Annotated in this window: 112 protein-coding genes, 1 pseudogene and 2 riboswitches (1 of these 115 running past the window's edge); of the genes and pseudogenes, 42 read left to right on the forward strand and 71 right to left on the reverse strand. The window is 58.5% G+C overall.

Going from position 1 to position 113105, the window contains the following annotated elements:
* Positions 1-481, reverse strand: a 481-nt coding sequence (locus ACR0LY_RS00005; RefSeq protein ID WP_480567104.1) for a PLP-dependent aminotransferase family protein, incomplete at its 3' end; no start/stop codon positions are given.
* 168 nt (positions 482-649) lie between these two features.
* Between ACR0LY_RS00005 and ACR0LY_RS00010 the strand changes: the two genes are divergently transcribed.
* Positions 650-1411: an NAD kinase gene (locus tag ACR0LY_RS00010; protein ID WP_226688238.1), complete on the forward strand. Its 762-nt coding sequence runs from the start codon at positions 650-652 to the stop codon at positions 1409-1411.
* Positions 1412-1669: 258 nt separating this feature from the next.
* Here the strand turns inward: ACR0LY_RS00010 and ACR0LY_RS00015 are convergent, their stop codons facing one another.
* The 3 genes from ACR0LY_RS00015 to ACR0LY_RS00025 form a co-directional block, all read right to left on the reverse strand.
* A complete protein-coding gene (locus ACR0LY_RS00015; protein ID WP_170349325.1) occupies positions 1670-3109 on the reverse strand; it encodes an amidase family protein in 1440 nt (479 codons plus the stop codon).
* Between the two features lie 94 nt (positions 3110-3203).
* On the reverse strand, positions 3204-5093 hold the full coding sequence (gene prpE / locus ACR0LY_RS00020; RefSeq protein WP_170349323.1) for a propionate-CoA ligase PrpE: 1890 nt from the start codon (positions 5091-5093) through the stop codon (positions 3204-3206).
* A 436-nt stretch (positions 5094-5529) separates the two neighbouring features.
* On the reverse strand, positions 5530-7803 hold the full coding sequence (locus ACR0LY_RS00025) for an NADP-dependent malic enzyme (RefSeq protein ID WP_170349321.1): 2274 nt from the start codon (positions 7801-7803) through the stop codon (positions 5530-5532).
* 180 nt (positions 7804-7983) lie between these two features.
* Here ACR0LY_RS00025 and ACR0LY_RS00030 point away from each other — a divergent pair, with 180 nt between their 5' ends.
* The 7 genes from ACR0LY_RS00030 (at position 7984) to upp (ending at position 14377) form a co-directional block, all read left to right on the forward strand.
* On the forward strand, positions 7984-8682 hold the full coding sequence (locus tag ACR0LY_RS00030) for a hypothetical protein (RefSeq protein WP_170349320.1): 699 nt from the start codon (positions 7984-7986) through the stop codon (positions 8680-8682).
* The gene (locus ACR0LY_RS00035; RefSeq protein ID WP_170349318.1) at positions 8651-9748 is read left to right on the forward strand and encodes a cupin domain-containing protein; all 1098 of its coding nucleotides are present in this window, start codon (positions 8651-8653) and stop codon (positions 9746-9748) included. Before ACR0LY_RS00030 ends, ACR0LY_RS00035 begins: the two co-directional genes overlap by 32 nt.
* 104 nt (positions 9749-9852) lie before the next feature.
* A complete protein-coding gene (locus tag ACR0LY_RS00040; protein WP_170349317.1) occupies positions 9853-10245 on the forward strand; it encodes a cytidine deaminase in 393 nt (130 codons plus the stop codon).
* A 4-nt stretch (positions 10246-10249) separates the two neighbouring features.
* Positions 10250-11557: a thymidine phosphorylase gene (locus ACR0LY_RS00045; protein WP_170349444.1), complete on the forward strand. Its 1308-nt coding sequence runs from the start codon at positions 10250-10252 to the stop codon at positions 11555-11557.
* Positions 11554-12765, forward strand: coding sequence for a phosphopentomutase (locus tag ACR0LY_RS00050; protein WP_170349316.1), 1212 nt, complete (start codon positions 11554-11556; stop codon positions 12763-12765). The genes ACR0LY_RS00045 and ACR0LY_RS00050 overlap by 4 nt, the downstream gene beginning before the upstream one ends.
* On the forward strand, positions 12762-13748 hold the full coding sequence (locus ACR0LY_RS00055) for an adenosine deaminase (protein WP_170349315.1): 987 nt from the start codon (positions 12762-12764) through the stop codon (positions 13746-13748). The genes ACR0LY_RS00050 and ACR0LY_RS00055 overlap by 4 nt, the downstream gene beginning before the upstream one ends.
* Positions 13745-14377: a uracil phosphoribosyltransferase gene (gene upp / locus ACR0LY_RS00060; protein ID WP_170349314.1), complete on the forward strand. Its 633-nt coding sequence runs from the start codon at positions 13745-13747 to the stop codon at positions 14375-14377. Before ACR0LY_RS00055 ends, upp begins: the two co-directional genes overlap by 4 nt.
* 1 nt (position 14378) lies before the next feature.
* Here the strand turns inward: upp and ACR0LY_RS00065 are convergent, their stop codons facing one another.
* Positions 14379-15395 (reverse strand): hypothetical protein, encoded by a 1017-nt coding sequence (locus ACR0LY_RS00065; protein ID WP_170349313.1) that lies wholly within the window; start codon positions 15393-15395, stop codon positions 14379-14381.
* A gap of 150 nt (positions 15396-15545) precedes the next feature.
* Between ACR0LY_RS00065 and ACR0LY_RS00070 the strand changes: the two genes are divergently transcribed.
* From ACR0LY_RS00070 to ACR0LY_RS00080, 3 genes are all read left to right on the forward strand, one after another.
* Positions 15546-16472 (forward strand): DMT family transporter, encoded by a 927-nt coding sequence (locus ACR0LY_RS00070; RefSeq protein WP_170349312.1) that lies wholly within the window; start codon positions 15546-15548, stop codon positions 16470-16472.
* Positions 16469-17131, forward strand: coding sequence for a sulfotransferase family 2 domain-containing protein (locus ACR0LY_RS00075; RefSeq protein WP_170349311.1), 663 nt, complete (start codon positions 16469-16471; stop codon positions 17129-17131). Before ACR0LY_RS00070 ends, ACR0LY_RS00075 begins: the two co-directional genes overlap by 4 nt.
* A gap of 149 nt (positions 17132-17280) precedes the next feature.
* Positions 17281-18063, forward strand: a complete 783-nt coding sequence (locus ACR0LY_RS00080; RefSeq protein ID WP_367647914.1) for a Hint domain-containing protein — start codon at positions 17281-17283, stop codon at positions 18061-18063.
* A 66-nt stretch (positions 18064-18129) separates the two neighbouring features.
* On the opposite strand, the gene ACR0LY_RS00085 is transcribed toward ACR0LY_RS00080, so the two are convergent.
* From ACR0LY_RS00085 to ACR0LY_RS00120, 8 genes are all read right to left on the reverse strand, one after another.
* Entirely contained in the window at positions 18130-20331 is a 2202-nt protein-coding gene (locus tag ACR0LY_RS00085) for a 3-hydroxyacyl-CoA dehydrogenase NAD-binding domain-containing protein (protein WP_170349309.1), read from the reverse strand.
* A complete protein-coding gene (locus ACR0LY_RS00090; protein ID WP_170349307.1) occupies positions 20324-20812 on the reverse strand; it encodes a cupin domain-containing protein in 489 nt (162 codons plus the stop codon). The genes ACR0LY_RS00085 and ACR0LY_RS00090 overlap by 8 nt, the downstream gene beginning before the upstream one ends.
* Positions 20812-22023, reverse strand: coding sequence for an acetyl-CoA C-acetyltransferase (locus ACR0LY_RS00095; protein ID WP_170349305.1), 1212 nt, complete (start codon positions 22021-22023; stop codon positions 20812-20814). The genes ACR0LY_RS00090 and ACR0LY_RS00095 overlap by 1 nt, the downstream gene beginning before the upstream one ends.
* An 11-nt stretch (positions 22024-22034) precedes the next feature.
* Positions 22035-22673, reverse strand: coding sequence for a glutathione S-transferase family protein (locus ACR0LY_RS00100; RefSeq protein ID WP_170349303.1), 639 nt, complete (start codon positions 22671-22673; stop codon positions 22035-22037).
* Positions 22674-22950: 277 nt separating this feature from the next.
* The gene (locus ACR0LY_RS00105) at positions 22951-23163 is read right to left on the reverse strand and encodes a hypothetical protein (RefSeq protein WP_170349301.1); all 213 of its coding nucleotides are present in this window, start codon (positions 23161-23163) and stop codon (positions 22951-22953) included.
* Between the two features lie 55 nt (positions 23164-23218).
* On the reverse strand, positions 23219-25000 hold the full coding sequence (locus tag ACR0LY_RS00110) for an acyl-CoA dehydrogenase C-terminal domain-containing protein (protein WP_170349300.1): 1782 nt from the start codon (positions 24998-25000) through the stop codon (positions 23219-23221).
* Positions 25001-25046: 46 nt separating this feature from the next.
* Entirely contained in the window at positions 25047-25448 is a 402-nt protein-coding gene (locus ACR0LY_RS00115; RefSeq protein WP_170349298.1) for a MerR family transcriptional regulator, read from the reverse strand.
* 289 nt (positions 25449-25737) lie between these two features.
* Positions 25738-26106: a MerR family transcriptional regulator gene (locus tag ACR0LY_RS00120; RefSeq protein ID WP_170349296.1), complete on the reverse strand. Its 369-nt coding sequence runs from the start codon at positions 26104-26106 to the stop codon at positions 25738-25740.
* A gap of 113 nt (positions 26107-26219) precedes the next feature.
* On the opposite strand from ACR0LY_RS00120, the gene ACR0LY_RS00125 reads away from it, so the two are divergent.
* Genes ACR0LY_RS00125 through ACR0LY_RS00135 form a run of 3 tightly spaced genes read left to right on the forward strand, consistent with a single transcriptional unit; the run spans position 26220 to position 28480 of the window.
* Positions 26220-26639, forward strand: coding sequence for a PaaI family thioesterase (locus tag ACR0LY_RS00125; RefSeq protein ID WP_170349295.1), 420 nt, complete (start codon positions 26220-26222; stop codon positions 26637-26639).
* Positions 26639-27157 carry a PaaI family thioesterase gene (locus ACR0LY_RS00130; RefSeq protein ID WP_170349293.1) on the forward strand — a complete coding sequence of 173 codons (519 nt, stop codon included), beginning with the start codon at positions 26639-26641 and terminating at the stop codon, positions 27155-27157. Before ACR0LY_RS00125 ends, ACR0LY_RS00130 begins: the two co-directional genes overlap by 1 nt.
* A gap of 3 nt (positions 27158-27160) precedes the next feature.
* On the forward strand, positions 27161-28480 hold the full coding sequence (locus ACR0LY_RS00135; protein ID WP_170349291.1) for an MATE family efflux transporter: 1320 nt from the start codon (positions 27161-27163) through the stop codon (positions 28478-28480).
* On the opposite strand, the gene arsC is transcribed toward ACR0LY_RS00135, so the two are convergent.
* The 4 genes from arsC to ACR0LY_RS00155 are packed head-to-tail and all read right to left on the reverse strand — an operon-like array spanning position 28450 to position 30636.
* On the reverse strand, positions 28450-28818 hold the full coding sequence (gene arsC / locus ACR0LY_RS00140; RefSeq protein ID WP_170349289.1) for an arsenate reductase (glutaredoxin): 369 nt from the start codon (positions 28816-28818) through the stop codon (positions 28450-28452). The two genes, ACR0LY_RS00135 and arsC, sit on opposite strands and share 31 nt — an antisense overlap.
* Positions 28815-29873, reverse strand: a complete 1059-nt coding sequence (locus ACR0LY_RS00145; protein WP_170349287.1) for a quinone-dependent dihydroorotate dehydrogenase — start codon at positions 29871-29873, stop codon at positions 28815-28817. The genes arsC and ACR0LY_RS00145 overlap by 4 nt, the downstream gene beginning before the upstream one ends.
* The gene (locus tag ACR0LY_RS00150; RefSeq protein WP_170349285.1) at positions 29870-30301 is read right to left on the reverse strand and encodes a DUF1330 domain-containing protein; all 432 of its coding nucleotides are present in this window, start codon (positions 30299-30301) and stop codon (positions 29870-29872) included. The genes ACR0LY_RS00145 and ACR0LY_RS00150 overlap by 4 nt, the downstream gene beginning before the upstream one ends.
* A complete protein-coding gene (locus ACR0LY_RS00155) occupies positions 30298-30636 on the reverse strand; it encodes a DUF952 domain-containing protein (RefSeq protein ID WP_170349283.1) in 339 nt (112 codons plus the stop codon). Before ACR0LY_RS00155 ends, ACR0LY_RS00150 begins: the two co-directional genes overlap by 4 nt.
* Positions 30637-30745: 109 nt before the next feature.
* Between ACR0LY_RS00155 and ACR0LY_RS00160 the strand changes: the two genes are divergently transcribed.
* Positions 30746-32323 (forward strand): bifunctional metallophosphatase/5'-nucleotidase, encoded by a 1578-nt coding sequence (locus ACR0LY_RS00160; protein WP_170349281.1) that lies wholly within the window; start codon positions 30746-30748, stop codon positions 32321-32323.
* A gap of 63 nt (positions 32324-32386) precedes the next feature.
* On the opposite strand, the gene ACR0LY_RS00165 is transcribed toward ACR0LY_RS00160, so the two are convergent.
* Positions 32387-34039 carry a tetratricopeptide repeat-containing sulfotransferase family protein gene (locus ACR0LY_RS00165; RefSeq protein WP_170349279.1) on the reverse strand — a complete coding sequence of 551 codons (1653 nt, stop codon included), beginning with the start codon at positions 34037-34039 and terminating at the stop codon, positions 32387-32389.
* Between the two features lie 55 nt (positions 34040-34094).
* On the opposite strand from ACR0LY_RS00165, the gene ACR0LY_RS00170 reads away from it, so the two are divergent.
* A complete protein-coding gene (locus tag ACR0LY_RS00170; RefSeq protein WP_170349278.1) occupies positions 34095-34760 on the forward strand; it encodes an SOS response-associated peptidase in 666 nt (221 codons plus the stop codon).
* Positions 34761-34804: 44 nt separating this feature from the next.
* Positions 34805-35857 carry a tRNA 2-selenouridine(34) synthase MnmH gene (mnmH, locus tag ACR0LY_RS00175; RefSeq protein ID WP_170349277.1) on the forward strand — a complete coding sequence of 351 codons (1053 nt, stop codon included), beginning with the start codon at positions 34805-34807 and terminating at the stop codon, positions 35855-35857.
* Here the strand turns inward: mnmH and selD are convergent.
* From selD to ACR0LY_RS00210, 7 genes are read right to left on the reverse strand one after another with little or no spacing between them, the layout of a single operon-like run.
* Positions 35854-38007, reverse strand: a complete 2154-nt coding sequence (gene selD, locus ACR0LY_RS00180; RefSeq protein ID WP_170349276.1) for a selenide, water dikinase SelD — start codon at positions 38005-38007, stop codon at positions 35854-35856. The two genes, mnmH and selD, sit on opposite strands and share 4 nt — an antisense overlap.
* Before the next feature lie 5 nt (positions 38008-38012).
* Complete coding sequence (locus ACR0LY_RS00185; RefSeq protein ID WP_170349275.1) at positions 38013-38396, reverse strand: Na+/H+ antiporter subunit G; 384 nt, start codon at positions 38394-38396, stop codon at positions 38013-38015.
* Between the two features lie 9 nt (positions 38397-38405).
* Complete coding sequence (locus tag ACR0LY_RS00190; RefSeq protein ID WP_058282485.1) at positions 38406-38675, reverse strand: K+/H+ antiporter subunit F; 270 nt, start codon at positions 38673-38675, stop codon at positions 38406-38408.
* Complete coding sequence (locus ACR0LY_RS00195; RefSeq protein WP_170349274.1) at positions 38672-39169, reverse strand: Na+/H+ antiporter subunit E; 498 nt, start codon at positions 39167-39169, stop codon at positions 38672-38674. Before ACR0LY_RS00195 ends, ACR0LY_RS00190 begins: the two co-directional genes overlap by 4 nt.
* A complete protein-coding gene (locus ACR0LY_RS00200) occupies positions 39169-40713 on the reverse strand; it encodes a monovalent cation/H+ antiporter subunit D (RefSeq protein WP_170349273.1) in 1545 nt (514 codons plus the stop codon). Before ACR0LY_RS00200 ends, ACR0LY_RS00195 begins: the two co-directional genes overlap by 1 nt.
* Positions 40710-41069 carry a Na+/H+ antiporter subunit C gene (locus tag ACR0LY_RS00205; RefSeq protein ID WP_170349272.1) on the reverse strand — a complete coding sequence of 120 codons (360 nt, stop codon included), beginning with the start codon at positions 41067-41069 and terminating at the stop codon, positions 40710-40712. Before ACR0LY_RS00205 ends, ACR0LY_RS00200 begins: the two co-directional genes overlap by 4 nt.
* Positions 41069-43936, reverse strand: coding sequence for a monovalent cation/H+ antiporter subunit A (locus ACR0LY_RS00210; protein WP_170349271.1), 2868 nt, complete (start codon positions 43934-43936; stop codon positions 41069-41071). The genes ACR0LY_RS00205 and ACR0LY_RS00210 overlap by 1 nt, the downstream gene beginning before the upstream one ends.
* 212 nt (positions 43937-44148) lie before the next feature.
* Here ACR0LY_RS00210 and ACR0LY_RS00215 point away from each other — a divergent pair, with 212 nt between their 5' ends.
* Entirely contained in the window at positions 44149-44622 is a 474-nt protein-coding gene (locus ACR0LY_RS00215) for a rhodanese-like domain-containing protein (RefSeq protein WP_170349270.1), read from the forward strand.
* Positions 44619-45434 carry a CE1 family esterase gene (locus ACR0LY_RS00220; RefSeq protein WP_170349269.1) on the forward strand — a complete coding sequence of 272 codons (816 nt, stop codon included), beginning with the start codon at positions 44619-44621 and terminating at the stop codon, positions 45432-45434. The genes ACR0LY_RS00215 and ACR0LY_RS00220 overlap by 4 nt, the downstream gene beginning before the upstream one ends.
* On the opposite strand, the gene mdoH is transcribed toward ACR0LY_RS00220, so the two are convergent.
* The 7 genes from mdoH to ACR0LY_RS00255 form a co-directional block, all read right to left on the reverse strand.
* On the reverse strand, positions 45435-47303 hold the full coding sequence (mdoH, locus tag ACR0LY_RS00225) for a glucans biosynthesis glucosyltransferase MdoH (RefSeq protein ID WP_170349268.1): 1869 nt from the start codon (positions 47301-47303) through the stop codon (positions 45435-45437).
* The gene (locus tag ACR0LY_RS00230; protein WP_170349267.1) at positions 47300-48799 is read right to left on the reverse strand and encodes an OpgD/OpgG family glucan biosynthesis protein; all 1500 of its coding nucleotides are present in this window, start codon (positions 48797-48799) and stop codon (positions 47300-47302) included. The genes mdoH and ACR0LY_RS00230 overlap by 4 nt, the downstream gene beginning before the upstream one ends.
* Positions 48796-50013 carry an OpgC family protein gene (locus ACR0LY_RS00235; RefSeq protein WP_170349266.1) on the reverse strand — a complete coding sequence of 406 codons (1218 nt, stop codon included), beginning with the start codon at positions 50011-50013 and terminating at the stop codon, positions 48796-48798. Before ACR0LY_RS00235 ends, ACR0LY_RS00230 begins: the two co-directional genes overlap by 4 nt.
* A gap of 32 nt (positions 50014-50045) precedes the next feature.
* Positions 50046-51416, reverse strand: coding sequence for a tetratricopeptide repeat protein (locus ACR0LY_RS00240; protein WP_170349265.1), 1371 nt, complete (start codon positions 51414-51416; stop codon positions 50046-50048).
* A gap of 181 nt (positions 51417-51597) precedes the next feature.
* On the reverse strand, positions 51598-52782 hold the full coding sequence (locus tag ACR0LY_RS00245; protein WP_170349264.1) for a CaiB/BaiF CoA transferase family protein: 1185 nt from the start codon (positions 52780-52782) through the stop codon (positions 51598-51600).
* Positions 52769-54388, reverse strand: a complete 1620-nt coding sequence (locus tag ACR0LY_RS00250) for a thiamine pyrophosphate-binding protein (protein WP_170349263.1) — start codon at positions 54386-54388, stop codon at positions 52769-52771. Before ACR0LY_RS00250 ends, ACR0LY_RS00245 begins: the two co-directional genes overlap by 14 nt.
* 79 nt (positions 54389-54467) lie before the next feature.
* Positions 54468-54926, reverse strand: coding sequence for a DUF302 domain-containing protein (locus ACR0LY_RS00255; RefSeq protein ID WP_170349262.1), 459 nt, complete (start codon positions 54924-54926; stop codon positions 54468-54470).
* Positions 54927-55067: 141 nt separating this feature from the next.
* On the opposite strand from ACR0LY_RS00255, the gene ACR0LY_RS00260 reads away from it, so the two are divergent.
* On the forward strand, positions 55068-55412 hold the full coding sequence (locus tag ACR0LY_RS00260; RefSeq protein WP_170349261.1) for a DUF1636 family protein: 345 nt from the start codon (positions 55068-55070) through the stop codon (positions 55410-55412).
* Here the strand turns inward: ACR0LY_RS00260 and ACR0LY_RS00265 are convergent.
* From ACR0LY_RS00265 to cbiE, 9 genes are all read right to left on the reverse strand, one after another.
* Entirely contained in the window at positions 55409-55903 is a 495-nt protein-coding gene (locus ACR0LY_RS00265; RefSeq protein ID WP_170349260.1) for a hypothetical protein, read from the reverse strand. The two genes, ACR0LY_RS00260 and ACR0LY_RS00265, sit on opposite strands and share 4 nt — an antisense overlap.
* Before the next feature lie 66 nt (positions 55904-55969).
* Positions 55970-56668 carry a CbtA family protein gene (locus tag ACR0LY_RS00270; RefSeq protein ID WP_170349259.1) on the reverse strand — a complete coding sequence of 233 codons (699 nt, stop codon included), beginning with the start codon at positions 56666-56668 and terminating at the stop codon, positions 55970-55972.
* A gap of 4 nt (positions 56669-56672) precedes the next feature.
* Complete coding sequence (locus ACR0LY_RS00275; protein WP_170349258.1) at positions 56673-56843, reverse strand: CbtB domain-containing protein; 171 nt, start codon at positions 56841-56843, stop codon at positions 56673-56675.
* A 36-nt stretch (positions 56844-56879) separates the two neighbouring features.
* Positions 56880-57086, reverse strand: a riboswitch (cobalamin riboswitch).
* Between the two features lie 43 nt (positions 57087-57129).
* A complete protein-coding gene (cobF, locus tag ACR0LY_RS00280) occupies positions 57130-57873 on the reverse strand; it encodes a precorrin-6A synthase (deacetylating) (protein WP_170349257.1) in 744 nt (247 codons plus the stop codon).
* Positions 57866-58594 (reverse strand): uroporphyrinogen-III C-methyltransferase, encoded by a 729-nt coding sequence (gene cobA / locus ACR0LY_RS00285; RefSeq protein ID WP_170349256.1) that lies wholly within the window; start codon positions 58592-58594, stop codon positions 57866-57868. Before cobA ends, cobF begins: the two co-directional genes overlap by 8 nt.
* Positions 58591-59907 carry a cobyrinic acid a,c-diamide synthase CobB gene (locus ACR0LY_RS00290; protein ID WP_170349255.1) on the reverse strand — a complete coding sequence of 439 codons (1317 nt, stop codon included), beginning with the start codon at positions 59905-59907 and terminating at the stop codon, positions 58591-58593. Before ACR0LY_RS00290 ends, cobA begins: the two co-directional genes overlap by 4 nt.
* Positions 59900-60694, reverse strand: a complete 795-nt coding sequence (gene cobM / locus ACR0LY_RS00295; RefSeq protein ID WP_170349254.1) for a precorrin-4 C(11)-methyltransferase — start codon at positions 60692-60694, stop codon at positions 59900-59902. The genes ACR0LY_RS00290 and cobM overlap by 8 nt, the downstream gene beginning before the upstream one ends.
* On the reverse strand, positions 60691-61059 hold the full coding sequence (locus ACR0LY_RS00300; protein WP_170349253.1) for a cobalamin biosynthesis protein: 369 nt from the start codon (positions 61057-61059) through the stop codon (positions 60691-60693). Before ACR0LY_RS00300 ends, cobM begins: the two co-directional genes overlap by 4 nt.
* Entirely contained in the window at positions 61056-62255 is a 1200-nt protein-coding gene (gene cbiE, locus ACR0LY_RS00305) for a precorrin-6y C5,15-methyltransferase (decarboxylating) subunit CbiE (RefSeq protein ID WP_170349252.1), read from the reverse strand. Before cbiE ends, ACR0LY_RS00300 begins: the two co-directional genes overlap by 4 nt.
* Here cbiE and ACR0LY_RS00310 point away from each other — a divergent pair.
* A complete protein-coding gene (locus tag ACR0LY_RS00310; protein ID WP_170349251.1) occupies positions 62254-63003 on the forward strand; it encodes a cobalt-precorrin-6A reductase in 750 nt (249 codons plus the stop codon). The two genes, cbiE and ACR0LY_RS00310, sit on opposite strands and share 2 nt — an antisense overlap.
* Here the strand turns inward: ACR0LY_RS00310 and cobJ are convergent.
* The 8 genes from cobJ to ACR0LY_RS00350 form a co-directional block, all read right to left on the reverse strand.
* The gene (gene cobJ, locus ACR0LY_RS00315) at positions 62976-63728 is read right to left on the reverse strand and encodes a precorrin-3B C(17)-methyltransferase (protein WP_170349250.1); all 753 of its coding nucleotides are present in this window, start codon (positions 63726-63728) and stop codon (positions 62976-62978) included. The two genes, ACR0LY_RS00310 and cobJ, sit on opposite strands and share 28 nt — an antisense overlap.
* Positions 63725-64453, reverse strand: a complete 729-nt coding sequence (locus ACR0LY_RS00320; protein ID WP_170349249.1) for a precorrin-2 C(20)-methyltransferase — start codon at positions 64451-64453, stop codon at positions 63725-63727. Before ACR0LY_RS00320 ends, cobJ begins: the two co-directional genes overlap by 4 nt.
* Positions 64450-65079: a precorrin-8X methylmutase gene (locus ACR0LY_RS00325; RefSeq protein ID WP_170349248.1), complete on the reverse strand. Its 630-nt coding sequence runs from the start codon at positions 65077-65079 to the stop codon at positions 64450-64452. The genes ACR0LY_RS00320 and ACR0LY_RS00325 overlap by 4 nt, the downstream gene beginning before the upstream one ends.
* Positions 65079-66218, reverse strand: a complete 1140-nt coding sequence (locus ACR0LY_RS00330) for a cobalamin biosynthesis protein CobG (RefSeq protein ID WP_170349247.1) — start codon at positions 66216-66218, stop codon at positions 65079-65081. Before ACR0LY_RS00330 ends, ACR0LY_RS00325 begins: the two co-directional genes overlap by 1 nt.
* A complete protein-coding gene (gene cobN / locus ACR0LY_RS00335; protein WP_170349246.1) occupies positions 66215-69508 on the reverse strand; it encodes a cobaltochelatase subunit CobN in 3294 nt (1097 codons plus the stop codon). The genes ACR0LY_RS00330 and cobN overlap by 4 nt, the downstream gene beginning before the upstream one ends.
* Positions 69509-69511: 3 nt before the next feature.
* Positions 69512-70567, reverse strand: coding sequence for a cobalamin biosynthesis protein CobW (gene cobW / locus ACR0LY_RS00340; protein WP_170349245.1), 1056 nt, complete (start codon positions 70565-70567; stop codon positions 69512-69514).
* On the reverse strand, positions 70564-70953 hold the full coding sequence (locus tag ACR0LY_RS00345) for a DUF1636 family protein (protein ID WP_170349244.1): 390 nt from the start codon (positions 70951-70953) through the stop codon (positions 70564-70566). The genes cobW and ACR0LY_RS00345 overlap by 4 nt, the downstream gene beginning before the upstream one ends.
* A gap of 83 nt (positions 70954-71036) precedes the next feature.
* Positions 71037-71245: riboswitch (cobalamin riboswitch) on the reverse strand.
* 72 nt (positions 71246-71317) lie between these two features.
* The gene (locus tag ACR0LY_RS00350; protein WP_170349243.1) at positions 71318-72202 is read right to left on the reverse strand and encodes a LysR substrate-binding domain-containing protein; all 885 of its coding nucleotides are present in this window, start codon (positions 72200-72202) and stop codon (positions 71318-71320) included.
* Between the two features lie 102 nt (positions 72203-72304).
* Between ACR0LY_RS00350 and ACR0LY_RS00355 the strand changes: the two genes are divergently transcribed.
* From ACR0LY_RS00355 to ACR0LY_RS00395, 9 genes are all read left to right on the forward strand, one after another.
* Complete coding sequence (locus ACR0LY_RS00355; RefSeq protein WP_170349242.1) at positions 72305-73261, forward strand: NAD(P)-dependent oxidoreductase; 957 nt, start codon at positions 72305-72307, stop codon at positions 73259-73261.
* Between the two features lie 328 nt (positions 73262-73589).
* Entirely contained in the window at positions 73590-74453 is an 864-nt protein-coding gene (locus ACR0LY_RS00360; protein ID WP_170349241.1) for a hypothetical protein, read from the forward strand.
* Between the two features lie 235 nt (positions 74454-74688).
* Positions 74689-74991, forward strand: a complete 303-nt coding sequence (locus ACR0LY_RS00365) for a helix-turn-helix domain-containing protein (RefSeq protein ID WP_170349240.1) — start codon at positions 74689-74691, stop codon at positions 74989-74991.
* Positions 74984-76204, forward strand: a complete 1221-nt coding sequence (locus ACR0LY_RS00370; RefSeq protein WP_170349239.1) for a type II toxin-antitoxin system HipA family toxin — start codon at positions 74984-74986, stop codon at positions 76202-76204. The genes ACR0LY_RS00365 and ACR0LY_RS00370 overlap by 8 nt, the downstream gene beginning before the upstream one ends.
* Before the next feature lie 307 nt (positions 76205-76511).
* Positions 76512-76709, forward strand: coding sequence for a hypothetical protein (locus ACR0LY_RS00375; protein ID WP_170349238.1), 198 nt, complete (start codon positions 76512-76514; stop codon positions 76707-76709).
* 148 nt (positions 76710-76857) lie between these two features.
* Positions 76858-77052 carry a methylation-associated defense system helix-turn-helix domain-containing protein MAD1 gene (gene mads1 / locus ACR0LY_RS00380; RefSeq protein ID WP_058239057.1) on the forward strand — a complete coding sequence of 65 codons (195 nt, stop codon included), beginning with the start codon at positions 76858-76860 and terminating at the stop codon, positions 77050-77052.
* A complete protein-coding gene (locus tag ACR0LY_RS00385; RefSeq protein ID WP_170349237.1) occupies positions 77049-79253 on the forward strand; it encodes a type I restriction-modification system subunit M in 2205 nt (734 codons plus the stop codon). The genes mads1 and ACR0LY_RS00385 overlap by 4 nt, the downstream gene beginning before the upstream one ends.
* Position 79254: 1 nt before the next feature.
* On the forward strand, positions 79255-80430 hold the full coding sequence (locus ACR0LY_RS00390) for an AAA family ATPase (protein WP_170349236.1): 1176 nt from the start codon (positions 79255-79257) through the stop codon (positions 80428-80430).
* Positions 80423-83524 (forward strand): HsdR family type I site-specific deoxyribonuclease, encoded by a 3102-nt coding sequence (locus ACR0LY_RS00395; RefSeq protein ID WP_170349235.1) that lies wholly within the window; start codon positions 80423-80425, stop codon positions 83522-83524. Before ACR0LY_RS00390 ends, ACR0LY_RS00395 begins: the two co-directional genes overlap by 8 nt.
* Before the next feature lie 18 nt (positions 83525-83542).
* Here ACR0LY_RS00395 and ACR0LY_RS00400 read toward each other — a convergent pair whose 3' ends face one another.
* The gene (locus ACR0LY_RS00400; RefSeq protein ID WP_368040135.1) at positions 83543-84460 is read right to left on the reverse strand and encodes a GIY-YIG nuclease family protein; all 918 of its coding nucleotides are present in this window, start codon (positions 84458-84460) and stop codon (positions 83543-83545) included.
* A gap of 478 nt (positions 84461-84938) precedes the next feature.
* On the opposite strand from ACR0LY_RS00400, the gene ACR0LY_RS00405 reads away from it, so the two are divergent.
* The 11 genes and pseudogenes from ACR0LY_RS00405 to ACR0LY_RS00455 all read left to right on the forward strand — a co-directional run bounded on the left by ACR0LY_RS00405 (position 84939) and on the right by ACR0LY_RS00455 (position 94553).
* Positions 84939-85817, forward strand: coding sequence for an ArdC family protein (locus ACR0LY_RS00405; RefSeq protein ID WP_170349234.1), 879 nt, complete (start codon positions 84939-84941; stop codon positions 85815-85817).
* A gap of 623 nt (positions 85818-86440) precedes the next feature.
* Positions 86441-86749: a hypothetical protein gene (locus tag ACR0LY_RS00410; protein ID WP_170349233.1), complete on the forward strand. Its 309-nt coding sequence runs from the start codon at positions 86441-86443 to the stop codon at positions 86747-86749.
* The gene (locus tag ACR0LY_RS00415; RefSeq protein ID WP_014880597.1) at positions 86746-86949 is read left to right on the forward strand and encodes a hypothetical protein; all 204 of its coding nucleotides are present in this window, start codon (positions 86746-86748) and stop codon (positions 86947-86949) included. Before ACR0LY_RS00410 ends, ACR0LY_RS00415 begins: the two co-directional genes overlap by 4 nt.
* Positions 86946-87149, forward strand: a pseudogene (locus tag ACR0LY_RS00420) (hypothetical protein); the annotation flags it as partial. The gene ACR0LY_RS00415 and the pseudogene ACR0LY_RS00420, both read left to right, overlap by 4 nt.
* Positions 87150-87156: 7 nt before the next feature.
* Entirely contained in the window at positions 87157-87438 is a 282-nt protein-coding gene (locus tag ACR0LY_RS00425; protein WP_170349232.1) for a hypothetical protein, read from the forward strand.
* A gap of 174 nt (positions 87439-87612) precedes the next feature.
* Positions 87613-88203 (forward strand): hypothetical protein, encoded by a 591-nt coding sequence (locus ACR0LY_RS00430; protein WP_170349231.1) that lies wholly within the window; start codon positions 87613-87615, stop codon positions 88201-88203.
* Positions 88190-89998 carry a relaxase/mobilization nuclease domain-containing protein gene (locus tag ACR0LY_RS00435; RefSeq protein WP_170349230.1) on the forward strand — a complete coding sequence of 603 codons (1809 nt, stop codon included), beginning with the start codon at positions 88190-88192 and terminating at the stop codon, positions 89996-89998. Before ACR0LY_RS00430 ends, ACR0LY_RS00435 begins: the two co-directional genes overlap by 14 nt.
* Positions 89991-91883, forward strand: a complete 1893-nt coding sequence (locus tag ACR0LY_RS00440) for a type IV secretory system conjugative DNA transfer family protein (protein ID WP_170349229.1) — start codon at positions 89991-89993, stop codon at positions 91881-91883. Before ACR0LY_RS00435 ends, ACR0LY_RS00440 begins: the two co-directional genes overlap by 8 nt.
* 451 nt (positions 91884-92334) lie before the next feature.
* Complete coding sequence (locus tag ACR0LY_RS00445; RefSeq protein WP_170349228.1) at positions 92335-93144, forward strand: DNA-processing protein DprA; 810 nt, start codon at positions 92335-92337, stop codon at positions 93142-93144.
* Positions 93141-93788 carry a hypothetical protein gene (locus ACR0LY_RS00450; RefSeq protein ID WP_170349227.1) on the forward strand — a complete coding sequence of 216 codons (648 nt, stop codon included), beginning with the start codon at positions 93141-93143 and terminating at the stop codon, positions 93786-93788. The genes ACR0LY_RS00445 and ACR0LY_RS00450 overlap by 4 nt, the downstream gene beginning before the upstream one ends.
* A gap of 3 nt (positions 93789-93791) precedes the next feature.
* Positions 93792-94553 carry a S1 family peptidase gene (locus ACR0LY_RS00455; protein ID WP_170349226.1) on the forward strand — a complete coding sequence of 254 codons (762 nt, stop codon included), beginning with the start codon at positions 93792-93794 and terminating at the stop codon, positions 94551-94553.
* A gap of 11 nt (positions 94554-94564) precedes the next feature.
* Here ACR0LY_RS00455 and ACR0LY_RS00460 read toward each other — a convergent pair whose 3' ends face one another.
* The 15 genes from ACR0LY_RS00460 to ACR0LY_RS00530 all read right to left on the reverse strand — a co-directional run bounded on the left by ACR0LY_RS00460 (position 94565) and on the right by ACR0LY_RS00530 (position 106571).
* Positions 94565-95245 carry a hypothetical protein gene (locus ACR0LY_RS00460; protein WP_170349225.1) on the reverse strand — a complete coding sequence of 227 codons (681 nt, stop codon included), beginning with the start codon at positions 95243-95245 and terminating at the stop codon, positions 94565-94567.
* A gap of 510 nt (positions 95246-95755) precedes the next feature.
* Positions 95756-96754, reverse strand: a complete 999-nt coding sequence (locus ACR0LY_RS00465) for a TrbL/VirB6 family protein (RefSeq protein ID WP_170349224.1) — start codon at positions 96752-96754, stop codon at positions 95756-95758.
* Between the two features lie 20 nt (positions 96755-96774).
* Positions 96775-96951: a DUF4177 domain-containing protein gene (locus ACR0LY_RS00470; protein ID WP_170349223.1), complete on the reverse strand. Its 177-nt coding sequence runs from the start codon at positions 96949-96951 to the stop codon at positions 96775-96777.
* Positions 96944-97939: an ATPase, T2SS/T4P/T4SS family gene (locus ACR0LY_RS00475; protein ID WP_170349222.1), complete on the reverse strand. Its 996-nt coding sequence runs from the start codon at positions 97937-97939 to the stop codon at positions 96944-96946. The genes ACR0LY_RS00470 and ACR0LY_RS00475 overlap by 8 nt, the downstream gene beginning before the upstream one ends.
* A gap of 2 nt (positions 97940-97941) precedes the next feature.
* A complete protein-coding gene (locus ACR0LY_RS00480; protein WP_170349221.1) occupies positions 97942-99255 on the reverse strand; it encodes a TraB/TrbI/VirB10 family type IV secretion system protein in 1314 nt (437 codons plus the stop codon).
* The gene (locus ACR0LY_RS00485) at positions 99248-99943 is read right to left on the reverse strand and encodes a TrbG/VirB9 family P-type conjugative transfer protein (protein ID WP_170349220.1); all 696 of its coding nucleotides are present in this window, start codon (positions 99941-99943) and stop codon (positions 99248-99250) included. The genes ACR0LY_RS00480 and ACR0LY_RS00485 overlap by 8 nt, the downstream gene beginning before the upstream one ends.
* Before the next feature lie 3 nt (positions 99944-99946).
* Positions 99947-100597, reverse strand: coding sequence for a VirB8 family type IV secretion system protein (locus tag ACR0LY_RS00490; RefSeq protein WP_170349219.1), 651 nt, complete (start codon positions 100595-100597; stop codon positions 99947-99949).
* A 4-nt stretch (positions 100598-100601) separates the two neighbouring features.
* Positions 100602-101381 (reverse strand): type IV secretion system protein, encoded by a 780-nt coding sequence (locus tag ACR0LY_RS00495; protein ID WP_170349218.1) that lies wholly within the window; start codon positions 101379-101381, stop codon positions 100602-100604.
* Positions 101378-102526, reverse strand: a complete 1149-nt coding sequence (locus ACR0LY_RS00500) for a lytic transglycosylase domain-containing protein (protein ID WP_170349217.1) — start codon at positions 102524-102526, stop codon at positions 101378-101380. Before ACR0LY_RS00500 ends, ACR0LY_RS00495 begins: the two co-directional genes overlap by 4 nt.
* A complete protein-coding gene (locus ACR0LY_RS00505; protein WP_170349216.1) occupies positions 102519-102677 on the reverse strand; it encodes a hypothetical protein in 159 nt (52 codons plus the stop codon). Before ACR0LY_RS00505 ends, ACR0LY_RS00500 begins: the two co-directional genes overlap by 8 nt.
* A complete protein-coding gene (locus ACR0LY_RS00510; protein ID WP_170349215.1) occupies positions 102670-105036 on the reverse strand; it encodes a VirB4 family type IV secretion/conjugal transfer ATPase in 2367 nt (788 codons plus the stop codon). The genes ACR0LY_RS00505 and ACR0LY_RS00510 overlap by 8 nt, the downstream gene beginning before the upstream one ends.
* Positions 105026-105304: a VirB3 family type IV secretion system protein gene (locus ACR0LY_RS00515; RefSeq protein WP_170349214.1), complete on the reverse strand. Its 279-nt coding sequence runs from the start codon at positions 105302-105304 to the stop codon at positions 105026-105028. The genes ACR0LY_RS00510 and ACR0LY_RS00515 overlap by 11 nt, the downstream gene beginning before the upstream one ends.
* Before the next feature lie 7 nt (positions 105305-105311).
* Entirely contained in the window at positions 105312-105602 is a 291-nt protein-coding gene (locus ACR0LY_RS00520; protein ID WP_114885057.1) for a TrbC/VirB2 family type IV secretion system protein, read from the reverse strand.
* A complete protein-coding gene (locus tag ACR0LY_RS00525) occupies positions 105602-106180 on the reverse strand; it encodes a lytic transglycosylase domain-containing protein (protein WP_170349213.1) in 579 nt (192 codons plus the stop codon). Before ACR0LY_RS00525 ends, ACR0LY_RS00520 begins: the two co-directional genes overlap by 1 nt.
* 64 nt (positions 106181-106244) lie before the next feature.
* On the reverse strand, positions 106245-106571 hold the full coding sequence (locus ACR0LY_RS00530; protein ID WP_058243064.1) for a hypothetical protein: 327 nt from the start codon (positions 106569-106571) through the stop codon (positions 106245-106247).
* A gap of 163 nt (positions 106572-106734) precedes the next feature.
* Between ACR0LY_RS00530 and ACR0LY_RS00535 the strand changes: the two genes are divergently transcribed.
* The gene (locus ACR0LY_RS00535; protein WP_170349212.1) at positions 106735-107022 is read left to right on the forward strand and encodes a hypothetical protein; all 288 of its coding nucleotides are present in this window, start codon (positions 106735-106737) and stop codon (positions 107020-107022) included.
* A 361-nt stretch (positions 107023-107383) separates the two neighbouring features.
* Here the strand turns inward: ACR0LY_RS00535 and ACR0LY_RS00540 are convergent, their stop codons facing one another.
* The 6 genes in view from ACR0LY_RS00540 to ACR0LY_RS00565 are tightly spaced (each overlapping or abutting the next) and all read right to left on the reverse strand, a layout consistent with a single transcriptional unit that may run on beyond the window.
* Positions 107384-108211 (reverse strand): citryl-CoA lyase, encoded by an 828-nt coding sequence (locus ACR0LY_RS00540; protein WP_170349211.1) that lies wholly within the window; start codon positions 108209-108211, stop codon positions 107384-107386.
* On the reverse strand, positions 108208-109404 hold the full coding sequence (locus ACR0LY_RS00545) for a CaiB/BaiF CoA transferase family protein (RefSeq protein WP_170349210.1): 1197 nt from the start codon (positions 109402-109404) through the stop codon (positions 108208-108210). The genes ACR0LY_RS00540 and ACR0LY_RS00545 overlap by 4 nt, the downstream gene beginning before the upstream one ends.
* On the reverse strand, positions 109405-110850 hold the full coding sequence (locus ACR0LY_RS00550; RefSeq protein ID WP_170349209.1) for an aldehyde dehydrogenase family protein: 1446 nt from the start codon (positions 110848-110850) through the stop codon (positions 109405-109407).
* A complete protein-coding gene (locus ACR0LY_RS00555; RefSeq protein ID WP_170349208.1) occupies positions 110847-111542 on the reverse strand; it encodes a hypothetical protein in 696 nt (231 codons plus the stop codon). Before ACR0LY_RS00555 ends, ACR0LY_RS00550 begins: the two co-directional genes overlap by 4 nt.
* Positions 111539-112549 (reverse strand): agmatinase family protein, encoded by a 1011-nt coding sequence (locus ACR0LY_RS00560; RefSeq protein ID WP_170349207.1) that lies wholly within the window; start codon positions 112547-112549, stop codon positions 111539-111541. Before ACR0LY_RS00560 ends, ACR0LY_RS00555 begins: the two co-directional genes overlap by 4 nt.
* A protein-coding gene (locus tag ACR0LY_RS00565; protein ID WP_170349206.1) for an arginase family protein crosses the window boundary here: on the reverse strand, positions 112546-113105 show its 3' portion. The gene runs 316 nt beyond the window's last position; 560 of the gene's 876 nt are visible here — the last part of the coding sequence; its start codon lies beyond the right edge, outside the window; its stop codon occupies positions 112546-112548. The genes ACR0LY_RS00560 and ACR0LY_RS00565 overlap by 4 nt, the downstream gene beginning before the upstream one ends.

The raw sequence follows: 113105 nt of genomic DNA on the forward strand, positions 1-113105 counted from the left end.
GCATGTTGTCTTCCTTGCGGACGCCGTACTGCACCGCGTTGAACCACTTGCCCGACTGGTTGGGGCGCGCGCCGTGGGTCAGGTGACCGCCTGCATCCAGGCTCATGCCCAGAATGGTGTCGCCGGGTTGGATCAGCGCCTGGAACACGCCCTGGTTGGCCTGGCTGCCCGAGTTCGGCTGCACGTTGGCGAAGTCACACCCAAACAGCTGCCTGGCGCGGTCGATGGCCAGGTTTTCAGCGATATCAACGAATTGGCAGCCGCCATAATAGCGCCGCCCGGGATAGCCTTCGGCGTATTTGTTGGTCATCACCGAGCCCTGCGCCTCCATCACGGCGGCAGAGACGATGTTCTCGGACGCGATCAGCTCGATCTCGTCGCGCTGGCGGCCCAGCTCAGATGTGATCGAACCAAAAAGCTCAGGGTCACGGTCGGATAGGGATTGGGTGAAAAAACCGGTATCACGAAGATTAGCGTTCATGGGGGCTCCACAGGGCTGGGTAAGAATCTTGCGGATTTCCTATCGGAAACGATTCATATGCAAAAGCTGTAAAGCGACGATTTGGCCCGCTACGGCGTCAAGTCTGGCCTATTGGGGAAAGGTATGTTTGTTTCGGAACCAAATGTACAACACCGGAAACCGGAAAAGATGACAAAGAGAATCGCCTTTCTCGCAAGCGACGTCAAAGTGGCGCAATCTGCACGGGAAAGCCTTGTGAAACGGTATGGCAATGCAGCGCCCCGAGATGCGGATGTAGTGGTCGCGTTGGGGGGCGATGGATTCATGTTGCACACACTGCACAACATGCAGCATCTGGACACGCCCGTTTATGGGATGAATCGCGGCACCATCGGGTTCTTGATGAATGAATTCCACAAGGACGATCTGTTGGACCGTTTGGCAGCGGCTGAAGAAGAGGTGATCAACCCGCTGGCGATGCAGGCCATGGATCAATCCGGCAAAATGCACGAAGCGCTTGCGATCAACGAGGTATCGCTGCTGCGGGCCGGCCCGCAGGCCGCGCGTTTGAAGATCAGTGTCGATGGTCGGGTTCGGATGGATGAGTTGGTCTGCGATGGGGCGTTGCTGTCTACGCCCGCCGGATCAACGGCTTACAACTATTCGGCGCACGGGCCGATATTGCCTATTGGGTCGGATGTTCTGGCTTTGACGGCGATTGCCGCGTTCCGTCCACGCCGTTGGCGTGGGGCCCTGTTGCCCAAGATCGCGAAGGTTCGTTTCGACGTGCTGGACGCGGATAAACGTCCAGTCATGGCTGACGCGGATTCTGTTTCCTTTCCGGATATAGACTGGGTTGAGATTCGCTCGGAACCCACAATCCAACACCGTATTCTCTTCGATCCCGGGCACGGATTAGAAGAGCGTTTGATCTCGGAGCAGTTCACCTGATCTCTCAAAAGTGAACTTTTTCGAACTTGTGTGATCCAGTTCACAGGCGTTTGACTCACCCTTTGGTAATCTTAACTTGCCCGGAGAACACGCCAAGGTGGGAGTGAGTGGCCACCAGACGGCGTTTTCGAATGATTGCGCAGTTTTCGCGCCGGCGAGGGTAGGTGGTGCTACGCTCGTTGTCAGATTTCCGGGCTTATTTAAGCAAGCGGACCTCGGGTACAAGAACCCGGGGTCTATTTTCGTGATTGAGCGTATTCAAGCGCGTTCTTCCATATTTTGCCATAGCGGCAGGCACATATGACCCACGCGCGCTTCGATCGCGGCGGCGGCGTCAACTGCCATGTCCTCGCGCCACTGACGCGCAGCGATCTGGATATTGATCGGTTGCGGCCCTTGCGGCAATTCGGCCAGACGCGCGGGCACACTAGCGGCAGGAAGCCCAAGGAAGTTCATTGCGTAGGAATAGACCGCACAACCCAGAACCTCATGCACGCCTTCTGGCCCTTCGGTGTCCCGGTCAGGTTTGAAGAAGGGCTGCGGCAGGAAGGGTGACAGGACCAAAGGGTAATCCTGCATGAACAACGACCATTCCCGCGCATAGTGGCTGCGTTTTGCCATCACCTGCAGCAGTTCGGTGCCGAGAATGGGCGGAAACTCCTGAAAATAAACGTCAAAGATATTACGTATGGTTTCAGATCCGGCGGCCTCGATATCGCTTTTCAAAAGGGTCAAAACTTCGCCCATCAGCGCACGGTACCCGGTTCGGCCACAGTCGAATACGTCCGGCGGCGAGACCTCTTCCACCTGATAGCCCGCGTCATTCAGCGCATCGCGCGCGGTGTCAAGGGCCCTGTCGACCTCGGGATGCAGCGCATAGCCAAAGGTGTCTTTGGTGAAGGCTACCTTGATAGGGCCATCCATCGGCGCACCGCGCCAAGGCATCGGGACGTGAAACGGATCACGCGGGTCTGCTGCAATCAGGCTGGGCATCGACAGGTGAAGGTCGGCAGCAGAGCGAGTGATCAGCCCTTGTACTGACATGGATTGCGCCAATAATCCGCGCTCGGTTTGTTGGCTTGGGTTCCAGGCAGGCACGCGGCCCAGGCCGGGCTTTACGGTAACTGCACCGTTGGCGGCGGCTGGAAACCGCAAGCTGCCGCCAATGTCGTTGCCATGCGCCAACGCCCCGATCCCGGCCATTACGGCAGCCCCTGCGCCCCCTGACGAGCCGCCGGGCGAGATGTGCCGACCCCAGGGGTTCTGCGTGCGCCCATGCAGCGGGTTGTCTGTGTCAGCGCGAAACGAGAACTCGGGCGTGTTGGTGCGCCCGAACACCACCGCCCCGGCGTTTTGCAGGTTACGGACAATCGGCGCATCATCAGGCGCAATCACGTCTTTCAAGGCCACAACGCCATTTGAGGTGGCATGGCCTTTTTGATCGACATTGATTTTTATTGTGACTGGCACCCCGTGCAGCGGACCGGTTTGTGCGCCCTGTGTCCGCTTCTGATCAAGGGCGCGTGCGCGCTCCAACGCCTCGGCGCTCAAGTCCTCGACCACTGCGTTCAGGCCGGGGTTGGCCTGATGCATTCTGTCAACGGAGCTTTGCACCGCGTCCTCGGCGCTCAGATCCCCACTGCGGGTCAGGGCGGTCAGGTCGGTGGCGGTCAGACGCCAGATGTCTGTATGTGTCATGGGGCCTCACTGTCTTGAGCAGACAGTAGGGGCCTTGTGTCCGGTTGCAAGGGAAAGCCGTGCAGCGGGCGACCAAAGGCCGCCCGAGGCTTGTCTACTGCGCAAAGCCGATGGATTTCAAAGCCACGGTGATTTCGTCCAGAATGGCCGGATCATCGATAGTTGCGGGCATTTTGAATTCCTTGCTGTCGGCAATCGACACCATAGTCCCGCGCAGAATTTTTCCGGATCGGGTCTTGGGCAGGCGATCCACCACAACGGCTTGTTTAAATGCAGCCACCGGGCCGATCTTTTCGCGCACCAGCTTGACCACATCCTGCACCACCTCGCCGTGGTCGCGATCGCAACCCGCGTTGAGACACAAGAAGCCTACTGGCATCTGACCCTTGAGTTGATCTGAAACACCGATCACTGCGCATTCGGCGACGTCAGGGTGGGCGGCCAGAACCTCTTCCATCCCGCCAGTAGACAGGCGGTGACCGGCCACGTTAATCACGTCATCGGTGCGCGCCATGATGTAGAGGTATCCTTCCTCATCAATCATGCCCGCATCGCCGGTTTCATAGTAGCCGGGGAATTGGTTGAGGTACGAGCTTTTGAACCGCTCTTTCGCATTCCACAGGGTTGGTAGCGTACCCGGGGGTAGCGGCAGCTTCACAGCAATCGCACCCAGTTCGCCGGGCTTCATCGGATGGCCACCTTCGTCCAGAATCTGCACGTCATAACCCGGCATCGGCTTGGCGGGAGACCCTAGCTTGACCGGCAATTCTTCGATCCCCAGCGGGTTTCCGGCAATAGTCCAGCCAGTTTCGGTTTGCCACCAGTGGTCGATCACCGGCACTTTCAGCGCGTCCTGTGCCCACTCGATCGTATCGGGGTCGGCGCGTTCACCGGCCAGAAACAAGGCGCGCAGGTTGGACAGGTCGTATTTTGCGATCAACTCACCCGAGGGATCCTCGCGCTTGACAGCGCGAATGGCGGTAGGGGCGGTGAAGAAGCTTTTGACCTTGTGTTCGGAAATCACCCGCCAGAAGGTGCCCGCATCGGGGGTGCCGACAGGTTTGCCTTCGAATACAATCGTGGTGTTGCCATGGATCAGCGGGGCATAGCAGATATAGGAGTGCCCCACGACCCAACCCACATCCGACGCCGCCCAAAAGACGTCTCCGGGGTCGACGTCATAGATGTTCTTCATCGTCCAGTTCAGTGCCACCAAATGACCGGCGGTGGGGCGCACCACACCCTTGGGTGCGCCGGTAGTGCCCGAGGTATAGAGGATATAGGCCGGATCGTTGCCATCCACAGGCACACATTCCGCAGGTTCGACCCCGTATTGGAAGCCATGCCAGTTAAAGTCACGCCCCTCGATCAGTTGCGCTACTTCCTGCTCACGCTGGAAGACCACGCAGAAATCGGGTTTGTGGCTGGCCATGTCGATAGCACCGTCCAGCAACGGTTTGTAGTGAACCACGCGGCCCGGCTCCATCCCGCAGGACGCGGCGATGATTGCCTTGGGCCTGGAGTCATCGATCCGAACCGCCAGCTCGTTGCTGGCAAAGCCGCCGAACACCACTGAATGCACGGCCCCCAAACGGGCGCAGGCCAGCATCGCCTCAAGCGCTTCGGGGATCATCGGCATGTAGATGATGACCCGGTCGCCTTTTTCGATACCCTTCGCCCGCAATGCCCCTGCCAACGTGGCCACGCGGTTGCGCAGCTCGACATATGAAATCTCGCGCTTGGTGTGGGTGATGGGACTGTCATAGATGACGGCCGTTTGCTCGCCTCGGCCACTTTCGACATGGCGGTCCACCGCATTCCAGCATGTGTTGACCTTGGCATCGCAGAACCATTCATAAAGCGGAGCGTTCTCGTCAAACAGAGCCTTGGTCGGAGATTGAACCCAATCGATCCCTTTGGCGGCCTCCATCCAGAACCCTTCTGGGTCGTTCTTCCAGCTTTCATATACGTCCTGATAGGCCATGGCGCCCTCCTCCAACACAGCTTTTGGAATGTGTTAGGCATCCTTAGCAAACCGGGCAAGCCGTGCAGCAGATGGCGCGTCAGTTTATCGCAAAATATTTGCAACTTCGGTCACATTGCTATGCAAATTTTTGCAAAATACGTGCTTTTGAAAGGTTTGTTGGCAGTCGTTCAGCGGTTTTGCAAATGTGCAAACTCTACCATGCAAATCATGCGCTACGCAGGAATCAACTTGGCTGGCGTTTTGGCGGGGCATAGGGTCGTGTCCCTTGGGCCGTCTCTGGCAAGTACCTAGTATAAAAGACACGGCGACACAGCATCAAGCGACGCGATGGCATCTGCAACATTAGTCGCAATACCATAACGTTTCCTGTGCACCGCGTAGCAATGACAGGGCTCATTTATACTGACCTCCGGTTCGACCGGGGGGGGGCGAACTAGCCGTAATGCGTGACCGGAGTGCCGCCAATCGCGGCCATGTTCAGCAATCCACGCGCGGTGATGGACGGGGTCACGATATGCGCCTTGTTCCCCATGCCCATCAGAATCGGCCCGACCTCAAGCCCGTCGGCTTTCATCTTCAGAATATTGCGCACGCCACTGGCCGCATCCGCATGAGCAAAAATCAACACGTTTGCGGCACCTTCTAGACGTGAGTTCGGGAAGATCCGCTCGCGCAGTTCCGGATCCAAAGCAGTGTCCAGGTTCATCTCGCCCTCATAGATGAAATCGCGGGGTTCGCTGTCCAGGATCGCAATGGCATCGCGCAGTCGCCTGCCGGACCCTTCGGCCTGATTGCCGAATTGCGATTGTGAGCAGAAGGCGATCTTGGGCTCGATTCCGAAACGGCGCACATGGCGGGCCGCGCCTATTGTGGTCTCGGCCAGTTCTTCAGGGGTGGGCAGTTGCCGCACATGGGTGTCTGCGATGAACAGGGGGCCATCTTCCAGGATCATCAGCGACAGGGCGCCATGGGGGCGCAAGTCGCCATCGTTGAGAACCTGCTCCACGTAGTTCAAATGCCAGCGGAATTCGCCGAACGTGCCGCAGATCATGCTGTCGGCTTCGTCGCGATGCACCATGATGGCCCCGATGGCCGTGTTGTTGGTGCGCATGATCGCCTTGGCCTGATCTGGGGTGACGCCGCGGCGTTGCATGATCTGGTGGTACGAGGACCAATAGTCGTAATAGCGCGGGTCGTCATGTGGGTTGACGATCTGAAAGTCTTGACCCGGACGTACCGCCAGCCCCAGCCGTTCACAACGAGTCTCGATCACTTCGGGGCGGCCAATCAGGATCGGGGTTTCGGTGGTTTCCTCAAGAATGGCCTGGGCCGCGCGCAGCACCCGCTCGTCCTCGCCCTCGGCAAAGACGATCCGGCGCGAGGCGACCGATGCGGCCTCAAAGACCGGGCGCATCAGCAGGGCGGACTTGAACACGGATTGGTTCAGGCGCTCTTTGTACGCTTCGAGATCGGCGATCGGGCGCTTGGCCACGCCACTTTCCATCGCAGCTTTGGCAACGGCCGAAGAGACCACACCAACAAGGCGGGGGTCGAAGGGCTTCGGGATCAGGTAATCCGGCCCGAATGTCAGCTGCTCGCCCTTATAAGCTGCTGCGGCTTCGGCGCTGGTCGTAGCGCGGGCCATTTCCGCGATACCCTCTACGCAGGCAATTTGCATCTCGTCATTGATCTCGGTCGCGCCTACATCCAAGGCACCGCGGAAGATGAATGGGAAACACAGAACATTGTTGACCTGATTGGGAAAGTCGCTGCGCCCGGTGGCGATAATAGCATCCGGGGCCACCTCGCGCGCGGCTTGTGGCAAGATTTCCGGTGTCGGGTTCGCCAATGCGAAAATGATCGGGCGCTTGGCCATTTTTTCGACCATTTCAGGCTTAAGGACGTTAGGGCCGCTAAGGCCAAGGAACAGGTCGGCGTCACCGATCACGTCGTCCAGAGTGCGCAGGTCGGATTTCTGGGCGAATTGATCCTTATGCGGATTCATATCTTCGGCGCGGCCCTCATAGACCAGCCCATGAATGTCACACAGCCAGATGTTCTCGCGCTTTACGCCCAGTTTGACCAGCATGCTAAGGCACGCGATCCCTGCCGCTCCACCGCCGGTCGAGACAACCTTGATGTCCTCGAATTTCTTCCCTGAAACGTGCAGTGCGTTTCTGGCAGCGGCGCCTACCACGATGGCGGTGCCGTGCTGATCGTCGTGAAAGACCGGAATGTTCATCCGCTCACGGCACAGCTTCTCGACGGTAAAGCAATCGGGTGCCTTGATATCTTCCAGATTGATGGCGCCAAAGGTCGGTTCCAGCGCGCAAACGATATCGGCCAGCTTTTCAGGGTCGGGCTGATCGACCTCAATATCAAAACAGTCGATCCCGGCGAATTTCTTGAACAGAACGGCCTTGCCTTCCATCACCGGCTTGGATGCCAGCGCGCCGATATTGCCCAACCCCAGAACCGCTGTCCCGTTCGAGACGACCGCCACCAGATTGCCGCGTGCCGTATAGTGTTCGGCCTCAGCCGCGTCAGCCTTAATCTCAAGGCAGGCCTCGGCCACGCCAGGGGAATACGCACGGGCCAGATCACGGCCGTTTGCCATGGGTTTTGTCGCCTTGATCTCCAACTTTCCGGGCTTTGGATAGGCATGGTAATCAAGCGCGGCCTGCCGCAGGCTGGGTGTGTCGGACATGGCGTCTCAGCTCCGTTTTCAAATTTGATTTAGCCTTAAACTATTTTTTTCTGCTTGGCTACGTTGTGCGACTTAATTCGGCAAACAAGGCCGTTTTTTCGCTGTGGTTGCTTTCCGTAGAAAAAGACTTAAACTCCCGCGACTTTCGAACACACCCCCTTCTGGACCGAGAATAACAGCATGCGCTCTAAAGAAAACGGCGAGGTTGATAAGACTTTATCGCTGAATACCGGCAAGTTTGGAACTGAACATTTCGCGTTTCGCGCGGCCCTTGTTCTGGCCGTGTTGGTATTGTGTGCGATTTCAGTTTGGCCGAGGCAGGCCGAGGCATTCAACCAGGAAGGCGGTCTGATCGAAACGGGTTCGGCCGCGGCATTGCTGGTGGCTGGTATCGCCGCATTGGTACGGTATCGCGGGATCAGCCGGTTATACATCGGCGTGGTTCTGCTGCTGTTGGCGGAACGAGAGCTTGAGGCTGATATTTATGCCGTAGACAGTGTTCCGTACTTCATTCTGCACGGGATGGATGTTCTTCTGGATATGACGATTGTGCGTGTAATTCTGGCGGTTATCGTGCTGGGCGGGGTCGTCTGGCATGGAGTGCCAAATGGGTGGCGGGCACTAAAAGAACGGGCGCCATTTCTGCTGGTGTTCTTTCTGGCGGGTATGTGTGCCGTCGTGGCGCAGGGTCTGGAAGAGGTCAGCAGCGCCTTGGGTGACCAGATGACGACCATCATGGCAACTCGCCTATTCGTGCTGGAAGAAACGCTGGAGATGTTCTTTTCGATTGGCATTTTGGCCGCCGTTCTGATCGGATGGCCAAAATCCAAACCCGATGGAACATCAGATGAGCAAATCCCAAACTCGGACATGCGCTGAAATCCGCCTGCCCACGCAGGAACTGCGCAATGACATCCCGTTTTATACAAAGGTTCTGGGGATGCGGATGGACATGATCTATCCCGCCGACGATCCGCGCACCGCCGTGTTTTCCGGCCACGGCCTGCGTGTGCGGATCGAAAAAGACGCGCCCGAGTCCCCCGGCACGTTGCGCATCCTGACAGACAACCCGGATGAATTTGCAGGTGGCCAGCGCAATCTGGTGGCCCCGAACGGCACACGGATCGAGATTGTTGAGTTGAACCCGCCAATGGTCATGCCGGAAACGGTGCATTCTTTCGTGGTGCGCAGGCTCAAGGATCAGGCCCCGTGGATCATCGGGCGGGCCGGAATGCACTACCGTGATTTGGTGCCAGACCGGTTGGGCGGATCGATCATCGCCAGCCATATCCGCATTCCTGACGGCGGGCCAGTGCCGGACATGGTGCATTTTCACAAGGTCGGTTTTCAGCTGATTTTCTGCATCCACGGATGGGTGGATGTGGTTTATGAGGATCAAGGCGACAAGATGCGCCTGACCGCGGGCGATTGCTTTATCCAGCCGCCTGAAATCCGCCACCGCGTGCTTGAGGCCTCGGACAATGTGCAGGTGATCGAAATTGGTGTCCCCGCAGAACACGTCACCGAAATTGATCATGAAATGGACCTGCCCACGCCCCATTACCGCCCTGACCGGGAATGGCAGGGTCAACGGTTTGTCTTCAATCAGGCCGAAGGGGCCGAATGGGCCCCGTTCCGCCTGCCGGGTTTTATCTGCCGCGACACAACGATTGCCGAGAACACCAAAGGCGTTGCCGGGGTGCAGGTCGTGCGCAAGGGGCAGGGTGATCCGGTTTGGGCTGCACACAACACCGATATCCATTTTACCTTTGTCATGGGGGGCGAGGTCACGTTGGAGGGCGAAGGCCGTAATCCCTATCGGCTGGAGCAGGGCGACGCCTTTGTCATCCCACCCGGCATGCGCACACGTCTGTCCGACCCGTCCGAGGATATTGAACTGCTTGAGGTCACCTTGCCCGGTACGTTCAACACAACGCTGGACTAAGAGTATTTTGGCCCAGGAATCTGCTGTCCGGGGCTTCAACTCCCCGGTCGGTTTCATTTAGGGTATGACTTTCTGACCAGATGATCAAAAATTGGGGAATCGCCATGACTTTGAAAGATGCAGCACTGTCTGTCCGGGAAAAAGCCTATGCGCCCTATTCCAATTTCAAGGTTGGCGCAGCGATCCGAGCAGCGTCGGGCCAGGTATTTGCAGGCTGTAACGTCGAAAACGTAGCCTATCCCGAAGGCACCTGCGCCGAGGCTGGTGCCATCGCTGCTATGGTCGCGGCAGGCGAACAGGAATTGACCGAAGTCTACGTGGTTGCCTCCTCGCCGCAGCCGGTGCCGCCCTGTGGGGGGTGCCGACAGAAACTGGCCGAGTTCGGCAAGCGTGACGTCAAGGTGACCTTGGCCAGCGTCGATGGCGCCGAACTGGAAACCACCATCGGTGACCTTCTGCCGGGTGCATTTGACGCCTCGCACATGGCGGATGTCTGAGGCTATGGATGCCCGTTCGATCATTGCCAAGTTGCGCCGCGAACAAGTGCCCAGCGCGGAGGAACTGACCTGGTTCGCGCAGGGCCTTGCCGACGGTGGTGTCAGCGACGCGCAGGCCGGGGCCTTTGCCATGGCCGTCTGCATGGGTGGGCTGGGCGCGCAGGGCCGCGCCGATCTGACGGTGGCGATGCGGGACAGCGGAGACGTTCTAAGCTGGGATTTCGATGGCCCGGTAATCGACAAACACTCGACCGGAGGGGTCGGCGACAGCGTCAGTTTGGTGCTGGCCCCAGCGCTGGCCGAATTGGGGGCTTTTGTCCCGATGATCTCAGGCCGTGGGTTGGGTCATACCGGCGGTACGCTGGACAAGCTTGAGGCCATTCCGGGCGTCAGTACCCAGATCGGGCAGGATCGTCTGACCCAGATCCTGCGCGATACCGGCGCGGCCATTGTCGGCGCGACCGGGCAGATCGCGCCTGCGGACAAACGGCTTTATGCGATCCGCGACGTAACGGCGACGGTGGAAAGCCTGGACCTGATCACCGCGTCGATCTTGTCCAAGAAACTGGCGGCGAGCCCCGAAGCTTTGGTGCTGGACGTCAAGGTGGGCAGCGGCGCGTTCATGAAAACGCTGGAAGACGCCCGCAAGCTGGCAAAGGCCCTGACGGAAACTGCAAATGCAGCAGGGTGCCGGACGTCGGCGGTGATTACGGACATGCACCAACCTTTGGCTCCGGCGCTGGGCAATGCGTTGGAAGTGGCCGAGGTGATGAATGTCCTGACCCACGACCATTACGCTCCATTGGCTGAAATTTCGGCGGAACTGGGCGGGGTTTTGCTGGCCGATGCCGGTATGTTCGCAACCGCCGATGAGGGGCGCGACAAGATCACCGGTGTGATCCGCGATGGCCGTGTGGCAGAACGGTTCGGCCGTATGATGGCCGCCGTGGGCGGGCCGCTACAGTTTGTAGACAACTGGTCACGCTACCTGCCCGAAGCAAGCGTGATCCTTGAAATTCCGGCACCGGATGCGGGCTACATTGCGGCAATCGACGGTGAGGCGCTGGGCCTCGCCGTGGTCGCCTTGGGTGGTGGGCGGCAGGTCGAAGACGACGTCATCGACCCCGCGGTTGGCCTGTCGGGCATTGTTCGTCTGGGGGACAAGGTCGACAAAGGCACCCCCTTGGCCGTGATCCACGCAGCCCGCGAAGACGCGGCACGACAGGCGGCCGACACGGTCCTGCGGGCCATCACGATAGGCAAAGACACAGCCATGACCCCAACGCTTGTGCATGAAAGGATCAGGCCGTGACCCGTGCCTTTCTGGTGGTGATGGACTCGGTGGGCATCGGCGGCGCGCCGGATGCGGACCGCTTTTTTAACGGAGAAACCCCCGATACCGGGACCAACACGCTGGCCCACATAACTCAGGCCTGTGCTGACGGACGGGCAGAAGACGGTCGCACAGGGCCATTGCACCTGCCCAATCTGGATGCGCTGGGCTTGGGGGCCGCGACGCGCCTAGCCTCGGGTGCAGAGACACCCGGTTTGCACGCTGTACCAAAGGGCTTATGGGGCTGCGCACGTGAACATTCTCTGGGCAAGGATACACCCTCGGGTCATTGGGAGCTGGCCGGGTTGCCGGTGCCGTGGGATTGGCACTATTTCCCGGATACAACGCCGTCATTCCCACCTGATTTAGCGCGTGCCGCCGCCGCGGCCGCCGGAACCGGCGGCATTCTAGGTGATTGTCATGCATCTGGCACGGCGATTATCGCCGAACTGGGGGCCGAGCATATGCGGACCGGTTGGCCGATCTGCTACACCTCGGCCGACAGCGTGTTTCAAATCGCGGCGCACGAGGAAAGCTTTGGCCTCGACCGTTTGCTGGAGATGTGCAAGGCGCTGGCACCCCGTCTGCACGAAATGAAAGTTGGGCGCGTTATCGCGCGACCCTTCGTCGGATCGCCAGAAGACGGGTTCACCCGCACCACTAACCGCAGGGATTTCGCCATCCTACCACCCGCGCCGGTTCTGACCAACTGGGCACAAGATGCCGGTCGGCGCGTGCATGCGGTGGGTAAGATAGGTGACATTTTCTCGATGCAGGGGATCGACACTTTACGTAAGGGCTCGGATGCCGAATTGATGGGGCATTTGTCCGATCTGGTTGATGACGCCGAAGAGGGCAGCCTGACATTCGCCAATTTCGTTGAGTTCGACAGCCTCTATGGCCACCGTCGCGACATCAGCGGGTATGCCCGCGCGCTTGAATGGTTCGACCGTGAAATCGGCTTGATCCTGCAAAAGCTGCGCCCCGGAGATCTGATGCTGCTGACCGCTGATCACGGTAACGATCCCAGTTGGATCGGCACGGACCACACGCGCGAACAAGTGCCTGTTCTGATCGCAGGGCAAGGTGCAGGCCGGATTGGTGCGATCAATTTCGCCGACGTCGCCGCTAGCATTGCACACCACCTGAATATTCCGGCACAGGGGCCAGGGAAGAGTTTTCTATGACCGTCGCAGACTTGCCAAAGATCGAGCTACACCTGCATCACGAAGGCGCGGCCCCGCCCGCCTTTATACGCCAGTTGGCGCATGAAAAGCGCATAGACCTGAGCGGAATTTTCAAGCCGGACGGTAGCTATGACTTCCGCGATTTCGCCCATTTTCTCAGCGTCTATGAGGCCGCTTGCGAAGTATTGAAAACGCCCGAGGATTTCCGCCGTCTCACCCTCGCGATCCTCGAAGAAAGCGCGGCGAATGGTGTAGTGTATTCCGAAACCTTCCTGAGTCCTGATTTCTGCGGTGGCGGGGATTTGGATGCTTGGCGCGATTACCTGAGTGCTATTCAGGACGCGGCGGACGAGGCTGAGCGCAAGTTCGACATCACCTTGCGTGGCGTCGTCACCTGTGTCCGCCATTTTGGGCCGGAGCAGGCCAAGATCAGCGCTCATTGCGCTGCAGAAACCGCCGGAGATTGGATTACGGGTTTCGGCATGGGTGGTAACGAGTCTATTGGCACGCAGAGCGATTACAAATGGGCCTTTGACTGCGCGCGCGAGGCCGGGTTGCGCCTGACCACCCACGCCGGAGAGTTCGGCGGCCCCAAGAGCGTGCGCGATGCGATCCGCGATCTGGGGGTGGAACGGATCGGTCACGGTGTCCGTGCCATCGAAGACCCGGACCTGATCCGCGAACTGGTCGACCGCGAGGTTACGCTCGAGGTTTGCCCAGGTTCAAATGTGGTTCTGGGCCTGTTTCCCGGATTTGACGCTCACCCGATTGCGAAACTGCGCGATGCTGGCGTCAAAGTCACCGTTTCCACCGATGACCCGCCGTTTTTCCATACCACCATGCGGCGTGAATATGAGATGCTGGGCAAAGCCTTCGGTTGGGAGGCCGAGGACTTTGCCGCCCTGAACGACACGGCCCTTGCGGCTGCCTTTTGCGATGATGACACCCGCGCGCGGGTCAAGAAAAGACTGGAGAGATCATGAGCGAACACCTGACCGTCGTTGACCACCCGCTGGTGCAGCACAAACTGACGCTCATGCGGGACAAGGGCACGTCCACTGCCGTGTTCCGCCAATTGCTGCGTGAGATCACATTGCTGCTGGCCTATGAGGTCACGCGCGAGCTGAAGCTGACCACACGCCACATCGAAACCCCGATGGAGGAGATGGACGCCCCCATTCTGGCCGGCAAGAAACTGGCGCTGGTGTCGATCCTGCGCGCCGGGAACGGGATGCTGGACGGGGTGTTGGAATTGATACCCTCGGCCCGCGTTGGGTTTGTTGGTCTCTACCGGGATGAGGAAACGCTGAAACCGGTACAGTACTACTTCAAAGCCCCCGAAGGGCTGAAGGACCGTCTGGTCATCGCCGTTGACCCGATGCTGGCTACCGGCAACAGCTCGGCCGCAGCGATTGATCTGCTGAAAGAGGCCGGGGCCACCGATATCCGGTTCCTGTGCCTGCTGGCCGCACCAGAAGGCGTGGAGCGCATGAAAGAAGCCCACCCGGATGTCAAAATTGTCACCGCGGCATTGGATCGGGAATTGAATTCAAAAGGCTATATCATGCCTGGTCTCGGCGATGCGGGTGACCGGATGTTTGGCACCAAGTAAGCTATTCGCCGCAGATATTTTGTAGCCGGACCCAATCGCGGTCCGGCAGTACCTGTTGCAAGGGGCGGCCCGCCATCGGGTCGGCCTCGATCAGGCCCAGAACCGTCTCACCCGTGACATCCACGGCATAGGCGTATGGTGTCGACGGTAGCGCGGCCTGGGCGAACACTTCTAACAGATCATCCTCGGGCAGGGACGGGCGGGGTTCGGACAGAACCTGTTCGGTGTAAGCGTCGATATTCGCCGGCGTCAGCTCTCCGGTCGTCAACAAGCGGAAAGCCGTTGTGGCGCCGGTGCGGTCCAGCAGATCATCCAACGGGTCCTGCGCCTGCGTGCGGGCACGTTCGGCGATGACGTAGCCAGCTGCGACCGATGGGTCCTCGTGATCTTCGACCAGCGCCCGGTTCAGCAAAACGATCCCACCCGGCAGGCTAAGGCTTGTCTGCACGCCTGCGGGCAGAATGACGATTTTCCGAACGCCGGTGCGCGCGGCCAACTGATCAAGCGCTGCCTGCGCATCTTCGGAAGTACAGGCCCGACCCGAGACCCGCTCGATCCGCTGCAGGATGGTATTCCCGATATCCGCGCGTTTGATGTCAGGCACAACCGAGACGACATGGTTTTGCAGCGCAGCCGGCATCCAAAGCAGCAACAGCGCGGCAACGGCGGCCACCACACCTGCAACACTGAGCCAACGCAACCGGCCGGGATGCGGTCGCGCCCGGTCGATGGCGCGCTGCAGGCGGTCGATGGCCTCGATCATCGTGGTCTCGGCTTCCTCCAGCTCCAGCGTTTCGTCCGGGTCACCGTCGGGGTTGAACAGGGCCGGAAAATCGCCGGGGTTCTGGCGCACCAACGCGGCCAGGGACCAATGAGTCAGCGCCTGTTCGTTGAAGTCCGAGATCGTCAGCGTGGCCTCACCAATCGACACCACCACCTCGCGCCGCTGCACATCGGGCGAGGGACGCCACAGACCGGTCGCTTCGATCCGCTGGTACTGTTTAAGTGCTGTCTTCAAGGTGAGGAATGCTCGTACTTATTTTGTTTCAGCTTAGCATGGTAAAATCCAAAGGCGCAAACCTGTTGCGCGCCGATTTGTAATTGTGCTGTATATCGCGACGCGCGGCAGATCAGAGTGTCACGCACCACTTTGCTACTGGGGTGCAAAATGCAGGCAGATACTCAGACCTCACCGATATTGGCCTCGGTCCTGATGGTCAGCGCCATGGCGATCCTTGGGGTCATCGACAACGTGGTGATCTTGTTGGCCGAAACGATCGGCCTGTGGCAGTTCCACCTGATCCGCGCCCTGATGATGCTGCCTCTGATCGTCGTCCTGTCTTTGTTGGGAATGGGCAGCTTGCGCCCGCGGCGGTTGGGGCCAGTTATTCTGCGCAGTGTACTGATCACACTGGCGATGCTGTTCTACTTCGCCTCACTGGCGTTGATGCCGATTGCGCAGGCACTGGCGGGCCTGTTCACATCCCCGATTTTTGTGATGTTGATCTCGGCACTGGCAATGGGGCAGAGGATCGGCCCCTGGCGCATTCTGGCAGTTGTGATCGGGTTCTCGGGGACCTTGTGCGTATTGCAACTCAACCCTTATGAGTTTGACGCCAAGACGCTGCTACCAGTGGCCGGAGGGTTATTTTATGCCCTCAGTTCCCTCGTCACACGCAGCCACTGCGCACAGGAAAGCACGGTCGCCCTGTTGGCGGCCATGATTATCACGCTTGGGCTTGCTGGGGCGATTGGGTTGGCTGTGTTCTCGTTCGTGCCACATTCCTTCCCCGACGGGTTCGTGACGCGCGGTATGGTCTGGCAGATGCAACCCGCGTTGATCTGGGTCGTCATACAGGCGGTCGGCTCAACCATTGCAGTCTTCATGTTGATCAAATCCTATCAGATCGGTGAGACCTCTTATGTAGCTGTGTTCGAATATTCGGTGATGATTTTCGGCCCGCTATTCGCCTGGGTGGCACTGAATCAGACGATTGGTGTCATGCAAATTTTGGGGATTGGCTTGATCGCGGCAGCGGGAGCGTTGCTGGGCTGGCGCTCAAAGCGCGCGGCCGCGGTGGGAGAGGCAGCGTGATCATCTCGCGCGGGCGCGGCTATGTGTTCGTCCATATTCCCAAAACTGGCGGCACGTCTTTGGCACAGGCGCTGGAAGCACGGGCAATGAAGGATGACATCCTGATCGGGGATACGCCCAAAGCTGTGAAGCGCCGCAAACGGGCCAAGGCGCTGAAGGGCAGGGGACGGTTATGGAAACATTCGACCCTGACCGATATTGACGGAGTTCTGTCGGTCCAGGAGTTGCAGTCGCTGACCACATTCACCATGGTGCGCAACCCGTGGGACCGGATCGTCAGCTATTATCACTGGCTGCGCGTGCAAGGTTTTGACCACCCAGCGGTTTCGCTGGCAAAGGCTCTGACTTTTGACCAGTTTGTCTTGCACCCCGATACGACGCAGCCATTCCGACAGAGCCCGGCGCGGCACTATATGACCCGTGCGGATGGAGTCGAACAATGCCGGTTCTACATTCGGCTGGAATACTTCGATCAGGACGCGGCCCCATTGTTCGACCATTTGGGTTTTCACCTAAGCTTACCCAGGCTCAATCGATCCGAGCGATTGGAAGATTACCGCGAGTATTATTCGGATCAGACCGCCAATGCTGTGGCCGAAGCCTGTGCTGAAGACATCGCTAGATTCGGCTATGCATTTGATGCGATTGACCGCGCATAGTTTCCAATTCGAGCCCAATTTTATTAATTTTCGCGGTGTTGTTTGGATGTAGGTCGTTTATCGACCCCGAAATGGCCCAAATCTGGCCGTAATATGTCAAAAATAAGTCATCCCACTTAATCCTGTGTTAATCATCGAACGTAGTTGTAGTGAGTAAAGAGTGGGTTCGGTTCTTGTTGAAAGTAGAGAGTGTCATTGATTTTGCAGAGCGTTCTGAGTACCAGGGCACCGCTGAACCGCAGGCCGCGTTGAACGCACGCCGGGGCGGTCTGGTACATGGAACCAAGGTTGCAACCAAAGGTGGATGGAAGCTGGTAGAAGAGCTTCAGGTTGGCGACCTCATTCGTACATTGGACAATGGTTTCAAGGCGATAAATCGCATTGCGACGGATTGCATCACGGTGCCGCCCGATGAAACCAATGCCGATAGCATGCCGGTGCGCATACCTTCACATGCGGCCTATAATGGTCGGCCGGTCTGGCTGATGCCGGAACAGGGCGTGGCGTTGGATAACACCAAGCTGGACCATGATCCGATCGCGCTGCCGGTCAGCCTGCCTGTTGTTTCGGCAAGGTTGCTGAGCGGCATGTTTCGCATCACTTCGAATGTGCCTGCGTCCTGTTTCGATATCAGCACCCTGTTCTTCGATCAGGATGAGGTGATCTATATCGAGGGCGGCTTCCGGGCCTTCTGCCCCTCGGGGCGTTTTGGATCACGTAATGTCCCTGGTAGGGCGTCATATAAGGTTGTCTCGGCCGAGGCCGCTGCGGATTTGATCTATCTGACCGGAAGACGTCGCGATATTGCCGTTTTGGCAAATTCACTGGGCTCGCTGCCTGCACCGATCTTTGATCACCCGATTGTACCGACCAGACCGGCCAGAGGCGCACGTCGTCCTGGGCGCCCGGGACGGCCTGTCATGATGATCTGACTGGGAAGCTGTATCTGAGACTGCAAAGTAACGCTGGCGCATGGGGGCATGCGCCAGCGTTTTTCTTTAGGCGGCTTTTGCTTCGGGGTTGAAGCGGCCGTAGAAGGATTGGCCTTTCTCAGCCATCTCACGCAGCAGCGGCGGGCAGGCGAAACGTTCGCCATAGGCCTTGGCCAACTGATCACAGCGCTCGGCCGCGTAAGGCGTGCCGATGATGTCCAACCAGCTGAGCGGACCACCCGACCAAGGCGCAAAGCCCCAACCAAGGATCGCGCCCACGTCACCTTCGCGAATGTCTTCCAGAACGCCTTCTTCCAGCGCGCGGACCGCTTCCAGAACCTGTGCGAACATCAGACGTTCCTGCACTTCGATCAGGTCAGGCTGATCCTCGGCATGCGGGTATTTCTCTTGCAAGCCTTTCCAGTATTCGACGCGCTTACCCTTGTCGTCATAGTCGAAGAAGCCCGCATTTGCCTTGCGGCCCAGACGGCCCTGTTCCTCCATCCAGAAGATCAGATCGTCCGAGGGGCTTTCCGGGTAGGCATCGCCCATCGCCGCCTTGGTCGCGCGGGCAATCTTGGCCCCCAGATCGATCGAGGTCTCATCGGTCAGCTGGATTGGCCCCACCGGGAAGCCCAACTGACGTGCGGCATTGTCGATCAATACAGGGTTCACCCCCTCGGCAATCATCCGAACACCTTCGTTGATGTAGGGAATGATACACCTGTTGGCGTAAAAGAAGCGCGCATCGTTGACCACGATCGGTGTCTTCCTGATCTGGCGTACATAATCCAGCGCCTTGGCCACCGCGCGATCCCCGGTTTCCTTGCCCTTGATGATTTCGACCAGGAACATCTTCTCGACCGGTGAGAAGAAGTGGATACCGATGAACTGTTCAGGCCGCGAGGATGCTTTGGCCAGATCAGTGATCGGAAGGGTCGATGTGTTCGAGGCAAAGATGCAATCCTCGGGGATGATCGCCTCGACCTTCTGGGTCATCTCGGCCTTCACGCCCGGGTCTTCGAAGACAGCTTCGATGATCAGATCGCAGCCCTTCAGGTGATCAAGATCCGGGGTCGCGGTGATGCGATCCAGCATGGCCTCTTTCTTTTCAGCCGTGACCTTGCCGCGCTTCATACCCTTGTCCAGATAGCTCTCGGTATAGGCCTTGCCCTTGTCAGCGGCTTCCTGATCGCGGTCGACCAGAACCACTTCCATGCCTGCCTGAGCGCTGACCAGTGCGATACCAGCCCCCATCATACCAGCGCCCAGAACACCGACTTTTTTGACGCGCTGATCGGGCACATCCTTGGGACGCACCGCGCCTTTCTCCAATGCCTCTTTGTTCAGGAACAGCGACCGGATCATTGCCGACGATGACGGGTTCATCAGGATCGAGGTAAACCACCGCGCCTCGATCCGCAGGGCGGTGTCGAAATCGACCAGTGCACCTTCGTAGATCGAACTCAGCAATGCTTTGGCTGCCGGGAAAGCACCCTGAGTCTTGCCGTTCACCATGGCGTTGGCACCGACGAAGGTCATGAACCCGGCAGGGTGATAGGGCGCACCGCCGGGCATCTTGTAACCCTTGGCATCCCACGGCTTTACCAGATCGGCGTCTTTTGCGTTCAGAACCCACTCTTTTGCGGCAGCTACCGGATCGTCAGCCACGGCGTCGATCAACTGCGCGCCCTTGGCTTTGGCCGGGTCCATCATCTTGCCTTCCAGCAGGACAGGGGCCGACGCCATCGCGCCAACCATGCGGCTAAAGCGCGTGGTGCCGCCGCCGCCGGGGAAGATGCCCAGCAGAATCTCGGGCAGGCCGATCTTGGCCTTGGGGTTGCTGGTCATAACGCGGTGGTGACAGGCCAGCGCAATCTCGGTCCCGATCCCGGCACAGGTGCCGTTGATGGCGCAGACTACGGGTTTGCCGCCCTTTTTCGTCTTGGGGTCCATGCCCGCCAGTTCCAGCTTGCGCAGGATGTGGTGGCCGCCCATGACAAAGTCGAACAAGGCTTGCGCCGGTTCATCGCCTGCTTCCTCACGGATGGTGGCCAACGTGCTCAGGTCCATGCCGCCGGCAAATGAGCCTTCCTTGCCGCTTGTGATAACGACGCCTTTGACCTCATCATCTTCCAGCGCTTGATCGACCAGCGCGCTGACCAGTTCGAATGCCTCGCGGGTCATGACGTTCATGGATTTGCCCTGAGCGTCCCAGGTAATGAAGGCGACGCCGTCCGCGTCTTTGGTCAGAGTGAAATCAGTCATTGTCATCTCCAATCTGGTCAGCCGTCAGCGGGCTGCCATCCTTGCGGGTGAAGGCGAATCCGTTTTCGTCATCCTTCACCATCATGTCTATGTCGCTGTAATAGCCGGTCTCGGTCGGGGTCCGTGTGCCCACGACCAGAAAGGTCATGGGAGCATCAGTTTTGTTCACAAGGTGGTGGCCATTGGCCTCACCTGCAGGCCAAGTGGCGCAATCGCCAGGCTGCAAGTCATGCTCGCCATCGTCGTCGATCAGTGTGCAACTGCCACTGAGGATGATGGCAAACTCGTCCTGCTCCATATGGTAATGGCGCAGTGAGGACATGCCCTGCGGTTCCAGCCGCACGATGTTAACGCCGTATTGGGTCAGCCCGCCCGCATCGCCCACACGCTGCACAAAACGACCGGCGGTCGCCTGCGCCAGTTTGCCGGGATAAGACGAGCCCCCCTTGAACGGGATCTGTGAGAGGTCCAGCTTGGGCATCAGACACGCTCGATAATGGTTGCCGCACCCATGCCGGATGCAATGCAGAGCGTGGCCAGACCGGTTTCTTTGTCCTGACGCTCCAACTCATCCAGCAACGTGCCGATGATCATTGCACCGGTCGCGCCCAGCGGGTGACCCATCGCGATTGAGCCGCCGTTTGGATTAACCAGAGCAGGGTCAACGTCAAATGCCTGCTGGAACCTCAACACGACCGAAGCGAAGGCTTCGTTCACTTCGAACAGGTCCAGATCGCTGATCTTCATGCCGTTATCGGCCAGGATCTTTTCGGTCACCGGAACCGGGCCGGTCAGCATGATGGTCGGGTCGGTGCCGATCTTTGCGGTCGCCTTGATCCGGGCGCGCGGTTTCAGGCCGTACTTCTCACCGAATTCCTTGTTGCCGATCAGTACAGCGGCAGCGCCGTCCACAATGCCCGAGCTGTTGCCCGCGTGGTGGATGTGGTTGATCCGCTCAAGATGCGGGTATTTCAGCATCGCCACTTTGTCGAAGCCGGGCATCTGCTCACCCATCATCGCGAAGGATGGGTTCAGCGAGCCGAGGCTTTGCATATCGGTTCCGGGGCGCATGTACTCGTCGCGGTCCAGAATGGTCAGGCCGTTCTGGTCCTTGATGGTGATGACCGATTTCTCGAACCGGTTGTCTTCCCATGCCTCTGCTGCACGTCTCTGCGATTCCACCGCCAGCGCGTCGGCGTCGTCGCGGCTGAAACCATACTCGGTCGCGATGATATCGGCCGAGATACCCTGCGGCACGAAATAGGTGTCCATCGCCAGCGTCGGATCAACGGCAATCGCGGCACCGTCACTGCCCATGGCCACACGACCCATCATCTCAACACCGCCTGCGATATAGGCTTCGCCAGCGCCGCCCTTGACCTGGTTTGCCGCCAGGTTCACGGCTTCCATCCCCGAGGCACAGAAACGGTTGATCGCCAAGCCGGGAATCGATTGATCCAGATCGGAGGCCAGCACGGCCGATCGCGCTAAACAGCCGCCCTGTTCCATCACCTGCGTGACGTTGCCCCAGATCACGTCCTCGACGGCGTGACCTTCGAGGTTGTTACGCTCTTTCATCGCGTTCAGGGTCAGGGCGGACAGGCGCACCGAGGTAACCTCGTGCAGGCTGCCATCCTTGCGGCCCTTGCCGCGCGGGGTGCGCAGGGCATCATAGATATAAGCTTCGGTCATGGGTCTTCTCCTTAAGCTCGATCCGACGGGTTGCCGGGCATCAGGTCATAGGGGTGTTTCCAGCCGGGCTGCTCGCTAAGGCGCGTCAGCCAGGCGTCGATATGGGGCCAGTCGGCGCGGTCAAAGCCGAATGGTTCGGGGTAATAGAGGTAGCCGCAGCAGCTGATGTCGGCGTTGGTCACGCCATCACCGACGATCCAATCACGGCCGTCCAAATGGTCGTTCAGGATTTGATAGGCCGCTTTCAACCGACCTTGGTTAAAGGCGATGACATCCGGGTTGCGGTGCTGTTCAGGCAAGAAGTTGATCAGAAAGCGGGTTAGCCCGGCCATCGAACTGAGCTTGTGATTGTCCCACAGAACCCAACGGAAAATCTCGTAATTCTCGTCGCGATCCTTGCCGCCGAACTTGCCAGATTTCTCGGTCACATAGGCCTGAATGGCACCGGATTGCGTGGTGCGGAAATCGCCATCGATCAGAACGGGTGCTTCGCCCATCTCGTTGACGTCGGCACGGTATTCGGATGTGCGGGTCTGGCCGTTGAAGAAATCGACAAAGACAGGCTCCCAGTCCAGTCCCGACATCTCAAGCGCCAGCGCGGCCTTGTAGGAATTTCCGCTTTCGCCGAAACAGTGCAGTTTGATAGTCATGCGATCACCCCTCCCGTGGTGTGCGTGGTCAGGTTGGATTCGAGTATTTTTGAAAAGATGAAGACTTCGCGTTCACTGTTTATCAACCTTGTTCCTTTGATATGGCCGAGCGGTACAGGCTGGAGAGCCGATGACCGTAAAAGGTGAAGTCGTCCCTGTCCTGAAGGTGAGTGCGCCCGGTGGCAGGGACGCATCACATTTTCATCTTTTCAAAAATACTCCCGCCGGAGGCGCCCAACCTCGAGTTGAGCGCGAGCAAATATCTGTTGCGCCTTGATCATCGCTTGCGCGCCTCAAGCTCAGAATTGAATTCGCGCAGCCTTCGGGTCAGCTTGTCCTCATTGATCACACTGTTGAAATTCTCGAACAGAAAGGATAACGCCTCACCTTCGTCCAACCCGGCCTCGCGCGCAAAGCCGCGCAGTTTGCGATAGCTGTCCTCGGTCATAGCGACCGGAAAGCGGCGGGTCAGGCGAAAACGTTTTGGCATTGTCTCTCTTTCGAAAGTCCGGCCTCGGGGGTAGGACCCCAAGGCCGGGTTATGTTCAGAAGTTGGCGGCCTCCAGCGCCATGACCGTTTCCGCGCCGGTCTGGATGCGCGCCAGATGCATGCCCGTGGCGGGCAGGCGGCGCGCCATGTAGAATCGACCAGTGTTGAGCTTGGTCTCGTAGAACTCTTTGTCCGACGCACCACCATCCAGCGCGTCCTGCGCCGCCTTGGCCATTTGCGCCCACATCAGGCCCAGGCAGACATGGCCGAACATGTGCATGAAGTCGTACGAACCGGACAAAGCGTTATTGGGGTTCTTCATCCCTTCCTGCATAAAATACATGCCGGCAGCCTGAAGGTCTTTGGACGCGGCCTTCAGCGGTTCGATGAAGGCCTTATCATAAGCCTCATCCTTGCCGCCGTTTTCCTTGCAGAAGGATTTGACCATCTCGAAAAACGCCATGACGTGCTTGCCGCTGTCCTGCGCCAGCTTACGACCGACCAGGTCCAGCGCCTGAACGCCATTGGCACCTTCGTAGATCATCGCGATGCGGGCGTCGCGAGTGTATTGCGACATACCCCATTCTTCGATGTAACCGTGGCCGCCATAGACCTGCTGCGCCTGAACGGTCATGTCGTAGCCTTCATCCGTCAGGAAGCCCTTGATAACCGGCGTCAACAGCGAGATCAGCCCGTCCGCGTCCTTGTCACCCGACCGGTGCGCCTTGTCGATCATCGTCGCGCCCCACAGGATGAACGCGCGGGCCCCTTCGGTGAAGCTTTTCTGATCCATCAGATTGCGGCGAATATCGGGATGAACGATCAGCGGATCGGCGGGACCGTCCGGGTTCTTCACCCCGGTCACATCGCGACCCTGCAGGCGGTCCTTGGCGTATTCCAAGGCGTTCTGGAACGCAGCCTCGGCCTGAGACAGACCCTGCATGCCGACACCCAAACGCGCCTCGTTCATCATGGTGAACATGGCGCGCATGCCCTTGTGTTCTTCGCCCAGCAACCAGCCGGTGGCCTCGTCATAGTTCATGACACAGGTCGAGTTGCCGTGGATGCCCATCTTCTCTTCGATCTTGCCGACCGAGACGCCGTTGCGCTCACCCAGTGACCCGTCTTCGTTCACGATGAACTTGGGCACAATGAACAGCGACACGCCCTTGATACCCTCGGGACCGCCGGGAATCTTGGCCAGCACCAGATGGATGATGTTGTCGGCCATGTCGTGATCGCCGGCCGAAATAAAGATTTTCTGGCCGGAAATCTTATAGCTGCCGTCACTCTGCGGTTCCGCTTTGGTGCGCATCAGGCCCAGATCGGTGCCGCAATGCGGTTCGGTCAGGTTCATGGTGCCAGTCCATTCGCAACTGACCATGTTGGGCAGGTACTTGTTCTTCTGCTCGTCCGAGCCATGCGCCAGAATGGCCGAGGCCGCGCCATGGGTCAGGCCCTGATACATTGTAAAGGCCTGGTTTGCGCCCGAGAACATCTCGCCCACAGCCGTGCCGATGACGTAGGGCATGTTCTGACCGCCATACTCTTCGGGCATGTCGAGGCCGGTCCAGCCGCCTTCTTTCATCTGCTCGAACGCGTCCTTGAAGCCTGTGGGCGTGTACACGATGCCATTTTCCAACCGGCACCCTTCGGTGTCACCCACCACATTCAGGGGATGTAAAACATTGGCCGCGACCTTGCCGGCCTCTTCCAGAACGGCACCGGTGAATTCGGATTCCAGTTCACTGTACCCCGGAATATCCGAGTCTGAGATTTTCAGAACATCGTGCAGAATGAACTGAGTGTCTTTTGTAGGCGCGTTATAGACGGGCATTTGAAGCTCCCTTAAATTCAGATGTCCGGGGATTGGGCCGCCAGAGTTACTCGGCGGCTTTGTTCTCGTTCTTCATCGAGGCGATGACTTTTTCGCCCCAGCGCAGCTGTTCTTTCAGATCGTCAATGGCTTGCGTCAGCTCTTCGCGGCGGGCTTCCATATCTGCCAGACGTTCCCGTGCGATTTCAAACGTACGGGTCATCTGGGTCATTTGCTGGTCGCCCACATGGTACAGGTCCAGTAGCTGCCGGATCTCTTCCAGGCTAAAGCCAAAGCGCTTGCCGCGCAGGATCAGTTTCAGGCGCGCCCGGTCACGTTTGGTGAACAGACGTTTCTGGCCCTCGCGGATCGGAAACAAAAGTTCCTTGGCCTCGTAAAATCGCAAAGTGCGCGGCGTGACATCATATGTCTCGCACATTTCACGGATGGTCATCAGATCTTCGGTCATGGTTTCAGCACTCTTGTCACTGGCGTCTATCAAAGTCAGTTGCGCAGTTGATGCGCACGTTACAACACGTAGATGACGTTCACGTAATGCAAACGCTACGTCACTATGAAAGTTGACGTAGCATCCTCTCGCGTCAAGGTGCGGATAACGCCCAATTGAAATCGTTACGTAACGGAATTTAGCTGTGGGGCGGGGGCTGACGCCTAACGGTCAGACAGTAATTCTGACGCAGCGCTGCGCTTGCAGAATGTTCTAAAGGTCAAGAGAGGCCAGTTGATCCTGTCGAATATCAACCCAGAGATTTAGCGGTCTGGTCGCGTAGGCGCTGCAGTTCTTCCATCGCCTCGTCCAGTTGCTGACGCTGTTTTTGCAGTTCAGGCATCTGCCGGTCGGCCAGTTTTATAAACTCGGCCATTTGCGCCTGATCCCCCTGATCTTCATAGATCAGCAGCCACTGGCGAATCTCTTCCAGCGAGAATCCAAACAGGCGCCCACGCATGATCAGTTTCATCCGCGCGCATTCCCGCGGCCCATAATAACGCGAGCGGCCTTCGCGTTCGGGCTGCAGCAGTTCGATATATTCGTAATAACGCAAAGTGCGCTTGGTTACGTCGAACTCTTCGCACATCTCGTTTAATGACAAACGGTTGTCAGTCATTTGTTGTCTCCTCAGCAGCAAACTAGGGCGTCGTGGCGGCAAGCGCAACAGGCGGTCTTGCTCTTTTGCAAAGCGCAGGCTCATAAAGGACGGAATTCAAAGGACACGTATACATGGTCGACAAAGTAGAGATTGCCCGCCAGTTCATTGAGGCGATTCCGCATGCCAAAGCGCTTGGTCTGAAACTGACGACCATCAGCGATGGCGAGGCTGAAATTTCAATGCCGTATAATGCGGATCTGATCGGAGACCCCAGAACTGGCGTTATCCATGGCGGCGCTGTGTTTGCCGCCCTGGACACATGCTGTGGGGCGGCCGTTATGTCCCATCCGTCCGCTCCGGGCGGGACGGCCACAATTGACCTGAGAATTGACTATATGCGCGCAGCGACGCCGGGGCAGAGCATTACGGCGCGTGCGACCTGCTACCACATTACGCGCAATGTTGCTTTTGTTCGGGCAACCGCGATGGACGACGATCAAGAACGCCCGGTCGCAACAGCGGCAGGCGCCTTTACGGTGGAGGGATTGTAATGGTGCGTCCCCGACCCGAACCCATGCAGGTGGTCAAGCAACGTCGCGACGCGGCCCTGAAGGCGATTGTCGACGGAGTTCCTTACATCCGCTTTCTCAATATCACCTTCGACCGACGCGGCGATGAGCTGACTGGGGTGCTGAACTTTGACGACAAGCTGATCGGAAATCCATTGCTGCCCGCGCTGCATGGCGGGGTTACAGCCGCATTTCTTGAGGTGACGGCCGTCATCACGCTGAGTTGGGAACACTTCTTTCCCCGCATCGAAAGCGGTGAGATCGAGGCCGAAGATTTGTTCAAAGCCGATGCGGTGAGATTTCCAAAAACCGTTGATTTCACGGTTGACTACTTACGCTCTGGCTTGCCGCGGGATGCTTATGCGCGCGCCTTTGTCAGCCGGTCCGGCAGGCGCTATGCCTCGGTCCGGGTCGAGGCCTGGCAGGACAATCACGCACGACCCATCGCGCAGGCCACGGGGCATTTCCTGATGCCGCAGCCGAAAGCGGAAAGAGAGTAACCCGTGACGCAGCACGCCTCGGCACCCCTGACACATACGCGGGTGTTGAAAATCGCCGTTCCGATTGTGCTGTCGAATGCCACGGTTCCGATACTTGGCGCTGTGGATACCGGTGTAGTCGGTCAGATGGGGTTGGCTGCGCCCATCGGGGCCGTCGGTATGGGCGCGGTTATCCTGTCTGCGATCTATTGGATCTTTGGCTTTCTGCGCATGGGCACGACCGGTCTGGCGGCGCAGGCGCGCGGGGCAGGGGATACGGCGGAAACCGGTGCGCTATTGATGCGCGGGCTGCTGTTGGGCGGCGCGGCGGGGCTGTTCTTTATTCTCACGCAAGTCGGGCTGTTCTGGGGGGCGTTTGCCCTGTCACCCGCCAGCCCCGAGGTTGAGGCGTTGACGCAGGATTACCTGCAAATCCGCATTTGGGGTGCCCCGGCAACCATCGCGCTTTTTGCCGTTACGGGTTGGCTGATCGCGATAGAGCAGACAAGGGGCGTGTTTCTCCTGCAGGTCTGGATGAACGGGTTGAACATCTTGCTGGACTTGTGGTTCGTGCTTGGGTTGGGCTGGGGCGTCGAAGGTGTGGCCATTGCTACCCTGATCGCGGAATGGACCGGGCTGGCGCTGGGCCTGTATCTGTGCCGCGAAGCGTTCACAGGGAATCAATGGCGCGACTGGCCACGTATATTCGACGCAGCGCGATTGCGCCGGATGATGCAGGTTAATGCTGACATCATGATCCGATCTGTTCTGCTGACGGGCGCGTTCACGACATTTCTGTTCGTTGGGTCCGATCTGGGAGACGTTAACCTGGCTGCCAATCAGGTCTTGCTGCAGTTTCTTGAGATCACCGCATTTGCCTTGGACGGCTTCGCCTTTTCCGCCGAGGCTCTGGTCGGCAGTGCCGTGGGCGCGCGGAACCGGTCTCAGGTCCGGCGGGCGTCAATCATGGCGTCCCAATGGGGCGTAGGTGGGGCGTTCCTGCTGGGGGCTGTGTTCTATTTGGCTGGGCCTGCGCTGATCGATCTGATGTCAACTTCGGCCGAGGTGCGCGCGGCGGCGCGAGACTATCTTATCTGGGCCGCGCTGGCCCCGGCAATCGGGGTGGCAAGCTGGATGTTCGACGGCATCTATATCGGGGCCACCTGGACGCGTGCGATGCGCAACGCGATGGTTCAATCAGTTGCGATCTATGTGGCGGCCCTGTTCCTACTGGTGCCGGCCTTTGGTAACCACGGCTTGTGGGCCGCGCTGATGGTACTGAACATCGCGCGCGGCGTCACCATGGGCTGGCGCTATCCTAGGCTTGAGGCGCAAGTGGCCTGAATCAGCGTAAGTAGGTTTTCGGGTGGGCGTCCGATGGCAGCCTTGTCACCTGCGATTGCCAGAGGGCGCTCGATCAAGATGGGGTTCTCTGCCATTGCGGTGATCAATTCATTAGCAGGGGTTGCTTTGGTCAGACCCAGTTCTTTGAACTTTTTCTCACCCGTGCGCATCATGTCTATGGCGTTGACGCCGAGTTTGCCCAGCACCGTACGCAGCTCATCGGTCGAGGGTGCGTCTTCCAGGTATTTCCGAACCTCGATCTGCGCGCCATTCTCTTCCAGCAGAGCCAGCCCGGCGCGGGATTTCGAACAGCGCGGGTTGTGCCAATATGAAATCAAAGCCAATCCTTTCGTTTACTTCCAACTGCTTGCGCGACGTTGTTGAATCCATCTCGTTCCAGCAATTTATCGAGACCTTGCGCGATATCTGCGACCAGAGAAATACCGCCATACACCAACGCGGTATAAAGTTGCACGGCAGATGCCCCGGCGCAGATCTTGGCATACGCCTGTTCCGCGCTGCTGATACCACCCACGCCAATCAGCGGGATTTTGCCCTCGATCAGCTGGCTCAGCTGTGCCAGAACACGTGTCGATTTTTCGAATAAGGGCGCGCCGGACAGGCCGCCGGTTTGACCCTTATGCCCACTGCGCAGCCCATCGCGGGACAATGTAGTGTTGGTTGCAATCACCGCGTCAACGCCTGTTTCCTTCGCCACATCGGCGATGTCCTGCAATTCGGCCTCGGTCAGGTCAGGGGCAATTTTCAGGAAAATGGGTAAAGGCCGGGACAGACCGTTGCGAGTTTCGATCACGCCGCCCAGCAATGCGCCAAGCGCGGCCTTGCCCTGCAGGTCCCGCAGTTTCTCGGTGTTGGGGGATGAGACATTGACCGTGGCGAAATCCAGATGCTCGGCGCAATGGGCCAACACTTTGGCAAAATCGCCGGGGCGGTCGTCACTGTCCTTGTTCGCGCCCAGGTTCAGCCCGATGATCGCATTCTTGGGGCGGTCGGCCAGACGGCGCGCCATGACCTCCATGCCTTCGTTGTTGAAGCCAAAGCGGTTGATTGCGGCCTTATCCTCGGTCAGGCGGAACAAGCGAGGTTTGGGGTTGCCTGGCTGCGGGCGTGGTGTAACAGCGCCCACTTCGATAAAGCCAAAGCCTGTGCGTGAGAGGGGGGGCAAAACCTCTCCATTCTTGTCAAACCCCGCAGCCAGACCGACCGGATTGGGCAGGTCCAGTCCAGCTACGTGAGTTTTCAGCCGCGGCGATGTGACCGGCCCGGGCATCGGGGCAAGCCCGGCCTTCAACGCCTTGATCGACATGCCATGGGCGGCTTCAGGGTCCATCTTGTGCAGGACCGCCAGCCCCAGTTTCTCGGTCAGTTTCATCCGAAAGTCTCTCCACCTTTGGCCGGGGCGCAGCGGATCAGGCGCGAAGTTGCAACCGCAGCCTGCCTGTGAATAACCGCAGCCTGATAATCCGGGTCGGTCACCATTTCCAAAAACGCATGTGCAGTCGGATAGCGGGCGATAAATACCTCATCCCAATCTTCGTCCTGCGGGCCGATCAGAGTGGTCTGAAACGCGCCGCGCCACAGGATCGACGCCCCAAGGCGCGCGATAATCGGGGCGGTTTCCGCGCCGTAATTTCGATAAGCCTGCGCGCCGGTCAGCCCGGCATCCGCCAGTTCGTGGCCCGTCGGGTATTCGGCCATGTCGCGAAACTTGACCAGATTCAACATTTCGATCGGATGATCACGGTCCAGCGCCTTGAACGCTTCAAACTGGGTGCGGTCAGGGTCGACAAAAGACCTCATTCCATCCCCTCGGGGAATTGGTGGGCTTGCCCGTCAAAAGGCAGGGGGCGCGACCAGACGACATCTGTCATGCGGATCTGCCGGTAAAGATGCGGGAACAAGGCGTCACCGCGCGAGATCTCCCATTTCAGATCATCGTCCATGGCATCGGCATCGCAGGCCAACAAGGTCAAACCTTCGACACCGGCAAAGTGTTTGGCTGCGGTCTCAGCCGCCTGTTGGGCGGTCGAGAAATGGACATATCCGTCAGACACATCAATCGGTGCGCCATCCGAGGCACCCTGATCCTGCAGTGCGGCCCATTCCTCGGCCCTGAATATCTTGTAAATCAGCATGAGGTGGTGATGCCCCGCGCGACGGGCAGAATCAAGACGGATTTCCCCCTTTGACTCTTCTTGTTGGCGGGCGCACCATCACGCCAAACAAAAAACAAGGAGTATGAAGATGTTCACCCGCTTTTTGGCGTCTGCTGCAGTTCTGGGCCTAACCGCAGGTATGGCCGCAGCCGATTATAAATTGACGATTCTGCATACCAACGATTTCCACGCGCGTTTTGAGCCGATCAACAAATACGACAGCGCTTGCGATGAGGAAGACCAAGCAGAAGGTAAGTGTTTCGGCGGTTCGGCCCGGTTGGTTACTGCGGTGAATGACGCGCGCGCGCGGGCCGAAAACTCGATCCTGGTCGATGGTGGGGATCAGTTTCAGGGTTCGTTATTCTATACCTATTACAAGGGTAAGGTCGCAGCCGAGTTCATGAACAAGCTGGGGTATGACGCGATGACCGTGGGCAACCACGAATTCGACGATGGCCCCGAAGTGCTGCGCGGCTTCATCGACTCGGTGGAATTTCCGGTATTGATGTCGAACGCGGATATTGCCGACGAAGAGTTGCTGATCGACAAGATCAAGAAATCGACTGTCATCGAAGTGGGCGGGGAAAAGATCGGCCTGATTGGCCTGACACCGGAAGACACGCATGATCTTGCCTCTCCTGGTCCAAATATCAGCTTTTCTGATCCGGCCCCCGCAGTGCAGGCCGAAGTGGACAAGTTGACCGGCGAAGGCGTTGATAAAATCATCGTTCTCAGCCATTCCGGCTATGGTGTTGATCAACGCGTAGCGCAGGAAACCAGCGGGGTGGACGTAATTGTCGGCGGTCATTCGAACACTTACTTGTCGAACGTGTCCGACAAGGCAGCGGGTCCGTACCCGACCGTGGTCAACGGTGTTCAGATCGTGCAGGCCTATGCTTATGGCAAGTTTCTGGGTGAGTTGAACGTAACCTTCGACGATGAGGGCAATGTGCTTGAGGCGGTGGGCGAGCCGTTGATCATGGACAATACCGTGACCGAGGATCAGTCCGCGTTGGACCGTATCGCCGAACTGGCCGTGCCGCTGGACGAAATCCGCAACAAGGTGGTGGCGAATGCAGCAGACGCCATCGAGGGGGACCGTTCTGTCTGTCGTGTGCAGGAATGTGAGATGGGCAACCTGGTCGCCGACGCCATGCTGGCGCGTGTGGCCGATCAAGGCGTGCAGATTGCGATTGCCAACTCAGGCGGGCTGCGGGCCTCAATCGACCCGGGCGAAGTAACCATGGGCGAGGTGCTGACGGTGCTACCATTCCAGAATACCCTGTCTACCTTCGAGATCAGTGGTCAGGGGGTGATCGATGCGCTGGAGAACGGCGTAAGCCAGGTCGAAGATGTAAAGGGCCGCTTTCCGCAGGTTGCGGGTCTGACATTCATCTGGGATCCAATGGTTGCGCCGAACGAAGGGCGCGTGTCCGAGGTCATGGTTGCCGAGGGTGATGGTTTTGCGCCAATTGACCCGGCAGCGACATATCTGGTTGTGACCAACAATTATGTCCGCAACGGCGGCGACGGGTACAACATGTTCGAAGGCGACGACAAGAATGCCTATGACTTTGGTCCGGACCTGGCAGATGTCACGGCTGAGTACTTGGCTGAAAATGCGCCCTATCAGCCTTATCTGGACGGCCGTATCAAGCAGAAGTAACTCTGCGACATAGCAAAGAAAAAGGTCGCATCCCTGATGCGGCCTTTCGTGTTTCGGGCGCACTCAGCCCAAATCGTATTCGGGCCAGAGCGCGGGATCGAACCCGTCAAGCATGGGGCGTAGATGTTCGGACACGCTCTGCCATCCACCAATGGATTTGGTCGAGATCTTATTGCGGACCTGATCGATACTGGCCGTTCTGACCTGCTTGGTGTTTTTCTCGGGATGCATCATGGTTTCGTTCCATTCGATATCGCAGAACGCAGCAACCTGTTGGCTGTAGGTTTTCGGATCGGCCACTAATTTTTCATAAGGAACGGTCAGTATGCGGTCACCGAACACGGTATCCCAATGTGCCATATAGCGGCGGTACATATTCGCCGAATGAGCAATGGCTGTCAGGTTCGACGCATAACGCATCCCACCAGCCGGGAACCGCCGGATCCATTTCGACAACCCCACATCACGGGGGTCACGTAGCATGTTGATGATCTTTGCATTGGGGAAGGCGGCCAACAAGAAACCAACAAGCTGATAGTTGTGTGGCATCTTGTCAACGAACGCGACCGATCCGTCAGGAATCGGTGGCATCAGTTCGCGGAATTGCTGCGCAAATTCAGTGGCTTTTTCAGCGTCAAAACGCTGATTGCCCAATTGGAATTCATGCGACAGGTCAGACGCCAACGTCAACTCACCACACCCGGCGATATCGGGCGCCGAACTTAGCATCATCTCCATCAACGTGGTGCCCGAACGGGGCTGACCCAGAACGAAGATCGGAACCGGCCCATCGCTTGATCCGGCTGCGGGTAAATCGGTTCCAATGGGGAACAGACCGGTGATCTGGTTCAGCTTTTTCTCTTCCTCAGCGGCGTCGTACGGGTTGCTATCGTGTTGTACCTTGTTGGCTCGCACAAATTGAGGCATGGCGGCATTTAGATCGTCAATTACCGAGATCAGGTGTGCCTTGGCGAACTCCAACTCTTGATAGTCTTCGTCCTTGTTGGCGATTGCGGTCTCGACCGCCTCCATCAGTTTCGGGCCGTCATCCTTGGAGGTTACAAGGGACAACTGCAGCAAAGCGCTCATGTTTTCGGGATCTGTATCCAGAATACGCTGCAAGATTTCCTTTGACCCGTTTTTGTCACCGCTTTGGTGCAGGTTCACGGCCTTTGCGAAAGCAATCTTTATGTTTTCCGGTTCCAACTCAAAGGCGAGAGAAACATCGCGCGAGTGGTCCTCGACAAATCCAATTTTCGAATAGGCACGGGCCCGTTTGCCCAGAAGGTTCACATCGTCAGGCTCGGCTTGCAGCTTCTTGCTCGCATGTTCAATGACCAGGCGCCAGTTGCTGCCTTTCAGGTGAATCTCATCCAGGACGCGGTTCAGTTCTTTGTTGTTTGGGAACTGTTCCAGCTTTTGTTCAGTATATTCCAGCGCCCTGGGGATCTGTCCGGTCTGCATAAGCGCATTTGCCAGGTTTTCCACGAATTGAGGGTCGTCTGGCTTCATTCGTGACGCTTCGACGAAATGCGGAATAGATTTCTTGTATTGCTTCATTTCGGTCAGCACAAAGCCCGAGATGGCGTGGAAATCAGAATCCTTGGGGAATTTCTTAACGCCCAACTGTGCCTTTTTCAGCGCCTGTTGCAGCTTGCCTGCTTCCAAAGCAGCCACCGCCTTGCCTTTGAGGGTATTCGCTGTTTGATTTTGCATGTGACCCCGTGACACCCTGTGCCTGTATGAAACGATTATTGATGGTTCATTACCCATGTGCGGACGGTTTGCAATAACCCTTCCAAATGACGCAATGGCGCAGCTGTTTTCAGCACGGCCCGCAAACACGTTGCCTGCTGTGCCGAACTTCAATGTTTGCCCGACAAATCAAGTGCATGTGGTGCGCGTTGGCGAAGGTGGACGCCAGTTGGATTCGCTGCGCTGGGGGTTCCTGCCGCATTGGTACAAGACTGAAACCGCCGGTCCTTTGCTGATCAATGCGCGTGCCGAAACTCTGGCCGAAAAGCCTGCATTTCGCGCCGCCTGCCGCGAACGACGCTGCCTGATCGTGGCAACAGGGTTCTATGAATGGACCAAAACTGAACAGGGAACACGTCTGCCATGGTACATCCACCGCAAAGATGGCGCACCGATTGCATTTGCCGGGGTCTGGCAGGATTGGGGCTTTGAGGGTACGCAGCAGGGCACTTGCGCCATCGTAACAACACCGGCAAATCGCCACCTCAGCGCCGTTCATCATCGGATGCCACTGATCCTTGAGCCTGACGATTGGCCTTTGTGGTTAGGGGAGGCGGGGAAAGGCGCGGCACGTTTGATGCAACCCGGGGCCGAGGGTGTCTTGGAGTTCTACCGCGTTGATCCAGCAGTGAATTCGAACCGGGCGAACGGGCCGGACCTGATTGAACCTGTCCCGGCGTGACTGGGCGCCTTTTCATTTCAAAGTTCGCAGGATAGACCGTTGGCATGGCTTTGAAATTTTCTGATCTGCCCGGCCTGTATGCGCATGATTTTGACACTGTGATCGACGTGCGCAGCCCCGCTGAATTTGCAGAGGATCATCTGCCCGGCGCCATCAACCTGCCAGTGCTTAATAACGAAGAACGCGCGCAGGTAGGTACGATCTACGTGCAGCAAAACCCGTTTCTGGCCCGCAAGCTGGGCGCAGCGCTGGTGTTTCGGAACGCGGCAAATCACATAGAACACAGCCTGTCGCACCACGAGGGCGGCTGGAAACCATTGGTCTATTGCTGGCGTGGCGGACAGAGATCAGGGTCGTTCACATGGATGTTGCAACAGATCGGTTGGCGGGCCGAAGTGGTCGATGGCGGATACCGAGCCTACCGCCGATTGGTGAATCGCTACCTCTATGACGATCCATTGCCGCACCGGTTGGTGGCCCTCGATGGGTATACGGGCACAGCCAAGACTGACCTGCTGATGTATTTGAAGGCGCGCGGCGTTCAGGTTCTGGACCTCGAAGACATAGCCAACCACCGGGGATCTTTGCTAGGTGAAATGCCGGGCGGGCAGCCCAGCCAGAAAGCCTTCGAGTCCGCTCTATCCGCCGCATTGTGCGGCTTGGACCCAGCGCGCCCGGTGGTTGTCGAGGCTGAATCCTCCAAGATCGGGTCGCTGATCCTGCCGCCAAGCTTGTGGACTGCGTTGCGGACGGCACCGCGGATTCAGGTGTCCGCTTCCCTTGAGGCGCGTACCGCGTATCTGGTCAAGGCTTACGACGATATCCTCTCGGATACCGAGCGCTTGCGCGATCGCCTGTCTCCGCTACGGTTCCATCGAGGACACGATGTGGTGGATGGATGGCTAGCGCTGATCGATGCGGGGGATAAACGGGCGCTGACGCGGGCGTTGATGGAACAGCATTATGACCCAGCCTATGCCAAATCCTCCAAAACACGCGCCGTCAAGATTATCGCGCAAATCGACGTGGCGGCGCTGGACGATGCGGGCCTGAACGCCGCAGCCGCTCGGGTTGAAGAAATTCTGGGTCAGCTCTAAAGCCGCAAACCCGGAGTGTCAGTCAGATGCCCGATGATGACCGCCGGATAGCACGCGTGCCTTAGCTGTTCGCACAATTCGTGCGCCTGATCGGATGCGACGGCGGCCAGTAATCCCCCAGCAGTTTGCGGGTCAAACAGCAGGTCGGCCTTGTCCGAGAATGGAATGCCCGGAACGATTGCGCGGTTGTCCTCGAAGATTGTCGACCGGACACCTTGAGCGGCCAATTCCAGCGCGCCAATCATCAGAGGGATCGTGTCCAGATCCAAAACTACACCACAATCCGAGGCTTCGCACATGCCCATCAGATGCCCGGCTAGTCCAAATCCGGTTACATCCGTCATCGCATGTGCCCCGGCCAGAATGCGCGATGCTGCGCCTTGCGGCTGAACCATTTGCCGCAAGGCATCGGCCACCCAACTGCCATCAGCTTGCCCCGCCATTTCAGCGGCCATCAACACCCCGCTGCCCAGGGGTTTTGTCAGGATCAATGCATCCCCAGGACGTGCCCCGGACAAAGTGATCGGGTCTTTGTCGCACAGTCCGGTCAGAGTGAAGCCGATGGTCATCTCATCCCCGAGCGAGCTGTGACCGCCCACGATTTCTGCCCCGGCGTCGCGGATGACCTCGGTGGCCGTCGTCATGATCTCGGACAAGGTGCGGTGCTGCAATTGCGGGGACATACGCGGCAGGATGATCGTTGCCGTCGCCGCCTGTGGGTTGGCCCCCATGGCCCAGATATCCCCCAGTGCGTGAACAGCGGCGATGCGCGCCATCAGCACTGGGTCATCCGTGAAGCCGCGCAGGTGGTCCGAGGTCATCACTTGCCGCGCTCCGCCGGTTGTCAGCAGGGCAGCGTCGTCCCCGGGCAAGGGGGTGATGTCGTCCCGGTTCGGCTTTGGCAGGCCACTCAGAACTGTTTGCAACGCGCCGCGTCCAACCTTGGCCCCACAGCCGCCGCACATGGGTTTTTCCCCCAGGGCTTCTTGCATGCCCGCCGCATGGTGGCGCGGTAGGGGGGGGCGTGCCATCTGGGGCAGGTTGCGGAATTTATTCATGAAGCTCTGGTCGATATGGTTCTTCCATCGCCACATCACTGGCCCGCTGAACGAGGTTCCAAGACGTTCGGCCAGTGCCGATTTACCACCCAAAGAGATCAGTTTTAGGTAGTCTTTCTGCGGCAGATATCGCCGCATCTTCCCGGCCCCCAGAGCGACCCGCAGATTGTTGAACAGGACCGGAGCCTCTCGGACCGCATAGACACCGGCCTTGGGACGAGGGTTATCGGCAAGATGGGCGCAATCTCCGGCGGCAAAGATCGCCGGATCGCTGGATTGCAGATGGGCGTCCACGCGGATGTAGCCGTCATGCAGATCAAGGCCCGTCTGGGTGATCCAGTCATAGGGGCGGGCACCGGCAGCCCCGGTTATAAATTCGGCGGGAACCTTGCGGCCATCCTCTAGCAGAACATGATCCTGTTCGATGCGTGAAATCGCGGCATGCTCGATCAGCTCAATCCCCAGATCGGCCACCGCCTTACGAATGGTCGCGCCCGCCTTGGTCCCCGTCGCCGCCAAGGCCCGGGCATTGTCGATCAGTGTCACCTGCGCTGTGCGGGTTTTGGCTCGAAGGGCATGAGCCATGGCCATAACCAGTTCTACCCCCGCGACCCCACCGCCGATCACGGCGACTGAGGCGGGGCCGCTGCCATCCAGATACTCCGCCCACCTGGAGGCAAACGGTCCCAGCGGCTTGGCGGGAACTGCATGGTCAGCAAATCCGGGCAGGGCCGGCATTTCCGAGGTGATCCCCACATTGACCGACGCCACATCGAAGGCCACGGGTGGTCGGCCAGGCACGTGTATCTGACGCCGGTTGATGTCGATACCATCAACCGGGCTCAGGATCACGCGCGCACCGGCAAATCGGGCAAGGCGCACCAAATCAATGTCCAGCTCCCAACGCTGGTAATGTCCGGCGACGAAGCCTGGTAGCATACCGGAATAGGGGGCATTGGCACCGGGGTTGATCACCGTCACCCGCGCACCGGGCAAAGGGTTCATGCCCCATTTCCGCAGTACAAGCGCGTGGGTATGCCCGCCGCCTATCAGAACCAGATCACGGGTCAGGGGCAGCGGAGGGTGATGCATGGAATTCAGGTCTTTGTGTGGTCTGGTACGTCTTCGACCTGCTCAACCGCGTGAGTGGCCCAAAGCTCATCCTCACCCGCATCTGGCAGATCATCGGGCTTTTCATGGCGATGAATATGCCATTTGGCAATGAACAGGGCCGTGATCGGCGCAGTCAGGAACAGGAAAAGGGTGATCAGCAGCTCGTGCAGGGAAATATGCTGCTCGATTACTGCCGAATGAAAGATCGACGCCAGCAGCACACCACCCACACCTAACGTCGTTGCTTTGGTTGGGGCATGAAGACGCGACATCGGGTCCTTCAACTTTATCATCCCATACGAGCCGACAAAACCGAATATGCCGGATACGATCAAAAAGAAGGCGACTAGAAACTCGATTATGAACATTGGGCGCCCTCACTCGATGATATTGCCGCGCAGCATAAAGCGCGCATAGGCTACGGTTGAGACAAAACCCAGCATGGCGATGATCATGGCGGCCTCGAAAAAGATCTCGGTACCCAGAGCCAACCCGTAAAGAATCATCAGCGCAATTGTGTTGATGACCATCGTGTCCAGCGCCAGAACACGTGTGCCCACACCCTCGGCCGAGATGATCCGATACAGGCACAGCATGATGGCCGCCCCGAAACAGGCGAAGGCAAACCAGATCGCAATCTCGATCATTCGAAAATCTCCTTCAGACGGCGCTCATAGCGTTGTTTGATCTGGTCGCGCACCTCATCCACGTTGGGCGCATCCAGGCAGTGAACCAGCAGGTTGTGGCCTTGCGCCGACAGATCGCAACTGACCGTTCCGGGGGTCATGGTGATGGTTCCGGCCAATACAGTGATCGCTTCGGGGGTGCGCAGTTCAAGTGGGATACAGACCCAGTTGGGCTGTCGGTCGGCATCGCGTTTGAACAGGATGATACGGGCCACGGTGATATTGGCCATCACGATATCCCACAGCACCACCAGCATATACTCGATGATCATCGGCCAGTTGCGCAGTTTGGGTCTGTCGGGCCAGTAGGGCTGAGTAATGAAGGGAATGATAATCCCAAGCAGCAACCCGAACACCAGAGAGTTCAGCGAAGGCGAATTCGCCAGAAGCATCCACACCAGCGTTAGCAGGATCGTCAGATGCGGGTGGGGGAAAATTCGATGCAGAAGTCTCATTATTCCTCTCCCCCCAGAACGGCTGAGATGTAGTTTTCGGGTGTGAACAACTGTTCGGCTGTTTTGCCAGCGTAAGTCAGGGCAGGGCCCGCGAACAAGGTCAGCATCACAAGCCCCATGACCATGCCAAAAATGGCGGTGAAGGCCAGTCCGGGGTTTGGTTCGGGTGCGGGCAGGGCTGGTGCTTCCTCGTCATCTTCCACCTCGGGCGCCGGGTTGTGTTGTGCGTCATGGCTTTTCCAGAAGATCAGCGTGCCTGCGCGCGCCAACCCGACGATCGTGACGAACGACCCGATCAGGATCACGGCCCAGATTGCGTTTGCATCCGGTGCGTCGCGCGCCGCATCCAGCACTAGGAGCTTGCCGATGAAACCCGACAGTGGGGGCATTCCCGCCATCGCGATTGCCCCAACAAAGAACAGGGCCGAGACCAGCCCGCTTTGCGCCATCGGGGCCGTTGGCGCGATGGCCCCGCCCCGGCGTTCCATCACTAGGTCAGCCACCAGGAACATCAGCGCCGTGGCAAGGGTCGAATGAAAGATGTAGTACAGCGCGGCAGTTGTGGCCGTTTCGGTAAACAGTGAAATTGCGATCAACAATGTGCCCATTGATGCGATGGCACAAAAGGCCGTCATCCGTGCGATGTGCTGCGAGCCCAGAATACCAATGGCACCCACGGCCAGCGTCAGAAGCGCGGCAGGTTGCAGCCAGTCGCCCAGCAATCCTTGCGTTACAGCCACATCGGGCCCAAAGACCAGCGTATCGACGCGCAGGATTGAATAGGCACCCACCTTGGTCATGATCGCAAACAGTGCGGCGACGGGCAAAGGTGCATTGGCGTAACTGGCAGGCAACCAGAAATGCAGTGGCAAGACGGCCGCCTTGATACAAAAGACCAACAGCAACAAAACCGCTCCAACCCGCAATAGGGCGGTATCCTCGGGCGGAATTTCGGCGACTCGAACAGCCAGATCGGCCATGTTAAGCGTTCCGGTCACGGCATAAAGCGTGCCGAGCGCAAACAGGAACAAGGTCGAGCCCAACAGGTTATAGGCCACATATTGCACCCCGGCCTTCAGCCGGACCGACCCGCCCCCATGCGTCATCAAGCCGTAGGAAGCGATCAGCAGCACCTCGAAGAAAACGAACAGGTTGAAGGCATCGCCCGTCAGGAAGGCACCGCAGACGCCCATAAGCTGAAAGTGGAACAGCGCGTGAAAGTGTTTACCCCTGTCGTCCCACCCGGACGCGATGGCGTATAGCACAATGGGCAAGGCGAGCAGGGCGGTCAGCAAGACCATCATCGCAGACAGGCGGTCTAGCACCAGCACGATGCCGAAGGGCGCAGGCCAATCGCCCAGCTCATAGACCAGAATATCGCCACCTGCGGCCTGCGCGGTGATGGTCAGGGCAATCCCCAGCAACGCCACTACACCGGCGACCGAGAAGATGCGCTGCAGGTCCAGGTGATATCGCAGGACCATGATGATGAACGGGGCCAGGATCGCGGGCAGGACGATCGGCGCTACGATCCAGTGGTTCATGCGTCTTCTCCCGCGCCGTCGACGCTGTCTTGTGCGGTCATGTCGATATGGTCATCCTTCGACGACAGATAAGCGGACAGCGCGATCATCACGATCACCGCCGTCATACCAAAGGAAATCACGATGGCCGTCAGCACCAGCGCTTGTGGCAACGGGTCGGTATAAGGAACCTCTTCGTATTTGTTCAGAACCGCAGGCGCATCCAGCGCCAGCCGCCCGGTGGCGAACAGGAACACGTTCACCGCGTAGGTGATCAGCGACAGCCCCAGAATGACAGGGAATGTGCGGCGGCGCAGGATCAGGAAAATCCCGGCGGCGGTCATGATGCCTACGGCTGAGGCTACGAGCGCTTCCATCAGGCCTGCTCCTTCTTATCTTCGTCTTTCGAGTCGTCCCGTAGCGGGTTGATATCCATCGGGAACTCTTGCGCCATGCCCGGCTGCCACGCGAACCGCGACAGGCTGTCCAGCGCCAGCATCACCGCACCCAGCACGGCCAGGAACACGCCGGTGTCAAACAGGATGGCGGTGGCCCATTCGAACTCTTCCAGGGGTGGCCAATGGAGATAGCCGAAGTCGCTGGTCAGGAACGGGCGTTCGTTGAACCATGCTCCGATCCCGGTGGCGGCAGCGATCAGAACACCCCAGCCGATGGTGCCGTGATAGTAGAACCGTTGCCGTTCGATGGCCCATGTGTAGCCACTCGCCATGTATTGCATCAGGAAGGCAATCGCGACGATCAGACCGGCGATGAACCCGCCCCCCGGCTGGTTGTGACCGCGGAAAAAGATGTAGGCACCAACCATCAGGGCAATTGGCATCATCACGCGGGTGGCCACAACCATCATCAGCGGATGTGAATCCCCCGATTGCGGCCAGTGCGGCTTACGATTCAACAGATAGCTGCGGACATTGGTGCCCAGAACGGCCTCGGTCAGGGCAAAGATGATCAGGGCGGCGATGCCAAGAACGATGATCTCGCCAAAGGTATCAAAGCCCCGGAAGTCCACCAGGATCACGTTGACCACATTGGTGCCGCCGCCACCTTTGTAGGAATTGGCCAGGTGGAACTCGGAAATCGTCGGAAATGCGAAGTCCCGCAGCATCAGCGCATAGATCAGCCCGCCCGCGCCAAGGCCAGCCACCACTGAGATCGCCGCGTCCCGCCAACGCCGCGCTGCGCTACTGTCCCACGGGGTATCCGTGGGCAGGAAATTTAGCGACAGCAGCAACAGGATCATCGTCACCACCTCGACCGATATCTGTGTCAACGCCAGATCCGGGGCCGAGAGGTAGTTGAACGCCATCGAGACGATCAGACCGACGACGCCGATCAGCACCAGCGAGAGCAGGCGGTTGCGGTGGAACCACATGATCGCCAGTGTTGCACCCACCAGACAAATCCAGCCGATGAATGGGATGATCTGGATAGGCAGAGGATCGCGTGTTTCGGGTCCGATCGTACCGGTTGTATAGGCGTAGTAGCCAAGCCCGACGGTGAACGCGACAAGGATGATGGCATAGCGGCTAATCACTCCGTTATGCAGCGTGTCGGTGATCCAGCGGCTGAGCGTGGTAAACGCGCCGATGACAGCCTCGAAGATGACCTTCGCTTCGGGGCGGGGCAGGGCGTTCCACAGCTGTTCGCCACGACGGTGTAGCGCCAGCAGGAACAGACCGCCTAATGTGGCTACGGCCGACATGTAAAGCGCGGGCGTAAAGCCATGCCAGAGCTTCAGTGAGTAGTAGGGCAGATTCTCTCCACCGATTACGGCGCTGGATACTACCGCGACCAAAGGCCCAACGAGCGCGGCCGAATACAGCCCGATCAGCACAACCAGCACCACCAGGAAGGCTGGAGCCAGCCACATACCGACAGGCGGATCATGCGGGTGGTGCGGATAATCGTTGCGCTGCGGGCCAAGGAAGACATGCCCGACAAAGCGGAAGGAATAGGCAGCCGAGAACAGTGCCGCCAGCAGCGCCAGACCCGGAACCAGATAGTGCGAGTGCAGCCAGGTGGTGTGGACTGTCTCCTCAAGCATCATTTCTTTGGACAGGAAGCCATTCAGCGGAGGCAGACCGGCCATGGATAGCGCGGCAATCGTTCCGATGGTAAATGTAATCGGCATCAACTGACGCAACCCGCCCAGACGTTTGATGTCTCGGGTTCCGGTTTCGTGGTCCACGATCCCGGCGGTCATGAACAGAGCACATTTGAAGGTGGCGTGATTGATAATGTGGAATATCGCCGCCACAACTGCAATCTTGGTGCCAAAGCCCAGCAGCATCGTCACCAAACCCAGATGCGACACGGTCGAAAACGCCAGCAGTGCCTTAAGATCGTCTTTGAACAAGGCAATGCAGGCCCCGATCAGCATGGTCACCAGACCTGTGGTCGCCACGATATAGAACCACGCATCCGTCCCCGCCAGAACCGGCCACATCCGGGCCATCAGGAACAGTCCGGCCTTCACCATTGTTGCCGAATGCAGATAGGCCGAAACAGGCGTTGGTGCGGCCATCGCATGTGGCAGCCAGAAATGGAACGGAAACTGCGCCGACTTGGTAAAACAGCCCAGCAGGATCAGGACCAGCGCGGGCATGTAATACGGTGAGGCTTGGATCAGCTCTTTGTTCTGTAGGATGACGCTTAGGTCATATGAGCCCACGATATTGCCCAGAATCAGCATCCCCGCGATCATCGCCAACCCGCCGCCACCGGTGACGGCAAGCGCCATCCGTGCGCCCTGTCGGCCCTCGGGCAGGTGTTTCCAATAGCCGATCAGAAGGAATGAACTTAGTGATGTAAGTTCCCAGAAAATAAGTAAAAGAAGGATGTTGTCGGACAGGACGATCCCAACCATCGCGCCCTGAAACAACAAAAGGTAGGTATAGAACTGCCCCATTGGATCTTCGCGTGACAGGTAAAACCTCGCATAGAGGATGATCAGCAAGCCGATCCCCAGGATCAGCAGGGCAAACAAGAACCCAAGACCGTCCAGCATGAAATTCGCGTTCAGCCCCAGCGCCGGTATCCAGTCGAACCGCGCCGTGACAACCTCTCCGCGCATGACCGACGGGATGTGGATCAACAGCCCCATAAGCGCCAGAAAGGTGGTCAGCCCGGCGGCTGATGCTGCTGCGTTTCGTCCTGCCCGGATCAGAAGGGCTGGGAAAACAGCTCCGAGGAAGGGAAGGGCCGCGATGAGGAATAGGGACAAGTGCGATACTCCGATCTGGGCGGTCAAATGTAGTACTGGTTTTTAAGGATAATTTTCTAACTGTCCAGCTATTGCAAGTTTTACCCGCAGTCCTAGCGCCATCGATTGTGGTGCGAAACAATGACGCGATCTTGATCTGCCGGTTGAATTTCAACGCGGATTCGAAATTCGGGCTGTGATAAGCACTTCCCATTGGATCAGGAGAGAGCTGCGTGGCAGACAAAGCAAACCGAACACGCCGATGGGTTCTGTTGGGCGGTGGCGCCGCCATCGTTGCTGGCTTTGCTGTTCGGGAATATCGTTTGATCCCGCAAGATTACGCGGGTGACAGGCTGAGTGTTCAGGACGCGTATCAGCAAGCGGTGTCTGGGGATGTGTTGTTGGTCGACATTCGCACGCCGCGGGAATGGCAGACCACGGGCGTTGGCCAGGGGGCGCATCCGTTGGATATGCGCCGCGATGATTTCGAACAGGCGCTGGCACAGCTGACCGGCGGTGATCGGAACGCGCCTGTTGCATTGATTTGCGCGCGTGGGGTCAGGTCGGCTCGGCTGAGCAACAGATTGACCGAGGCAGGGTTCACAAACATCATTGACGTCCCAGAGGGTATGCTGGGGTCCGCCGCAGGGCCGGGATGGGTACGGGCCGGTTTGCCGGTTGAACACAATACAGGAGAGACAGGATGATCCGGGCATTTTCCTTGGCAGCGGGTTTGACATTCGCCGGGCAGGCGGGGTTGGCGGCTTGTGCCGATCAGGAAGGCATGTGTGAGACGGCTTCGGGTGGGTACCACATCGAATTGCCCGTAGCGGATAACCCACCGTTGGTTGTCTTTCTGCATGGCTATGGGGGTTCGGCAACCGGTACTTTGAAAAACCGCAGCATGGTCGAGCCTTTGCTGGCGCGCGGTTATGCGGTCATGGCCCCCGAAGGGTCAGAACGAAATGGCCGCCAAAGCTGGAACTTCTTTCCAGGTTGGGAGGGGCGGGATGAAGCCGCCTTTCTGACCGAAGCGGTACAGGATGCCTCGGACCGTTTCGGTGTGGACGCGGATCGGGTGGTTCTGGGCGGTTTCTCGGCCGGGGCGTTCATGGTGTATTACCTGGCCTGCGCGGCACCCGATACGTTTTCGGCCTATGTACCGGTGTCTGGCGGTTTCTGGCGACCGCATCCCGAAAGCTGCGAAGGTCCGGTACGGATGTTCCACACCCACGGCTGGACCGACAATGTGGTGCCGTTAGAAGGACGCATTCTGGGCGGTGGCCGGTTCCATCAAGGCGATATCTTTGCCGGGCTGGAAATCTGGCGGGTTGCCAATGAATGCGTCGATACCAAGCCCAGCGGTTTTTCAACCACCGGCCAGTTCATGCGACGCAGATGGAGTGGGTGTGCCGAAGGCGGCATGCTGGAATTCGCGCTGTTTCCCGGTGGCCACTCAGTGCCCAAGGGTTGGGCGGACATGATGGTGGACTGGTACGAAGGCCTGCCGGGCGGCTAATCACTCGGCAGGGGTCATGACCGTCTTACCCTCAATCAGGCGCTTCAGCTCGTTGCGATGACGCCGGGCGGATCGCGTGATGGCGGGCTCGTGAAAATCCTCTTTCATCCCGACCATGCGCCGCGCGGTACCAGCCGACACACCGCTGAGTGCGGACAGGGGGATCGCCAGCGCAAGGCTGACGGCAATCGGGGCTAGCCAGATCGACACCAGACCGGACAGGATACCCACACTCAATGCGATGCCGCTGATGGTTTCCAGCATGTGGCACAGGACCAGCGTTTGCAGGCTATAGCTGCCACCATCCCGCGCCTGCGGGGACCAACCTTTTTGCAGACCAAGCGCCGTCCGGAATACTGCGATCATCTGTTGCACCATCAGGATCGGAGCGTAAAGGATCGACAGGATGACCTCGGCCAGAAACGACGTCAGGAATTTGGAACCACCGCCGAAATCCGCATAGCGCACTCCGCTGAGGGGCAGCGCCAGAACGCCCAGCACCTTGGGGGCCAGCAACATCGCATACATTACCAGAATGATCAGCACATGGCGGGTTTCCGACATCTCGGGCCATTGCGGGAACAGCGGGTTGTCGGGGCTGAAATAATGCAGGACCGAGGCATCCTCGCCCTGACCGATCAGCGCCCACATTACCAGCAAGGCGAACCACAGCGGCGACATTAGATAGCCCACCGCCCCGTGGAACATGTGGAACCGCGACACTGCCCGGAACCCGGCAGACCCCAGCAGCTTCAGGTGCTGCAGGTTGCCCTGGCACCAGCGACGGTCGCGCAGCGCATGGTCGATCAGTGTGGGCGGTGTTTCCTCGTACGAGCCGCGGATGCGCGGCAGGAACCGCACGCCCCAACCGGCGCGACGCATCAGACCGGCCTCGACGAAATCGTGGCTCATGATCAGTGTTTCCTGACCATTCAGGCTGAGCAGTTTCGGTAGACCAGCGCAATTGGCGAAGGCCTTGGTGCGGATAATCGCGTTGTGACCCCAATAGTTGCCCTCTTGTCCACACCAGCGCGCCAGACCTTCGGCGAATGCAATGCCATACACGCCGTTGGCAAACTGCTGCATCCGGGCAAAGACCGATTGCGCGCCGATCAGTTGCGGATAACTTTGGATCAGGCCCGCGCCAGAATCGCGCGCCAGTGAATCCGTCAGGCGCAGGATGGCACGGCCCGTCATCAGACTGTCGGCATCCAGCACCAACATCGCATCCCAATCCGCGCCCCAACGGCTGACCCAGTCGGCGATGTTACCGACCTTGCGGTCCGTGTTTTCTTCGCGACGGCGGTAATACAGTTCCAGACCCGGGGCCAGCGTCGTTCGCAGCGCCTCGATACTGGCCTGTTCCTGTGCTGCGATCTCTGGGTCGCGGGTGTCTGACAGGATGAACATGGCATAGTAGTGTTGACCACCCCGCGCCTGCAAATCCTCGAGCATCGTGCGGGCATTGCCCAGCACGTTCCACGGCACCTCGTTATAAACCGGCATCAACAGTGCCACGCGCAAGGGCTGTGGACGGCCCTCGCGTTTGGGCTGTTCCTGCCGCGACAGGGAAACCATGCCTAGCAGCACGGTACAGACCGTGAAGGAAATCCAGAAGAAGTTGAACGAGATCAGCGACAGCAGGATGGCTTCGATCAGGTTGATCCCTTCGGCCCCAAACCAGTCGCTCATTACCCACAGCAGGCCTAAAGTCGCGGCCATCGCAGGCGAAAACGCCAAGGCGCGCCAAAACCCGGCCGAGGGGCGCTGACCCTCGGGCACTTGCGCGTCACGGAAGCCCGCGCTGAAATCTTGCGCGGGCATGGCCAGCGGTGCCTCGGGCGGCATGATATGCAAGTCTTCGGTCATACGGTCCAACGGTAGAGCCAGACCTCAGAGGCAGGCTGTTTGTCTTTCAGCAACTGCGCGCGCAGTTCCACGTGGTTCCGGTCGCCCGGCTGGAAGGAAAAGGCCAGACGCAGCCCGCCGGTATCGGGGTTGCGTTGCAGCACACCCTCGGACGTTTCGGCGTGGGGTGAGTTGACGAAGATCGTCATCGCCTCGGGGTCTTCGAACAACTCAGACGGTTCAAAGTCGATGACGGCCAGGCGCCCTTCTCCAAAGGTGTTTTCACCCATGGCGGTGTTGATCACGCGCGGCATCGGCGTGCGCTGCGGCTCGTCCCCCCAGATCAGACGGTAGGACAGGTCGACCTGGCTGCCCGCTGCATAAGGCTCCATCGGGCGCCAATAGGCGACGATGTTGTCATAGATTTCCTGATCTGCCGGAATCTCAACCAGCGTTACAGTACCTTTGCCCCAGTCGCCCTTCGGTTCGACCCAAAGACCGGGGCGTTTGTGGTAATTCGCCTCAAGATCCGCGTAGTCCGAGAACTCGCGTTTCCGCTGCATCAGGCCGAACCCGCGTGGGTTCATGTCAACGAAGGACGAAATCTGCAGACGCGTCGGGTTCGCCAACGGTCGCCACAAAACTTCTCCGGCACCGTTGCGGATCAGCAGACCGTCGCTGTCGTGGACGGCGGGGCGGAAATCGTCGAACCGGCTGTGATTGGTCTGGTCGAACAAGAACATCGAAGTGCCCGGCGCGATTCCGACATGTGTTAGCTCTTCGCGCGGGAACAGGGTGGCCTCGATATCCATGACGCAATCCGCGCCTGCGGTGACGTTGAACCGATAGGCACCTGTCACGCTGGGGCTGTCCATCAGCGCGTGAACCACCATGTCACGCTGGCCGGGTTTTGGGCGCTCCAGCCAGAAGCGGATGAATTCGGGGAATTCCTCACCATCCGGATCGCCGGTTTTCAGCGCCAGACCACGGGCGGAGAGGCCGTAAACCTCGTGCAGGCCGATGGCGCGGAAATAGCTGGCACCCTGCCAGACGCAGAACTCGTCGGTTTTGCCGGGGCGGTGCATCTCGGTGCGTAGGCGCAAACCGGAAAAGCCCAGCGTGTCGTCGATCGGAAGTTCAGGCACATCCTCGGATTTGTCGAACATGCTCAGATCAAACGCGACCGGCGTTGCGAAACCATCCTCGACCGTCGACACCTTGACGGTGCGCGGGAAGTATAAGCCGGGTGTGAAGAAATCGACGTTAAAGGGCGTCTCGGTTCCAAACCACAGCGCCCGGTCCAGACGGAACCGGATCGAGCGGTATTGCTGATAGGTCAGGTCCTGCCATTCCTGGGGCACCATTTCGCGTTCCGCATAGGGGCGGCTGGCAAGATCCCGGGCCATCGCGATGACGTCATTGCGGTCAAAGGGGGTTTCCCCGCCGGTGGCAAATGTGGCAGGCGCAAAGGCAAGCGCCGAAGTCGAGGCCAGAAATGCACGACGTGTAAAATTCATTTCTTTGACTTCCAAGGTTGTGATTTGAACCAAGCGGCCATGTATGCCACCCCGATGATCATCGCAAAGCCAATCATGTTAGCGATGAACACACTGGCAACATCCCGCCCACTCAGGTCCAGTCCGACGCCGATAAGCCGTGCTGCTGCCATGGAAAAAACGAAAACCGCCAGCGATTGCTGCCCGACTTTGGTGATCACGGTCAGCAGGAATTGCCAAATTTTGGCCGCCGCGCCGTGACCGGTGGCGATCAGGCGATGGCCGTGTTCTCCCGCAACGACCCAGCCCAGATAAGCCAGCGACAGGAAGTGCAGATACCGGAACAGGCCAAAATCGGTCTTGTCGCGGAACTCTTTAGTAACGGGCCAAACTTTTCGGATTTCGTCGGCCAGATCGGGGGCTGCTGCGTTGATCCAGGTGAACACTTTCCATGAGCCAAACGGCATCGAGAAGATCAGGAACAGCGCCGCTGCCCAGATCAGCGTTTTCGAGACCGGGGGGGCGGGAATCCAGCCGCGCATGAATGCAAAGCCGGTGAAGAACAGCAGCTGCCAACCAAAGGGGTTGAAGAACCACTGTCGATCCGACCACGGCTCGGCCGGCAAGTCCAGAATGTCGGTCTGCGCCACGAGCCACAGCGTGACTGAGGCCAAGGCAACCGCCCAGAACCCAATCCGCGACAGGCCCATGACCAGCGGCATCATCGCCAGAACCACCAGATACATCGGCAGGATATCGAAGTAATTAGGCACGTAGGTCAGGGTGAACAGCCCGACAATCTGCGGTGCAGGATCGTTAAAGAAATGCTGCAGATTCAGCGAAGAGATATAGTTTTTCTCGAACAATCCGCTTTCATTCAGCGCGGCCATGGACATGGCGACAAAGAAGAACAGTGCGATATGTGCCCAGTAGACCTGCCAGATGCGGAACGCCACGCGGGCGGTGCCCAACCACCAGCCCTTGCGCAGGAACGCCCCGCCAAAAGCGATGGCCGAGGCCATGCCGGAACAGAACACGAAAATTTCGGTTGCGTCGGAAAAGCCGAACCGCGCGGGGATCCATTTGGCCCAGGGGTCATTGGGGATATGTGCGATCAGGATGATGAACATCGCGATGCCGCGGTAAAAATCCAGGCGCGGATCACGCACACGGGCAGGGGCGGCCGCCGAGGCGGCCACAGGCGCAAAATCAGAAGCGGGCGATGCAGTCGCCATACGTGTTCTGTCCTTCTTGGTCTTTGTTTTTGTTATTCAGCCGGGACGCTTTGTGCGTCTCCGTTGTCGCGGGCCGCGTCGATCAATGCGCGGCGCGCAAGTGCGTAATTGTCCTCGCCTCCGGCCCGTTTGGCGCGGCGATCGTCCAAGATGCGCTCGACAGCATCCAGACGGCCCGCGCGCAGGCCCGAATCAATGGTGATGCGCTCGAATACATCACGTTGGGCGTGGCTGCCACCTACCAGTTGCATGCCATTGCGCGCGCTCGACAAAAAGTCGAATGCGGCGGCGTACTGCCCCTCACCAAAAGCCTCAAGCCCTTTGGAGGCTGCAATACCCGGGTCGGACATGCGGACCGGAGTATCGCCTTGATTGCGTTGCGCGTCTTTCTGGATGCGCTGCAACATTTTGCTGGTCGCTTCGTTGCGGTTATCACCAGTCAAAGCCAGCAGATAGTGAAGGTCGGCGAAGACCACGCAGCCATCCTCGGTCCGGGCCGCGCTGAGATCGGCCAGCTCTTCCCAGCGATTGCCTACGTCGACGCCTTCCAGCTCTAGGCGCGACAGCAGTGAGGTCGCGTTCGAGATATCGCGGTAATCGTCCGTTTTGTCCTGGCGAACGTGGGTATCGTACAGCTCCATCACCTGGTCGACCTGACCCAGGTCCAGATGCATCAGTGCCTTGTGCCACCAGACGTGATAGCGGAAGTTGTTGCAATGGGTCCAAGCGTCCTCGCGTCCGGCCAACCAGTCCAGACCCAATTGCGCATTGCCCTGCATCTCGTGCACGTGGGCCACCGCATGCAGACCCCAGGCATCATCCGAAACCATCCAAAGGGCTTGGCGTCCGGCAATCTCGGCCTTTTGGTATTCGCCCGTTTCCTCCAACGCGAAAGCGTGACAGCCCAGAAGATAGCCACGTCCTGGGTGATCCGGTTCATAAGCGGCCAAGACCCGCTCGATTGACCGGCGCATACCGGTCGGGTCACCTAGAACGAACCGGGTTGCGTGGCTGAGTTTCATCGCCAGAGTATCCTGCGGATGGGAGCGCAGAATCTGCTCAAATTTTTGAATCGCCTGCGAGGGCAGATCTTCCAGATACAGGCCAAGCGCCTCGACATACATGCGCTCACGTTCAGAGATCGGTTGCCGTTCCATCGCGGCTTTGGCCTCTGACAGGGCCTCGACCGCGACCGCCGTCATCTCACGCCGGCCCAGCAGAACCATGAACAGCCCCTTGATGGCGTGACCCAGGGCAAAGTCGGGCTCAAGCTCCAGCACCTTGCCCAGATGTTGCGGAGTAATGGCCGCATGCGCCATGAACCCAAGCAGAACACCGTTCCACGCCTCGACGCTTGCCGAATGGCTGAGGGTGTTCATCTGTCCGAAAACATCCTGTTTCATGCGATTGGTCCGATCCAATTTTAATTTTCTACACTATTCGATGTAGCAGAGACTCTGACGGCGTCGTATCAGTATCGCCTCTGCTCTCGAATTGGTGAAAAGCCGTGTGTGTAAAACGTGAAAAAAACCGCCGATTCAACGGCATGTTTCAGCAACATGCCGCCGAAACGGACACAGTGTTTCAATCTTCGAATGGATTTTTGGCGTTCAAAACGGCCTGAGTGTCCGCCCCGAATTCGGGCGGGGCAGCGCGATAGGTGACCGGAGTGCGTGACAATTTCAGCGGATTCCCGATCAGCTGCACCGGCCCTGGTGCTGCCTGCATGGCGATCTGCATTTGTCGAGCCGCGACCTGATCCGAGGCAAAAACCTGATCCAAAGTCCGCACCGGGCCGACGGGTACTTTGCGGTCTTCCAGCTCGGCGATGACGGTGGCAGTGTCATGGGCTTGAACCGCCGGGCGCAGAACTGCGTTCAAAGCGTCGCGATTTTCCAGGCGCGCCGGGTTGGTGGCAAAGCGCGGATCATCGGCCAGCTCGGGCCGCCCGATAAAGTCGCAGAAACGGCGGAACTGTCCGTCATTGCCCACGGCCAGAATCACATGGCCATCCGAAGTTTCGTAAACGTCATAAGGCACAATGTTGGGATGCCCGTTGCCCCGCCGTTGCGGAACATTGCCCGAGGTCAGGTAATTGACGCCCTCGTTGATCAACCAGGCAACTTGTGAGTCGACCAATGCCAGGTCGATCTGCTGGCCTTCGCCGGTTTGATCCCGGTGGTGCAGAGCGGCTAGAATGCCAACGCAGGCATACATTCCGCACATCACATCAGCGATGCCAACACCCACCTTCATCGGTGCGCCTTCGGGGTCGCCGGTCAGCGACATGATCCCGCCATAACCTTGCGCCATCAGGTCATAGCCGGGCTTGGACGCATTCGGCCCGGTCTGGCCATAGCCCGAGATCGAGCAATAGACGAGGCTCGGGAACTCCGGCGATAGCGTGGCGTAATCCAGCCCGTATTTCGCCAGCCCGCCGGGTTTGAAATTCTCGATCAGGATATCGGCATGCGATGCCAGCCGTTTGATTTCAGCCTGGCCTTCGGGCGTAGTGATGTCGATGGCGACGGATTTCTTGTTGCGGTTGGCCGACATGAAATACGCACTCAAGTCCGAGCGGTTGCCCTGAGCGTCTTCAACGTAAGGAGGGCCCCATTGCCGGGTATCATCGCCGCCACTGGCCGGGTTTTCGATCTTGATTACGTTGGCGCCCAAATCGCCCAGCAGCTGCGTACAGGTTGGCCCAGCCAGAATGCGGCTGAGATCCAGCACCTTGACGCCTTTCAGCGGTCCCTCAGATCCGGCCATCATATCCTCCACGCTCGATTTCTGCAGCGATGACGGTAAAGCGGTCGGCTTTGACCGCCTGCTCCAGCGCCGACCGCAGTTCTGCGCGGTTGCGGACGGTATGTCCATAGCCACCAAAGGCTTGCCCCATGGCGGCAAAGTCGTGGCGGTCGAAATCCACGCCCATATTGCCCATCTGACGCTGGCGCTGTTTCAACTCGATCAGCGCAAGACTGGCGTCGACAAAGACCAGAAAAATCGGATTGCAGCCCATCTCGGCTGCGGTCGACAGCTCTCCGGCAACCATCAGAAAACCAGCATCGCCCGAGAAACTGATGACCGGGCGGTCAGGCTCTGCCAGTTTCAGACCAATGGCCATCGGTACGGCGCAGCCCATGGTACACAGGGCCGAGGATTGGATCAGCCCGCGTTCTTCGTGGCACTCCCACATCTGGCTCAGCAGGATGCGATGCGCGCCGCTGTCAGCGGTGGCCAGCGTATCAGCGGGCAGGGCGGCGCGGGATTCGGCGATCACGGCCGCCGGGCCCCAGTCATCATCCGCGGGGAAGGCCTGCGCCAGTGCGGCTTTAACCTGCGCGGGTTCACCACCCGGCCACGTCGCGCGGGCGGGGTTCCCCTTGGCGATGGCTTCTAGCGTGGCGCCCGTGTGGGCGACCAGATTCAACCCGGCTTGATGCATGTAATGATCGTTGACGACGGCCGAGATATCGATGACGCGCTTTTCCTCGGGGTCCCAGATCTCGCGCCAGCCAGGGCGCATTTCGATCGGGTCATACCCCAGACACAACACCAGATCGGATTGTTTGACCAACGGCACCAGATGCTTGTCGGCCAAGGGCGACAAACCTGCGCCGCCCAGGCACAATGGATGATCCTCGGGCACGACGCCCTTAGCTTTGTAGGTGGTCACGAAGGGGATGTTGAAATGTTCCAGAAACGCCTGAACCACATTGCGCGAGTCGTCATAAAGCACGTCCAGACCCACGATCGCGATGGGGCGTTCGGCCTCGGCCACCCAGCGGCGGGCTTTCTCAACACAGTTCCCTTCAGGTGCTACAGCAGCGGGTTTGACCAGACGGCGGCGTTTGACCCCGGATACGCGCGTATCCGCGACCGAGATCGGCACGTCGATGTGAACCGGACCGGGGCGGGGCTGCGTGGCCAGCGAAACCGCTTTGTCCGCAACGACATCTGCGCCCTGTGCCGTTAGTGTGAACGTTCCCTTGGTGATTGAGTGGTAAACCTGCGCGTGATCCATCACCTGATGGGTGTAGGTCAGCGCCTCATCCGCATCGACGCAGCCGGTCAGAACAATCATCGGCACCCGGTCCTGCAGCGCGTTGGCAACAACGTTGATTCCATTCATTGCGCCGGGGCCCAGTGTGGCCACCAGAATGGCAGGCGCGCCATCACGGTGGTGAACCGCCTCGGCCATGAAGCCGGCGGCGTTTTCGTGTTTGGTCAGGTGAAAGGTGATCCCAGCCTGTTCCAGAGCATCCACCAGCGTCAGAACCTCTCCGCCTGGCATGCCAAAAGCGTGGCGGCATCCGGCCTCGTACAGTCTTTGGGCCAAAAGGTCAGCCGCGCGGGGGGAGAGGTCCTGCATTCGTTATGCTCCGAAGTTTTCGTTGCTCAGCAGATTGCGGAGGACGTAGCCAGACGCAAGCAGGTTCACGTCAGTGTGACTATTTGGCTGCGGATTCCGCCACTGACTGAAACTTTGTGTCAAGTTCTTGGGCAATATCGCGCAAAGGCTCTCCGCCCTCGTACACATAGGGGGCAAAGACAAAGCTGGGCGTTTTGTAGGACAGGGTGGCGGTGCCGTCGTCGTTCTCAGTCACGTAAAAGCGAATCGGCGCTTCGATCATTGCACTGACAGAGGTTTCCAGAACGCGCACGGCATAGTCGTTGTTGAAGGCACCGATCACCAGATTGCCGGGTATAGTGATGCCACGGGCTGCAGCCGCCTTGGTCGGACCAGCCTGCGTGACCACGATCAACCCGTTTTCCTTCACCGCAGCCTTCGTATCCGCGACCAGTTCTTCATAGCTTTTGACGGTTGGATACACTGCCCAACCCGACAATGGTTCCTCGGCCCGGACAGGCAGGGCGAGAAGACAGAGCAAACCCAAAAGCGTGCGCATGACGGTGCCTCGTTCAATGTGACTGTCTGAGTGATGCCAGAAATCCGAGTTCCGCGCACGCACATTTCCGTGCGTATTCAGGATTGCGCCGACGTCTAGAAAGCCGCAGAAACATGCAAACCATCAAACACGAGGCCACACGTGGACCCGATACGCCTATTGATTTGCAGCAGTTGTGCGGGAACGCGTGACCGAGTGGCCGAGAGGCAGGCCGTGGATGACGCGCTGGTGCGTGCAGGGCTGAATGGCCGGGTCGTCATCTCGGATCACGCCTGTTTCAGTGGCTGCGCTGAGCCGACCGCATTGGCATTGCAGGCCGCAGGACGGGCGTCTTACGTGTTTTCGGGGGTCGATATCGTTACCGATGCCGAAGACATCGTCGCGACCTGCAAAGCCTATTTGGACAGTCCCGCAGGTTGGATCGAAGACGCCCGACCCTGCGGGCGACTTCGGATGTGTTTGCGCGCGCGGATACCGGCGCTTTAATCGACCTGAACGGTCACGGCAGCGCTGACCGGTACGTTGTCGACCGTCAGTGCGCTGTGGCTGTTTGCGTTCAGCGAAACCGAAACCTCGACCTCTCCCTTCGGAAGGTCGGGGATGTGTATCCAGTTGCCGTAGAGCCGGGCCAGTTTCTCGCCATTGATGTAAACATGCGCGTGGCCTTCGCCGTCTACGTCGGCTGTTGACGCGTTTTCTGGGGCAAACCGGAAATTCTGCGGCATGACGTGCAGGTTCCACCCGGCCATCGGGTCCTGGGTCAGCGCGATTGCAACGCTGGGGGCGTCCGCCCCTGCGGGCAGGTTTACCGTGGTCGAATGGTCATGGGCCATCGCTTCGGCATGCGCGCCGCCGTGATGGGACGGATCGCCATGATCGTGGCCGTCAAACGTGGCGCCATTGGCTGCCGCCAGCACAAAACCAGCACCACCACCGAACACAAGGCCGATTGCAAAAAGGGCAAGTGAGCGTGCCATTTTTCTTTCCTTTTGGGCAAAAAGAAACGCGCCGGGCAGAACCCGGCGCGTCATTACATAAGAGGATCAGGCCGCTGCTTCGACGCGTTTGCCTTCGCTTTGCCAGAAATACCCGGCAAAGGCGCCAACCAGAACCCAGGCCACCAGACCAATGCCAAAGGCGCGAGCGGCGAACAGAGCGCCGATCTCGGTCGGGACGGGGCCGGTGAACACATCCGGTTCGGGCGCACCGATCAGATGGGGTGCCAGCAACAGGGCTGCTGCGATCACATAGCTGATCAGGTTGCCGCCAAACGCAATCAACCACAGCGCAACAAGCGCAGCACCAACAGTGGCAAACCACCAGACCTGTCGGGCATAGACGTCAGCTGCCGCTACACCAGGCACCTCTGGTGCCAGGGTAAAGCCAGGCGCCAGATGAAAGGCGATGAACCCAGCCAGACCCCAAAGCACGCCGGTGCGGCCATCAATCGTGTGGCCCTGGCCTTCGGCCACGGACATCAGAGCAACCATCAGCAGCGCGTAACCGGTATAGGTCAGCATGGTGAAAATGACGCTCAGCGCGTCACGGGTCAGTTCCGAGAACATGCCCGGCAATTCGGGATGCGCCGAAACGGATTCGGCTCCGAAGTGCACCAACTCACCGGATTCGTACAGCTCTGCGTGCAACAAAACAGGTTGCACAAAGACCAACTGCAGCAAGGCGGCTATCAGCCCCGCTGCAGCACCAGCGAACAACGCGCTGGTCAGTATACGACTGAACATGGTCTTAGTGGCAGGGGAAGCCGGTCGCGTGGCGCACGTCGTGTGCTGCGTCATGCAGCGCCGCGGCCTGTACGTGACCGGTCAGGGTGATGATACCCAGACCCAGTACCACCGCGAACATGACCGGAAGGATACCAGCGCGCGAGGCGGATGCTGTTTGCGTTTGTGTTGCCATCTTTTATTCTCCTTTGCCGCCGCACCCGACGACCGGTGTTTCAATTGTCGCCTGGCAGGTCTCCTGGCTTGCGGGTCGATGCCTCTGTTCGCCTTCCCCCTGAGAACAGGAGTGGCTGGTTGAACAGGGGCTCTCCGCTTACAGTCGCGGGGGCGGCTGTGGATTTGGCTGCCATGGCAGTCGCACCACATTCCCTCTTAGCATCCGGATGTCTCCGGCAGGACCAGACGCGTTCATTTAGCCTCTATGATGCCGCTGGTGCAATCGTCATTTGCGACCTTTTAGGTCAGATCACGCGCTTTTTCAGCAAATAGATATCCATGATCCAGCCATGATCGGCACGTGCCTTGGCACGGGTGTCCAGAATCTCCTGCGCCACATCGGTCAAAGCGCCTTTGATCAGGATTTCCTCTTTCATGCCGACATAGGCACCCCACCAGATGTCATAATCGGCCATGTCCAGGGATTGAAACGAACACTCGCCATCCAGCATTACCGCTACTTTCGAGGCATTTGCCGGCCAGCCTTCATCCCTGATCCGCCGTCCGGTGGTCACAACATAAGGCGCGCCCAGATCATTGATCGGGATGGCGTGGGCGGCCGTCAATGCCTGCAGCGCGGTGATGCCAGGGATCACCCGTGTCGTGGGCTCAGGGTCCAGCCGCGACGCGATTCGCAACGAGCTGTCATAAAGCGACGGGTCGCCCCAGATCAGCAGTGCCACTTGTCGCGCATTCGGGTGGGCCGCAATCGCCTCGTGCCAGCGCAGGGCAATGGCATCATGCCATTCGTCGACCCCGCGTAGATAACCATCATCGGCCCGACGCTTGGGAATGTCGAAATAGGCGATCTGCGGCGGAGTGTCAGTCACAGCTGCAATGATCTCTTCGCGCAACCCGGCCAGATCAGCCTTGTTCTCGCCCTTGTGCGGGATCAGGATCAGGTCTGCATCGCGGATGGCATTTGCCCCTTGCAAGGTCACGTGATCCGGGTTGCCAGTGCCAATTCCGATTAGAGACAACTCAAACATCGTCGAACTCTGCCAGCGGGCCATACAGGATCAGCGCCGGGGCTGTGCCGATCTCGGCCTCCAGCTTTTGCGACAGCGCGCCAATTGTTGCACGGTGCAGGCTCTGGTCGGGAGTCGATACGGATTCGGCCATTAGGGCAGGTGTCTCCAGCGGCAGACCATGCTCATGCAGCGCATTTACCAACAGAGGAAAGGTCCGTTTGCCCATGAACACCACGGTCGTTGCGTCCGGATCGGCCAGCGCGGGCAGGTTCAGATCTTCGGGCAGTTTGCCGCTGACATCGTGGCCAGTGACAAATTGTACCCGCCGCGCAGTCAGGCGTCGTGTCAGGGGTATTCCTGCTGCCGCCGCCGCCGCAACCGCCGAGGGGATGCCAGGGATGATTTCATATTCGATCCCGGCCGCACGCAGGGCAACCAGTTCTTCCTCCAGCCTGCCGAACAACCCGCCATCACCGGATTTCAACCGCACTACGCGAGCACCGGTTTTGGCGTAATCCACCAACAGGCGGCTCACGTGATCCTGCCTGGGTGAGGGTCGCCCGGCCCGTTTGCCCACGCCCACCAGATCTGCATCGCCATGCGCATGACTTAGGATCGGGCCGCTGCTGAGGTCATCAAACAGCACCGCATCTGCTTTTTGCATCCGGTCGACTGCTTTCAGGGTCAAAAGATCAGGATCGCCGGGGCCGGAACCTATGAAGGATACGAAACCGCTCATGCCGAGGCCTCGGCGATCAGGTGAAAGAACGTACCGGTGACGTTCCCGCGCACCGAACCTGTTTGCGGCCCTTCAGCACCTTCAGCATCAAACACCCGCGCCAGCGGTGCGTCCGGCTGTTCTACGATCGAAGAATAATGGAATTCATGCCCCCGCAGAGCCGTGTCGGCTGCAAAACCGGGCATCGGGGCCAGCAATTCTGCGCGCCGATACCCCAGATTGAACTTGCGCTTTTCATACGAGGTCACCAGCCGCAGCAGGCCTGCCATCTGATGTCGCTCGCCCTCTTTGTCGATCAAGGCCTGACCCAGCGCCATGTATCCACCGCATTCTCCATGCACGGGTTTGGATTCAGCGTGTTTGCGCAGTCCGGTCTGGAACGTGTCGGCGGCAGCCAGTGTGCCCGCATGCAGTTCCGGATAGCCACCGGGCAGCCAGACCAGATCGGCATCGGCAGCAGGTGCCTCGTTCGCCAGAGGTGAAAACGGCAGAATTTCTGCACCCGCCGCGCGCCAACCTTCCAGCAAATGCGGATAGGTAAAGGAAAACGCGGCATCGCGGGCCAGCGCAATCCGTTGCGCCGGAGGGCGCGGTAGCGCGGCTGACGATGGCCCATTGGGGCCTGAGGAAGCCGCCACCTTGATCGCCTCAAGATCCACATGTTCGCGCAGAAACGCGGCATAGCCGACAATTGCGCTTTCCAGATCAGGATGCTCGACCGCCTGTATCAGGCCCAGATGGCGTTCCGGCAGGGTCAGATCACCGCGCCGGGGCAAAACGCCCAGAACCGGCAGACCGGCGCGCTCCATACCCAGACGGGTCAGACGCTCGTGCCGGGGGCTTGCGCAACGGTTCAGGATAACACCGGCAAACGGCAGGTCGGGGTTGTACATCCGAAACCCCAGTGCAGTTGCCGCCGCTGATTGCGCCTGACCGCCCACATCCAGCACCAGCACCACAGGCCAGCCCATGCGCTGGGCGGTTTCGGCGCTGGACCCGTGCCCCAACTCGCCCGGCTTGGCGACGCCGTCAAACAGCCCCATCGATCCCTCGGCGACCACGATATCCGCACCCTCAGCCTGCGCCGAAATCGCACTCAGCAACGGGTCACCCATAGCCCAACTGTCCAAATTGAACGAGGAGCGCCCGGCAGCAGCATTATGAAAGGCAGGGTCGATATAGTCCGGGCCGCTTTTGAACGGTTGCACGGTCAGCCCATCCTCGGCCAATGCCCGCAATAGGCCCAGCATGACAGTTGTCTTACCTGTTCCCGAGGACGGGGCAGAAATCAGAAGACCCGGGGGGTTAGTCATCACCGTGGCTCCAGCTTGACCACGGGCTATCGGCACTTTGCGGACGATAGCGGCGATCGTAATCCTTTGAATACAGGCAACTTTCATCGAACCCTTCGCCTGCCAGCGCCGGGCCCACCATGATCAGTGCGGTGCGCGAGATGCTTTCATCCAGCGCCTCTTTCAAGGTGTCCAGCGTGGCGCGGATGATCCTCTCATCCGGCCAACTGGCGCGATACACCACGGCCACCGGGCAGTCCGCGCCATAGGCGGGGGTCAGATCGGCAATCACCTTGTCCAGATTGCCGATCGACAGGTGAATGGCCAAAGTCGCACCGGTGCGGGCAAAATTCTCAAGCGTCTCACCTTCGGGCATCGAGGATGCACGGCCCGGCGTCCGGGTCAGCACCACGGATTGTGCCAGTCCAGGCAGGGTCAGCTCGGTTCCCAGTGAAGCCGCCGCAGCAGCAAAGGACGGCACGCCCGGCGTCACGCTGACCGGGATGCCCATCTCTTTCAGCCGTCTGATTTGTTCACCCATCGCTGACCAGACCGACAGGTCGCCGGAATGCAGGCGCGCCACATCCTGACCAGCCTGATGTGCGGTCTCGATCTCGGCCATGATCTGATCCAGATCCATCGACGCGGTGTTTATGATCTTTGCGTCCTCGGGACAGTGACCAAGGATTTCCTCGGGCACCAGCGACCCGGCGTAAAGGCATACCGGGCAAGACGCGATGATATCACGTCCGCGCAGAGTCAGCAGGTCGGCAGCGCCCGGTCCGGCGCCAATGAAATGAACAGTCATGTTTGTCCTCCGATGGCTATGGCGCAGGTGGCCAGCCGGTCGTCTGAGATTTGTCTGGGTGAGGTCAGTCGAGCGCCGGATCCGGCAGCGGCAAGGGCGGATGCTTCGGCCACGCTGCCGGTGCCATACGTGGCGCGGCTGCGGTTCGAGCAGGTGAGCGTGCGCTGCCCTGCCAGATCGGCAGGGGCGACGAAATGCAAGGGCAGTGCGATGGCCGAGGCGAATTCGATCAACGCAGGATGTCCGTCTTTGTCCGCCACCGTGGCCAGCGCATCCACGCGCTGCCCGTCGCTGGCCCGGTCAAAGGCCGCGCGCAGGCTGTCCAACGTGGCCGTAGATGAGAATCCCAATCCCGCGACGATCATAGGGTGACGCTCCACTGCACCACCGGATAAGCGGACTTCCAGCCGCGCCGGGGGCCAAGTGCCGAGGCTTGTGCCAGTTCGATCCGCAACAGCTCGCCGCCCAGTTTGTCTTGCCATTGCGCGAGCAAAGCTTCGCTTTCCAACGTCACCGCGTTGGCGACCAGCCTTGTGCCTTTGGGTAGGGCGGCTTGCAGCCATTCCATCAGTTCGGTGCTGAGACCACCGCCGATGAAAACCACGTCCGGCAAGGTCAGACCACCCAGTGAGCCCGGAGCAGTGCCGTGCACAACATTCAATCGGTCCTGGCCCAGCGTATCAGCGTTGCGCCGAATGCGTTCGGCGCGATCTGCGCGGGGTTCGATGGTTGTGGCCGTCAGGGTCGGGTCACACATCAGCCATTCGATGCTGATCGAACCCGTGCCGCCGCCGATATCCCAAAGGTGTTCGCCCCGCTGCGGCGCCAGTGCCGACAGAGTTAACGCCCGCACGGGGCGCTTGGTGATTTGGCCATCGGTTTCAAAAATCTCGTCCGGCTTGCCCGACGCCTTTGGAAAGGCGCGGCCTTCGCCTGCAACCTCAAGCCCGACGCAGACCGGGTGGTCGAATCCGCCCAGCAGCGCTTCGGTCAGCGATACACTGCGCGCCCGTTCTCGAGGGCCGCCCAGAGCCTCCATCACATGCAGGCGGGTGTCGGGAAATCCAGTTTCGGTTAGGTAGGTCGCCAGTTCCGCCACCGCCTTGCCGTCCCGCAACAGCAGGATGGCGCGTACCCCCGGTGCCAGATCAGGACGCAACCGGGTCAGCGGGGCTGCGTGCAGGCCGAAGGTCAGCGTGGTCTCTAGCGGCCAGCCCAATCGCGCAGCGGCCAGCGAAAAGGTCGATTGGCCGGGCAGGGCAGTCCATTCGCCAGCCTCGAAATTGCGCGCGATAACTGAACCTGCACCAAACCAGAAGGGATCGCCCGAGGCGAGAACCACAGTCGGACGGCCCCGAAAGCCGGCCAGCATCGGAAGGCCATCGGAGAAAGGCACAGGCCACTCAACCCTTTGCGCACCGGCCTCGGGGATCAGCGACAGGTGCCGTGGTGGGCCCATGACGATTTCGGCGCGTTCCAGCACTTGACGGCTTGCCGGTGGCAGGCCATCCAGTCCATCTTCGCCCAAGCCCAGAACGGTCAGCCACGGAGCTTTAAGCATGACACACCTCCTGATCCTTGGCGGTACGACCGAGGCCAACGCGCTGGCTAAGGCGGTGACCGCGCAGGGCGTTCCGGCAACCTATTCCTATGCCGGACGGGTCGATAACCCCCGCCCGCAACCCTTGCCCGTGCGTGTCGGTGGTTTTGGCGGCGCGCACGGGCTGGCGCAGTACCTTTGCGATCACGCGATCACCCACGTGATCGATGCCACTCATCCCTTTGCCGCGCAAATGAGCCGGAACGCCATTGCCGCCTGCCGCGATACCGGGCTGCCGCTGGCTGCGCTGACTCGTCCGGCCTGGACGGCGCAAGACGGGGACCGCTGGCAGCACGTTCCCGATATCGGCGGCGCAGTGGCTGCCCTGTCCGGCCTGGCGCAACGTGTCTTTCTGGCGGTAGGGCGGATGCACCTTGAGGACTTCGCCGCCCAGCCCCAACACCACTACCTGCTGCGGCTGGTGGATGAACCCGGTGAATTGCCCTTGCCGAATTGCGATGTGGTTGTGTCGCGCGGGCCGTTTACCGAAACGGATGACCGGGCGCTGATGCAACGCCATGACATAGAATTGGTCGTGTCCAAGAACGCAGGCGGCAGCGGCGCACGCGCCAAGCTGGACGCCGCGCGGGCGTTGGGCCTGCCGGTGCTGATGATCGACCGTCCGATCCTGCCACAACGACACGAACTGACGAGCGTAACGCAGGTTTTGGACTGGCTGGCTCATTCCGGTGTGAACCTCGGGGTGTAGACGATCGGGGCGCTGTTGCGATCAATCACACGAGTCAGGGATGATCCCACGATAACCACCGTCTGCATGTCCGCCATATCCGGCGTTGCCTCGACCAGTGTCGAAACCCGGATCGCCTCATCCGCGCGGGATACGGCGCGGGCGAACAGGATCAGGCGTTCGGGCTCACATTCCTCGCGCAGGATTTCCAGCGTCTTAACAAAGCCCTCGGGGCGGGATTTTGAGCGCGGGTTGTAAAACGCCATCGCGAAATCACCCTGCGCCGCCAATCGCAGCCGTTTCTCGATCAGCGACCAGGGTTTCAGATTGTCGCTGAGGTTGATGGCACAGAAATCATGCCCCAAAGGTGCCCCCGCACGCGCCGATGCGGCCAGCATCGCGGTGATGCCCGGCAACACGTCGATGGGAATTTCGCGCCATTCAACAGGGCCATTTTCCAGCGCCTCAAACACGGCGGCCGCCATGGCAAACACGCCTGGATCGCCCGAGGACACAACGACCACACGTTTCCCCTCGGCCGCCATCTGCAACGCGTGCTGCGACCTGTCAATCTCGACCCGGTTGTCGCTGGCGTGCAGCGTCAGGCCGGGGCGTTCGGCCACGCGCGCGACGTAAGGGATATAGCCGACGATATCCGTGGCCTCGGCCAATGCGGCGGAAACCTCGGGCGTTACAAGGTCCTCGTTTCCGGGTCCGAGACCCGCGATCTTGACCCAACCGCTCATGGCCGCCGCCCCTGACCATGCACGATGATGATCGAGAAGTAGGGGGTGACCTTGTCACATGCCTCGGACAGTTTCGTCACGGTCTGGTTCGGCATCTGAGCGTATTCGACGATCCATGCTCGATCATACAGGCCAGCCGTTTTCAAGGCCCGTTTCACCTTTTCGATGTTGCGCCCGATCTTCATCACCACCAAAGCATCGGTCTGCGCCATGCGTTCCGCCAGAGTATCTTCGGGGAGTGTGCCGACCAGAACGGTCAGGACATCATCGCCCCACGTGATCGGGTCACCGGTTGCTGTCCACGCGCCGGACATACCGGTGATGGCGGGAACAACCTCGACGTCAGCTTCGTCACGCAAGCGGCTGTAAAGATGCATGAAAGACCCATAGAAAAATGGGTCACCTTCACACAAAACCACCACATCCTCACCTTCATCCGACAGGGTTTTTAAATGCGCGGCGCAGTCTTTGTAGAAGGCAGACAGCAGCTCGTTATAACGCGGATCGGTTAGGGGGATTTCGGTGGTGACGGGATATTCCATCGGAAATTCCACAGCATCGCCGGGGATCATGCCATTGACGATCTTGCGTGCCTGACCGCTGCGGCCGGGCTTGCGGAAAAACGCCACGTGGCGCGCATTGCGCAGTAGACGGTCGGCCCGAACGCTCATCAGGTCCGGGTCGCCGGGGCCAAGGCCGACGCCGTATATCTTGCCCGCGCTCATTCCGCGCGGCTCGCGATGGCGTTGACGGCGGCGACGGTGATGGCGCTGCCGCCCAGACGACCTTTGACGATACAGGATGGCACCGGTTGCGCCGCCCACAAAGCGTCCTTGGATTCGACCGCGCCGACAAAGCCCACCGGGCAACCGATGATGGCTGCAGGACGCGGGCAGTCGGGATCTTCCAGCATGTTCAACAGGTGGAACAGGGCAGTCGGAGCATTGCCGATGGCCACAACAGCACCTTCAAGATGCGGGCGCCACAACTCCAGCGCTGCGGCCGAGCGCGTGTTGCTCATCTCAGCGGCCAGCGGACGTACGCGTTCGTCATGCAGGGTGCAGATTACCTCATTGTCGGCGGGCAGGCGGAACCGGGTCACGCCCTCGCTGACCATACGCGCGTCACACAGGATCGGCGCGCCGTTTTCCAAAGCGGTGCGGGCAGCAGAAACGAAACCGGGCGAGAAATGCACGAACTCTTCCAGCCCGACCATCCCGGCGGCATGGATCATGCGGACGGCAACCTGCTCTTCGTCGGCGTCGAACCGGGCCAGATCGGCCTCGGACCGAATGGTGGCAAAGCTTTCCTTATAGATCGCTGCGCCATCGGTTTCATATTCATAGGGCATCAGGTCAGGTCCATGGTCATAAGTGTTTCGGGGGTCAGCCCGCGTTGGCAGGGCTCATCCCCTGCGCGGCCGTGTTTGACAAGGTCAAATCGCCCATCGCGACCGACCAAAGTGACATCCGCTGTTCCCATTCGGGCGCATCCTTTTGAGCAGCCCGAGACATGCAGGCTGCCTTCCACATGCGGTGCCAGCGCTCCGGCGACAGCACGGGTTTCTACCTGCGCCTGCGGGCAGAACGGTGCACCGGTGCAGGCGTCGGTGGTCATCAGCGGATCGGTGCCATCTGTGACAAAGGCCGGGGCCGGGATCGCCGCCCCGCCTTCCAGCAGGAACAGCCGCCAGGGGGTCACCCGCAGGGCGGAAGCGCCTGTGTCCTCGATCAAGCTGAACAGACGCCGCGCAGGCAGTTGCCCGAATGCTGCACCATAAAGTGTGCCCAGTTCACAAATGCCAGGTTGTAGCGGTGAGCCAACAGCGTTGGCTGGGCTGCCTTGCCATTCCAGAGGCAAAGCTTGTGCTGCGACCACGCGGGCCATGCGGCGATTGTCCGAGGTTTGGTTTTCGGCAAACCATTCAGCCAACGCGATAAGCTGGTCTATGGCTTCGACTTCTGAGACGGCACGCCCCGTCTCGCACCCATCAGCGCGCAGGATCAGGTCCTCCGCGCCGGTCTCCAGCCGGATATCCGCAGAATCCGCGGCCAACAAATGGGCCGGGCCAGTGTCGATGGCAAATCCGAATTTCGCAGGCAAGGCGGGCAGGTCTGCCAGTCGATGGATCAAAGATTGCGTCAGCCGCGCGGTCAGATCGCCCGTTTCGTAAAGCGGTGAAACCAGAATGTTGCGGCGTACTTCGATGCCCGGCTCGGCGTCCAAAAGATCCAGCGCGGAAAGTTCGGCAAGTAGCGCTTGATGATCGGCCTCTTTCACGCCACGTAATTGCAGGTTGGCTCGGTTGGTCAGGTCGATGGTGCCATTGCCAAACCGCTCGGCCAACTCGCACAAGCCCAAAGCCTGCGTCGCATTCAGACGTGCCAACCGGGGGCGCACCCGCACCACCAGCCCGTCGCCCGACATCATCGGACGATGGGCGCCGGGGCACCAGCCTTGAACAACAGGTTTTGAGGTGGGGGCGCTCATCCCAACCCCTCCAGATCCGCGCGGATCGAGTTCCGGCGTGTGTTCCACAACCCCGCGTCAAGCAATGCGCGGAATCGGTCCTGCATGGCTTGATGTGCTTGCGGATTGGCCTCTTGCAGGAAGGCGTCAACCTCGGCGTCACCGAGCGTGGCATCGTGGTACAAATCGAACAGGTGCGGAGCGACTGTGCCGGACAGGTGGGCAAAAGACGCCATATGGTCCAGCGTCGCCGCGATCTCTGCGGCCCCGCGGAACCCGTGCCGTTGCATCCCTGCAATCCAGCCGGGATTGGCAGCGCGGGCATGAACCACGCGGCTGATTTCTTCGGACAGGGTACGAGCGCGGGGAGTGTCGGGGTTGGTATTGTCGAGGTGGTACAATTGCGCGCTGCCGCCGGTGACGGTCTTGGCAGCGGCAAACCCGGCCTCGTGCGTGGCATAGTCGTTGGCCAGCAGCAGGTCGGTCTCGGTCAGGTCCTGCAGGTGGACAAAGCTGTCGGCATTGGCGACGCGTTCGGTGATGCCGGTGACATCCTGCGCGATATGGTCGCCCTCTAACGCAAAAGAGCTTGCCTGCAGCCATGCTTCACCCGCCTGCGCGCGGGCTTCATCGGTATAGATTTCAGACAGTTGCGTCATATTCACGCCATAGCTGCCGGGCGCGGGGCCAAAGACTCGCGCGGCAGGGGCTTGCCCGGCATAGGGGTTCCAATCCGGGGCTTCATCACGGTCAGACAAGGCACGGACGGCCTGACCGAACAGTGCCGAAAGCGTCGGGAACACGTCGCGGAACAGGCCCGATACGCGCAGGGTCACATCAAGGCGGGGGCGGCTGAGATCGGTGATCGGCAGCACTTCGATGCCTGACACTCGCTCGGACCCCCTGTCCCAGACTGGCTTGACGCCCAACAGGTGCAGCGCCATGGCGAATTCTTCGCCTGCCGTGCGCATGGTGGCCGAGCCCCATAGGTCGACGATCAGGCCCTTGGGATAATCACCTTCCTCTTGCAAATGCCGCCGCACCAGCTCTTCGGCCAGCTTCACGCCTTGGGTATAGGCGGCGCGGGTAGGAACCGAACGCGGATCGGTGGTATAGAGGTTCCGACCGGTAGGCAGCACATCCGACCGCCCACGATAGGGTGAGCCGGACGGTCCGGCCTCGATCCGTTTTCCCGCCAGCACGTCAAGCAGAGCCCTGCGTTCCGCACGGGCGGAAGGGGCGGGGTCAAAATTACCGGTGACCTCAGGCGTGCGACCAAAGATGTGCAACCCGTCACCGAACTGGCTTTCCTTGATATCGCAGACAAAGCGGTCGATGCGGGTGATTGCCTCGGCAGTGCAGGTGGCCTGATCCAGACCCAGATCGCTTTCCAACCCGATGGCCTGCGCCTCATCCCGGATATCTTCTTGCAGGCGGTCCCGGCGCTTGGGGTCCAGCCCGTCGGCGTTCGAAAACTCGTCCAGCAGGGATTCCAGCCGCACCATCCGGTCGGGCGTGCCGCTTTCCTTCATCGGGGGTGGGATATGACCCAGCGTGACCGCCCCGATCCGGCGCTTGGCCTGCGCGGCCTCGCCGGGGTCATTGACGATGAAGGGGTAGATCACCGGCAGATCGCGGATCAGCGCCTCGGGCCAGCAATTCGCCGACAGGGCGACCGATTTGCCAGGCAGCCATTCCAGCGTGCCATGCGCGCCGATATGGATCAGCGCATCCGCACCCAACCCTCTGCGCAGCCACAGATAAAAGGCCACATAGCCGTGGCGTGGGGTGCGTGAGAGGTCGTGGTAATCATCCTCGCGCAACTCGGGCGTGCCGCGTTCGGGTTGCAGCGCGATCAGCGCCTTGCCACGGCGCAAGGCGGTGAATTGGAAAGCGCCGTCTGCTAATGCTGGATCATCCTCGGGCCGTCCCCAAACGGTTTCGAGGTCCCTGCGCAATTCATCCGGCAGATCGGCCAGCGCCGCCAGATAATCCGCAAGCGGCCACGATACCCTTGCATCCATAAGGGTTTCGGTAATGGGTTGGGCGGGGGCGGTGTCGTACCCTTCGCCCTGCAGATCGGCCAACATCGCCTCGGCTGAGGCCAGCGCGTCCAACCCCACAGCATGGGCCATCTGCCAGTCCTTACCAGGGTAAGTGGACAGCACCAGCACCGGGGTTTGATCGACCTTGGGCTTGTCATGCAAAGCTAGCCACCCGGTCACCCGGTCGATGATGGCCTCGATCCGTTCATCTTCGGCCCGGTGGGCAAATCGCGAGTATTCCAGATGTGGGTCACGTTTCCCGGGTTCTTTGAATGAGGCGATGCCCGCCGAAATCCGCCCGTCCACCTCGGGCAACACCACATGCATGGCAAGGTCGGCGGGCGAGAGGCCACGTTCCGCCTCGGCCCAGGCCTTGCGGCGTGCAGTTGACAAAGCGACCTGAAACACAGGGACATTGGCCGCGTCCAGCGGAGATGTGCCAGACGCGCCCTTGCCTGAGAATGAAGTGGCGTTGATGATGGCCGACGGCTGCATTGCTACGATATTTCCGCGCAACCACTCGGCGGCGGTTGGGGCTTTCAGCGACGGCGCGAACAGGCCCACGGCTTCGAACCCGCGCGCGCGTAGGTTACGGATCAGGGCCGCGACCGGGGCGGTGTCCGCAGAGGTCAGGTAAGCGCGGTAGAAACTCACGAGAATGCGTTTTGCATCGCCCGTGAACGCCTTTTCCACTGGGATCACGCCACGGTCAGGGCACCAGGCGCCGCACTCGGGGATGGTTTTGGCCCCCATCACAGGGCCTGCATAAAGCCCCGCCGCCAGCGCCATCTGTGCCAGCGCGGCCTGCGCTGCAACTTCGCCGCCGGTATCGCACAGATGCGCCAGCCGCCGCAGGGTTGAAACGGGTAGGGTGGAAAAGTCGTCCAACCGCGTATCTTCGCGCCCATCCGCTGGCAGGACAGCCAGCGCGATGCCCTTGTCCTGCGCCAGCGCCAGAACCTGCTGCAGGCCATAGGACCAATAAGGCACGCCGCCGATCAGGCGGATCAGAATGCCTTTCGCACCTTCCAGAGTTTGTTCGACGTAGGTATCGACGGACAGAGGGTGTTTCAGCGCCGTCAGATTGGCCAACCGCATCGTGGGCATCCGCCCCTCAGCCCCGCCACCGCGATGCCAGCCTGCCGCGAAAGCTCCGAGGTCGCTGTCCGAAAAGGACAGCACCACCAGATCCGCCGGGCTTTGGCCCAGATCGGTCGGGGTCTCGGTTTCCTCGAGCCCGTGGCTTTCGCGGAAGACGACGTGCATGGCTTACTCGGCGGCCTCGGTCACACCCACGAGGATCTCGCGGATCGCGGCCTCTTTGATGTCGTCATGTTCGGCAATCACCACCAGACGCGAGCGGCGCTCTTCGCCGGGTTCCCATGGGCGGTCGTACTGATGTCGCACTCGTGCGCCAACCGCCTGAACTAACAAGCGCATCGGTTTGCCCTGGACAGCGGCGTAACCTTTGACCCGCAGGATGTTCAGCTCATTTGCCAAGCGTTCGATATTGGCAACCAGTGCTGCCGGATCGGTCTGTTCCGGCAACTCGACGATAATGCTTTCGAAATCGTCATGTTCATGATCGTGGTGGCCATCGTGGTGCGACGGGCGTGCATCCATGTCATCCTCGGCGGCAGCCTCAAGCCCCAGTACGACGCGCACGTCCACAGCGCCTTCGGCAACTTCGACGACGGGCAGGGCGCGCGGAGCCTCGGCTGCGATCACTTCTTTGGCCTTTGCCACGCCTTCCGGGCCAGCCAGGTCAGGCTTGGTCAGCAGGATGATGTCGGCGCAGGAGATCTGATCCTCGAACACCTCGGACAAGGGCGTTTCATGGTCGATCGAGTCGTCAGCCAGGCGCTGGGCGTCGACGGCTTCGACATTCGGGGCAAAACGCCCGGCGGCGACGGCCTCGGCATCGGCCAGAGCGATCACGCCATCCACGGTGATTTTCGAGCGGATATCGGGCCAGTCAAACGCTTTCAACAGCGGCTTTGGCAGAGCCAGACCGGACGTTTCGATCAGGATGTGATCAGGGCGCGGCTCCAGTGCCATCAGCGCCTCGATGGTCGGAATGAAATCATCGGCCACGGTGCAGCAGATGCAGCCATTGGCCAGTTCCATGATATTTTCCGCCGGGCAATCGGGAATGGCGCAGGATTTCAGAATGTCGCCATCCACACCCACATCGCCAAATTCATTGACGACAACGGCCAGACGCTTGCCCTGAGGGTTCTGCATTAGATGTTTGACCAGCGTGGTTTTGCCCGAACCCAGAAAGCCGGTGATCACAGTGACGGGGAGTTTTTCGAGGTTGCTCATTTCAGGGCTCCAATCGGGGGAATGCGGGCCGCACAGTTTTTGCGGAAATGTTCGGGACGTTCGCGCCATTTGACCAGACCGTCTTCGGCGGCGAGATACTTGGTGACGCCTTCGACGATGGTGTCGACATGGTCGGTTTCGTTCAGGTTTTCGTACACAAAGGTCCAGCGGGTCGGTCCGCCGCGCAGCACTATGGAACAACCCTGATCGCAATTTGACAGGCACTCGACCGGCTTCAGCACGATACCTTCGGGCAAATCGGCGTCTTCCAGTGCCTTGTGCAGCAGGGCACCTGGACGTTGCGCATCGTCTTCAATCGGCAGGCCACGCCGACAGGTCGTGCAGACCAGCAGCTCGACTGGTGCAGTCTCGGTCACGTCTCTCATCCCCCCAAATCCTCTTTGCAGGGGACGGGGTTTCATGCGGGCCACGTCTGCACATGGACCCGACACCGGATCACCCCGTCCGGTTTCAACTTCGGGCGCTGGCAGGTCTCCCGGCTTGCGGATGTCGGGGCGCTTGCCCCGGCAGATGTCCCGCCTTCCCGGCCTTGCGGGCCAGTGGCATTGGGCACCCTCTCCGGTCACGGTCGCGGGGGCGGCTGCGTTTGACGGTTGCCCGCTGACGCATTCCCTTTTCATCCATCCGAAGATGGACACCAACGCATGCGACATGCGGCACGGGCAGGGGGCTTGTCAAGCACGAGGCGCATGGTGAAATCGTTCAAACCAAAAAAGCGACCAGCCTGTGTCAATCCGCGGCATGCGCGGCCAGCCTCTCGCGCAGCCAAGCGCAAAACAACCCTGCCGCAGCGGTCGATTGCGTAGCGCCTCGTGTACTGATCAGGTAATGCGACTGGGCAAAAGGAATCGCAGGTCCCGCAATTGCAATCGGCACAGCCTGCCGGATCGCATTCCGGGCGAACCGTTCCAGAACCGTTGCATAGCCCGCCCCTGCCATCACAAGCTGCAGTGCTGCGACCGAGGTGTCCACCGAATGTCGGGGCGGCTGGTCCGGAAGCGCGAGCCCGTTGGCCTGAAAGTACCGCGCCCAGTTGTCTTCGTATCCAAGGATATGAATCAGAGGGCCTTGCCGCAGTACGTTCAGGGTCGCGGGCGAGTCCCCGGCCCGGCATACCGGTACCAGCTTTTCATCTGTCAGCTTTTCGGACTGAACGCCGGGCCAATCGCCATAACCCAGCCGGATTTCCACATCCAAATCGCCGGGGGCCACGCTGTCATTCCAGATGTGCGAGACAAGGCGTACTGGGATCTCGGGGTGGCGAGCGGTAAAGTCGGGCAGTTCCGCCGCGACCCAATAGGTGGCTGTCGATATCGCCGCACGGATCGTCAGGGTCTGGCGCGAGGCAGGGCCGAACAGGCTGTTGGTGGACAGGGCGATGTCGCCAAGCGCACGCCGCACAGTCAACGAATAAGACTGCCCCAGCTCAGTCAGTTCCAACCGGCGGGCATTCCGGGTGAACAGCTTTTGCCCAAGCTCGGCTTCAAGCGACCGGATATGCAATGAGACCGCCGTCTGCGTCAGGCCCAGCTCTTTTGCTGTGGTGGTAAAATTCAGATGCCGCGCGGCGGTTTCAAAGCTGCGCAACCATGTGGGGTTTGGAAGGCGATCCATATATCACCAAATTATTTTGACCATAATTGGCATTATTAATCATTTTCGTTTCTAACAGACAACACAGATACTCGGCCCGAATACGACCGTCAGGAGGGAAACATGAAAGTCGGATTTATCGGTTTAGGAAATGTGGGCGGCAAACTGTCCGGCTCGCTTCTGCGCAACGGGATTGACCTGACGGTTCACGACCTTAACCCAGACCTGGTGGCCGAGTTTGTGGCCAAGGGGGCCGAAGCCGCGGAAAGCCCGGCGCAGATGATGCGGGACTGCGATGCCGTTATAACCTGCCTGCCGTCCCCGGCGGCCTCGGACGCAGTGATGCAAGATATGCTGCCCGCGGTCGGGCCGGGCAAGATCTGGATGGAGATGTCGACCACCGACGAAGCCGAGGTTAAACGACTGGGCGCCATGGTGATCGAGCGAGGAGGAGCGGCGGTGGATTGCCCGGTTTCAGGCGGGTGCCACCGGGCGGCTACTGGCAATATCTCGATTTTCGCCGGATGTGATCGCGAAACCTTTGAGCGGATTCTGCCGTTTTTAACCACGATGGGGCGGCGCGTGCTGCACACGGGGGAGTTGGGCTCAGCCTCGGTCCTAAAAGTTCTGACCAACTATCTGGCGACCGCCAACCTGATCACCTGTGCCGAAGCGCTGGTAACGGCCAAAGCGGCCGGGATGGATTTGAACACCACTTATGAGGCGATAAAGATTTCGTCGGGTACTTCGTTCGTGCATGAAACAGAAAGCCAGGTCATTCTGAACGGGTCCCGCGATATCTCTTTCACCATGGACCTTGTCAAAAAGGACATCGGACTGTTCCAAGACGTCGCCGACCGCGCCGGAGTACCCTTGGAAATCAACCCGGTAATGATCCGCATCTTCGACGACGGTATCGCCCGCTATGGTGAACGCGAACTGTCCCCGAATATTATCAAGCGGTTGGAGGACGCGACCGGGCTGGATATCACGGCGCCCGGTTTCCCGACCGAGATGCACGATGATGAACCGGAAGAGCCGGGTTATGAAGTTATCCCACAGAGAGGTCAGGCCGAATAGCGCACACCGAGCGCAGTTGAATACCGGTTAGATAATCAAAGAAGTGGAGGCGAGTACCGGAATCGAACCGGTGTACACGGATTTGCAATCCGGAAAATTTCGTTGATTTAAAAGGGAAAAATTGTAAACGGACTTGTTTCGTTCAGGGTCACTTTTCAATAGGTTACGAGGCCCAAGTAAACGGTTTTTCACAGTCTCCCGCTCTGGCGAAAGGGCAAAGAAAAACCGCTGAGGGGGCGGCCACCCACCTCAACGGCATAGAAGAATATTTCCGTCCCAATACCTACGGCATTTCGGGTCTGACCTCAACCCAATTGGCGGTGAGATCATGAGCTGGCGCATCGCAAATGAATGCGCCGAGCGCCGCTTTGGCAGCGCCGCGCGCAAGCAGATCATCATGTTCCTGGCCGATAAGGCGAGCGACGACGGCTCAGGCATCTGGTGTTCCAAGGGAACGATCCAGCGCCACACAGAGCTCAGCGAGAGCACGGTCAAGCGCACCATAATCGACTTTCTGCGCGAAGGCATTCTGATCGAGACAGGACGGAGGCACTGCAAGAACGGCTATACGGTCATTTACCGTATCGCTTTGGAGCGCGTGGCCGCGCTCGAACCCACGGCTGAGCCCGACATCGACACGGGGGTCACTGTGAACCCCGTCCAGCCTGAACCCGGTACGGGGTCCACGGTGAACGGGGTACGGGGTTCACGGTGGACCCCAAACCATCCTAAAACCATCCATAAACCACCTACGCGCAGGCGCGAGGCGGCGGAGGAGGTTGAAGATCTTGAAGCTGAAAAGATCTTGGCGGCCTATCCCGAGGACAGGATCCGAGACCGGCGGACTACTTTGCGCTTGATCGCAGTGGCTGTGAAAGCCGGTGAGAAGCCCGATGACTTGCTTCAGGCGGTCAAAGCCTATGCCAAGGAAAGCGAGGGCTTTACGCGCAGCAAGGTCTGTTTTTCGGACAATTGGTTCAAGATGCGCCGATGGGAGAAGGGACTGACCCAGATCCAGGCCGACCGCGAGAAGGCACGAGAGGCCGAAGCCAAAGGCCGTGCGAGCCTTGCCGAATGGATCCACGAGCGCCATCCCCTGTGTCGCCATATCACGAACCGCCAGATCGAAGACTTGATCGCGTCAAAGCTGGTAACGCCCGAACAGGTTCGCGCGGCAGGTCTGCAGGCATGACTTTCGAAGGAAGGCGACGCAACCGCTTCCTTCGAGCAGACGCGTTGTATGAGTGTGGTGAGGTGACCGGGTTGTGTTTCGTACTGGTAACCTTAATGCGCCCAATGTTATACTGAGTTAACATAATATGTGGCTGGTGTGGCGGCGTTGGGTTATGGGGCTAAGCGGTGAAATTTGACATTAATGTTTTCTCAGCGTAACATATCGAAGCTTAGTGTCACTTGGAGATATCATTATGGCTGTTCCGATCAAAATACCCAGGGCGGCGCGTAAGGAGCTCGTGACACTTGGGGAAAACATTCGTATTGCGCGACTGCGCCGCAAACTGACCGCTGAGATTGTTGCGCAGCGCGCTGGCACAACGCGGCAGACCATCGCCAAGATCGAAAGCGGCAACCCCGCAGTCAAGATCGGCACTTACGTAGCTGTGTTGCAGGCGCTCGGTCTCTTGAAGGGTTGGGGGGATATCGATGACCCGGTTGGCGAGCAGATGGCCCTGGATGACCTCCCGCAGCGTGCGAGACTGAAAAATGGTTGAGGTCTGGATCGACTGGAAGGGGCTGAAACAGGTCGGCATGCTCCACCGCACGGCGGGACGCGGCCGAGAGCGGGTATCATTTACCTATCATGACGACTGGCTTGCCGACGAAGATGCCTTCGGGCTTTCGCCGGTCATGCCTCTCGTTCAAGGGCAATTCGTACCTGAGGCTGGGCAGGACATGCTTGCGCCGCTTGGAGATTCTGCCCCCGACACTTGGGGGCGAACGGTGATGCGGCGCTATGAGGGGCGCATGGCAGAGGCCGAGGGGCGACGACCGAGAGTGCTCCAAGAATCCGACTACCTGCTTGGGGTGAATGATGAGACCCGTTTGGGTGCGCTGCGCTTCAGGGTTGATGGCGAGTTTCAAGCGCGTGAGGGCATCGGCGTGCCTGCGCTCGTGAGCCTCGGGGATTTGCTTCATGCGTCTCAGCGCGTTCTGCGTGGAGAGGAGACCGCAGAGGACCTCAAAATGCTGTTTGCTCCGGGAAGTTCTCTAGGCGGCGCTCGTCCGAAGGCCAGCATCCTCGACCAACATGGCCGCCTGTCTGTTGCCAAGTTCCCGAAGGAGACGGACTCCTATTGCGTGGAACGCTGGGAAGCCATTGCACTGGAGCTCGCAAGACGCGCCGGAATCACGGTCTCGGAGCACACGCTTGAGATGGCTGGCGATAAGCCGGTTTTCTTGTCCCATCGGTTTGACCGGAACGATGAAGGCAGGATCCCGTTCATCTCAGCAATGGCAATGCTGGGCGGCAAGGATGGCGAAAGCTACAGCTATCTGGACCTGGCAGATATCATCACCTCAGAAAGCGTCACGCCTGACCAAGACCGAGAGGAGCTCTACCGGCGGGTCGCCTTTTCCATTCTCGTGACGAACCTCGATGACCACATGCGCAATCACGGGTTTCTGCGTGGGCGGGGCGGCTGGCACCTTTCACCAGCCTACGACATCAACCCCGTGCCGAACCAGCCGCGTGTGCTAAAGAGCTATGTCGACGATGACAACCCGGATGCCAGTATCGCCCTGCACCGCGCGCAACATGACTCCTATCTTCTCGAACGCGGCGAGGCAGATCGCATCATTGCCGAGGTGGCCGAAGCGACTAAGGCTTGGCGTGAAGTTGCGCGTGCCCTCGGGGCTCCGGAGCGGGAGATCAGGGAGATGGCGACAGCCTTCGAGCACGAGGAAGCGGATCTGGCGCGCACGTGAACTGGGGCCGCTGTTGAATTGGATTGTCCGAAAGCCGTTCGGCTGCAGCGAGGTTTTGAGGTCCTTGGCCATTCTGATGCGTTACGACGTGGCAGTCGATTTTGGAGTGCCGAACTCAGATCCTCAACGCCGTGTTTCTGATTGCTGAACATAAGCGGGCAGCCGTAGCAGGCGCGGTGCAAGCCCCGCTTCAACAAGAAAATTCCCCTGCGCCAGCGCATTCCTCGCGAGGCAAGTTTCTCGCTGACAGCTCCTTGGTGCCAGCTTTGGTCTTGTTCATCGAAACACTCAAAGTGAGGATCAAAAAATGGCTACTCAAACTCTGAAACTGAACGTCAAAACTGGCGAAAAAGATGGCAAGAACTTCTGGGATCGCTGCGGTGTCCTCTTCGTCAACACCGACGACAGCGGCAACATCACCTCGATCAACGTCAAGCACAGCATGTTTCCCGACGTCGAAATGGTCGCCTTCCCGCGCCGGGACGAAGATCCGGTCACCGAGTGACCTGAGCGCCAGGGCGGGTTTTCCGCCCTGGAACGCAGCCAGGGAACAGCTTCACGCTGAACTCGACGACCTCAAGCAAGCCAAGCTTGCCGCTTCTCCTCCTTTCAACTAGTTTCAACCCATATCCCTCAGAGAGGACATTTTCGAAATGCCCAACGAAGACATTTTGACCGTGAAAGAGCTCGCTGAGTATCTCAAGATCGCTGAGAAAACGGCATATCGGTTCGCATCTGAGGGCAAGGTTCCCGGGTTTAAGGTGGGAAGCGCATGGCGATTTCGCAAAAGCGAGATCGACCGCTGGATTGCCGAGCAGGAACAAAAACAAGAAGGGGAGCAAAAATGACCGGGCAACAACAGGCTGAGGCATTGCGCCGAGAAATCTGGAGCATCGCAAACCGTGTGCGTGGTGCCGTCGACGGTTGGGACTTCAAGCAGTTTGTCTTAGGCGCTTTGTTCTATCGTTTCATCAGCGAGAACTTCACCAACTACATCGAAGGTGGCGACGACAGCATCAACTATGCGGGCATGTCCGACGCAGACATCCCCGATGAAGCCAAAGTCGATGCAGTCAAAACCAAGGGCTACTTCATATATCCGAGCCAACTCTTTCAAAACGTGGTGAAAGCCGCGAGCAAAAATGACAGCCTGAACACTGATCTTGCCGAGATCTTTTCAGCGATAGAGGCTTCGGCCAGTGGCTACCCGTCCGAGCAGGACATCAATGGCCTGTTCGCCGATTTTGACACCACCAGCAACCGGCTGGGCAGCACGGTCAAGCAGAAGAACGAAAGACTGGCTGAGGTCCTCAAGGGCGTGGCTGGCTTGCCGTTGAAGTTCGATGACAACGAAGGCGACTTGTTCGGCGATGCCTATGAGTTTCTGATCTCGAACTATGCCGCCAACGCGGGCAAATCTGGCGGCGAGTTCTTCACGCCGACCCACGTGTCCAAACTCATCGCCAAGCTGGCCATGCACAAGCAGACCAGCGTCAACAAAATCTACGATCCGGCGGCCGGGTCTGGGTCTCTGCTTTTGCAGGCCAAAGAAGAGTTTGAGAAGCACATCATCGAAGACGGCTTCTTCGGGCAGGAGATCAACTACACCACTTACAACCTCGCCCGCATGAACATGTTCCTGCACAACATCAACTACGACAAGTTCAACATCCAGTACGGCAACACGCTCGAGGACCCTCACTTTCAGGATGACAAGCCCTTTGACGCTATCGTGTCGAACCCGCCCTATTCAGTGAAATGGAAAGGCGCGGATGACCCGACGCTGATCAATGACGACCGCTTTTCGCCCGCTGGGGTGCTGGCCCCGAAGTCGAAGGCTGATTTTGCCTTTGTTCTTCATGCGCTGCATTACCTGTCGGCCAAGGGACGCGCCGCGATCGTTTGCTTCCCTGGTATCTTCTACCGGGGCGGAGCAGAGCAGAAGATCCGCAAGTATCTAGTCGACAACAACTTCGTTGAAACGGTTATCGCCCTCGCGCCGAACCTGTTTTTCGGCACGACCATTGCGGTGAACATCCTGGTGCTGGCCAAGAACAAGACCGACACAGCTGTTCAGTTCATCGATGCGACTGAAGAAAAAGAGTTTTTTCGTAAAGGTACGAATACCAATCTTATGGATGACCCGCACATAGCTAAGGTCATCGAGCTGTTTGATAGCAAAGCAAACGTTCCACACATTGCTGAAACTGTTCCCTACGAAGTTATTGTGGAGAATGACTACAATCTTTCGGTAAGCGCCTACGTTGAGCCCAAAGACACCAGCGAAGTGATCGACATTCAAAAGCTGAACACAGAATTGGCGGCGACCGTGGACAAGATCAACAAACTGCGCGCGGATATTGACGAAATCGTAAAGTCCCAACAGAGCAACATTACTAGTCAGGGGTCTAACAACGAAGGCATCGAGTGGACCCCGCTTGGTGAAATCGGTGAGTTTGTTCGTGGCAACGGACTTCAGAAAAAGGATCTCAAAGAACACGGTTTTCCTGCAATCCACTATGGTCAAATATTTACTAGATACGGGCTAATTGCTGATAGATCATTCACCTTCGTTACTGAAGAATTTGCATCAAGACTTAAGAAAGCTCGAAAAAACGATCTGTTGCTTGCCACCACATCCGAAAATGATGAGGACGTTGTCAAACCATTGGCTTGGTTGGGTGCGGAGGTTGCGATATCGGGCGACATGATGCTATTTCGGCATGCCCAAAATGTTAAGTATTTGGCATACTTCTTTCAGACAGAGGCATTTCAAAAACAGAAAAGGAAGTTCATAACCGGCGCAAAGGTGCGTCGGGTTTCCAGCTCTGATCTGGCCAAGATTGTGGTCCCCATCCCGTTTCGCCATGATCGCGCAAAGTCTCTCGCAGAACAGGCTCGAATTGTAGACATACTAGACAAATTTGAAACTATGACGTCAGCGAACGACGAGGGTTTGTCCAGAGAGATCGAACTGCGACAAAAACAGTATCACTACTACAGAGAGCATTTGCTGAGTGTAGCGGAAACTGGCGCGGGATCAGCTTGAAATGAGCCAGACCCTCGAAGAGATCGCAAAGCAGCTGCGAGCTGCCAACAAAAAGGTACAGTTGATCTACGCGTTCAACGGCACCGGCAAGACCCGTCTTTCCCGCGCCATGAAAGACCTGATTGCCCCTAAGCCGGAAGAAGGTGAGGACGGCGAACCGTCTCGCGAAAAGGTGCTGTATTACAACGCGTTTACGGAAGACTTGTTTTACTGGGATAATGACCTGTTGGGTGATGGTGAACCCAAGTTGATGATCCAGCCGAACACTTTCACTGACTGGATTCTGGGGGAGCAAGGCAAGGGCAACGAGGTCATTGCGAACTTCCAGCATTATACCAACAAAAACCTGACACCGGTCTTCTTGGAAAAAGACGGGCAGAAGGCCGGTGAGAAGACCTATCCTTCGGTCACATTCTCTATCACGACCGGAGATGACGAAGCCACCACAGGCATCAAGATTTCAAAGGGTGAGGAAAGCAACTTCATCTGGAGCATCTTTTACACGCTGATCGAAGAGGTGGTTTCGGTCCTAAGTGTTCCGGAGGTTGGAGATCGAAGCACCAATCAGTTCGACAAGCTCGAGTATGTTTTCATTGACGACCCGGTCAGCTCGCTTGACGACAACCATCTTATCGAACTGGCGCAGACCCTGGCGACGCTGATCAAGGATGCGCCTCAGGACGGCCCGAAATTCATTATCACGACCCACAATCCGCTATTCTTCAACGTCCTCTTCAATGCGTTGAAGAATGGCTTCAAGTATCAGTTGTCGCAGCATGAGGATGGCACGTTTTCTCTGGATCGTTGGAACAACGACAGCCCGTTCTCGTACCATCTGCATTTGATCGAAAAGCTTAAGACTGCTTCTGACGGCGATGGGTTCGAGAAATACCACTACAACCTTCTGCGAAACATCCTGGAGAAGACTTCGACCTTCATGGGGTACGAGGACTGGGCGGACCTGCTGCCTCGAACGGCAGAAGGGACTAGCGACGCCTATTTGAAGCGCATTGTAGATATTTCGAGCCATTCAAAGCACGCTGGAGACGAACAGCCCCAGCTTTCAAAAGACGACAAGCGGGTCCTGGGATACCTCCTCAGTGAGACAGCCAACAAAAAGTACGAGTTTGCTGAGCGATATCGGATGCTCGTCAAGGAAGAGGCGAAAAATGGTTGAGCAGACGAAAACCATAGCGGAAACGAAGAATTTCATCGTCCTCGACAAGTACACCAAGGAGTGGGACGCCGCCGATCGCTACCAGAGCGAAGACGATCTGGAACGCGAATTGGTGCAGGATCTGGTCAATCAGGGCTATGAGTTCCTACCTGCTCTGACGACCCCAGATGCCATGCTTGCCAATGTCCGCGTGCAGCTGGAGCAGCTGAACAACGTCACGTTTTCAGATGATGAATGGAAGCGTTTTGTCGAGACCTATCTCGACAAGCCAAGCGACAACATCGTCGACAAAACCCGCAAAATCCACGACGACTATATCCACGATTTCGTCTTTGATGACGGGCGTATCCAGAACATTTACCTCTTCGACAAGAAGAACATGGCTCGCAATAAGCTGCAGGTTATCAAGCAGTTCGAGCAGGTCGGTACGCACGCCAATCGCTATGACGTGACGATCCTGGTCAACGGTTTGCCATTGGTTCAGATCGAGCTGAAAAAGCGCGGCGTGGCGATCCGGGAGGCCTTCAATCAGATTCACCGCTACAGCAAGGAAAGCTTCAACAGCGAGCATTCCCTGTTCAAGTTTCTGCAGCTCTTCGTGATTTCAAACGGCACCGACACCCGGTATTTCGCCAACACGACCAAGCGTAACAAGAACAGCTTCGACTTCACCATGAACTGGGCGAAGTCCGACAATGAGCTGATCAAAGATCTCAAGGATTTCACCGCAACTTTCCTTCAGAAGCGTACGCTGCTGAACGTTCTGTTGCAGTATTCCGTTTTTGATGTCAGCGACACGTTGCTGATCATGCGCCCTTACCAGATTGCAGCGACTGAGCGCATCCTGTGGAAGATCAAAAGCTCATATGAGGCCAAAAACTGGAGAAAGCCGGAGAGCGGTGGTTTCATTTGGCACACCACAGGCTCCGGCAAAACGCTAACGAGTTTCAAGGCCGCACGGTTGGCAACCGAGCTGGATTTCATCGACAAAGTCTTCTTCGTCGTGGACCGCAAGGACCTCGACTACCAGACCATGAAGGAATACCAGAGGTTTTCCCCTGACAGTGTCAACGGTTCCGACAGCACGGCCGGGTTGAAGCGCAACTTAGGCAAGGACGATAACAAAATCATCGTCACGACGATCCAAAAGCTGAACAACCTGATGAAGTCAGAGGGTGACCTGCCGGTATATGACCAGCAGGTGGTCTTCATTTTCGATGAGTGTCATCGCAGCCAGTTTGGCGAGGCGCAGAAGAATCTGAAGAAGAAGTTCAAACGGTTTTACCAGTTTGGCTTTACCGGAACGCCGATCTTTCCTGAGAATGCGCTAGGGGCTGAAACGACCGCGGGGGTGTTTGGGCGCGAGCTGCATTCTTATGTGATCACCGATGCTATTCGCGACGAAAAGGTTCTGAAGTTCAAGGTCGACTACAATGATGTGCGTCCCCGGTTCAAAGCCATCGAGACTGAGCAAGACGAAAAGAAGCTCAGCGCGGCTGAAAACAAGCAAGCGCTACTTCATCCAGAACGTATTAGGGAAGTTTCTCAGTATGTTCTGAACAACTTCCGTCAAAAAACTCATCGGATGCAAGCAGGCAGCAGTGGGTTCAATGCCATGTTCGCCGTAAGCAGTGTGGATGCTGCAAAGCTCTACTATGAAACCTTGAACGCTCTGCAGGCGGACAGTGAAAAGCCGCTGAAGATCGCGACGATCTTCTCGTTTGCGGCCAACGAGCAGCAAGATGCCATCGGTGACATTCAGGACGAGAGCTTTGATGTGTCGGCGATGAATAGCAGCGCCAAGGAGTTTTTGAGCGCAGCGGTAAAAGACTACAACTCCTTTTTCAAAACGAATTTTAGTGTCGATAGCAGTGGCTTTCAAAACTACTACCGCGATCTTGCCAGCCGGGTTCGCTCGAAAGAAATCGACTTACTGATTGTCGTGGGCATGTTCCTTACAGGCTTTGATGCGCCAACGCTTAACACCTTGTTTGTCGACAAGAATCTTCGCTTTCATGGTTTGATGCAAGCGTTCTCCAGAACCAACCGGATCTACGACGCGACCAAAACCTTCGGCAATATCGTGGCGTTCAGGGACCTTGAGCAAGCGACGATTGATGCGATCACGCTGTTCGGTGACAAGAACACAAAGAACGTCGTGCTTGAGAAGAGCTACGACGAGTACATGAATGGTTTCGTTGATCAAGAAACCGGCGCGGCGCGACGCGGGTTCATTGATGTTGTGAAGGAGCTTACCGAGCGCTTTCCAAAGCCGGACGATATTGTCAAAGAAGTAGATAAAAAGGAGTTTGCGAAGCTCTTTGGTGAGTATCTGAGAGTTGAGAATGTGCTCAGAAACTACGACGAGTTTTCAGCATTGAAAGCCTATCAGGGGCTAGATTTAGCAGATGCCGCTGCCGTTGAGGAGTTCAAGCAAAAGCACTATTTGCGTGACGAGGACCTACGCGACCTGGAGGCGATAGAACTGCCTTCAGAACGAGCAGTTCAAGACTATAGATCAACATACAACGACATTCGCGATTGGCTGCGCCGGGAAAAGTCCTCGGCAGAGCATGAACAAAGCAACATCGAGTGGGATGATGTCGTTTTCGAAGTGGATCTTCTGAAATCGCAGGAGATTAACCTCGACTACATCCTCGAGCTCATCTTTGAGAAAAACAAAAAGGTGAAGAGCAAAGGGGATCTGATTGAGGATGCTCGCCGCGTCATTCGCGGTAGCCTTGGAAATCGTGCCAAAGAGAGCTTGATAGTGGACTTTATCAATCAGACTGATCTTGATCAGATTGATGACAAGGCAGGTGTGATCGATGCATTTTTCTCTTTTGCTCAGGAAGAGCAACGCAAAGAGGTAGAAGAGCTTATCAGGTCGGAAGATCTAAATTCTGATGCAGCAAGGCGCTATATTTCTGCGTCCATAAAACGCGAATTTGCAAGTGAAAACGGTGCTGACCTCAATGCCATACTCCCCAAAATGAGCCCACTAAACCCGCAGTTCCGGACCAAGAAGACGACTGTCTTCGAGAAGATTGCAGCTTTTGTCGAAAAATTCAAAGGTGTTGGCGGGCAGGTCTAGCCAAAACGTTGGGGTGCTCTATGATGGTTGTCGTGCCTCTGCTTGTTGCCAGTCGTGGTACGTCTGTTTTGATCCCTTGACCTTCCACTCCAGGCGTCCGTTGCTGTTTCGGTCCAGGACGACAGCAGCGGCGGCTGAAGGACTATTGAACGACCAAGGCTTCGTGAAACGGAGTTTTTGATTGCCGTCGGCGACCAGAGTGCCGTCGGATATGAGCTTTTCTTTCAAGCTACCATAGCTTTGTTGGACATAGCCAGTCTCGGTGAGCGCTTCAGACCCTTCCAGTACAACAAATTCACCATCTTCTTCGACAGCGGTCGCCTTGACGCCGCTTTTATGGCGGATCTCGAATTGCACTTCTCCTTCGGTCCGCTCGTCAACCGGCTTGGCCGTCTGAGTCACCGCGCGCGGTTGTGGCTTGAGCATATCCAGGCCGATCACGGGCAGGATGATGCGGAGGTTTGACAAAAACTGCTCCATGTTGGCAACGTCCGCCTCTGGCAATCGTCGCCTGCTGGTGTCTGGTTGCGTTCCGTTATCTAACGTGACGCGGCCTGCCTGGGCGGCTTGCTCTATTAGCCGCGCCTCCAGGTATTCAGCGTGTCCTTTGGAAAGGTCATCGTCACTTGTGGTGATGGTAATGGCCGTTTCCCAGAAGTCTCTTTTGATCGCGCTTTGCTTGATCCTCTCAGCGACGGAGTTTCCAGAGCCAATATAGGTGCGGGTTGCACCGGCTTTTTCGGGATCAGGACCCGATAGGATATAGATACCGGTCCGATCAACTTCTTCACGAGCGGTCAGGTCGCCGAAAGCTGAAGCGCCGCTTACAAAAAGCAAACCTGTCCAACCATGGATTGTCGCTTTTCGCAGCCCAGTTGGCTTTCCGTCGACGAGGAAAAGCTGGATTGTTCGACCGAATGAACCCTCTGCTTGCACGATTTTTCCCCTGAAAACATGATTCTAATAATTTCTTGTACAGCACACTTTAACCACGAAATTACATGATTGTCGTCCCGTCGGGACGGCTTTTGCAAACGGACTGCACCAGGGCTCAACGGGCCGTTGGCCCGCTCACCCCGATCCAGACACCATTCCTTTTGTTTGGTCCGCCCAACATCCCTGACCGTGGCGGTCAACCTTAGTCCATCCCCAAAATCAGCCACCAATTTCCCCAGTCTCGCGAGCGAGCCATTCCTCGCGCAGCAAATTGGCGTCTGATTTTGGCGCAGACATTTTCTTCGCAAATGTGGCCGATTGACAGCCCCGTTCAGGGCCGTGGGTCGGGCTTTGCCCTCTCCCACTCTGTTCCGCCGAATACATGCGTATTCGGTCAGATCAGGTGGCCGAGGCGCAGCCCATCGGCGGAAGAGGGCACGAAGCCTCACCCGCGTCACTTTGATCGAGGAGGCCACAAATGGCACCGAAGTTTGATGTTTATGCCCATGTCACCGACACCATTATTGCAGAGATCGAGGCGGGCACGCCGCCTTGGCGCAAACCGTGGACAGGGAGCGCGTCCGGCATTGCCCTGCCGACACGGCACAACGGCGAGGAGTATCGCGGGATTAACATCCTGATGCTCTGGGTCATGGCGGCCAAGCATGGCTATATGTCCAGCCGCTGGATGACCTACAAACAGGCGCAGGAGCTGGGCGGCCAAGTCCGCAAAGGCGAAACGTCGTCGACCGTGGTCAAATACGGGACGTTCACCCGAGAGAACGAATTGGGCATCGAGGAGGAACTGCCCTATGCGCGCGCCTACCGCGTCTTCAATGCCGATCAGATCGAAGGTTTGCCCGAGGATTACTATATCCGGCCCGAGGCCCCGCGCGATCTTGGCACTGAGGTTGATCCCGAGCTTGAGGCGTTTTTTGCTCGCACGGGTGCGGAGATCGTGACCACCGATGAGCCGCGAGCCTTTTACAGCCCGGCCAAGGATCACATCCATATGCCGCCCGTAGCGACCTTTCATAGTGCGAAAGGGTATTTTGCGACCCTTGCCCATGAATCAATCCATTGGACCGGTAGCGAAAAGCGGCTGGAGCGGATCAAGAAATTTGCGAACCGCGAAGCCTATGCCTTTGAGGAGCTGGTGGCGGAAATCGGCGCCTGTTTCCTTGGTGCTCAGATTGGCGTTGATCCGGAATTCGACCAAAGCGCTGCCTATGTTGAAGGGTGGTTGAAAGCGCTCAAAGAGGACAAACGGGCGATTTTTCGCGCGGCATCCGAGGCGCAGAAAGCCGCCGATTTTGTCCTAGCAGCCGCAGGTCAATCGAAAGCGGCCGCAGCATGAGCGGCCCCGCAATCTTACCCCCGATGACGTGCCGCAAATGCAGCGCGTCAAACCCAGTGATCTTTCTCGCGCCGGTCATCGTGAAAGGCAGTTGCACCTGTATTTGCTTGGATTGCGCAGAGGCTCGCAAATGGCTGGATCCTGATGGCAACTTGAAAGCCGGTGTTGAGCTTTGAGCACCTGCGCCCCGCCGCACGTGGCGGGGCGCAGGCATTTTGAACGGGAAAAAAAATCTGGCCCGTGCTGCTGCGCACGGGCCGCCCTGAGAAACGGACTGTGCGGAGGATCGACCGGCTTTCAGCCCGCTCACCTCCTTCAGGCTTCTTTCAATTTGATTGGTCCGCCCAACATCCCTGTGACGTCCCGTCAATGGGCAAGCGCCGCGCGGGCGCGTCGTCAATGCCTGCAACCCGTGTCCTCGCGCGAAAGCGCGCTGCGGGCCGCACCAGTTACTGGCTTTGACCCATTGACTGGCCGTTCCAGGGCCGTGGGTCGGGCTGTGCCCCCACCCACTCTGTTCCGCCGAATACATGCGTATTCGGTCAGATCAGATTGGCCGGTGTGCAGCCCATCGGCGGAAGGGGGCGCAAGCCCCAACCGCAGCACCCAAGAGGAGGCCACAAATGGCTCACAAATATCAGCCCCCGAAATTCTGGACCTGCGACTGTGATCGCACGACCGGCGGTCACATCATCGACGGGCTTTATAGCACCTGCGTCTATTGCGGGAAGCATCGGCACGAGCTGAAGGAGATCGTTGTCCCGTCCGGTTTGGGGGGCGTGTTCTGTGTAGAGATCCTCAGCGTCGAGGATGATTGCGCCAAGGTGAAGGTGGTCAAGAGCTCGAACGGCTTTGACGCGCTGCCGCCTTTCACCGTGCCGTTCAAGGACATCGCCCCGCGTTGGAAACACAAGGCAGGAGAAATCCGATGACCCCTGACTATCACAGCGATGATTTTGCGACCGCGCGTTTGGAAGATACTGTCAGCTTGCGAAGCGCAGCTCGTGAGGCGCGCGCCACGCTTTACGCGGTGTTGAACCGGCTGGAGCTGAACGATCTGGACGGCGAAGAGCAGCCCTATATCGACGATTGTCTCGGGGCACTCGCAATCCTTGAGGAGGCGTTGCGATGACCTTGGAAGAGATCAAAGCAGCAGTGGACGCGGGCAACCGCGTTCACTGGGTCAATAGCGGGTATGTGGTGACGCGTGATGAACTCGGGCAATACCTCATCACCTTCACACGGAATGGGTCAGCTATTGGCTTGACCAGTCGTGATGGCACCCGCCTGAATGGCGAGCCTGACGAATTTTTCATCGGGGAAAGTGCAGAGGTTCGGCATGAGGTATTCTGATATCAGGCAGGCGGCCCGAGAGGGCCGCGCCAGCGTGCATCTTCACGGGTTCTGCAATCTGCCCGATGGCGGGCAGGAGTATTGTGATGATCCAGAACTGATTGATGGCTGGGCGATCTATGTCCGAGTTGAGACCCCGGAAGACCCGCAACAGCCCTTTGATGTGCAAGAGCTGCCCGATCATCAAATCTATGTCAGCGCTGAAGGCGCGGCCCGCGCAATGGCGCTGCAATTGCTTGGCGATGCTGAGGCGTGGAACCACGATTAGTGGTGCCATGCCTTGCGCATGTGGCCGAGCTTTGCCCGGCGGTCGCAGCCTATGGCTGCTCCAAACGGAATACAGGCAGTTGACGCAATATTATAATATTGAATCAATTATGGCGAAATGCCATAACGGAGCTGCCTGTATGATGCTGGCAAGAAATAGGGGTGATTACTTCACATGGGCCGACCGCGCGCACCACGGCACAAGCGACTGACGCAAAACCAGCGTTTTGCCATCGTGCGCAAGCGTGCCGAGGGGGTGCCGATCGAGGATCTGGCCCGCGAATTCGGCGTCACAGCCCGCAGCATCTTCTACACCTTGAAGGCCGATCAAAGCCGCAAACTCGACGCGCGCGTGCGCTCCGAACTGGTAAATGTCCGGCTGACGCCAAAGGAGCTCGCGAGCTTCGATGCGGTGCTGACGCGGCATGAAATTGCCAGCCGCGCCGAGGGGTTGCGGCGGCTGATCTATGCGTCGAACGATCTATTTGTTCCCGACGATGAACTGGCCAACCAGATGCAGGGGTTATCGGCCTCTCTCAATCGCACCGGCAACAACATCAACCAGATCGCACAGCGCCTGAACGAAGCAAAGCGCCAAGGCAAGACGCCGCCCTATGGCAACTCTGCCCATGGCCAGGTTCGCGCTTTAGCAGGGCTGATCTTCGACATCGCAGACCAGGTTCAGGACATGGCGCAGCGTCGTCGAAGTGCATTGTCCGGCGAGGTTGCCCGCGTACTGGGAGGCTTTGCCGATGGCCCGGAATAGCGCCGTTGCCGCCGCGCAGGAGGCCTTCTTCGATCGCGACTGGAGCCGCATTCGCGGCAGCGTGCCGCGTACCCGTGCCAAGCAAATGGCCCGCGCCGCCATGGGCCATTCCCCCGCGATCTTCAAAGCCATTCGCGATGGCGGAACGCACAACAAAGCGCAGCTGCGCAACCAGCTGGAATACCTGACCACCAAGTCCAGCTTCATCATCGACAGCCGTGGCACCTATGATGGCCAAAGCGTCTTGTCCGCGAAAGAGATCGAACAGGTCACGCGTCGGTTTTCAGCGCAATGGACTGAGGGGTTTCATCCCAAGCTGGGACATACCTCGCATCTCTTGATGGCTTTCCCAATTGGCACGCGCGGTGAGGATGTCGCCGAGATCACGCGCGAGATCTGCGAGCGGTTCTTTCAGGGCGAAGGCAGCCACTTCGACTATATCGCGGCCGTGCATGAGGACCGGGATCACCCGCACGCTCATATCGTTCTTAACCGGCGCAGCAAGGACGGTGAATTCTTCTTTCTGAAAGAGGGGCACCACTTCAACTACGACAGTTTTCGCGAGGCGATGGTCGAGGTGTCAGACCGCTATGGGCTGAGGCTTGAGGCGACGCGAAAGCTCGAGCGCGGGATCACGACGAAGAGGCCAAGCGATGCAGACCAGCGTCGCGCGGAAGCCTCGGTCCGGAAGCTGTCCGAACGTGAGCGCGTCGGGCCGGAGCTTGACCGTGCCTTGGCTGAGGTGGCGCATAACGCGCGGCTTTATCGCGGCCTGGCCGCCGAGGCCTCTCGCGAGAACCAGCATGACATTGCAGCAGCCTTGGACAAGGCCGCGCGGCTCTTGGCGCAGGGCAAACCGATTGAAGCAGATGGAAAGGTATACGGCATGGCCGAAGAACAGCATTCGTTTGATGAGGTCGTGGATGCCTTTCACGACAAGATCAAAAAGGCCGAACGCATTGTAGCGGACGCCCCGGTGGAGCGACGTGCCGCGCTGGAGCATGAGCTGAACGACATTTATCGTTCTTTGTCACATCTGAGCCCAATGGGAACGCAGTCCCACACCTTGCTCGAAGATGCCTCCAAGAGCGGGATCTATTCGGCCGCGAACATTCAGGCCGACGCCCAAAGTGCATTGCGGGATACAGCTCTTACCGAACGTCTTGAACAGGCTTTGAAAGGCACCGGCATTGACGCGCAGGATGTAGCGCGTCGGGTCGAAATCGGCGCGGGCAATGCCGCGCTCGAGCGGCAATGGCTTGGACAGGATTTGAAGGCGATTGCCGAGAAGGACGGCTTTGACCTGTCACGTGCCGATGAGCTTGAGAAAGCGATCGACCGCCTTGACCATGTGCACAGTGATCTGGGTCGTATGTTGGCCGATGCTGAAGTTCTCAAGGACAGTGGAGCGGTGGAGGCCGACCGGGAGGAAGCCATAGTCGACGGGTTGCCGCCGACCACCTCTGACATCCTGAGCCGTTTGAGACATGATCCGACCGCAGATCCATTCCGAAACGATCTGGAGCGCGAGACTTTGAGGGCCGAACTGGAGGATCTGGCCGGTGAAGAAAATACCCCGGACTTGGCAATTGGCGATGAGACCGCGCTGGAGGAACATATCGAAGACCGCCTGGACCGGCTCTATGCGGCTAAGGCCTATCTGCAGAGCGATGCCGCTCTGGCGAACAGTGTGGCGATGGAGCATGTCCTAGACGAGATCGCCAATGAAGAAATTGATGTTCAACGCGAGCGGTATGTCGATGCCGACGGCGAAAAAGGTGTGACGCATGGGTAAGGCGCGGATCGCACTCGGCGTCATGAGCTTTGCTCTTCTGGGCGCGGTGTTGGGGTATGTTCTGGCGTCGGCCTTTCTGACGTTCCACTGGTTCGGGGTCGGGGCGGATATCGATTTCTTGATGCTGGCACGCAGCTATGGGGTTCTCCGAACGACTCATCAGGCCGACGTGCAGATTGTTCACTTGGTCGTGGGGATCAGCACTGGTGCCGGTGTTTTGCTCAGTGCGGTGTTGATGAACGATGCGCTGACCAAATTTGGGGAAACCCACTGGCAGCAGATGTCCGAGATGAAGCGGAACGGTTTCTTCGGCAAGCCTGGCCACGGCTTTGTCCTCGGCAAAATGGGAAAGCCCAAGAGCCGCAAACCCTTTGTCATGTCCAAGGTTTTTCCCCATGCGCTGATCGTGGCTCCAACCGGACGCGGAAAGACCACGGGGTTCGTCATTCCGAACCTTCTGACTTATCAGGGCAGTGCCGTCGTGCTCGACGTGAAGGGCGAAAACTTCGAGGCAACGGCCCGCCACAGGGCTGCGCAGGGCGACAAGGTGTTCCGGTTCGCGCCAACAGACTGGAAGGATGGCCGTTCGCACCGGTACAATCCTTTGCTGCGCATATCGGAGCTGGAAAACGTCGACCGCCAGCAGATCGAGCTGCAACTTCTGGCTTCGCTGTTCCTGCAAGCAGATAACGACCGGGTGCAGGGGCTTCTCGATGGCGGTATTGACCTATTCGTGGCGGCAGGACTTTTGGCGTTCGAGCGCAAGCGGCCAACTTTGGGTGAGATTTATCGCATCACCGCATCAGGTGGCGACAAGCAGAAGGAATATCGCCGCCGCGCCGACGAGGTGGTCAACCCAGCCGCCAAGCTGATCTTTATGCGCATGGCCTCGACCAACAATGACACCCTAACGTCTTATCTATCGCTCTTGATGACATCTGGCCTCAAGCAGTGGTCAAACCCAGCAATTGACCGTGCGACCGCAACGTCAGACTTCGATTTCCGCGATATCCGAAAGACGCCGTTTTCGGTTTATCTTGTGGTTGAACCGCTGATGGTGAAGCCCCTCGCGCCGTTGATCCGCCTGTTTTTCTCAGACCTGCTGGCATCGCTGCAGGACCATGAACCCGGCAAGGACGAACCCTGGCCGGTTATGATCATGCTCGATGAATTCAACCGCCTGGGCAAAATGCCGATCGTTCTCGATAGCATCGAAACCCTGCGGTCCTACCGGGCCAACCTTGCGATCGTCACACAGACGATCCCGGCTTTGGACGAGATCTACGGAGAAAATGCCCGTCGGGCCTTGCAGGGCAACGCGGGTATCAAGCTCTATCTGACCCCCTCAGATGAAAAGACCATTGAAGAGCTCAGCAAAGCGGTAGGGAAAACCACAAAGCGCGTCGTGACCCGATCACGCTCCGTCGGCCGCAACCCATTTGCCGGGCGCAGCATGTCTGAAAGGACCGAAGAAACCGCATTACTGCCTGAGGATGAGGCCCGTCGCATGGATCTTGATGACATCGTTCTTGTGGTCGACGCGCAAATGCCCGTTCGGGCCAAGCGGATCAAATACTATGATGATCGGTTTTTTAAGCAGATCTTCGACAAGCAGACAGGCGATCTGCCATATCCCACAGCGGGGGACCAGATGCGCGGCCTGCAAGGGCAGATCAAGGCGCTGGAGGCTAAGATTGGCGCGTTGGAAGTGCCAAGAGGGATCGCTGATGATGCTTTTGAAGATGGTCGGAAACGGCGCGAAGAGATTGCTGAATTGGCGTCGGGAAGTCAAAAAACATTGTCAGGTGATCAGGCTAGTTTGGGTGATTATCAGGCCGGAGCTGAACGGGTTGAAAGGTTTATGGAAGAGGCCGCTCGGGGGTGAGGGCAGGGAAGCGGCCTTCGCTGCCACTGTTAACACTCTGGTGGACAGGTCCAAACGGAGCTTCTTTGCGCCTAGTCGACCGCCATCCTTATTTGCAGAACTTCAGCTTCAGGTTGAAACGCGGTTACAGCTGCGGTCAATACCACAATCTTCTATGTGTTTTCCGAAGACTTTGTGCAGGACGAACCGCGGGAGCATGAACGCGAACTAGTCATAGTCGCTGCGATGCAGAAACGGAGCCCTGGTTAATATCTTGGTATTGTAATTCAGGTTAGTTTTGGGGCATTCTGAGTGAAACAGGCTGACAAAAAATGACGGCCAAGGGAGACGCAGATGATCACAGACAGCGCGTTGCCATGCCGTGAATAGGCTGGCGCTTACAGCCCATGATGGCCCGGCAAGAACCACGATCTCTCCCCGGAGGGAACTCGGGGCTTACGAAGCGTTGTTCATGGAGCAGGGTGCGACGTTCAAGTCGTTAGCAGAGAAATTCGCTGCGGACGAAACCGCGCTTCCATCCGATTTTGTAGCACCGGCAGTGGCCGATGAAACGGCGACCAAGGTGCTCGAGATGCTGCATAAGGCAGGCGTGTACCAATTCGGCGTCCGCATCAACAAAGCTGGCGACTACCCTGCCAAACTGCGCCACGCCAAGCATCCGGTCGAGTTGCTATACTATCAAGGCACATGGGAACTCAGCGAGATGCGGAGTCTTGCGGTTGTCGGCAGTCGAAAACCGTCAGACGAAGGTGCACAACGTGCAGCACGCCTTGCCAAGGAACTCGTTGCCCGTAACTTCTCGGTTGTCTCTGGCCTCGCAACGGGCATAGATAAAGCCGCTCACACGGCAGCACTCGAAGCAGGTGGCAGAACCATCGCGGTGATCGGCACTCCGCTAGGGGAAAGCTACCCGAAAGAGAATGCCGAACTTCAGGCGCACATAGCAAAAGAGCACCTTCTTGTGTCGCAAGTGCCTGTGCTGAGGTATTCGAACCAGCCATTCAAGACAAAGCGGTTTTACTTTCCCGAACGCAATGCGACCATGAGCGCCCTTACTGAAGGGACTATCATAGTTGAAGCAGGCGAGACATCCGGTACGCTGACCCAAGCTCGTGCTGCACTTTATCAGGGGCGAAAGCTGTTTATCTTGGATAGCTGCTTCAAGAACCCTACTATCACTTGGCCTGCCCGTTTCGAAAAGGAAGGCGCAATTCGCGTCCGAGAACCAGAAGACATTTGGAAGGCGCTGCCGTCCGAATGAGCTTTACACAAGTTGATGAATTAATTCGGCGTGATCACAACGCTTTGAACGCCGAAGACGTTTGTATATTCCTGCGTGAGTACAAGGCCAATGCTGGTTTTGAAGGCGAAACCAATAGTCTGATCTGGAACCTCAAGAAGAAACCGAGCGAACGCCTCACCAAGGGCGGTTGGCAATACAAGGGACATGCAATTCGACAAGTGTCGAGAGAGTTCGCGAGTTCACTTAGACCAGAATGGCTTGACGAAGCCACACTTGTTCCAATTCCCGGTTCCAAAGCGCCAGATCATGTAGACTATGATGACCGCATGGAGCAGATATGCAATGGTATCCGGGACGGTCTCGACGTGCGCAGCATTGTTAAACAGACCGCTTCAATGGAAGCGTCACATGCTGCCGGAGACGGTAATCGCGCTTCGGTCGAAGAGTTAATTGCAAATTATCAAATAGACGAAACCCTTACCAACCCCGCTCCCGTAAATATAGGTATTTTCGATGATGTTCTAACAGTCGGCAGGCATTATCGAGCTATGCACACCGTCCTGTCTCAACGCTTCCCTGGGGTGCCAATCACCGGCATCTTCATCGCTCGCACAATTCACCCCAACCCATTCGAGAATATTGACCTGTCTGGAGTATTTTGAACTGTGCAATCGAAAGCCGAGCATGTCGCGGAAAAGCAGTCCGCAAAAGAGCTGTATGCTGAATACAGCGCCGCCGTTCTTCCCGTAGTGGTTAGGGATGAAAATGGTGATCCCGGTTTAGGCTCTGCATTTCATGTTGGCGGCGGTTCATTCGTGACAGCACGCCATGTTGTCGAAGGAAAGACCGATTGCAGCGTCGAAATCGACAGTTTTCGGCACCATCGTCCGCTACAAGAGACGGCGCATTTTCAGAAGTATGACCGTTTTGAGTTAGTCACACTGCAACCGCTTTTTCATCCAGATAGCAACATTGATGTGGCTGTCTTTTCAGTTCCCAGTCTATCCGACCTTCCCCAAATTCCTTTGGGCGGCCATCTGGATGATTGGATCAATGATGATCAATTTGTTTTGAATGAAGTCCTCGTTCTCGGCTTTCCACCAATACCACTCGCGGAAAGCAACATTCTTGTCGCCGCTAGAAGCCAAATAAATGCCGTCGTTGACTTAACTGTTGTGAAGCATGTCCATTTTGTTGTTTCAACGATGGCGCGAGGGGGGTTTAGTGGTGGTGTGGTCCTCTCCGAATGGGGTGTCGCTATGGGAATGGTGACGTCAAGTTTGCTGAAGAGCGACGTACCTGAAGAACTCGGTTATATGACTGTCTTAAGTGTCGAACCTATCCTCGAATGCCTTGGAGAACACGGATTGCTTTCGCCCGAGGATGCCGAACTTTGGGACGGCCTCTTCGATCGTAAGCGGTCATAGCAACCTATTGTTTATTCTATCTCATCGAAAATTGCTCCGAAACCGAATGGATCATCTGGATCAAAGTCGGCGAATTCCTCAACCGGCATTGCGAACGGATTGGACACCTGAACGTGTTTAGTTCGGCCACAAACCAGCGCGGCTTCGATAGAAGAACCGGTGGCACGAACTTTAGCGGCGCAAGCCTGAAGATGCCCACCGGTTGTAAGGATATCATCAATTAGAATGCGGTCAGCGTCAGCGCTAACCTTCAAATCGCATCTCAACTTTGGGAAAAGTTCATGAGCCTGACGTGGCCCACCCTCGCTTGCCTTTGGCATCGCTTCCAGCCACCTCAATTCATCATGAGCTGTCACGTTGTCTCCAAATTCATCAGCAATGCGACGTGCCAGTTCCCACGTGCGGAAGTCATCATCATTCGCAATAGTTGCTTGGGAATTGGGGACAGGAACGATGACAAGTTGGCCGTCTGGCGGGTCCATCGCTTCTGAGATTAAGCGGGTTGCCCAAGCGGTCCATAGGCTGACTGCTCCCTCCGGTGAACCGGGGCCGAAGCGATATACCTTTCCGCCAAGCCTGAGTGCTTTCTCCACTCCGCCAGGGTCACGGCCTTTGACGGCTTTAGCTATCGACAGAGAGGTATAATCTTTGTCCCGCATCTGCTCGACATGCTCGGTCAAATACTGGACCATTGGCTTTACTCGCAACGGCAATGATACAATCCTTACTATATCGGGCGCTATTTTAGCAGATCTCTCATGCATTGAAGGGCAACGCAATGATGTGCCTTTAGGTTGCGGATAGTAGCAAGCGCGATTGTAGGCTTCAGATCTATGTCTCGCGCTGGACTTTCTGTAACCCAGTGCACACGATGAACCGCTTTGGCTTCGGTGGTGTTGCCCTAGTTTAGGCGACCTTGGATGGCCGAGACCAGAGAACAATCAGTTGAAGCTTATTTCTGGCAGATTCTACTGGTCTCGTTTCGGCGCGTTGCCGCCTTGGATGGGCCTTGCTGCATTTCACCGCCGTCAAACAGTGCGCACAGTCGCCCTTTGCACCATAGCGCCAACGAAAATTTGAAAAGGTACCGTAAACCGGCGACCGTCAAAGCACAAATCTCGCGTGCGCGGCGTATGGCGGCAATGAGGGCTGCACTCCAGCATTCGATAGCCATGCCGAGAGTCCGCAATGGGTCGATGTCCCTACTCCAACCGCTTGGCCCGATCGGCCACCCGTTGAACCATAGAAACAGTCGCGCCGCCCGCCTGCCGTATTCCGGCTCCCGCGATCTCGGCGTTTGATCTGGTCCCAAAACGTGCCCGAGCTCGCGAGCCCTTTGTACCAATCAACCCCTTTGCGAAGCCGCCAGGGCCTGGAATGCTCGGCGGTCCGGCCATCATGAAGTTGCCTGAGATTGAACGGACGATCAGCGGGGTTGCGATGATCATGCCGCCTGCGAGAAACATCATCATGAAGAAGGGGACCAGCGCGCCGATATTGCTTGCACCGGATGGATCTCCGAGTTCGGTCATCAGCGAACGCGACATGCCGACGACGGTGGAAAACACGCCTGCGATCACGAGAGGGTAGAGAGCGTAAGACACAGTGCTGGACAGCCAACGGTGGAAATAGTCCTTGCTGACATCGAACAACGAAAGCGCGATCATGATGGGGGCGATGCCGATCATGAAGGCCAGCATGATCTTGGCAAAGATCAGAACAAGCCCGCAGAGTGCGCCGATGACGCCCAAAAGGAACGCACCGATCGCGCCGATCAGGGCTCCGGCCATCCAATGCATGTTGTCTCCAGCCGCGTTAAGGTAGTCGCCGAACTCTTCGATGAGATCGTCAAAGGCCCCGGCAAAGTAAGACGCGCCAGCCCCGCCGCCGCCAAGCCCCGCCACCATGCCGCCCGCGAGCTGGTCGAGCCCGTTGATGAGGGCGCTAGCCACGGCATTGAATTGGACCCAGTTCATCGCAAAGAGAGAGATCAGCATAAGCTTGAGGGCGAACCAAAAGGCGGTCCGCCCATCCATGGACTTGTACTGAAACACCATGTTGAGGAAGACGCCGATCACGGCGAGCGTCGAGGCTACGGCAATGACGCCGCCGAGCTGCCCGGCGACGTTGCCAAAAGTGGTTTGGGCCGCGTCATCCAGAAAGTTGTCGGTGGTCTCTACCATCCAGGTCACGACGCCCATAGGATTCCCCTCAGTTAGGTTTAGGCGCCCGCGCCGGTGCGGCGTTTCAGGAATGCCTTCAAGATGTGCTCACCGTCGAAATCCGGCACGACCGAGACCAGCTCCCAGCCATCTTGGCCAAGGGCGCTCAGCTGCGCTTCGATCTTTGGCGGCTTTGTCTTGGCGGTGTTGATCAGTTCAATCTTGTATTCAAACATGGGCTGTTTCCTTTGAATGGGCCGGATCAACCGGCAGGTAGAATTCGGTGATGCCGCGTGCGCCTTCATGGCGACCAGCCTGGATGATCACATCGATCGAGCGCGTGATGTAGTCGTTCATGTCCTGGTAGGTCATGGGCACGTCGGTTTTCAGGGCGGCGATGGCCAGGCGCTGCACGGCCAGCTGAGGGGTTTCAGCATGGAGCGTGGTGAGTGAGCCACCATGGCCGGTGTTGATCGCCTCAAGGAAGGTCATGGCCTCTTTGCCGCGTACTTCGCCCAGGACGATACGGTCTGGCCGCATGCGCAGGGTGGAGGTCAGCAGGACATCAGCGCTGCGTGTGGCTTCGTCGCGATCAGACATCAGGGTGACGACATGGGGCTGTGTTGGCCGCAGCTCGGCGGCCTCTTCGATCGTGATAATACGCTCGTCGGCGGGCACAAATGATAGGATTTTGCGTGCTGTGACGGTCTTGCCGGTCGAGGTTCCGCCGGACACGATCATGTTGAGCTTGTGGGTGACGCAGAACTTGATCGCGGCGTCGATGTCGCCGGTGGCCACGACATCCCGTAGCTCGGCATTGCGTTTGCGCCTTGCACCTTCATTGCTGCGCTCTTTTCCGAACAGGTAAGACAGCTTGATCTGCTCCAACGGCAAATCCGCGAAGAACCTCAAGGAAATCGCGTAACCGCCATCGACAGCGGGGGGCTGGATGACTTGCGCGCGGATCGGGCGGTTCCGATAGGTGATACTGACCGAGACGATGGGTTTCGTTCGGCTGAGCGTGGTGTTCGCGGCGGAGGCAATCTGATTTCCCAGGTCCTTGATCTCATTCGCCGAGAGCTGTCGATTGACGTTCCGCATGAAGTGATCCCCCTGAAACTCCGCCCACAGCGTGCCGTCGGGGTTGATGCAAAGCTCAATCAGCTTTGGATCGCGCGCCTCGGGGATCTTGTCCATCGAGCTTTGCAGATAGCTGGCCGCCATGATCAGAAAATCTCCAAATCACGGTCGACCATCACGGTGACGCGGGCACCTTGATCGACATAGATCACCGGCGAGACGGAGAGATATTCGCCGATCACGCTTTGCGCGCTGTCCTGAAGGTCTTCGCCAATGCCTTCCAGAACATCAGAGGTGATCTCATCTTCGGTGTTCTGGGCTGCCACAGCTGGCAAGGCTCCGATCAGCGATATCAGGGCGGCTGACCCGAACCGTGTGCCGAAACGGCTGCCGACAAAGCCGGTCGTGCCGGAGCGCCCCAGTTCGTCGCCACCAAAAGCGCTGATTTCAACGGTCTGATTACTGGGCAGAATGATCCGGTCCCAGGCGATCGTCACGCGTTGTTGCGCAATGTCGAGACCGGATTGATACCGCCCGATCAGCCGCGCGCCGCGTGGAATCAAGATCCGCGTGCCGTCATAGGCATGGACATCTTCCGATACCATCGCGCGGACCTGACCGGCGAGCGAGCTGTCGATCGCTGTCTCGAGCACGGCCTGGATCATCGTGCCCTGAACGACCGTGTTTGACGGGTTCACAATCAACTGGGCTTGCGTCACCTCAGCAGGTTCAGCGCCATTGCGGACAAACTCTGTGTCGCCATCAAGTCGACGCTGCTCGGCGGCGGTATCATTATTGCCGCTTCCAGTGCCGCCAAATGCGATGATTGGGCTGGCAATACGGGCTTGCAGTTCCTCAAGCTCGGCTTGCCGCCGCCGCTCGAGCTCTTGCAGGCGCAGTTCTTCGGCCGTGGGGCCGGTGGGTACAGGAGTGCGCGGCGTTTCCAGGCGTGCAAGCTCTAGATCGTTCTGCAGACGCTGGATTTGTCGCGCACGTTCTTCCAGCTCTTCGCGCAAGGCGGCTTGCGTTGCTGCTGCCTCGCTTCGCAACGCATCGATCTCTGCGCCCAAGGTATCCAATGCCTCAAGGTCGACGGTTGGGGCTTCAGCTGTAGGTGCGTTGCGCAGGGCTTCAAGCTCTTCCCGCATGGCGTCCATTTGCGCGCGCAGCTCTTCTGTGTCGCTGGCCGGTTCCGGCTCCGGCGGCGGGGCTGTGTCAATCGGTGCGGGCGTGGGCTCGAGCGCACCAAAGCCCGGTCCTTCCGCTTGGAACTCATCTGGGGAGGCGGTTTCCAAGCTGTCGGGTTCAGAGCCGCCAGAGAACAACAGCAATAGGCCGCCAAGAGCCGCGATTACCCCAATGCCTAGGGCGACGGCGAAAAAAGATGGTCGCGTTTTTGGGTTTTGTGGCTTTCCTTCAAGCGCTTCGAGGCGTTTCTTAAGCTCAGCTGTTTCACTCATTGTGGTTTGCCTCGCTCATCTCTTGGACGCAGATCTCGTCCTCGCCGAGCCGGAGAACCCATCGATCGCTGACACCTGAGACGCGGATCGCGCCATCTGGCCGCGCGAGCGCATTCACGCTGCGTTCATTGCCGTTTGACCAGCGAAAAATCGCAGGCAGCGGCGCGTTTGCGGCAAAGCGGAAATAGGTGAAGGTGCCGTCGTCCCAGATTTCTTGCGGGGTGATCTCGGTTCGCGCGCTGACGCCATAGGCGTGGTTTGCAGGATGGCTCGCGGCCACTCGGGATTGCCGGGGAGCGGACTCAGAATAGGTGAAGCGAATAACGTAGAAGGTCGGCGAACTCGCCTCGGTCACGTTGAAATAATAGCTGCGCCGGTTGGTGTAGACGGTGATGTTGGTGTGTGCTCCGCGCGTGACGGGCTTGATCGCAAAGGCCTGGCCTCCGGGCACGCCGTCGAGAAGGAAGCCTTCAGTGTCGCCAGCAATGATTGAGCGGATGGTTTCGCCTTGGCCGAACTCAATGCTGGTCACATGGGTCAGGCTGGTGCGGATGCGGTAGACCTGCCCATCTTGATAGGTGGCCAGCCGGACGCGGGCATCATAGGGGCCTTGGCGCGGCTGGGTCTCAGCATAGGCGGTGCCAGCAAGCGGAACAATTAAAGCGAGGATCAGGAATAGGCGGCGCATGGGTTACTCCAGACGATCTGAGCGGATCGCGTATTCGGTGACAGTGAAGCCGAAAGGGTTCTGCCAGACATCATCGATCGACCGGCTGTTCTCCGGCCGAAACTCAAACATCAGCGTTGCGGTGAAGAGCCCGTTTTGAGTGCCGCGCGGCGAGTTAAGCCGCTTGCGTAGGCGCACCTGGGCACGATTGGCGCTGATATGGGTGATCGAAAGCACCTCAACTTCAAGCCGGGCATCTGTGCCGTAGCTGTCGGGCGGATAGGCCTCATGGCCGCTGGTCCAAAGCGCGCGCAGCCCTGCAGAGGCCGCGCCGTCTGACTGGTCCAGGACCCGCCGCACGCGAACATCATTGTCGAGCTGATTATATGTCTCTCGATCAATGACATAGCGGTAGACCTGTGCCTCGATGATAGCGGGGCGTTCCGTGAGTGAGACCGCTTCAACCATGGCATTGGGGAGGGCCATGCCGGTTTCGCTATCAAAGGGCACGATCATGGGCGGCGGGTCCACGTCGAACAGGGCAACGAGGGCAGCGGCGAGGCAACCTGCCATGCCAAATGCCATGCCTGTCAGCCCCAGTTTCTGCCACATGAGCTCGCGTCGTCTTGCGCCGTAGACGAGCTCTTCTTCGATGATTTCTTCCTCGCTGTTCATGGGGTCAGTCCGCGCGCAAGTCTGGCAGGGTGAAGTCCATGTAGCGGCGTTCTTCGGCCAGCGTGGCGGCATCCACGACGCCGGACTGGCCCGCGCCGACGGTCTGAATGGCTTCGAGTTCCCACATGCGCGTCATGGCAATCGCCAGTTCGGCTGTGACGCGTGTGTTGTGATCGACGGCTTCCTTGAGCGTTTCCATGTCAGGGATCAGCGATACCAGCTGTTCGACCCGTTCCAGAGATTGCGCGGCCTCATCGTAGCTGTTCTCGGCCGCCGCCGACATCATCGCCCCGGTGCCCGCCTGGCTAGCGATCCGTTCCGCGCCCGGATTGCCGCTGCTGGCCATGTCGGAGAGGCTGTCTTGATCAAAGCCCGCGTCTTCCAGGGCTTGCGTCATACGGCCTTCCATTTGAGGCGCGGCATTGCCGATCAGGCCACTGAAATCGCCGCTTTGGATTTGCCGTATGGTGCCAAGGAGGTCGCCAAATTCTTGGTCTAGGAGGCCGTCAAGGTCGCCGCCCATGGCCATCTCGATGATGTCTGTTGCGCCTGTCAGGGCGGCGTAGGTCTCATTGAGCGTGTCGAGTTGCTGCTGCACTAGGTCGAGCTGTTCGAGAAGCGTGTCGAGTTGGTCGGTCTGGATCCCGAAATCCTCCAGCATCTGCTGCAGCTGACGAATTTCCTGCGCGATGTTGCGTGTGTCGACCGTGGGAACGCCTTGGGCAGATGCAGGGGACGCAACCAACAATGCGCAGGTGGCTACGGCAGAAAGAAAGCGGATCATCGGAGTGCCTCCAGATCGAATTGCATGAAGTCTTGCTCGTGCGCTTGAGCTGCCGCCATGGCCAGTTCTGCGGCGCTGAGCGGGCGGGTATGAGCGGCCTTGAGGCGCGTGCGGATTGCGATCAGGCGAGCGAGTTCCGCCCGCGCATAGGTGTTGAGCGTCATGGCCGCGTGAATGTCATCTGTCTCACCAATGCGGGTGATGATGTCCTGCACCCGAAGCGCGGCCGCTTGCACCGACACCAAGGAATAATCGCCATAAACTCCTGCACCAAAGGAGGTCAGGCTCATTGTCGAGTTGGCAAGCAAGACGGGATCAATCGTGCCAAGCGCGTCGACGCCGCCGACGCGGGCAAGGTAGAGATTGTAGCGTTCGGGGATCACCTGAACGTAGTGTTGGGTTTCGGCAAAAGGTGGCACACCGCCATAGCGCTGCACATTGCCGGGACCGGCATTGTAGGCAGCCAGCCCGTGAATGATGTTGCCATCAAACATGGCCAGCATCTGCGCCAGATAACGCGCGCCGCCTGTGACCTGGATGTGGGGGTTCTCATAGTAGGCCGGGTAGATCCCGAGATCCTGCGCCGTGCCGGGCATGATCTGGGTCAGGCCGAACGCGCCGACAGGGGAGCGCGCGCCTATGGTGAAGCGGCTTTCCTGCCAGATCAGCGCCTGCAGGAGGCAACGCCATTGCTTGGGCGACAGGCCCGCCGCGCGCACGCCGGGCATATGGTGCGTTTCCTGAGCCGCGCGAATGATCAGCTCTTCGATCGAACCCGAGGCATCGCCGAACATCTGTGCCGCGCCGGGGTTTGGGTCGGCCGGACCGTAAAGCGTCTCTGCGGCGCTCCCAGGCGATGAACCAGCTTCCAGGCTTTCGACCAGCGCGCCTGAGTTCCCGCTGGCAAGCGTCGCGGCATCGAGGATGTCTTCCAGCGTCTGGAGTTGTTCTTGCTCGAGCTCTTGAAGCTCGTCCTCTTTGGTCAGCCGATCCCACTGCAGCGCCAGATCTTGTTCGCCCTGCTGCAGCACGCGCTCGCGCTGTAAAAACATGCCCGCATCAAATGTGGGCACGCCTTGAGCATAGGCTAATGGCGCGCTGAAACAGACCAAGCCCGCAAAGATATGCAGGCGGTGCTTACTCACTGAGACCGCCAATCGGGCCAAGCAGCTCGAAATTGCAGTTGCTGCGGCTGACCTCGGCAAAGGAGTTGAAGCATTCAGCTTCTGACGGCCGGTATTCCGCGCAGGCTGTCAGGGTCAAAAGGGTGAGGGTCAGCACGCAAAGTCTACGCATCAATCTGTCTCCAAAAATCGGGGGTTTGGCGATAATCCGCGCCGACCAGTGCTTCGCCTTTTTCCATGCCGCCAAGGATCGTGAGGTAGGGGCCAAGGGCGCTGAGATCAGCGTCGATCACCACCGAACCTTGATCGTCACGCACCAGCGCCAGACGGGAGTTGCTGCCTGTTCCGAGCAGAACGCTGAGCTCTTTGTCAGTGAGGCCCAGCATGGTGTAATCGCTGGCCGAGGCGCGGATGTTGGGCAGCAGGAGCTGCGTCGGCACAGCCTCGACAATCGTCTTGCCGGTGCGAGTTTTCTCGAGCTGGCTTGCGTATTGGGTCATCATCACGACAACCGCGTTTTGTTTGCGCGCCGTGACCAGCCAATTGCTGAGCCGATCCGCGAAATACGGGTTGTCGAGCGCCTTCCAGGCCTCATCGATGATGATCAATGTCTGCTTGCGGTCTTCGATTACGCGCTCTACCCGCCGAAACAGGTAGGATAGGACCGCCATGCGTTCCTTCTCGCTTTCGCTGTCGAGTATGCCGGTCAGGTCGAACCCGACCACATCACCATCGAGCGAGAAGGTATCCTCAGCGCTTTGACCGAAGATCCAACCATAGCGACCATCTGCGGTCCATTCCTGAATCCGCTCGAACAGATCCCCTTCATCTGCCCCCGCCACAAAGAGGGAGGCCAAATCCTGCCAGTTGCGTAGGGCAGCATCGCTCGCCCCGGCGTTCTGGCGCACCACTTCTTGGATGCGGTTGATCTGAACCGGGCTCAGGGGCTTGTCGGTGCGATGCAGCAGCGTCGCCAGCCAATCGGAGAGCCAGGCTTGCCCGCGCCCGTCGATCTCGGTGCGAAGCGGGTTGAGACCTGTCGCTTCTCCAGCCTTGATGGCGCTGTAGCGCCCCCCATTGGCCCGCACGGCCATTTCCATGCCTGCGCGATAGTCGAGCACGAATACGCGCGCTTCGCAGCGCCGGGCTTGGGTCATGAGGAAGGCCGACAACACCGATTTGCCTGAGCCAGGACGGCCGAGGATCAAAGTATGACCACCGGTCGGCTCTTTGTCTGGCTGACCAGCCTCATGGTAGTTAAAAAAGAAACCAGATCGTTCAGGTGTCGGGAAGAGAGTGATCGGCTTGCCCCAAGGCACTCTATCACCCGGCTTGCCCAGTTGACCGCGATGCAGCGCTGCGAGATCGGCAAAGTTCGTGTTGGTGATAGCGGCCTTGCGGCTGCGCATCTGTCCATTTCCCGGATGCTGCGCGAAATAATGGGTCCGAGCCGCGAAGCTCTCATTCACCAGATTTACGCCTTCACTAGCCGCGATGTTGCGGACCTCGGCGGCGATTGCATCCAGCTTATCCTCGGTTTCGGCGAAAACCGTCACCGTCATGTGATGATCGCCAAAGCTGAGGCGCTTGGACTCAAGATCATCCAGCGCGTCTACCAGTTCTTCAGCAAGAGAAATCGCACCATCATCACTGGCCTTCATTAGGCGCTGTTGGCGCTTGATCCGGTTGGCCATGATGTTGCTATTGATCGGCGTGAAGGAATGCGTGACGACCATGTCGACGGGCAGGTTCAGCTCATCGAACATGGTGCAGTTGGTTTTGGCTGGATAGGTCTTGATCGCAAAGCTGGTGCCAAACCGATTGCCCTTCGTCCCATCGTCGAGCATGAAGCCTCGCCCTTGAAACGTGACGCGGGTGTTGGCTACATCTTCGGCAATGACGCCAAAGCGGGATTTTGCGAAAAGCGGGCGCTCCTGGCCAATATTGAGTGCCCCAAGGAAACCCAGCAGTTCGCCGCTTTCAGCTCCAAGCAAGCGCGGGTTCATCTCCGCAAAGGAGGATCGTAGAAACCCAACGACCTCCTCGAGCTTGCTCAGCTGCTTGGCTGTTTGGTCTTTCAGCTGTGCGATTGAATCTGCACGTTTTAAGCGCAGCCGTGCACCGAGAGGAGGACGTTTCAGCACCGTCAGCGTGAGCGTTTTGTCCCGCAGGCCCGCCCGCGCCATGGCCGTTTGCCAGCGGATGTCCAGCGCTTGTGCAAACCCTTCCTCGGGCACCGGTGGCAATGCGGTCTCGATCTCTTTTGAAACCTTGTGAACGTAGAAACTGTACTCCGGCCCTATCTGCGCGATGATCGCCGCGAAGAGCGCGCGGATCTTCTCCAAATGTGCGTCATCGCTGATCATGCTGTTGACGCCACCAAGGCGGATGCACTGGAACAAAGCATTGCCGCGCGTGCGGATCGTCACATCATTTACCAGGCTTACATAGGGCAGCATGCTGGCCATAGGCCGCTCTTTGTGCGCCCAGTCCGGCAGTACGGCAAAATCATCCGAAGCATCACGGAGCATAGCTGTCCCCCGAATGGATCTTGCGGTTCGGGGTGGGCGGCGTTTCCTGCAGCGCGGTGACCGTCACCTCAAGAAAGGCCGGGTCCCAGTCAGCGGCTTTCCACAGCGCAGGATAGGCCAGCGCGGCAATGATGATCACCGGCCAGCTCTGGACCCAGAGAAACAGCAACACAAACCCGAAGAGCCAAACCATGGCATACATGATCGGCAAGCCGATGAGCTTTGGCGGCCGGATCAGACCGAGGAAGAGGCGCGTTTGCGTTGCCATGCCGAATTTACGCGCCCCAGATCGCGGTCACGATGGTAGGTGCAGCTGCAATGCCTGCGATAGCGACCAGCACCCAAAGAGCTTGGCGGAAATCCAGAATGCCGAACAGCCAGGAGAGAAACACGCCGATCAAAGCCAAGGTGCCGATGACAATACCCAAGGGCCCGGTGATCGTGTCGACGATGCCCTGCAGCAGGTTCTGAACCGGCGAGAGGTCGATGCTCTGCGCCAAGGCGGGATTGGCAATCATTAGACTGGCCAGAGCCAGCGACAGGATCGTACGAAATTGTATGTGCATCAGGAGGCTCCAGTCAGTCGGTCACGCACGGCCATGACGCGGCGCACATGATTTTGGGTTTCTCGGTAGGGAGGGATGCCGCCATAGCGCGTGACCGCGTCTGGTCCCGCGTTGTATGCGGCAAGCGCGAGTTCGGGCGTGCCGAACTGTGCCAACATCATCAGAAGGTAGCGGGCGGACCCGTCGAGGTTGGCCTGCCAATCATGCGGATCGACGCCGAGCTGCGCGGCCGTCGCGGGCATCAACTGACCGAGGCCGATCGCGCCTGCCGAGCTGCGCGCAGTTGGTCGATAGGCGCTTTCGATCTCGATATTGGCTTGGAAGAGGGCCTGCCATTCCGTCACCGACAGACCCGCGCGACGCAACGCCGGGTGCCCGCCATATCGATGCGCGGTACTTTCAAGGGCTGCAAGGATTTCAGGGCGGGGAGCTGCGCGGGCGGGTGTAGGAGGCGGAGACTCAGGCTCCGGCGCTGCTAATACGATCAGCTCTGGCGGGTTTGCACCAATCCCGTCGACGTAGCTTTGTGCAAAACCTGATTGGGGTGATTTGGTCTCCAGCTGGCCATCGGCCCGCATGGAAAGCACGAAGCCTTCAGAATAGGCCGGGGCAGCAAGGAATGCTGCGAGGACGGCAAGTGGCTTAGCCCGCGTCGTCCAGCTTGTGTGAGGCGATCTTGCCTTCGAACATGGGGATCGAAACGATCGAAACGCCAAGGCCAGCAAGGAAGCTGGACAAGCCGTTGATTGTCTTGAACTCTCGGGCAGCCATGTTGTTGCGTGCTGTAACGAGCAGGCGACGCGTCTCGCCATCTGGCGAGACGCAATGCACGGTCCAAACTCCGGACCACTGAGCACCTGTACGTTTGGGCGTAACCCGGCACACAACATCCGCCGAATGACCCTCGGCAAGCAGTGTGCGCAGCCCGTCTTCACTGACAACATTGGGGGCGTCTTGCATCAAATTCATAGGATCGAGCCTTGCAGAATTGTGCATTGGCCCGGCAGTCCCTCATGGACTACCGAACCGATACAATATTATAATTATGCAATCAATAGGTGCAATTTGAGTTATTGCGCCCTTCATGCGTTGAAACAAATTTACTGCAACGGAGTGGCTGAGCCAAGATAATATGGCGCTTTTGAAACAAACATGGGCGGTTATGGTCGTTCTGAGCTGGGGTTCTGCCGCGATTGCGGGCACTTGCCTGCCGCCTGCGCCGCCTTGGATGCCGAACACTGCCAGCGACGTGCGGGTATATGCTGACTTGTTGAGGCGCGATGCGGAGACCTATTTTACCGATGTCGAACGATACTTCCGTTGCCTAAATCAGCAGAGGCGAGAGGTCTTCGAACAAGCGCGCGTGGTCAGTGGAGACTATGTGCGCGTTCTGGAATTCCTGGACGACATGAGGAAATGATACCCGTCCTCAATTAGAGAAAGCTGCCGTTCAACAAAGCTGCCGCGAAGGTCGCCAACGCGGACAAAAGGTAAATTCGCTGCGTTCGCACCAATGGCCGCTTGTTTTCTCTTCGCTGACGTCAGAACATTCCGTGCGCGAGTGGAGCTTTAAAGCCAGGTGTGGCGTAATTTGCAGCGGTCGCGCCATCAATGTTCATCTGGATAGCGCGACCTTTGATATCTAACAATTGCCCCTCGATCTGCGGTGCGAGACTGGAACAGGCCATAGCTTCAACCGCATAATATTTTCCAGTGTCTTGGAATAGATGCCGCTGACCCGACTGCTACAGATAGACCCGGTCCTCAGAGGTTTCATCGTCTTAGCTTTCCGATTTGACACCAGTGTATTCGGGCAGATAGCGCGGGGGCATTGGTCCTTTGTTCCGGCCGCCCTGCTGCATCTGTTCCCAGCCATGAGACAAGATGCCGACCGAGCGGGAGAGACAGAAAAAACCGCGTGAAAGCGGCGGTGGAAAACCCAGCTCGCAAAAGATAACCGCCGTGGCCCCATCGATATTCATTGCGATCTCAGTACCGCGCTTGCGTCCGATTTCCGCCTGAACGGCCTCACCGATGTCGGCAAACCGCCCATCCACCGTGCCAGACTTTGCGGCCTCGCGTACGAGTGCCATCAACCTTGGTGCACGGGGATCGACGGGCTTGTGGAAACGGTGTCCAAAGCCCGAGACAATCTTGCCATGTTCCTCGCGCCAAGCGGCGATACCGTCGCGGACGGCAGTTTCCTGTTCAGCGCCGTCATCGATCCGTTTGGCGACGTCAAAATAAAGTTCGGCGCATTGTTCACCTGCGCCGCCATGCACATCACCCAGCATGTTGACCCCGGTGGCAATGACGTTGTTAAGCCCCAGCCCACAGGTCGCGGCCATACGAGCGGCGGCAATCGAAGGCGCTTGCGGACCATGATCCACGCCTGCCACCAGCGCACATTCAAAAAGCGCCGCCTGTTCTGGCGTTGGCATATCGCCCCGCACCATGAGCCAGATCATCTGAGCAAAGCTGACAGACCCAATAAGATTCTGGATCGGGTGGCCGCGAAAGGCGATCCGCCCAGGAGCCATGTCGATAATTGCAGTGCGCCACCAATGGCGCATGTCATCGGCATCTTTGGGTTCCGAGGGGGCCGTCATATCGCGCCTTCCTTTGCCAGTTTTTCTATGTCTTCTGGTGAAAGTCCCAACTCACCCCAGATTTCAGTGTTGTGCTGCCCCAATGTGGGCGGGGGCGCATCGACAGTGGGTGCGCTGCCGTCCAGTTTGATCCCGGTCGTGGCCACCTCTATGTCTCTTCCGACGCCGGGGACGTTTTCAAACTGACTGAGGAATCCACGGTCTGCAACTTGCGGCATTTCCAGTACTTCCGGTACTGTCAAAACCGCACCTGACGGTACGCCGATACTATTGAGCTCCTTGGCCCAGTCGCGCGGTGGGCGGGTCTTTAGCACCGCCTCAAGCTCTGCTTTCAAGGCCAGTCTGTTGCGTTTGCGATCCTCACGCGTGGCATATTCAGGGCGTTCGCGCAGCGCGCCCAATCCCAGATGGTCCGTCAGAAGCTCCCATTGCTGGTCCTTGTTTGCGGCGATGTTGATTAACCCGCCCTCGGCCTCAAACGCACCAGAAGGCGCCGAAGTGGGATTCTCATTGCCGTTGGCGGTCGGAATGACTCCCGCGATAAGATAGTTCGACACCACCCAACCCATTGTCGCCAGCACCGATTCCAGCATCGACACATCAATGAACGTTCCGCGCGGATTGGCGTTTAGGGCAGAAGAAATCGCGAAGGCTGCGGTGATACCGCCCACGGTGTCTGCCACCGGATATCCAACCCGCAATGGCGCGCTTTTGTCATTCCCGGTAATCGACATTACACCCGAAGTGCCCTGGATGATCTGATCATAGGCCGGGCGGCGAATCCATGGGCCCTCCTGGCCAAAGCCGGAGATGGCACAGTAAATCAGCGTCGGATTGACCTCCTTTAGCGTCTCGTAGCCCACGCCGAGGCGCGTCATAACGCCGGGCCGGAAGTTTTCCACCACCACATCTGCCGTTTCGACGAGTTTCAGAAAAATCTCTCGACCCCATGCGTTCTTCAGATTGACCGTGACCGATTTCTTACCCGCGTTCTGGGCCAGAAAGGACACACCCATGTTGGCCTTGTTCAGCTCTGGGTCAGCCCCCAGTTGGCGGGCGAGATCGCCCCGTCCGACGGCCTCGACCTTGATGACTTCGGCCCCCAAATGCGCCAGATGGTGACAGCAGAACGGACCGGCCAGCACATTGGTCAGATCAAGGACACGAATGCCTTTAAGCGGTGACTGTGCCATTTATCCTCGACCCTCATGTACAACCTTGGCTGCGGTGAAAAACTCGCGGCAATAGCTGCCTTTTTCCGGCGCGCCAAAGGATGATCCTTTTCGACCCGTAAACGGGGCGTGGAAATCCATGCCTGCAGTGGGCAGATTGACCTGGATCATACCTGCCTCAGCGTGCTGCGAGAAATGGTCGATCTTGGCCGTATCCCGAGTGACGATGCCCGCAGACAATCCGAATTCGCAGTCGTTGGCGGTGGCAAGGGCGGCATCATAATCTGGAACACGTAACACAGCGGCGATGGGCCCAAATATCTCGTCACGCGCGACGGCTGCCTGTGGTGACACATCGGTAAACAGGGCCGGAGCAAGGTAATGTCCGGGAGTATTCAATCTGACATCGCTGCCTCCTGCAGCAAGCGTTGCGCCGTTCGCCACGGCTCCCTCGATGTAGCTTTTGTCGATGGCCAGCTGCGCCTCACTTGCCACCGGGCCGATTTGCGTATCCGGCGCACGCGCATCACCGATCCTGAGATCATTCATCGCCGCGCAAAGACGATCCACAAATGCGTCGTGTATCCCTTCTGTGACGATCAGGCGGGATGAGGCCGTGCATCGTTGGCCGGTTGAGAAAAAGCTGCCCAGTAATGCGCAGTGAACCGCCAGATCCAGATCCGCATCATCCAGCACAATCAATGGGTTCTTGCCCCCCATTTCAAGCTGCATTTTGGCCCCGCGGGCGAACAGCGCAGCCCCCATATTGCGACCGACAGGTGTCGAGCCGGTGAACGTGACCCCAGAGACTTTGGGATGTGTAACGATCGCCTGCCCAACCTCACGGCCTTTGCCCATCACAAGGTTGAACACACCCTCGGGCAGGCCCGCACGGGAAATGATGTCGGACAGCATCCATGCCGATCCGGGCACCAGTTCGGCAGGTTTGAACACAACCGTGTTGCCATAGGCCAGGGCGGGCGCAATTTTCCATGCCGGGATCGCCAGCGGGAAATTCCAGGGCGTGATCACGCCTACGACGCCAATCGGTTCGCGCAGAACTTTAAGAGACACACCTTCGCGCAAAGATTGATAAGTATCGCCCGTTGCACGATATGCTTCGGCCGCGAAGTATTTGAACAGATGCCCGGCGCGATGCGCTTCGGCCTTGGCCTCGGGCAGGGTTTTGCCCTCTTCACGGGCCAACATGTCGCCCAACTCGTCTACACGGGCAAGGATTTCCGACCCGATCCGGTCCAATGCATCGAACCGGACCAGTGGCGATGTCGCGCGCCATTTCGGAAAGGCGGCAGCGGCGGCCTCGATCGCATCGGCAGTCTGCGCGGCACTGGCCTGCGCATAATCACCAATCGTGTCGTTCAGGTCAGACGGGTTGATGTTTGGAACAGCACCACTGCCAGCGGCCCATGATCCGGCGATATAGTTGGGAAATGGGTCTGAAGTCATAGCACTTCCTCAAGGACTGGACGCCACCCGATATCTTCATGCCGGTGGTCCACAGTGTTCACGTAAAAATAGGTCGGGCCATGATAGCCCCGGCAGACCCGCCCGTCTGCACGGCTGGCGACGGGTTCGGCCGTCCAGCTGACCGCCCCAAACCAGTTCCACACACGGTTATGTGGCGAGGTCAGATGATCCGGGCCAAGCGGGGCTGCACTGTCGGCCGGATTCGGTCGAGGCGCGTTTGACGCGCCGCCGCCACCCACCAACGCATCCCATTCATTGGGCCGGGTTGCCCCCTGATAGGGGTCATCACAGGGCGTATCACCGCCGGTCAGCAACCGGCAGCGAAACGGTCTGCCATCAATCGACACGGCCTTTCCAAAGACAAACCCTGCATCATCCAGATCCTGCCAGCTGATGCGGCTCATAAGCATCCGGTCGGCGACCATCAGCCGAGATCTCACGTCCTGAAACACATGCCAGTTCAGGCGTTTTGTCGGGTCCTTGGGGCTGTCCGTGAGCGCCCAGTTGTCCCAATCCGGGTCACGTTCAAATTCCGGGAGGTTACCGGGTTGAAGACCCTCGTAAGGGCAAAGCGCTGCAAGATCCGTGATCCAAGGCCGGGTTGCCGGGGCAAGGATTTCTCCTGCATGTGATAGCCCGCCCATTTGACGGGTTCCGATATACTCCATCATTGCTCCGCCACCGGCCCAGTCACAGGTCGCGTGCGGAAGCGGCGCAGAATCCGGAACAGCATTTCCGCCGACAGGAATTCGGTGCGCTGTGAGGGATCAAGCGGTGGTGAGACCTCGACAATGTCCAACCCGCCCAAGGGGGCCTCGGCCAGTCCATCCAGCAGATCGTAGTATTGTCGCGGTGTAATGCCGCTGTGCACGATGGAGCCTGTGCCGGGAAGGTAGCCGGCGTCCATAGCGTCGATGTCGATTGAAAGATAGAGCTCGTCGCAGCCCTGCATGGCATGTGCAAGCGCCTGACGCACCACCTCGGCCGCGCCGAGTTTTTGCACCTCGCCAGATGAAAACACCCGTCCGCCCTGCTCTTCGATAAGTGCAAGATCGCCGCCATCGACCCAGCCCGTGATGCCGATCCAGACCATATTGGAGACATCGATGTTGGGCAGTTCGGAAATCCGGCGCGCGTTGGTTGCATGGTTGTGGCTGCCCCACGCCCCCAGCCGGTCGGAGAAATCGAGATGACCATCGATCTGGATATATCCGAAGCGCGCGTTTGGCGAACGTTTGGTCAGCCCACGGGAATAGCCCAGACAGGCCGGGAAGCTGTTATAGTGATCACCGCCCAGTGCCAGTGGGATCGCCCCGGCAACGGTCAGCGTTTCGATCATTGCGGCGATGGCTTCGGTTGTTGCGTCAACGTCCTGCGCTGTGATCTCTGCGTCGCCGCAATCGATCAGCCAATCGGTTGCAGGCACGGTACGGCGGCTTGTATCGGGATCAAAGCTGGCTCCCTGCGGACGCAAAGATTGCAGAAGACTTGTCGCCCTGCGCAATGCTTCGGGGCCGAACCTTGTGCCAAGGCGGCTGGAATGTGTCCAGTCGCTCGGCATGCCGACCACGCCGATCTTATCGGGACCGACCTCGTCCACGTCGCGCAAATGCCCATCAAACAGCCGATATCCCGGTTGTGACAGAGGCGGGTGAAATGTGGTATTCGTTGCAGTCATGTCAGTACATTTTCCTTGGGAATTGGGCGCACCGGTCGGTCAATCCCAAAACCGAGGCGCGCATAGATGAATGCCAGAAGAGCCGTGACCATCAGTCGTTGGCCAACCTTCACCACACCCATTCCGGGCCTGCTCGGGTTCAGACCGGTCAACATGATGGCACTGACCTCGTGCTGTCCCAGGGCGCTGAGCCATTGCACCACTGTATCAAGGTCGCAGCCTCCCAAACGGGGCCGATCACAAAGCGCGCTGAGCGATGTTTCAAACACGGACAGATCAAACTGCACACACAGCGGCTTTGATACATCCCGCCACCTGGAAAACGCGGCAAGCTGCGCGGCAGTGTTTTGGCTGCAGGTCGTGCCACCCCCGTTTGGCAGGGGCGATACATGAAAGTCGCGCGCATCATCTGGCGTACCGCCAAGCTGCACAGTCTGACACTCAGGCAGCGCGCTCTGCACTGTCTTGGACAGGCGATCTGACCCACCCAATATTATGGCGCAGGCACCATTGCGGCTGACATGACGCGTTGCCGCCTTCAATGCCGCATGGATCG

It is taken from the genome of Ruegeria sp. BC5 (genome assembly GCF_056539205.1).

Coding starts and splice junctions, on each gene's coding strand:
- ACR0LY_RS00010 (WP_226688238.1), top strand. CDS start 650: ATGACAAAGAGAATCGCCTTTCTCGCAAGCGACGTCAAAGTGGCGCAA.
- ACR0LY_RS00015 (WP_170349325.1), bottom strand. CDS start 3,109: ATGACACATACAGACATCTGGCGTCTGACCGCCACCGACCTGACCGCC.
- prpE (WP_170349323.1), bottom strand. CDS start 5,093: ATGGCCTATCAGGACGTATATGAAAGCTGGAAGAACGACCCAGAAGGG.
- ACR0LY_RS00025 (WP_170349321.1), bottom strand. CDS start 7,803: ATGTCCGACACACCCAGCCTGCGGCAGGCCGCGCTTGATTACCATGCC.
- ACR0LY_RS00030 (WP_170349320.1), top strand. CDS start 7,984: ATGCGCTCTAAAGAAAACGGCGAGGTTGATAAGACTTTATCGCTGAAT.
- ACR0LY_RS00035 (WP_170349318.1), top strand. CDS start 8,651: ATGAGCAAATCCCAAACTCGGACATGCGCTGAAATCCGCCTGCCCACG.
- ACR0LY_RS00040 (WP_170349317.1), top strand. CDS start 9,853: ATGACTTTGAAAGATGCAGCACTGTCTGTCCGGGAAAAAGCCTATGCG.
- ACR0LY_RS00045 (WP_170349444.1), top strand. CDS start 10,250: ATGGATGCCCGTTCGATCATTGCCAAGTTGCGCCGCGAACAAGTGCCC.
- ACR0LY_RS00055 (WP_170349315.1), top strand. CDS start 12,762: ATGACCGTCGCAGACTTGCCAAAGATCGAGCTACACCTGCATCACGAA.
- upp (WP_170349314.1), top strand. CDS start 13,745: ATGAGCGAACACCTGACCGTCGTTGACCACCCGCTGGTGCAGCACAAA.
- ACR0LY_RS00070 (WP_170349312.1), top strand. CDS start 15,546: ATGCAGGCAGATACTCAGACCTCACCGATATTGGCCTCGGTCCTGATG.
- ACR0LY_RS00085 (WP_170349309.1), bottom strand. CDS start 20,331: ATGACTGATTTCACTCTGACCAAAGACGCGGACGGCGTCGCCTTCATT.
- ACR0LY_RS00090 (WP_170349307.1), bottom strand. CDS start 20,812: ATGCCCAAGCTGGACCTCTCACAGATCCCGTTCAAGGGGGGCTCGTCT.
- ACR0LY_RS00095 (WP_170349305.1), bottom strand. CDS start 22,023: ATGACCGAAGCTTATATCTATGATGCCCTGCGCACCCCGCGCGGCAAG.
- ACR0LY_RS00100 (WP_170349303.1), bottom strand. CDS start 22,673: ATGACTATCAAACTGCACTGTTTCGGCGAAAGCGGAAATTCCTACAAG.
- ACR0LY_RS00105 (WP_170349301.1), bottom strand. CDS start 23,163: ATGCCAAAACGTTTTCGCCTGACCCGCCGCTTTCCGGTCGCTATGACC.
- ACR0LY_RS00110 (WP_170349300.1), bottom strand. CDS start 25,000: ATGCCCGTCTATAACGCGCCTACAAAAGACACTCAGTTCATTCTGCAC.
- ACR0LY_RS00115 (WP_170349298.1), bottom strand. CDS start 25,448: ATGACCGAAGATCTGATGACCATCCGTGAAATGTGCGAGACATATGAT.
- ACR0LY_RS00120 (WP_170349296.1), bottom strand. CDS start 26,106: ATGACTGACAACCGTTTGTCATTAAACGAGATGTGCGAAGAGTTCGAC.
- ACR0LY_RS00125 (WP_170349295.1), top strand. CDS start 26,220: ATGGTCGACAAAGTAGAGATTGCCCGCCAGTTCATTGAGGCGATTCCG.
- ACR0LY_RS00130 (WP_170349293.1), top strand. CDS start 26,639: ATGGTGCGTCCCCGACCCGAACCCATGCAGGTGGTCAAGCAACGTCGC.
- ACR0LY_RS00145 (WP_170349287.1), bottom strand. CDS start 29,873: ATGAAACTGACCGAGAAACTGGGGCTGGCGGTCCTGCACAAGATGGAC.
- ACR0LY_RS00150 (WP_170349285.1), bottom strand. CDS start 30,301: ATGAGGTCTTTTGTCGACCCTGACCGCACCCAGTTTGAAGCGTTCAAG.
- ACR0LY_RS00155 (WP_170349283.1), bottom strand. CDS start 30,636: ATGCTGATTTACAAGATATTCAGGGCCGAGGAATGGGCCGCACTGCAG.
- ACR0LY_RS00160 (WP_170349281.1), top strand. CDS start 30,746: ATGTTCACCCGCTTTTTGGCGTCTGCTGCAGTTCTGGGCCTAACCGCA.
- ACR0LY_RS00165 (WP_170349279.1), bottom strand. CDS start 34,039: ATGCAAAATCAAACAGCGAATACCCTCAAAGGCAAGGCGGTGGCTGCT.
- ACR0LY_RS00170 (WP_170349278.1), top strand. CDS start 34,095: ATGTGCGGACGGTTTGCAATAACCCTTCCAAATGACGCAATGGCGCAG.
- mnmH (WP_170349277.1), top strand. CDS start 34,805: ATGGCTTTGAAATTTTCTGATCTGCCCGGCCTGTATGCGCATGATTTT.
- selD (WP_170349276.1), bottom strand. CDS start 38,007: ATGCATCACCCTCCGCTGCCCCTGACCCGTGATCTGGTTCTGATAGGC.
- ACR0LY_RS00185 (WP_170349275.1), bottom strand. CDS start 38,396: ATGTTCATAATCGAGTTTCTAGTCGCCTTCTTTTTGATCGTATCCGGC.
- ACR0LY_RS00190 (WP_058282485.1), bottom strand. CDS start 38,675: ATGATCGAGATTGCGATCTGGTTTGCCTTCGCCTGTTTCGGGGCGGCC.
- ACR0LY_RS00195 (WP_170349274.1), bottom strand. CDS start 39,169: ATGAGACTTCTGCATCGAATTTTCCCCCACCCGCATCTGACGATCCTG.
- ACR0LY_RS00200 (WP_170349273.1), bottom strand. CDS start 40,713: ATGAACCACTGGATCGTAGCGCCGATCGTCCTGCCCGCGATCCTGGCC.
- ACR0LY_RS00205 (WP_170349272.1), bottom strand. CDS start 41,069: ATGGAAGCGCTCGTAGCCTCAGCCGTAGGCATCATGACCGCCGCCGGG.
- ACR0LY_RS00220 (WP_170349269.1), top strand. CDS start 44,619: ATGATCCGGGCATTTTCCTTGGCAGCGGGTTTGACATTCGCCGGGCAG.
- mdoH (WP_170349268.1), bottom strand. CDS start 47,303: ATGACCGAAGACTTGCATATCATGCCGCCCGAGGCACCGCTGGCCATG.
- ACR0LY_RS00230 (WP_170349267.1), bottom strand. CDS start 48,799: ATGAATTTTACACGTCGTGCATTTCTGGCCTCGACTTCGGCGCTTGCC.
- ACR0LY_RS00235 (WP_170349266.1), bottom strand. CDS start 50,013: ATGGCGACTGCATCGCCCGCTTCTGATTTTGCGCCTGTGGCCGCCTCG.
- ACR0LY_RS00240 (WP_170349265.1), bottom strand. CDS start 51,416: ATGAAACAGGATGTTTTCGGACAGATGAACACCCTCAGCCATTCGGCA.
- ACR0LY_RS00245 (WP_170349264.1), bottom strand. CDS start 52,782: ATGGCCGGATCTGAGGGACCGCTGAAAGGCGTCAAGGTGCTGGATCTC.
- ACR0LY_RS00250 (WP_170349263.1), bottom strand. CDS start 54,388: ATGCAGGACCTCTCCCCCCGCGCGGCTGACCTTTTGGCCCAAAGACTG.
- ACR0LY_RS00255 (WP_170349262.1), bottom strand. CDS start 54,926: ATGCGCACGCTTTTGGGTTTGCTCTGTCTTCTCGCCCTGCCTGTCCGG.
- ACR0LY_RS00265 (WP_170349260.1), bottom strand. CDS start 55,903: ATGGCACGCTCACTTGCCCTTTTTGCAATCGGCCTTGTGTTCGGTGGT.
- ACR0LY_RS00270 (WP_170349259.1), bottom strand. CDS start 56,668: ATGTTCAGTCGTATACTGACCAGCGCGTTGTTCGCTGGTGCTGCAGCG.
- ACR0LY_RS00275 (WP_170349258.1), bottom strand. CDS start 56,843: ATGGCAACACAAACGCAAACAGCATCCGCCTCGCGCGCTGGTATCCTT.
- cobF (WP_170349257.1), bottom strand. CDS start 57,873: ATGTTTGAGTTGTCTCTAATCGGAATTGGCACTGGCAACCCGGATCAC.
- cobA (WP_170349256.1), bottom strand. CDS start 58,594: ATGAGCGGTTTCGTATCCTTCATAGGTTCCGGCCCCGGCGATCCTGAT.
- ACR0LY_RS00290 (WP_170349255.1), bottom strand. CDS start 59,907: ATGACTAACCCCCCGGGTCTTCTGATTTCTGCCCCGTCCTCGGGAACA.
- cobM (WP_170349254.1), bottom strand. CDS start 60,694: ATGACTGTTCATTTCATTGGCGCCGGACCGGGCGCTGCCGACCTGCTG.
- ACR0LY_RS00300 (WP_170349253.1), bottom strand. CDS start 61,059: ATGATCGTCGCGGGATTGGGATTCTCATCTACGGCCACGTTGGACAGC.
- ACR0LY_RS00310 (WP_170349251.1), top strand. CDS start 62,254: ATGACACACCTCCTGATCCTTGGCGGTACGACCGAGGCCAACGCGCTG.
- cbiE (WP_170349252.1), bottom strand. CDS start 62,255: ATGCTTAAAGCTCCGTGGCTGACCGTTCTGGGCTTGGGCGAAGATGGA.
- cobJ (WP_170349250.1), bottom strand. CDS start 63,728: ATGAGCGGTTGGGTCAAGATCGCGGGTCTCGGACCCGGAAACGAGGAC.
- ACR0LY_RS00320 (WP_170349249.1), bottom strand. CDS start 64,453: ATGAGCGCGGGCAAGATATACGGCGTCGGCCTTGGCCCCGGCGACCCG.
- ACR0LY_RS00325 (WP_170349248.1), bottom strand. CDS start 65,079: ATGCCCTATGAATATGAAACCGATGGCGCAGCGATCTATAAGGAAAGC.
- ACR0LY_RS00330 (WP_170349247.1), bottom strand. CDS start 66,218: ATGAGCGCCCCCACCTCAAAACCTGTTGTTCAAGGCTGGTGCCCCGGC.
- cobN (WP_170349246.1), bottom strand. CDS start 69,508: ATGCACGTCGTCTTCCGCGAAAGCCACGGGCTCGAGGAAACCGAGACC.
- cobW (WP_170349245.1), bottom strand. CDS start 70,567: ATGAGCAACCTCGAAAAACTCCCCGTCACTGTGATCACCGGCTTTCTG.
- ACR0LY_RS00345 (WP_170349244.1), bottom strand. CDS start 70,953: ATGAGAGACGTGACCGAGACTGCACCAGTCGAGCTGCTGGTCTGCACG.
- ACR0LY_RS00350 (WP_170349243.1), bottom strand. CDS start 72,202: ATGGATCGCCTTCCAAACCCCACATGGTTGCGCAGCTTTGAAACCGCC.
- ACR0LY_RS00355 (WP_170349242.1), top strand. CDS start 72,305: ATGAAAGTCGGATTTATCGGTTTAGGAAATGTGGGCGGCAAACTGTCC.
- ACR0LY_RS00360 (WP_170349241.1), top strand. CDS start 73,590: ATGAGCTGGCGCATCGCAAATGAATGCGCCGAGCGCCGCTTTGGCAGC.
- ACR0LY_RS00365 (WP_170349240.1), top strand. CDS start 74,689: ATGGCTGTTCCGATCAAAATACCCAGGGCGGCGCGTAAGGAGCTCGTG.
- ACR0LY_RS00370 (WP_170349239.1), top strand. CDS start 74,984: ATGGTTGAGGTCTGGATCGACTGGAAGGGGCTGAAACAGGTCGGCATG.
- ACR0LY_RS00375 (WP_170349238.1), top strand. CDS start 76,512: ATGGCTACTCAAACTCTGAAACTGAACGTCAAAACTGGCGAAAAAGAT.
- mads1 (WP_058239057.1), top strand. CDS start 76,858: ATGCCCAACGAAGACATTTTGACCGTGAAAGAGCTCGCTGAGTATCTC.
- ACR0LY_RS00385 (WP_170349237.1), top strand. CDS start 77,049: ATGACCGGGCAACAACAGGCTGAGGCATTGCGCCGAGAAATCTGGAGC.
- ACR0LY_RS00390 (WP_170349236.1), top strand. CDS start 79,255: ATGAGCCAGACCCTCGAAGAGATCGCAAAGCAGCTGCGAGCTGCCAAC.
- ACR0LY_RS00395 (WP_170349235.1), top strand. CDS start 80,423: ATGGTTGAGCAGACGAAAACCATAGCGGAAACGAAGAATTTCATCGTC.
- ACR0LY_RS00405 (WP_170349234.1), top strand. CDS start 84,939: ATGGCACCGAAGTTTGATGTTTATGCCCATGTCACCGACACCATTATT.
- ACR0LY_RS00410 (WP_170349233.1), top strand. CDS start 86,441: ATGGCTCACAAATATCAGCCCCCGAAATTCTGGACCTGCGACTGTGAT.
- ACR0LY_RS00415 (WP_014880597.1), top strand. CDS start 86,746: ATGACCCCTGACTATCACAGCGATGATTTTGCGACCGCGCGTTTGGAA.
- ACR0LY_RS00425 (WP_170349232.1), top strand. CDS start 87,157: ATGAGGTATTCTGATATCAGGCAGGCGGCCCGAGAGGGCCGCGCCAGC.
- ACR0LY_RS00430 (WP_170349231.1), top strand. CDS start 87,613: ATGGGCCGACCGCGCGCACCACGGCACAAGCGACTGACGCAAAACCAG.
- ACR0LY_RS00435 (WP_170349230.1), top strand. CDS start 88,190: ATGGCCCGGAATAGCGCCGTTGCCGCCGCGCAGGAGGCCTTCTTCGAT.
- ACR0LY_RS00440 (WP_170349229.1), top strand. CDS start 89,991: ATGGGTAAGGCGCGGATCGCACTCGGCGTCATGAGCTTTGCTCTTCTG.
- ACR0LY_RS00445 (WP_170349228.1), top strand. CDS start 92,335: ATGGAGCAGGGTGCGACGTTCAAGTCGTTAGCAGAGAAATTCGCTGCG.
- ACR0LY_RS00450 (WP_170349227.1), top strand. CDS start 93,141: ATGAGCTTTACACAAGTTGATGAATTAATTCGGCGTGATCACAACGCT.
- ACR0LY_RS00460 (WP_170349225.1), bottom strand. CDS start 95,245: ATGGTCCAGTATTTGACCGAGCATGTCGAGCAGATGCGGGACAAAGAT.
- ACR0LY_RS00465 (WP_170349224.1), bottom strand. CDS start 96,754: ATGGGCGTCGTGACCTGGATGGTAGAGACCACCGACAACTTTCTGGAT.
- ACR0LY_RS00470 (WP_170349223.1), bottom strand. CDS start 96,951: ATGTTTGAATACAAGATTGAACTGATCAACACCGCCAAGACAAAGCCG.
- ACR0LY_RS00475 (WP_170349222.1), bottom strand. CDS start 97,939: ATGGCGGCCAGCTATCTGCAAAGCTCGATGGACAAGATCCCCGAGGCG.
- ACR0LY_RS00480 (WP_170349221.1), bottom strand. CDS start 99,255: ATGAGTGAAACAGCTGAGCTTAAGAAACGCCTCGAAGCGCTTGAAGGA.
- ACR0LY_RS00485 (WP_170349220.1), bottom strand. CDS start 99,943: ATGCGCCGCCTATTCCTGATCCTCGCTTTAATTGTTCCGCTTGCTGGC.
- ACR0LY_RS00490 (WP_170349219.1), bottom strand. CDS start 100,597: ATGAACAGCGAGGAAGAAATCATCGAAGAAGAGCTCGTCTACGGCGCA.
- ACR0LY_RS00495 (WP_170349218.1), bottom strand. CDS start 101,381: ATGATCCGCTTTCTTTCTGCCGTAGCCACCTGCGCATTGTTGGTTGCG.
- ACR0LY_RS00505 (WP_170349216.1), bottom strand. CDS start 102,677: ATGCGTAGACTTTGCGTGCTGACCCTCACCCTTTTGACCCTGACAGCC.
- ACR0LY_RS00510 (WP_170349215.1), bottom strand. CDS start 105,036: ATGCTCCGTGATGCTTCGGATGATTTTGCCGTACTGCCGGACTGGGCG.
- ACR0LY_RS00515 (WP_170349214.1), bottom strand. CDS start 105,304: ATGGCAACGCAAACGCGCCTCTTCCTCGGTCTGATCCGGCCGCCAAAG.
- ACR0LY_RS00520 (WP_114885057.1), bottom strand. CDS start 105,602: ATGCACATACAATTTCGTACGATCCTGTCGCTGGCTCTGGCCAGTCTA.
- ACR0LY_RS00525 (WP_170349213.1), bottom strand. CDS start 106,180: ATGCGGGCCGATGGCCAGCTGGAGACCAAATCACCCCAATCAGGTTTT.
- ACR0LY_RS00530 (WP_058243064.1), bottom strand. CDS start 106,571: ATGAATTTGATGCAAGACGCCCCCAATGTTGTCAGTGAAGACGGGCTG.
- ACR0LY_RS00535 (WP_170349212.1), top strand. CDS start 106,735: ATGGCGCTTTTGAAACAAACATGGGCGGTTATGGTCGTTCTGAGCTGG.
- ACR0LY_RS00540 (WP_170349211.1), bottom strand. CDS start 108,211: ATGACGGCCCCCTCGGAACCCAAAGATGCCGATGACATGCGCCATTGG.
- ACR0LY_RS00545 (WP_170349210.1), bottom strand. CDS start 109,404: ATGGCACAGTCACCGCTTAAAGGCATTCGTGTCCTTGATCTGACCAAT.
- ACR0LY_RS00550 (WP_170349209.1), bottom strand. CDS start 110,850: ATGACTTCAGACCCATTTCCCAACTATATCGCCGGATCATGGGCCGCT.
- ACR0LY_RS00555 (WP_170349208.1), bottom strand. CDS start 111,542: ATGATGGAGTATATCGGAACCCGTCAAATGGGCGGGCTATCACATGCA.
- ACR0LY_RS00560 (WP_170349207.1), bottom strand. CDS start 112,549: ATGACTGCAACGAATACCACATTTCACCCGCCTCTGTCACAACCGGGA.